This window comes from Arenimonas sp. MALMAid1274 (assembly GCF_049195245.1).
Classification (GTDB): domain Bacteria; phylum Pseudomonadota; class Gammaproteobacteria; order Xanthomonadales; family Xanthomonadaceae; genus Arenimonas.
The window spans coordinates 1-112481 of the sequence record NZ_JBMIRR010000022.1 but is presented as its reverse complement, the minus strand read 5'-3'; the positions used below and the strand labels follow the sequence as shown (position 1 = coordinate 112481).

101 protein-coding genes, 1 rRNA gene and 2 pseudogenes (1 of these 104 running past the window's edge) are annotated in these 112481 nt (G+C 70.0%); 52 read left to right on the top strand and 52 right to left on the bottom strand.

Annotated features, from left to right (window positions below; genetic code table 11):
- The 8 genes from ACOQFR_RS02895 to ptsP form a co-directional block, all read left to right on the top strand.
- A protein-coding gene (locus tag ACOQFR_RS02895; RefSeq protein ID WP_421378316.1) for an RNA polymerase factor sigma-54 crosses the window boundary here: on the top strand, positions 1-268 show its final stretch. Its footprint begins 1187 nt before the window's first position; 268 of the gene's 1455 nt are visible here — the last part of the coding sequence; its start codon lies beyond the left edge, outside the window; its stop codon occupies positions 266-268.
- Between the two features lie 131 nt (positions 269-399).
- On the top strand, positions 400-726 hold the full coding sequence (hpf, locus tag ACOQFR_RS02890) for a ribosome hibernation-promoting factor, HPF/YfiA family (RefSeq protein ID WP_421378314.1): 327 nt from the start codon (positions 400-402) through the stop codon (positions 724-726).
- A 14-nt stretch (positions 727-740) separates the two neighbouring features.
- Positions 741-1214, top strand: coding sequence for a PTS sugar transporter subunit IIA (locus ACOQFR_RS02885; protein ID WP_421378312.1), 474 nt, complete (start codon positions 741-743; stop codon positions 1212-1214).
- Position 1215: 1 nt separating this feature from the next.
- Entirely contained in the window at positions 1216-2166 is a 951-nt protein-coding gene (hprK, locus tag ACOQFR_RS02880) for an HPr(Ser) kinase/phosphatase (RefSeq protein WP_421378310.1), read from the top strand.
- Positions 2163-3038: an RNase adapter RapZ gene (rapZ, locus tag ACOQFR_RS02875; RefSeq protein ID WP_421378307.1), complete on the top strand. Its 876-nt coding sequence runs from the start codon at positions 2163-2165 to the stop codon at positions 3036-3038. Before hprK ends, rapZ begins: the two co-directional genes overlap by 4 nt.
- Before the next feature lie 35 nt (positions 3039-3073).
- The gene (locus ACOQFR_RS02870) at positions 3074-3466 is read left to right on the top strand and encodes a PTS sugar transporter subunit IIA (protein ID WP_421378305.1); all 393 of its coding nucleotides are present in this window, start codon (positions 3074-3076) and stop codon (positions 3464-3466) included.
- Positions 3459-3728: an HPr family phosphocarrier protein gene (locus tag ACOQFR_RS02865; RefSeq protein WP_421378303.1), complete on the top strand. Its 270-nt coding sequence runs from the start codon at positions 3459-3461 to the stop codon at positions 3726-3728. The genes ACOQFR_RS02870 and ACOQFR_RS02865 overlap by 8 nt, the downstream gene beginning before the upstream one ends.
- Positions 3728-5440 (top strand): phosphoenolpyruvate--protein phosphotransferase, encoded by a 1713-nt coding sequence (ptsP, locus tag ACOQFR_RS02860; protein WP_421378301.1) that lies wholly within the window; start codon positions 3728-3730, stop codon positions 5438-5440. Before ACOQFR_RS02865 ends, ptsP begins: the two co-directional genes overlap by 1 nt.
- 9 nt (positions 5441-5449) lie before the next feature.
- Here ptsP and ACOQFR_RS02855 read toward each other — a convergent pair whose 3' ends face one another.
- The 6 genes from ACOQFR_RS02855 to ACOQFR_RS02830 all read right to left on the bottom strand — a co-directional run bounded on the left by ACOQFR_RS02855 (position 5450) and on the right by ACOQFR_RS02830 (position 14011).
- Complete coding sequence (locus tag ACOQFR_RS02855; protein WP_421378299.1) at positions 5450-5653, bottom strand: hypothetical protein; 204 nt, start codon at positions 5651-5653, stop codon at positions 5450-5452.
- 124 nt (positions 5654-5777) lie between these two features.
- The gene (locus ACOQFR_RS02850; protein ID WP_421378297.1) at positions 5778-7778 is read right to left on the bottom strand and encodes a TIR domain-containing protein; all 2001 of its coding nucleotides are present in this window, start codon (positions 7776-7778) and stop codon (positions 5778-5780) included.
- A 52-nt stretch (positions 7779-7830) separates the two neighbouring features.
- A complete protein-coding gene (locus tag ACOQFR_RS02845) occupies positions 7831-8607 on the bottom strand; it encodes a dienelactone hydrolase family protein (RefSeq protein ID WP_421378295.1) in 777 nt (258 codons plus the stop codon).
- A gap of 74 nt (positions 8608-8681) precedes the next feature.
- Positions 8682-10061: a UDP-N-acetylmuramoyl-L-alanine--D-glutamate ligase gene (gene murD / locus ACOQFR_RS02840; RefSeq protein WP_421378293.1), complete on the bottom strand. Its 1380-nt coding sequence runs from the start codon at positions 10059-10061 to the stop codon at positions 8682-8684.
- Positions 10042-11400 carry a UDP-N-acetyl-alpha-D-muramoyl-L-alanyl-L-glutamate epimerase gene (gene murL / locus ACOQFR_RS02835; protein WP_421378291.1) on the bottom strand — a complete coding sequence of 453 codons (1359 nt, stop codon included), beginning with the start codon at positions 11398-11400 and terminating at the stop codon, positions 10042-10044. Before murL ends, murD begins: the two co-directional genes overlap by 20 nt.
- Positions 11393-14011, bottom strand: coding sequence for a bifunctional aspartate kinase/diaminopimelate decarboxylase (locus tag ACOQFR_RS02830; RefSeq protein WP_421378289.1), 2619 nt, complete (start codon positions 14009-14011; stop codon positions 11393-11395). The genes murL and ACOQFR_RS02830 overlap by 8 nt, the downstream gene beginning before the upstream one ends.
- Positions 14012-14190: 179 nt before the next feature.
- On the opposite strand from ACOQFR_RS02830, the gene ACOQFR_RS02825 reads away from it, so the two are divergent.
- Positions 14191-15075 carry a PhzF family phenazine biosynthesis protein gene (locus ACOQFR_RS02825; protein ID WP_421378523.1) on the top strand — a complete coding sequence of 295 codons (885 nt, stop codon included), beginning with the start codon at positions 14191-14193 and terminating at the stop codon, positions 15073-15075.
- On the opposite strand, the gene ACOQFR_RS02820 is transcribed toward ACOQFR_RS02825, so the two are convergent.
- The 3 genes from ACOQFR_RS02820 to ACOQFR_RS02810 all read right to left on the bottom strand — a co-directional run bounded on the left by ACOQFR_RS02820 (position 15072) and on the right by ACOQFR_RS02810 (position 18333).
- Entirely contained in the window at positions 15072-16742 is a 1671-nt protein-coding gene (locus ACOQFR_RS02820; RefSeq protein ID WP_421378287.1) for an amidohydrolase, read from the bottom strand. The two genes, ACOQFR_RS02825 and ACOQFR_RS02820, sit on opposite strands and share 4 nt — an antisense overlap.
- Before the next feature lie 99 nt (positions 16743-16841).
- Entirely contained in the window at positions 16842-17612 is a 771-nt protein-coding gene (locus ACOQFR_RS02815) for a glycine zipper 2TM domain-containing protein (RefSeq protein WP_421378286.1), read from the bottom strand.
- A gap of 67 nt (positions 17613-17679) precedes the next feature.
- A complete protein-coding gene (locus ACOQFR_RS02810; RefSeq protein WP_421378284.1) occupies positions 17680-18333 on the bottom strand; it encodes an alpha/beta fold hydrolase in 654 nt (217 codons plus the stop codon).
- A 142-nt stretch (positions 18334-18475) separates the two neighbouring features.
- On the opposite strand from ACOQFR_RS02810, the gene ACOQFR_RS02805 reads away from it, so the two are divergent.
- The 4 genes from ACOQFR_RS02805 (at position 18476) to ACOQFR_RS02790 (ending at position 23894) form a co-directional block, all read left to right on the top strand.
- Positions 18476-20320, top strand: a complete 1845-nt coding sequence (locus tag ACOQFR_RS02805) for a sulfotransferase (RefSeq protein ID WP_421378282.1) — start codon at positions 18476-18478, stop codon at positions 20318-20320.
- Between the two features lie 168 nt (positions 20321-20488).
- Entirely contained in the window at positions 20489-22525 is a 2037-nt protein-coding gene (gene fusA, locus ACOQFR_RS02800; protein WP_421378280.1) for an elongation factor G, read from the top strand.
- Between the two features lie 35 nt (positions 22526-22560).
- On the top strand, positions 22561-23298 hold the full coding sequence (locus ACOQFR_RS02795) for a hypothetical protein (protein ID WP_421378278.1): 738 nt from the start codon (positions 22561-22563) through the stop codon (positions 23296-23298).
- Entirely contained in the window at positions 23295-23894 is a 600-nt protein-coding gene (locus ACOQFR_RS02790; RefSeq protein ID WP_421378276.1) for a pilin, read from the top strand. Before ACOQFR_RS02795 ends, ACOQFR_RS02790 begins: the two co-directional genes overlap by 4 nt.
- Here ACOQFR_RS02790 and ACOQFR_RS02785 read toward each other — a convergent pair whose 3' ends face one another.
- From ACOQFR_RS02785 to ACOQFR_RS02765, 5 genes are all read right to left on the bottom strand, one after another.
- The gene (locus ACOQFR_RS02785) at positions 23895-24887 is read right to left on the bottom strand and encodes a cytochrome d ubiquinol oxidase subunit II (RefSeq protein WP_421378274.1); all 993 of its coding nucleotides are present in this window, start codon (positions 24885-24887) and stop codon (positions 23895-23897) included.
- 18 nt (positions 24888-24905) lie between these two features.
- Positions 24906-26267, bottom strand: coding sequence for a cytochrome ubiquinol oxidase subunit I (locus ACOQFR_RS02780; RefSeq protein ID WP_421378272.1), 1362 nt, complete (start codon positions 26265-26267; stop codon positions 24906-24908).
- The gene (locus tag ACOQFR_RS02775) at positions 26264-26884 is read right to left on the bottom strand and encodes a GbsR/MarR family transcriptional regulator (RefSeq protein ID WP_421378270.1); all 621 of its coding nucleotides are present in this window, start codon (positions 26882-26884) and stop codon (positions 26264-26266) included. Before ACOQFR_RS02775 ends, ACOQFR_RS02780 begins: the two co-directional genes overlap by 4 nt.
- A gap of 103 nt (positions 26885-26987) precedes the next feature.
- Entirely contained in the window at positions 26988-29216 is a 2229-nt protein-coding gene (locus tag ACOQFR_RS02770; protein ID WP_421378268.1) for a DUF5916 domain-containing protein, read from the bottom strand.
- Positions 29217-29336: 120 nt separating this feature from the next.
- Positions 29337-29825: an SET domain-containing protein gene (locus tag ACOQFR_RS02765; protein ID WP_421378266.1), complete on the bottom strand. Its 489-nt coding sequence runs from the start codon at positions 29823-29825 to the stop codon at positions 29337-29339.
- A gap of 104 nt (positions 29826-29929) precedes the next feature.
- Between ACOQFR_RS02765 and ACOQFR_RS02760 the strand changes: the two genes are divergently transcribed.
- The 8 genes from ACOQFR_RS02760 (at position 29930) to ACOQFR_RS02725 (ending at position 37156) form a co-directional block, all read left to right on the top strand.
- The gene (locus tag ACOQFR_RS02760) at positions 29930-30964 is read left to right on the top strand and encodes a VIT1/CCC1 transporter family protein (protein WP_421378264.1); all 1035 of its coding nucleotides are present in this window, start codon (positions 29930-29932) and stop codon (positions 30962-30964) included.
- Between the two features lie 81 nt (positions 30965-31045).
- Positions 31046-31495 carry an SUF system Fe-S cluster assembly regulator gene (locus tag ACOQFR_RS02755; protein ID WP_421378262.1) on the top strand — a complete coding sequence of 150 codons (450 nt, stop codon included), beginning with the start codon at positions 31046-31048 and terminating at the stop codon, positions 31493-31495.
- A gap of 1 nt (position 31496) precedes the next feature.
- Positions 31497-32936, top strand: coding sequence for a Fe-S cluster assembly protein SufB (gene sufB, locus ACOQFR_RS02750; RefSeq protein ID WP_421378260.1), 1440 nt, complete (start codon positions 31497-31499; stop codon positions 32934-32936).
- 28 nt (positions 32937-32964) lie between these two features.
- Positions 32965-33735 carry a Fe-S cluster assembly ATPase SufC gene (sufC, locus tag ACOQFR_RS02745; protein ID WP_421378258.1) on the top strand — a complete coding sequence of 257 codons (771 nt, stop codon included), beginning with the start codon at positions 32965-32967 and terminating at the stop codon, positions 33733-33735.
- On the top strand, positions 33732-35030 hold the full coding sequence (gene sufD / locus ACOQFR_RS02740) for a Fe-S cluster assembly protein SufD (RefSeq protein WP_421378256.1): 1299 nt from the start codon (positions 33732-33734) through the stop codon (positions 35028-35030). Before sufC ends, sufD begins: the two co-directional genes overlap by 4 nt.
- Positions 35027-36250 carry a cysteine desulfurase gene (locus ACOQFR_RS02735; RefSeq protein WP_421378254.1) on the top strand — a complete coding sequence of 408 codons (1224 nt, stop codon included), beginning with the start codon at positions 35027-35029 and terminating at the stop codon, positions 36248-36250. The genes sufD and ACOQFR_RS02735 overlap by 4 nt, the downstream gene beginning before the upstream one ends.
- Positions 36251-36329: 79 nt before the next feature.
- Positions 36330-36845 (top strand): GNAT family N-acetyltransferase, encoded by a 516-nt coding sequence (locus ACOQFR_RS02730; protein WP_421378252.1) that lies wholly within the window; start codon positions 36330-36332, stop codon positions 36843-36845.
- Positions 36842-37156: a non-heme iron oxygenase ferredoxin subunit gene (locus ACOQFR_RS02725; RefSeq protein WP_421378250.1), complete on the top strand. Its 315-nt coding sequence runs from the start codon at positions 36842-36844 to the stop codon at positions 37154-37156. Before ACOQFR_RS02730 ends, ACOQFR_RS02725 begins: the two co-directional genes overlap by 4 nt.
- On the opposite strand, the gene ACOQFR_RS02720 is transcribed toward ACOQFR_RS02725, so the two are convergent.
- The 3 genes from ACOQFR_RS02720 to ACOQFR_RS02710 all read right to left on the bottom strand — a co-directional run bounded on the left by ACOQFR_RS02720 (position 37157) and on the right by ACOQFR_RS02710 (position 38687).
- Positions 37157-37744 (bottom strand): HutD family protein, encoded by a 588-nt coding sequence (locus ACOQFR_RS02720; RefSeq protein WP_421378248.1) that lies wholly within the window; start codon positions 37742-37744, stop codon positions 37157-37159.
- Positions 37745-37782: 38 nt separating this feature from the next.
- On the bottom strand, positions 37783-38292 hold the full coding sequence (locus tag ACOQFR_RS02715; RefSeq protein WP_421378245.1) for an REP-associated tyrosine transposase: 510 nt from the start codon (positions 38290-38292) through the stop codon (positions 37783-37785).
- 62 nt (positions 38293-38354) lie between these two features.
- Complete coding sequence (locus ACOQFR_RS02710; protein ID WP_421378243.1) at positions 38355-38687, bottom strand: ComEA family DNA-binding protein; 333 nt, start codon at positions 38685-38687, stop codon at positions 38355-38357.
- A gap of 227 nt (positions 38688-38914) precedes the next feature.
- Between ACOQFR_RS02710 and ACOQFR_RS02705 the strand changes: the two genes are divergently transcribed.
- Together ACOQFR_RS02705 and ACOQFR_RS02700 are read left to right on the top strand one after the other, a co-directional pair.
- Positions 38915-40393: a M20 family metallopeptidase gene (locus ACOQFR_RS02705; protein ID WP_421378241.1), complete on the top strand. Its 1479-nt coding sequence runs from the start codon at positions 38915-38917 to the stop codon at positions 40391-40393.
- A gap of 4 nt (positions 40394-40397) precedes the next feature.
- Complete coding sequence (locus ACOQFR_RS02700) at positions 40398-41690, top strand: aspartyl/asparaginyl beta-hydroxylase domain-containing protein (protein ID WP_421378239.1); 1293 nt, start codon at positions 40398-40400, stop codon at positions 41688-41690.
- Here the strand turns inward: ACOQFR_RS02700 and ACOQFR_RS02695 are convergent.
- Complete coding sequence (locus ACOQFR_RS02695; RefSeq protein ID WP_421378237.1) at positions 41687-42379, bottom strand: 2OG-Fe(II) oxygenase; 693 nt, start codon at positions 42377-42379, stop codon at positions 41687-41689. The genes ACOQFR_RS02700 and ACOQFR_RS02695 overlap by 4 nt on opposite strands.
- Positions 42380-42491: 112 nt before the next feature.
- Here ACOQFR_RS02695 and ACOQFR_RS02690 point away from each other — a divergent pair, with 112 nt between their 5' ends.
- The gene (locus ACOQFR_RS02690; RefSeq protein WP_421378235.1) at positions 42492-44177 is read left to right on the top strand and encodes a tetratricopeptide repeat-containing sulfotransferase family protein; all 1686 of its coding nucleotides are present in this window, start codon (positions 42492-42494) and stop codon (positions 44175-44177) included.
- Here ACOQFR_RS02690 and ACOQFR_RS02685 read toward each other — a convergent pair.
- The 8 genes from ACOQFR_RS02685 to ACOQFR_RS02650 form a co-directional block, all read right to left on the bottom strand.
- Positions 44167-45144, bottom strand: a complete 978-nt coding sequence (locus ACOQFR_RS02685; RefSeq protein WP_421378233.1) for a methyltransferase domain-containing protein — start codon at positions 45142-45144, stop codon at positions 44167-44169. The genes ACOQFR_RS02690 and ACOQFR_RS02685 overlap by 11 nt on opposite strands.
- A gap of 83 nt (positions 45145-45227) precedes the next feature.
- Positions 45228-47801, bottom strand: coding sequence for a TonB-dependent receptor plug domain-containing protein (locus ACOQFR_RS02680; protein WP_421378231.1), 2574 nt, complete (start codon positions 47799-47801; stop codon positions 45228-45230).
- A 226-nt stretch (positions 47802-48027) separates the two neighbouring features.
- Entirely contained in the window at positions 48028-48936 is a 909-nt protein-coding gene (locus ACOQFR_RS02675) for a DUF4097 family beta strand repeat-containing protein (protein ID WP_421378229.1), read from the bottom strand.
- Positions 48937-48982: 46 nt separating this feature from the next.
- Entirely contained in the window at positions 48983-49441 is a 459-nt protein-coding gene (locus ACOQFR_RS02670; RefSeq protein WP_421378227.1) for a hypothetical protein, read from the bottom strand.
- Positions 49434-50024 carry an RNA polymerase sigma factor gene (locus ACOQFR_RS02665; RefSeq protein WP_421378224.1) on the bottom strand — a complete coding sequence of 197 codons (591 nt, stop codon included), beginning with the start codon at positions 50022-50024 and terminating at the stop codon, positions 49434-49436. Before ACOQFR_RS02665 ends, ACOQFR_RS02670 begins: the two co-directional genes overlap by 8 nt.
- Before the next feature lie 32 nt (positions 50025-50056).
- Positions 50057-50986, bottom strand: a complete 930-nt coding sequence (locus ACOQFR_RS02660) for a histone deacetylase (protein ID WP_421378222.1) — start codon at positions 50984-50986, stop codon at positions 50057-50059.
- 108 nt (positions 50987-51094) lie between these two features.
- The gene (locus tag ACOQFR_RS02655) at positions 51095-52843 is read right to left on the bottom strand and encodes a phosphoenolpyruvate carboxykinase (GTP) (protein ID WP_421378220.1); all 1749 of its coding nucleotides are present in this window, start codon (positions 52841-52843) and stop codon (positions 51095-51097) included.
- A 125-nt stretch (positions 52844-52968) separates the two neighbouring features.
- Positions 52969-53553, bottom strand: coding sequence for a TetR/AcrR family transcriptional regulator (locus tag ACOQFR_RS02650; protein ID WP_421378218.1), 585 nt, complete (start codon positions 53551-53553; stop codon positions 52969-52971).
- A gap of 138 nt (positions 53554-53691) precedes the next feature.
- Between ACOQFR_RS02650 and ACOQFR_RS02645 the strand changes: the two genes are divergently transcribed.
- The 4 genes from ACOQFR_RS02645 to ACOQFR_RS02630 are packed head-to-tail and all read left to right on the top strand — an operon-like array spanning position 53692 to position 57962.
- A complete protein-coding gene (locus ACOQFR_RS02645) occupies positions 53692-54606 on the top strand; it encodes an alpha/beta fold hydrolase (RefSeq protein WP_421378216.1) in 915 nt (304 codons plus the stop codon).
- Positions 54603-57074 carry an acyl-CoA dehydrogenase gene (locus ACOQFR_RS02640; RefSeq protein ID WP_421378214.1) on the top strand — a complete coding sequence of 824 codons (2472 nt, stop codon included), beginning with the start codon at positions 54603-54605 and terminating at the stop codon, positions 57072-57074. The genes ACOQFR_RS02645 and ACOQFR_RS02640 overlap by 4 nt, the downstream gene beginning before the upstream one ends.
- Positions 57075-57100: 26 nt before the next feature.
- Entirely contained in the window at positions 57101-57478 is a 378-nt protein-coding gene (locus tag ACOQFR_RS02635) for a hypothetical protein (RefSeq protein ID WP_421378212.1), read from the top strand.
- Between the two features lie 13 nt (positions 57479-57491).
- A complete protein-coding gene (locus ACOQFR_RS02630) occupies positions 57492-57962 on the top strand; it encodes a hotdog fold domain-containing protein (protein WP_421378210.1) in 471 nt (156 codons plus the stop codon).
- Positions 57963-57988: 26 nt separating this feature from the next.
- On the opposite strand, the gene ACOQFR_RS02625 is transcribed toward ACOQFR_RS02630, so the two are convergent.
- The 5 genes from ACOQFR_RS02625 to ACOQFR_RS02605 all read right to left on the bottom strand — a co-directional run bounded on the left by ACOQFR_RS02625 (position 57989) and on the right by ACOQFR_RS02605 (position 62909).
- Positions 57989-58339: a DUF1304 domain-containing protein gene (locus ACOQFR_RS02625; protein ID WP_421378208.1), complete on the bottom strand. Its 351-nt coding sequence runs from the start codon at positions 58337-58339 to the stop codon at positions 57989-57991.
- Positions 58340-58352: 13 nt separating this feature from the next.
- Positions 58353-59195, bottom strand: coding sequence for an S-formylglutathione hydrolase (gene fghA, locus ACOQFR_RS02620; protein WP_421378206.1), 843 nt, complete (start codon positions 59193-59195; stop codon positions 58353-58355).
- A complete protein-coding gene (locus ACOQFR_RS02615) occupies positions 59195-60304 on the bottom strand; it encodes an S-(hydroxymethyl)glutathione dehydrogenase/class III alcohol dehydrogenase (protein ID WP_421378204.1) in 1110 nt (369 codons plus the stop codon). Before ACOQFR_RS02615 ends, fghA begins: the two co-directional genes overlap by 1 nt.
- A 79-nt stretch (positions 60305-60383) precedes the next feature.
- Positions 60384-61562, bottom strand: coding sequence for an NAD-dependent epimerase/dehydratase family protein (locus ACOQFR_RS02610; protein ID WP_421378202.1), 1179 nt, complete (start codon positions 61560-61562; stop codon positions 60384-60386).
- A 15-nt stretch (positions 61563-61577) separates the two neighbouring features.
- Positions 61578-62909: an NTP/NDP exchange transporter gene (locus ACOQFR_RS02605; RefSeq protein WP_421378200.1), complete on the bottom strand. Its 1332-nt coding sequence runs from the start codon at positions 62907-62909 to the stop codon at positions 61578-61580.
- A gap of 168 nt (positions 62910-63077) precedes the next feature.
- Here ACOQFR_RS02605 and ACOQFR_RS02600 point away from each other — a divergent pair, with 168 nt between their 5' ends.
- On the top strand, positions 63078-64673 hold the full coding sequence (locus ACOQFR_RS02600) for a GMC family oxidoreductase (protein ID WP_421378198.1): 1596 nt from the start codon (positions 63078-63080) through the stop codon (positions 64671-64673).
- Positions 64674-64721: 48 nt separating this feature from the next.
- Here ACOQFR_RS02600 and ACOQFR_RS02595 read toward each other — a convergent pair whose 3' ends face one another.
- Both ACOQFR_RS02595 and ACOQFR_RS02590 read right to left on the bottom strand, forming a co-directional pair.
- Positions 64722-66635 (bottom strand): M48 family metallopeptidase, encoded by a 1914-nt coding sequence (locus ACOQFR_RS02595; RefSeq protein WP_421378196.1) that lies wholly within the window; start codon positions 66633-66635, stop codon positions 64722-64724.
- A 52-nt stretch (positions 66636-66687) separates the two neighbouring features.
- Positions 66688-67272, bottom strand: coding sequence for a LemA family protein (locus ACOQFR_RS02590; protein ID WP_421378194.1), 585 nt, complete (start codon positions 67270-67272; stop codon positions 66688-66690).
- Positions 67273-67352: 80 nt separating this feature from the next.
- Between ACOQFR_RS02590 and ACOQFR_RS02585 the strand changes: the two genes are divergently transcribed.
- Complete coding sequence (locus ACOQFR_RS02585) at positions 67353-68597, top strand: serine hydrolase domain-containing protein (RefSeq protein WP_421378192.1); 1245 nt, start codon at positions 67353-67355, stop codon at positions 68595-68597.
- 174 nt (positions 68598-68771) lie between these two features.
- On the opposite strand, the pseudogene ACOQFR_RS02580 reads toward ACOQFR_RS02585, so the two are convergent.
- Both ACOQFR_RS02580 and ACOQFR_RS02575 read right to left on the bottom strand, forming a co-directional pair.
- Positions 68772-68852, bottom strand: a pseudogene (locus ACOQFR_RS02580) (histone-like protein 2); the annotation flags it as partial.
- Positions 68853-69314: 462 nt separating this feature from the next.
- Complete coding sequence (locus ACOQFR_RS02575; RefSeq protein ID WP_421378190.1) at positions 69315-71465, bottom strand: adenosylcobalamin-dependent ribonucleoside-diphosphate reductase; 2151 nt, start codon at positions 71463-71465, stop codon at positions 69315-69317.
- 566 nt (positions 71466-72031) lie between these two features.
- Here ACOQFR_RS02575 and ACOQFR_RS02570 point away from each other — a divergent pair.
- The 20 genes and pseudogenes from ACOQFR_RS02570 (at position 72032) to ACOQFR_RS02475 (ending at position 90582) form a co-directional block, all read left to right on the top strand.
- Positions 72032-73486, top strand: a complete 1455-nt coding sequence (locus tag ACOQFR_RS02570; RefSeq protein ID WP_421378188.1) for a Do family serine endopeptidase — start codon at positions 72032-72034, stop codon at positions 73484-73486.
- A gap of 63 nt (positions 73487-73549) precedes the next feature.
- Positions 73550-73852: a hypothetical protein gene (locus ACOQFR_RS02565; protein WP_421378186.1), complete on the top strand. Its 303-nt coding sequence runs from the start codon at positions 73550-73552 to the stop codon at positions 73850-73852.
- Positions 73853-73861: 9 nt separating this feature from the next.
- Complete coding sequence (locus ACOQFR_RS02560) at positions 73862-74344, top strand: hypothetical protein (RefSeq protein WP_421378184.1); 483 nt, start codon at positions 73862-73864, stop codon at positions 74342-74344.
- Complete coding sequence (locus ACOQFR_RS02555; RefSeq protein WP_421378182.1) at positions 74341-74793, top strand: hypothetical protein; 453 nt, start codon at positions 74341-74343, stop codon at positions 74791-74793. The genes ACOQFR_RS02560 and ACOQFR_RS02555 overlap by 4 nt, the downstream gene beginning before the upstream one ends.
- On the top strand, positions 74777-75919 hold the full coding sequence (locus ACOQFR_RS02550; protein ID WP_421378180.1) for an AI-2E family transporter: 1143 nt from the start codon (positions 74777-74779) through the stop codon (positions 75917-75919). Before ACOQFR_RS02555 ends, ACOQFR_RS02550 begins: the two co-directional genes overlap by 17 nt.
- Positions 75920-75962: 43 nt before the next feature.
- Positions 75963-76691: an HAD family hydrolase gene (locus tag ACOQFR_RS02545; protein ID WP_421378178.1), complete on the top strand. Its 729-nt coding sequence runs from the start codon at positions 75963-75965 to the stop codon at positions 76689-76691.
- The gene (locus ACOQFR_RS02540) at positions 76688-78076 is read left to right on the top strand and encodes a leucyl aminopeptidase family protein (RefSeq protein ID WP_421378175.1); all 1389 of its coding nucleotides are present in this window, start codon (positions 76688-76690) and stop codon (positions 78074-78076) included. Before ACOQFR_RS02545 ends, ACOQFR_RS02540 begins: the two co-directional genes overlap by 4 nt.
- A 200-nt stretch (positions 78077-78276) precedes the next feature.
- Positions 78277-79515 (top strand): efflux RND transporter periplasmic adaptor subunit, encoded by a 1239-nt coding sequence (locus tag ACOQFR_RS02535; protein ID WP_421378172.1) that lies wholly within the window; start codon positions 78277-78279, stop codon positions 79513-79515.
- A gap of 29 nt (positions 79516-79544) precedes the next feature.
- Positions 79545-80234, top strand: a complete 690-nt coding sequence (locus tag ACOQFR_RS02530; protein ID WP_421378170.1) for an ABC transporter ATP-binding protein — start codon at positions 79545-79547, stop codon at positions 80232-80234.
- A 10-nt stretch (positions 80235-80244) separates the two neighbouring features.
- Positions 80245-81405, top strand: coding sequence for an ABC transporter permease (locus tag ACOQFR_RS02525; RefSeq protein ID WP_421378168.1), 1161 nt, complete (start codon positions 80245-80247; stop codon positions 81403-81405).
- 12 nt (positions 81406-81417) lie between these two features.
- Positions 81418-82599: an ABC transporter permease gene (locus tag ACOQFR_RS02520; RefSeq protein ID WP_421378166.1), complete on the top strand. Its 1182-nt coding sequence runs from the start codon at positions 81418-81420 to the stop codon at positions 82597-82599.
- Between the two features lie 72 nt (positions 82600-82671).
- A complete protein-coding gene (locus ACOQFR_RS02515; RefSeq protein WP_421378164.1) occupies positions 82672-83574 on the top strand; it encodes a hypothetical protein in 903 nt (300 codons plus the stop codon).
- 131 nt (positions 83575-83705) lie between these two features.
- Positions 83706-84602: pseudogene (gene rarD / locus ACOQFR_RS02510) on the top strand (EamA family transporter RarD); the annotation flags it as partial.
- A gap of 130 nt (positions 84603-84732) precedes the next feature.
- The gene (locus ACOQFR_RS02505) at positions 84733-85176 is read left to right on the top strand and encodes an iron-sulfur cluster assembly scaffold protein (protein ID WP_421378162.1); all 444 of its coding nucleotides are present in this window, start codon (positions 84733-84735) and stop codon (positions 85174-85176) included.
- Positions 85173-86198, top strand: coding sequence for an XdhC family protein (locus tag ACOQFR_RS02500; RefSeq protein WP_421378160.1), 1026 nt, complete (start codon positions 85173-85175; stop codon positions 86196-86198). The genes ACOQFR_RS02505 and ACOQFR_RS02500 overlap by 4 nt, the downstream gene beginning before the upstream one ends.
- Before the next feature lie 40 nt (positions 86199-86238).
- Complete coding sequence (locus ACOQFR_RS02495; RefSeq protein WP_421378158.1) at positions 86239-86817, top strand: nucleotidyltransferase family protein; 579 nt, start codon at positions 86239-86241, stop codon at positions 86815-86817.
- A 72-nt stretch (positions 86818-86889) separates the two neighbouring features.
- Positions 86890-87345, top strand: a complete 456-nt coding sequence (locus tag ACOQFR_RS02490) for a (2Fe-2S)-binding protein (protein ID WP_421378156.1) — start codon at positions 86890-86892, stop codon at positions 87343-87345.
- Between the two features lie 53 nt (positions 87346-87398).
- Positions 87399-89555: a molybdopterin cofactor-binding domain-containing protein gene (locus ACOQFR_RS02485; protein ID WP_421378154.1), complete on the top strand. Its 2157-nt coding sequence runs from the start codon at positions 87399-87401 to the stop codon at positions 89553-89555.
- Between the two features lie 10 nt (positions 89556-89565).
- Positions 89566-90129 carry a hypothetical protein gene (locus tag ACOQFR_RS02480; protein WP_421378152.1) on the top strand — a complete coding sequence of 188 codons (564 nt, stop codon included), beginning with the start codon at positions 89566-89568 and terminating at the stop codon, positions 90127-90129.
- A 141-nt stretch (positions 90130-90270) separates the two neighbouring features.
- Positions 90271-90582, top strand: a complete 312-nt coding sequence (locus ACOQFR_RS02475; protein WP_421378150.1) for a DUF5329 family protein — start codon at positions 90271-90273, stop codon at positions 90580-90582.
- 65 nt (positions 90583-90647) lie between these two features.
- Here the strand turns inward: ACOQFR_RS02475 and yedA are convergent, their stop codons facing one another.
- The 14 genes from yedA to ACOQFR_RS02405 all read right to left on the bottom strand — a co-directional run bounded on the left by yedA (position 90648) and on the right by ACOQFR_RS02405 (position 105633).
- Positions 90648-91535 (bottom strand): drug/metabolite exporter YedA, encoded by an 888-nt coding sequence (gene yedA, locus ACOQFR_RS02470; RefSeq protein ID WP_421378148.1) that lies wholly within the window; start codon positions 91533-91535, stop codon positions 90648-90650.
- Positions 91532-92401: a methylated-DNA--[protein]-cysteine S-methyltransferase gene (locus ACOQFR_RS02465; protein WP_421378146.1), complete on the bottom strand. Its 870-nt coding sequence runs from the start codon at positions 92399-92401 to the stop codon at positions 91532-91534. Before ACOQFR_RS02465 ends, yedA begins: the two co-directional genes overlap by 4 nt.
- A 55-nt stretch (positions 92402-92456) precedes the next feature.
- Positions 92457-94622 carry a carboxy terminal-processing peptidase gene (locus ACOQFR_RS02460; RefSeq protein WP_421378144.1) on the bottom strand — a complete coding sequence of 722 codons (2166 nt, stop codon included), beginning with the start codon at positions 94620-94622 and terminating at the stop codon, positions 92457-92459.
- A gap of 141 nt (positions 94623-94763) precedes the next feature.
- The gene (gene lipA, locus ACOQFR_RS02455) at positions 94764-95759 is read right to left on the bottom strand and encodes a lipoyl synthase (RefSeq protein ID WP_421378142.1); all 996 of its coding nucleotides are present in this window, start codon (positions 95757-95759) and stop codon (positions 94764-94766) included.
- 6 nt (positions 95760-95765) lie between these two features.
- On the bottom strand, positions 95766-96473 hold the full coding sequence (gene lipB, locus ACOQFR_RS02450) for a lipoyl(octanoyl) transferase LipB (RefSeq protein WP_421378140.1): 708 nt from the start codon (positions 96471-96473) through the stop codon (positions 95766-95768).
- Complete coding sequence (locus tag ACOQFR_RS02445; protein ID WP_421378137.1) at positions 96461-96739, bottom strand: DUF493 family protein; 279 nt, start codon at positions 96737-96739, stop codon at positions 96461-96463. Before ACOQFR_RS02445 ends, lipB begins: the two co-directional genes overlap by 13 nt.
- A gap of 51 nt (positions 96740-96790) precedes the next feature.
- A complete protein-coding gene (locus tag ACOQFR_RS02440) occupies positions 96791-98023 on the bottom strand; it encodes a D-alanyl-D-alanine carboxypeptidase family protein (protein ID WP_421378135.1) in 1233 nt (410 codons plus the stop codon).
- Between the two features lie 92 nt (positions 98024-98115).
- Positions 98116-99072: a septal ring lytic transglycosylase RlpA family protein gene (locus ACOQFR_RS02435; protein ID WP_421378133.1), complete on the bottom strand. Its 957-nt coding sequence runs from the start codon at positions 99070-99072 to the stop codon at positions 98116-98118.
- On the bottom strand, positions 99069-100115 hold the full coding sequence (gene mltB, locus ACOQFR_RS02430) for a lytic murein transglycosylase B (RefSeq protein ID WP_421378131.1): 1047 nt from the start codon (positions 100113-100115) through the stop codon (positions 99069-99071). Before mltB ends, ACOQFR_RS02435 begins: the two co-directional genes overlap by 4 nt.
- A gap of 60 nt (positions 100116-100175) precedes the next feature.
- Positions 100176-101279 (bottom strand): rod shape-determining protein RodA, encoded by a 1104-nt coding sequence (rodA, locus tag ACOQFR_RS02425; protein ID WP_421378129.1) that lies wholly within the window; start codon positions 101277-101279, stop codon positions 100176-100178.
- Complete coding sequence (gene mrdA / locus ACOQFR_RS02420; RefSeq protein WP_421378127.1) at positions 101276-103138, bottom strand: penicillin-binding protein 2; 1863 nt, start codon at positions 103136-103138, stop codon at positions 101276-101278. Before mrdA ends, rodA begins: the two co-directional genes overlap by 4 nt.
- Positions 103139-103141: 3 nt before the next feature.
- Entirely contained in the window at positions 103142-103636 is a 495-nt protein-coding gene (gene mreD, locus ACOQFR_RS02415) for a rod shape-determining protein MreD (protein ID WP_421378124.1), read from the bottom strand.
- Positions 103633-104568, bottom strand: coding sequence for a rod shape-determining protein MreC (mreC, locus tag ACOQFR_RS02410; RefSeq protein ID WP_421378122.1), 936 nt, complete (start codon positions 104566-104568; stop codon positions 103633-103635). The genes mreD and mreC overlap by 4 nt, the downstream gene beginning before the upstream one ends.
- Positions 104569-104595: 27 nt before the next feature.
- Positions 104596-105633: a rod shape-determining protein gene (locus ACOQFR_RS02405; RefSeq protein WP_421378120.1), complete on the bottom strand. Its 1038-nt coding sequence runs from the start codon at positions 105631-105633 to the stop codon at positions 104596-104598.
- A 170-nt stretch (positions 105634-105803) separates the two neighbouring features.
- On the opposite strand from ACOQFR_RS02405, the gene ACOQFR_RS02400 reads away from it, so the two are divergent.
- Complete coding sequence (locus ACOQFR_RS02400; protein ID WP_421378118.1) at positions 105804-106742, top strand: carbohydrate kinase family protein; 939 nt, start codon at positions 105804-105806, stop codon at positions 106740-106742.
- An 84-nt stretch (positions 106743-106826) separates the two neighbouring features.
- On the opposite strand, the gene ACOQFR_RS02395 is transcribed toward ACOQFR_RS02400, so the two are convergent.
- Positions 106827-109169 (bottom strand): TonB-dependent receptor, encoded by a 2343-nt coding sequence (locus ACOQFR_RS02395; RefSeq protein ID WP_421378116.1) that lies wholly within the window; start codon positions 109167-109169, stop codon positions 106827-106829.
- A gap of 32 nt (positions 109170-109201) precedes the next feature.
- Entirely contained in the window at positions 109202-111268 is a 2067-nt protein-coding gene (locus ACOQFR_RS02390) for a sulfotransferase (protein WP_421378114.1), read from the bottom strand.
- 255 nt (positions 111269-111523) lie between these two features.
- On the opposite strand from ACOQFR_RS02390, the gene ACOQFR_RS02385 reads away from it, so the two are divergent.
- Entirely contained in the window at positions 111524-112327 is an 804-nt protein-coding gene (locus ACOQFR_RS02385; RefSeq protein WP_421378112.1) for a hypothetical protein, read from the top strand.
- A 61-nt stretch (positions 112328-112388) separates the two neighbouring features.
- Here ACOQFR_RS02385 and rrf read toward each other — a convergent pair.
- Positions 112389-112481: ribosomal RNA gene (gene rrf / locus ACOQFR_RS02380) — 5S ribosomal RNA — on the bottom strand; the annotation flags it as partial.

Here is a 112481-nt window from a genome sequence, read left to right as displayed (position 1 = left end):
CCTGCGCACCCCGCGCGGCACCTTCGAGTTCAAGCACTTCTTCAGCTCGGGCATCGCCACCGACCACGGCGGCTCGGCCTCGGCCACGGCCATCCAGGCCATGCTGCGCAAGCTGATCGACGCCGAGAACCCCCGCGCACCGCTCTCGGACCAGCGCCTGGCCGAGATCCTCAAGGGCGAGGGCATCCCCGTGGCCCGCCGAACCGTGGCAAAATACCGGGAAGCGATGAACATCTCCGCGTCCAACGAACGGCAGCGGCTGGCTTGAGGCCTTCTTCCATGCCCGGTGCCCGGTCGCGCCCCTTCGGCGCATTTCAACCCCTTCTTTACGATGCGGTCACGGCACGTTGCCCTTGACCGTGTTTTGCTGTGCGTGACCCAAACAGGAGGATCGTGATCATGCGGATCGACATCAGCGGCCACCAGATCGACGTCACCCCGGCCCTGCGCGACTATGTGCAGGACAAGTTCGCCCGCGTTGCCCGCCACTACGACCACCACCTCGACGCGCGCGTCATCCTTTCCGTGGACAAGCTCGACCAGAAGGCCGAGGCCACCCTGTCCACGCCGGGCCGCACCCTGTTCGCCGACGCCGTCGCGCCCGACATGTACGCCGCCATCGACCTGCTCTCGGACAAGCTCGACCGCCTGCTGGTGAAGCAGAAGGAAAAGATGACCGACCACCACCGCGGCGAATCGGCCGCCCGCTCCGACAGCTTCGGCTGATAACGGCACGCCCCATGCACCTGCTAGACCTGCTCTCGCCGGCCCGCGTCCGGGCCAACGTCGTCACCAGCGGCAAGAAGCGCCTGCTCGAGCAGCTGGCCGGCGCCCTGGCCGAGGGTGCCGACGGCGAGGGCGAACGTGGCATCTACGACAGCCTCTGCAGCCGCGAGCGCCTGGGCAGTACCGGCCTGGGCCACGGCGTGGCCATCCCGCACGGCCGCAGCCCGCGGCTGGTGTCGGCCACCGGCGCCTTCCTTCGGCTGTCCGAGCCGGTGGACTTCAATGCGCCCGACGCACGGCCGGTGGACCTGGTGTTTGCGCTGGTGGTGCCCGAGACCTACGCCCAGCAGCACCTGATGCTGCTGGCCAACCTGGCCGAGATGTTCGGCGAGGAAGATTTCCGCACAAGGCTGCGACAGGCCCCGGACTCGGCGGCGCTGTATGCGCTGCTGTCGGAGTGGCAGTCGCGGCATCCGGCGGCGGCCTGACATGATCGACCGCCTGCGCGCCCGCGAGCTGTTCCAGGAACTCGGCGAGCGGCTGCAGCTGCGCTGGCTGGCCGGACAGAAGGGCGGCGAGCGCGTGATCGAACGCGGCGAACACCTCTCCCGGCGGCCCTCGCTGGCCGGTTACCTCAACGTCATCCATCCCAACAAGGTGCAGATCGTCGGCTCGGCCGAGCTGGCCTGGCTCGACGGCCTGGACGCGCGCCAGCGCTGGGAAGTGCTGCAGAAGATCATGGACGCGCGCCCACTGGCCATGGTCATCACCCAGGACCAGACCTGCCCCACCGACCTGCGCGACGCCGCCGAAGAATCCGACACGCCCCTGTGGGTGTCGCCGCGCCGCGGCTACGAGCTGCTCAACCTGCTGCAGTACCACGTGGCGCGCTCGCTGGCGCCGCGCATCACGCTGCACGGCGTGTTCATGGAGATCTATTCAATCGGCGTGCTGGTCACCGGCGACTCGGGCCTGGGCAAGAGCGAACTGGCGCTGGAACTCATCAGCCGCGGCCATCGCCTGGTGGCCGACGATGCGCCGGAGTTCACCCAGATCGCGCCCGACGTGCTCGACGGCACCTGCCCCGACCTGCTGCAGGACCTGCTGGAAGTGCGCGGTCTGGGCGTGATGAACATCCGCCAGATGTTCGGCGACACCGCGGTGAAGAAGAACAAGTACCTGCGCCTGGTGGTGCACCTGGTGCGCGCGCAGGAACCGTCCCAGGAAGCCATGGCGCGCATCACCGGCGAGTCCGGCAGCCGCCGCGTGCTGGACCTGGACGTGCCGGTGGTCGAACTGCCGGTGGCCGCCGGCCGCAACCTGGCCGTGCTGACCGAGGCCGCGGTGCGCCTGCACTTGCTGCGCAGCAAGGGCATGGACCCGGCCGCCGCCTTCCTGGCCCGGCACAGCGAATTCCTGCTGCAGGGCGAACTGCCGTGACCGATGACGCCCGCCCGCTGCTGATCGTGGTCAGCGGCATGTCCGGTTCGGGCAAGTCGGTGGCGCTCAATACGCTGGAAGACCTGGACTTCTACTGCACCGACAACCTGCCGGCCGAGCTGCTGCCGCAGTTCGTGCGCAGCGTGGCCAGCGACGAACGCGGCCGGCGGCGGCTGGCGGTGGGCATCGACGTGCGCAACCGCACGCCGGACCTGGCGCGCATCCCGGAATGGCTGTCGGAAGTGGGCGAGCTGGGCTTCGACCACAAGCTGGTGTACTTCGACACCCGTGACGAGGTGCTGCTCAAGCGCTATTCCGACACCCGCCGCAAGCATCCGCTCAGCCACGACGGCCTGCCGCTGGCCGACGCGATCCGGCTCGAGCGGGAACGCATGCGGCCGCTGCAGTCCATCGCCGACCTGGTGATGGACACCTCCGAGCTCAACGTGCACCAGATGCGGCGGCAGGTGATCACCGAGCTCGGCATCGGCGCGCACCGGGGCATGTCGGTGCTGTTCGAGTCCTTCGCCTACAAGCGGGGCGTGCCAGCCGACGCCGATTTCGTGTTCGACGCCCGCGCCCTGCCCAACCCGCACTGGAACGCCCGCCTGCGGCCCCTGTCCGGGCGCGACCCGGCGGTGCGCGAACACCTGGATCAGGACCCGGTGGTGCAGGCCTTCGCCGACCAGGTCACGGCCTTCCTGGGCACCTGGATCCCGCGCTTCGACGCCGAGACCCGCAGCTACCTCACCATCGCCTTCGGCTGCACCGGCGGACGGCATCGCTCGGTCTACCTGGCCGAGCACCTGGCCGCGCACTTCCGCATGCTCCGGCCGGAAGGCATCTTCACCTACCACCGCGAACTGGAGTAGTGCGGGCGCGCGACGCCGTCTGATAAGGTTTCGCCATGTCCGTGGGCATCCTGCTGCTGAGCCACCAAGGCGTCGGAACCCCGCTGCTGGCCGCGGCGCGCCGGCTGCTGGGCGCCCTGCCCCTGGCCACCGAGGCCTTCGAGGTGGACTGGGACGCCGAAGCCGACGGCCAGCTGCCGGCCGCCAGCGCCGCGCTGCGCAAGGTCGAGGGAGAGGCCGGCGTGCTGATCCTGGTGGATCTTTACGGTGCCACGCCCGCCCGCGTGGCCGAAAAACTGTCCCGGCTCGGGACGCCCACCCACCGCGTCAGCGGACTGTCGCTGCCGATGCTGCTGCGGGTGCAGAACTATCCCGAGCAGGATCTGGACGAACTCGCGCGAACGGCCGCCGCCGGCGCGCGTAACGGGGTGGTGATCGACGATGCTTGAACGCGAACTGCAAGTGAGCAACCGCCTGGGCCTGCATGCGCGGGCCGCCGCCAAACTGGTGCAGCTGCTGTCGGGCTTCCGCTCGCAGGTGACGCTGACCGGCCGCGGCCGCGAGGTGAACGCCAAGAGCATCATGGGCGTGCTGCTGCTGGCGGCTGCGCCAGGCGCCACGCTGGTGCTGCGGGCCGAGGGCGATGACGAGGCCGCGGCCGTGGCCGCCGCGGCCGCGCTGTTCGAGCGGCGTTTCGACGAGGACGACTGATGCGGCGCGCCCTCACCGCCGTGGGGGCCGCGCGCGGCATCGCGCTGGGACGGGTGCGCGTGCGGCATCCGCAGGCGCTGGCCGTGGCGGAAACCCGCATCCCCGCCGAGGCGGTGCCCGACGAGATCCTGCGCCTGCACCGCGCCCTGGACACCGCCCGCGCCGAGCTGCATGGGCTGCGCGACCGCCTGCATGGCGCGCTGGCGCAGGAGGTGGGCGAGTTCCTCGACCTGCACGTGCTGATCCTGGACGACCCCGAGCTGCTGCACGGCCTGGACGACCTGGTCAGCACCGGACGCTACAGCGCCGACTACGCGCTGAAGCTGCAGCGCGACCGGCTGGCGGCGGTGTTCGAGGGCATGCACGACGACTATTTCCGCAGCCGCCGCGAAGACCTCGACCATGTCATCGGCCGCGTGCACGCCGCGCTGCAGAACCGCGGCGACGACGCCGCCCACGGCCTGGCCGGCGAGATCCTGGTCTGCGAAGCCGTCGCCCCGTCCGAGCTGGCCGAGCTGCAGGGCCAGGGCGTGGTGGCCATCGTCGCGGCCACCGGCAGCCCGCTTTCGCACAGCGCCATCCTGGCGCGCAGCCTGCACCTGCCGCTGGTGCTCGGCGCCGGCGAACTGCTGGCCCTGGCCAACGACGGCGACGCGCTGATGGTGGACGGCGGCACCGGCGAGCTGGTGCTGGAACCCGATACCGACGACCTGCACCGCTACCACCGCCGCCGCGCCGAGCTGGGTCGCGAACAGGCGCAGCTGGCCCGCCTGCGGCGCCAGCCCACGCGCACCCAGGACGGCGTGGACATCCGCCTGTACGCCAACGCCGAATCCCGCGAGGACGTCGCCGAAGCGCACGCGCTGGGCGCCGATGGCATCGGCCTGTACCGCACCGAATTCCTGTTCCTGCAGCGGCGCGAGCTGCCCGACGAGAACGAGCAGTTCCTGGCCTACCGCGACCTGGTGCTGGGCATGGCCGGGCGCGTGGTCACCATCCGCACGCTCGACCTGGGCGCCGACAAGGCTGACCACACCGGGCTGACCCTGCGCAGCGAACCCAACCCGGCCCTGGGCCTGCGCGGCGTGCGGCTGTCGCTGGTGCACGAGGCGCTGTTCCTGACCCAGCTGCGCGCGATCCTGCGCGCCGCGGCCTACGGTCCCGTGCGCGTGCTGGTGCCGATGGTCTGCAGCCGCGAGGAAATGGTGTCGGTGCTGGCGATGCTGGAGAAGGCGCGCGCCTCACTGCGCGCCGAAGGCCTGCAGGCCGGCGAGCGCGTGGAGCTGGGCGCGATGATCGAGGTGCCCGCGGCCGCGCTGGGCTTGGCCGACTTCATCGACCTGGTGGACTTCGTATCGGTGGGCACCAATGACCTGGTGCAGTACCTGCTGGCGGTGGACCGCGGCCACGAGTCGCTGGTGTCGCTGTACACGCCGCGGCATCCGGCCCTGCTGCGCCTGCTGTCGGAACTGTTCGCCTACGGGCGGCGCAACGGCATCCCGGTGGCGGTCTGCGGCGAAATGGCCGGCGAAGCGGCCAACGTGCCGCTGCTGCTGGCGCTGGGGCTGCGCGATTTCAGCCTGCACCCTTCCACCCTGCTCGAGGTGCGGCGTGCCATCCGCGAAGCCGACCTGGCCAGCCTGCGCCGGCGCGCGCAGTCACTGCTGCGCGCGCACGACCGGGCGGGCATCGAGAAGTGGCTCGCCCGCTGAAACGGTGAATCAGTCGTCCCGCGCCGGGCCGACCTTGTCACCGCCCGACGGCGGCGGCGGAGGCGGCGGCGGGGGCGGCGGCGGAGGCGGCGGAACGTCCTGGTCCTGCGGGTCCGGCTCGGGGTCGGCCTTTTCCGGCGAGGAACTGCAGCCGGCCAGCAACAGGGTTCCGAACAACAGTGACGCCACTACGACCGCTTTGGGTTTGCGCATGACCAAGCTCTCCGGTTGATTGCCGCCCGATGGGTGCCCTGCGTGCCGTCGCGCCACCCCATGTGTGACGCACGTCACATTCTGTGCCTGTGGGCTGGTGGCCACAAGCGACGCCGCAGGGGGCTCAGGCGGGGTCGAAGCCCAGGCTGTCGAGCAGGCCGGCCAGCCGGGCATCGTCCCGCAGCGGGTCCAGGAAGGGGTCGTTGCGGGAATACACCAGGCCCGAGTCGCCCTTGGCGCGGGCGGCGGCCAGCGCCTGCAGCGCGGCCTCCCGCTCGCCGCGCTGGGCCAGCACCTGGCCCTGCTGGTAAAGCACCCGGTCGCCCAGTTCGCTGACCATCTGGTCGAACAGCGCGCGGGCGTCCTTCGCCCGGCCCAGCCGCTGGGCCACGATGGCCAGCCCGGCCAGGCGGAAGTCGGCGATCGGCTCGGCGTCGTATTCGGCCCGCGCGGCGTCCAGCGAGCCCAGGTTGACCAGCGCGTCGCCCAGGGCGCCGTGCGCGCGGGACATCTTGGGATTCATCGCCAGGGCCTTGCGCACCGGCGCCAGCGACGCCTCGAAGCGCCGGGCGGCGTACTCGATCGAACCCGCCGCGCGGTGGATCAGCGGATTGAGGCTGTCGCGCGCCAGCGCGCGCTGCATCGCCTGCGCGGCTTCGGCGTGGCGGCCGGTGCGCGCGCAGTACTGCGCCCAGCGCGCCTGCACCGTCGCCTCGCCTGCGCCCAGGGTGTTGGAGCGTTCGAACGGGACGCGCGCCGCGCGTGCATCCAGCCGGCCCTGGAACAGCGCAAAGGCCAGCGTCGAATGCGCCACGGCGAACTGCGGTGCCAGCGACACGGCGGTTTCCGCCGAAACAATGGCCTGGTCATACATCGCTGCGGTCTGGCCCACCTTGCCGTAGACGTTGGCGATCGAAATCAGCGAGCGCGCACGCGCCGCGTGCGCCGCCGCGTAGCGCGGGTCGAGCGCGATCGCCGCATCGAACTGCGCCAGCGCGGCGAGCTCGGAGGCTTCGTCGGCGCTGAGGTCGTACAGGGCCTGGCCGCGCAGGTAGGCATCGAAAGCCTCCACCGACCGGGTGCCGCCGGAGGCCGCACGCTCGGCCTCGGGATCGGGCGCGGCGCCGCCCTCCGGGCCGACCTGGGCCGCCAGTGCGGTGGCCACGGCATTGGCGATTTCGCTCTGCACCGCGAACACGTCGTCGATGCGGCGCTCGAAGATCTGACTCCAGCGGCTGAAGCCGGTGCGCCCGTCCACCAGGTCGGCCGCCACCCGCACGGTGTCGCCGGCCCAGCGCACGCTGCCGTCGAGCAGGTAGGACACGCCCAGCTTGCCGGCAATGCCCACCGCGTCCTCTTCGCGCGCGCGGAACTGGCCCGAGGACGACTGCGCCATCACCTGCAGTTTGAGGTTGCGCGCCAGCGTCGCCCGCACTTCCTCGGACAGCCCGTCGGAAAAGTACGCACGCGCGGCATCGCCGCTGATGTTCTTGAAGGGCAGCACCGCGACGCTGGTGCCCGAAGGCGCGGCCTGCCCGGCGAACCAGCCACGACGCCAGGCCACCACGCCGCCGCCAGCCGCGAGCGCCAGCGCAGCCGCGCCGCCGATAAGCACCCGGCGACGGCCGGCCTGCGCCGGAGCCGGCAACGGGGCGCCCGCGCGCGGCGCCGGCACGTCGCCGCGGGCGGGCGCCGGCTCGCCGCGCAGGATCGATTGCACCGCGCGCACCACCGCGGCCACCGCCGCAGGATCGGCCGGGCCGCTGCCGGCCGGCAGGGCGATGGACTGGTATTGCCGGAACCCCAGCGGCGGCAGGGTGCCATCGATCGAGACCGGCACCAGCTTGCGCAGGTCGCGACCGTGCCCCGCTTCATCCAGCACCCAGTCCGAGGCCACCGACGTGGCCGACCACAGCACCACCACGGCGTCGCTGGCCAGCAGCGCGGTCTCGATGGACTTGGCGAAGGACGCGCCGCCTTCGATCAGGCTGTCCCACCAGACCGTCAACCCGGCCTGCCCGAGGGCGTCGGCCACCTGGCGCGCGCGCGCCTGGTCGGCGCGGCTGTAGCTCAGGAAGACCGAGCGTGGCGCGGCCGGATCGGGTGCGGCTGGGTCCTTGGACATGCTTCCCCGCGACGTCCGTGGAGGTCAGCCACCAGCTTACGACAAGCGCGGCTCAGTCGCCGAAGCGCTCGTCGAAGAAGCTTTCCATGGCCGCGTAGGCGCGCTTGGCCGCGCGCGGCTCATACAGGCAGCCCGGGCTGTTGGCGTCGGCTTCGGCGAAGCAGTGCACCGCGCCGCTGTAGTTGACGAACTGCCAGTCGGCCTTGGCCTGGGTCATCTCGGTCTGGAAGGTGGCGATCTGCTCGGCCGGCACGTAGCTGTCGTCGGCACCGTTGAGCACCAGCAGGCTGGCCTTGACCTCGCCCGCCCTGGCGGGGATCGAGGTTGCCAGGTTGCCGTGGAAGCTGACCACGCCGTCGATGTCGGCGCCGCTGCGCGCCAGGTCCAGCGCCACCGCGCCGCCGAAGCAGAAGCCGATCGCGCCGATGCGCTGGTCGTCCAGCGGCGTGCGCGGCTGCAGCGACTTGAACGCGTCCAGGGCGGTGTTGATGCGGCCGCGCAGGGCGTCGCGGTCGGCGTACACCGCGCCCGCCATCTTGCCGGCCTCGTCGGTGTTGGCCGGACGCGCGCCGCGGCCGTACATGTCCACCAGCAGCACCACGTAGTCGTCGCCGGCGATTTGCTTGGCCTTCTCGATCGCGGCATCGTTCACACCCATCCAGTTGGGCACCATCAGCAGGCCCGGACGGCGGTCGGGGGACACGTCGTCGTAGACCAGGTAGCCGTCGAACTCGACGCCGCCGTACTGCCAGCTGGTGAGTTCGACGACGGGCTTGGCGGAGGCGGCGGCGCTCAGGCCGAACAGGGCAAGGGCAAGCAGAGTGCGCATGACGGAGGCCTTGGTTGGAGGGACGGCTGATTCTAGTCCTCGCCCGGCGCCGCGGCGTAGTCGCCGCGTGAGCCTCAGGCGATGCCCAGGCCGGGAATGGCGCTGATCTGCTCAGGGTCGTAACCGGCGGCCTTGGCGAAGTGGCGTCCGCGCTCGACGTAGTCGCGGTAGCGCGGGAAGCTGGGGGCGCCCGGCGACAGCAGCAGCACGCCGTCGTTGCCCAGTATCTGCAGGGCGCGCTTCACCGCCTCGTCCATCTCGCCGCCCTCGATCAGCGCGAAACGGTCGCCCAGCGACAGAGGCTTGAGCTTCTCGTACACGCGCGCGCCGTTCTGCCCCATCGTCACCACCGCCGTGACCGGCTCGGCGGCCAGCCGCTCGGCGAACACGCCCCAGTCCAGGCCCCGGTCGTAGCCGCCGACCAGGATGGCGATGCGCCGGCCGCGGAAGCAGTCCAGCGCGGCGATGGCCGACTGCGGCGTGGTGCTGATGGAATCGTTCACCGCCTGTACGCCATTGCGCAGGCCCAGGGATTGCAGTCGGTGCGGCAGCGGCCGGAACGACAGCGCAGCGGGCGCCAGCGCCGCGGCATCCAGGCCGATGGCCTCGGCCGCGGCCAGCGCCGCGCAGAGGTTGAGCCGATTGTGGCGGCCGGGCAGCGGCAGCCCGCGGGCATCCAGCACCCGGCGCTCGCCGCGGTACACGCTGCCTTCGCGCAGGTGCCAGCCATCGGCGTGGTTGAACCACAGCACGCGGGTGGCGGCCGGCACGTCCAGTTCCACCAGGCGCGGGTCGGCGGCGTTGAGCACGGCCACGCGCGGTGCGGCGCGCCTCACCAGGGCCAGCTTGTCGGCGTAGTAGCGGGCCTCGCTGCCGTGCCAGTCCAGGTGTTCGGGAAACAGGTTCAGCACCACGGCCACGTCGATGTCGCTGACCTCGCCGGTCTGGTAGCTCGACAGCTCGATCGCCCAGACCTCCGGCGGCGGCTGCACGTCCATCAGCTCGAGCATCGGCATGCCGATGTTGCCCGCCAGCGCGGTGCGTTTTCCGGCCGCGCGCAGCAGGTGGGCCAGCAGCGCCGTGGTGGTGGATTTGCCCTTGGTGCCGGTGACGCAGATGCGGCGGCCCACGGCCGGCTCGGCGAACCACAGGCCGCTGGCGCTGACGAAGCGCACGCCCTCTAGCGCGGCATCGGCCGCAGGCGAGGCATAGGGGCTGATGCCGGGCGACTTGATCACCACGTCGTGGCGCGCCAGGGCCTCGGCGTCCACCGCGATCTCGATGCGCAGGGCCGGGTCCTGCATTTCCTCCAGCGCCGTCGCCTCGTCGGGTGAACAGAACACCGTCACCGGCTGGCTGGGCAGGTTCCAGCGCAGGGCAGCCAGCGCGGCGCGGCCCTCGCGGCCGTAGCCCCAGATCGCAACCCGCTTGCCCTCAAGCTCCGAAATGCGCACGCAGCCGCTCCCACAGCCCGTCCGGAATGCCGTGATCATCCGAGGGTTCGAGCAACGGCGCCAGTCCCCGTTCGCTGGCGTCGAGCTGGGGCCGGATCTCGCGCGCGTAGCGCTTGACCAGCGCGTCCTCGCGCCAGGCCGGGCTGTCGGCCAGGGCGTCCATGGCCGCGCGCGATTCGCGACCTTCGCCCACGCATTCGAACGGCTTGTGGTCGCGGTATTCCAGCAGCGCGTCGAAACCGGGCGCCTGTTCGGGCTCATCCAGCAGGTTGCGGCCGAAGATGCCCATCAGCCGCGGCTTGGGCATGAACGGTGCCAGCGCCAGGAATACGAAATGGCACTTTGGGCAGATGCCGCACCAGCGCTGCGCCGGGCGCTCGCCCAGCAGGTGGAAGTTGCGGTTGCAGCTGGAGAAGTGTTGGTCGTAGTGGTGCAGGCGCGCGAACTGCCGCGCCACCGCCAGCTCCGAGTACGGCCGCAGCAGGGAGTAGTAGTGCAGGTCCGGGTGGATCGCGCGGCGCACGTGCGCGGCGAACTGCCGCTCGAAGTCCCAGCCCTTGGACCACTGGTGGTTCACTTCGCCAGTGCCCGGAATCAGGCTGCCGTAGCTGGCAGAGCGCTCGTTGGAAAACACCACCTGGCCATGGTCGGTGAGCAGCGCCGCCAGCACCAGGATGGCCGAGTTCACCGCGGTGACCGGGATGTGGCCGTTGAGCGCGCCCTGCTTGTTGTATTCGAACAGCAGCGGCGAAAGACTGCGGGTGGCATTGAGCGTCGGCAGGCCGGTGCGGTCGGCGCAGGCGCGGATCAGGGGCGAGCTGCCGACCCAGGCTACGGTCTGCGCGACGCCGAGGCTGCGCAGCGCTTCGATCGAGACCAGGGAATCCTTGCCGCCGCCAATGGCCACCAGCGCGCGATCCGACAGCACTGCATCGGGCTCTCTCGCGGCATCACCCGGGGTCGTGCCGGGGAAATGGATCTTCCCGCGCAGGGCGAGGCCATTGCGGTAGGCGAACTCGCCCAGGCCGTTCTCGTAGACGGATGTCAGCAGTGCGGCGGTCTCCGCATCGATGTCATAGCCTTCGATGCGGATCTCCGGCGGCACCGCCGCCTTGTAGTAGCTCACGCCGGCCACCAGGTGCAGCAGGCGCAGCGCGCGCTGCACGGCGGCAGCGCGTGCCGGCGACAGCATGAACGGCGCGACCGGGAAGCGCACGGTCTCCACCAGCACCGGGCCGGCATCGAAGGCGTATTCGAGCTGCGCCTCGCCGGTGGCCGGATCGAAGCGGCAGTCCAGGAAACGGAAGGCGCGGATCGCCGCGCGGTCGAAGTCAGTCATCCAGCACGTCCTCCTGCGGCAGCTCGCGCAGGTTGTAGCGGTTGGCCATCACGGCGCCGTAGGCGCCGGCGTGCCCGACCAGCAGCAGGTCGCCCTCGGCGGTGGTTTCCGGCAGCGGCCGCTGGCGGCCGATCACGTCGCTGGTTTCGCAGATCGGGCCGACCACTTCGCAGGGCTCGCCCGGGGCGTCGGACAGGCGCGTGAGGTTCACGATCTCGTGCCAGGCGTTGTACAGCGCCGGACGCAGCAGCGCGTTCATGCCGCCGTCGGCGCCGACGCGGCGGATGCCCTGCTTGTACGTCACCTGGGTGACCGAGAGCAGCAGCGCGCCGGCCTCGGCCACCAGGTAGCGCCCAGGCTCGATCCACAGCGCGAACTGGGGATAGGCCGCCTTCACCTCGGCCAGGGCAGCCGCGTAGGCCGCCACGTCGAAGGGTTCGGAGTCGGGGTCGTAGGCCACGCCCAGGCCGCCGCCGACATCAATGAAGCCCACCGTGCCGATGCCTTCGGCCAGCGCCGCAAGCTGGGCGTAGACGGTGTGCCAGTGCTGCGCGTCGAGGATGCCGCTGCCGATGTGCGCGTGCAGGCCGACGATACGGGCCCCGGCATCGCGCGCCGCGGCCATGAAGTCCGGCAGCGCCTCGGCGGCCAGCCCGAACTTGGCGGCCTTGCCGCCGGTGCGCACCTTTTCATGGTGGCCGCTGCCGAAGCCCGGGTCCACGCGCAGCACGATGTCGCGGCCCTTGAACAGGTCCGGCCACTGCCGCAGCGGCGTCGTGCTGTCCAGGGTGACGTGCACGCCCAGCGCCATGGCGTGGGCGTACTCGGCCTTTGGCGCGAAGCTGGGGGTGAACAGCACCCGGTCGGGCGCAAGCTTCGGCAGGGAACGATGCAGGTGCTCCAGCTCGCCCTGCGACACGCATTCAAAACCAAAGCCCTCGGCCTCCAGCACGCGCAGCACCAGCGGATGCGGGTTGGCCTTGAGCGCGAAGAAGCGCCGGTCCACCGCTGCGATGGCGTCCAGCTCGCGCGCGCGGTCGCGCACCGTGGGCAAGTGGTAGACGTAGCGCGGCGTGCCGGCGCGCGCCGAATGCCGCAGGCGCTCGTGCGCGGCATGCCACCATGGCGTCGGCCGCGCCACGCCGGGCCGGTCGATGCGGCGCCAGCTGGGACCAAACACGGCACCTTCGGTCACCGGCATCGCGCCCGACTGCGCCAGCAGCGCATGCAGGCGCGGCAGCATGCCCTCGGCCAGGCCCTCGTCCACCACGAAGGTGAGGTTGAGGTCGTTGGACGACTGCGAGATCAGGTGCACGCGCTCGCGGCCGAACTCGGCCCAGACGTCGGACAGCTTGTGAAGCAGCGAGCGCATGCCCCGGCCGACCAGGGTGATGGCCGCGCAGGGCGCGATGACCTTGACCCGGCAGACCTGCGCCAGGTCGGCGCACAGCGCGTCGAGCACGTTGGTGTTGACCAGGTTGTCGCTGGGATCGAGCGAGACGGTGACGTTGGCCTCGGACGAGCCGATCAGGTCGATGGACAGGCCATGCGACTTGAAGCGCTCGAACACGTCCGACAGGAAGCCCACCTGCTGCCACATGCCGATGGTTTCCATCGACACCAGCACGATGCCGCGGCGCGAGGAAATCGCCTTGACGCCGGGGATCGTGGTGGCCGAGGAATCGATGACGGTGCCCGGCATGTCCGGCCGCTCGGTGTCGCGGATCCAGATCGGTACGCGCGCCTCGCGGCAGGGATGGATGCAGCGCGGGTGCAGCACCTTGGCACCGGTGGTGGCGATTTCCTGCGCCTCTTCGTAGTCCAGCCGCGACAGCAGGCGCGCATCGGGCACGGCGCGCGGATTGGCGCTGAACATGCCGGGCACGTCGGTCCAGATCTCGACCCGGCGCGCGCCCAGCAGTGCACCGAAATAGGCCGCCGAGGTGTCGGAGCCGCCGCGGCCCAGGATGGCGGTGCCGCCGTCGGGCGCACGCGCGATGAAGCCCTGGGCGATCCTCAGTGCCGGGCCGGCGCCGGCGAAGCGGGCCCGCAGCCCGGCGTCGCCCTGGTAGTCGCAGGAGGCGGACAGCCGCTTGCTCCACTCGCTCTGGTTGGGCAGCGAGCGCGCCTGCAGCCAGTCGCGCGAGTCCACCCAGCCCACGTCCAGTCCCTGCGTACGCAGGTAGGCGACGCCCAGCGTGGACGACAGCAGTTCGCCCTGTGCCAGCACGTCGGCCTGCCAGCCCATGTCGGCGCGATCGCGCCGGCCGTCGTCGCCCAGGGCACCCAGGGCGTCCAGGCGCGGCGCAAGTACGGCGGTATCGAGCGCCAGGTCGGCGCAGAAGGCCAGGTGGCGCCGCACCAGGCTTTCGATGCGCTGGCGCGTGCCTGCGTCATCGGCATGGCCATCGCAAACCGCCTGCAGTTCGTTGGTCACGCCCGAGAGGGCCGACACCACCACCAGCACGCGGGCGCCGGTTTCGTCGGCCCGCTGTTTCATCAATTTGCCGATCGTGTCCCAGCGGTGGCGTCGGGACACGCTGGTGCCTCCGAACTTCAGGACGATCCAATCCGGTGCGTCGGCACCGGCGGCAGGCGCGGCTGGGCTCATGGTCAGGGCAGGAAAGAAGGGAAGGCCGCGCCGGTGCGCGGCTTCGCCCAGTGTAAACGAAGCCGCCCGCGGCCGGCTCGGCGCGCTTGGAACCATCGGCCATGAGCTTGGAAGCGCGCGGCGCTGGGAATGCGTGGCGCCGCCCTGATAACCTGCTGCGCCCACCGGGCAGGACGCCCCTGATGACCCGCGCCTTCGTACAGCTCGATGTGTTCGCCGCCAAACCCGGCGATGGCAACCCCCTGGCCGTCGTGCTGGACGCGGCCGGCCTGGACGACGAGGCCATGCAGGCGATCGCACGCTGGACGCGGCTGCCGGAAACCACTTTCCTGCTGCCGCCGTCCACGCCCGAAGCGAGCTACCGGCTGCGCATCTTCAGCCCGCGGCGCGAAGTCCCCTTCGCCGGCCACCCGAGCATCGGCAGCGCCCATGCGGTGCTCGAGGCCGGACTGGCCGTGCCGCGCGACGGCCGCCTGGTGCAGGAATGCGCCGTGGGCCTGCTGCCGATCGCCGTGCGCGGCGACGGCGCCACCCGCCGCCTCTCGGTGCGTGCGCCGCGCGCCCGGGTGCTGGAGATCGGCCAGCCCGACGATCCGCGGCTTGGCGCTGCGCTGGCCGGCATCACCGCCGGCGCCTTGCCACCCGTGCTGATGGACGGCGGCCGCCGCTGGTGGCTGGCCGAACTCGAGGACGAGTCCGCCGTTCGCGGCCTGGTGCCGCGCTGGGACGCGGTGTCGGCACTGGCCCGCGACCACGAAGCGATGGGCCTGTGCGTGTTCGCGCGCTGCCGCGACCGCGACTACGACCTGGTGGTGCGTGCCCTGGTGGGGCAGCCGGCGCAGGTGGAAGACGCCGCCTCGGGCGCCGCCAACGCCACCCTCGCGGCCTGGCTGCACTTGAGCCAGGCCCTGCCCGGCCGCGAGGGCGCCTACGTCGTCAGCCAGGGCCGCGAAGTCGGCCACGACGCGCGCCTGGAACTGCACGTGGATGACCAGGGCGAAGTCTGGTCCGGCGGCATGGTGCAGACCGTGGTGCGCGGCACCCTCGACTGGCCGGCCTCCTAGTCCGCGCTCGCCGGGCGCGTGTAAACCACTTCGCCGTCCACCCAGGTCGAGACCACGCCCAGGTCCAGCAAGGCGGCGGGCTCCACCGCCAGCGGATCCGCATCCAGGATCACGAAATCGGCGCGCAGGCCCGGCGCCAGGCGCCCGAGCTCGTCGTCGTCGAACGCGGCATGGGCCGCACCCCTCGTGAAGCCTTCCAGCGCCTGCGCCGCGGTCAGCGACTGGCCCGCGAGCCAGCCGCCCTCGGGCTTCCCGGCGCGGTCCTGACGCGTCACCGCCGCGTACAGGCCCAGGCGCGGATCGGCCGATTCGACCGGAAAATCCGAGCCCAGGGCCAGCGGCACGCCCTGCTTGCGGAAGGTCTGCCAGGCGTAGGCGCCGTCCAGCCTCACCGGGCCGACGCGGTCTTCGGCCCAGGGCATGTCGGAGATGGCGTGCGTGGGCTGCATCGAAGCGATCAGCCCAAGCGTGGCAAAGCGCGCGAAATCCGCGGGCGCCACCACCTGCGCATGCTCCACGCGCCAGCGCAAGGCGGCCGGATCACGGCCCGCCTGCTGCGCGGCGTAGGTATCGAGCACGATGCGGTTGCCGCGATCGCCGATGGCATGGCTGGCCGGCTGCAGTCCGCAGCGCGCCGCCTTGGCCACCGCCGCCGCGTAGGCCGCCGGTTCGGTCACCAGCAGGCCGCGGTGCCCCGGCTCATCGCTGTAGTCCTCCAGCAGCGCCGCGCCGCGGCTGCCGAGCGCGCCGTCCACGTACAGCTTCACGCCGCGCATCGCCAGGCGACCCTGCGGGTGTTCGTAGGGACCCATCGCGCAAAGCGCGGCCAGCGCCGGCCGGTCGCCATCGGCATAGGCGCGGATGCGCAGCGGCAGGCGGGCTTCATCGGCGAAGCGGCGCATCAGGGCCAGGTCGTCCAGCGACACGCCCATGTCGTGCACACCGGTCAGGCCCTGCGACACGGCATGCGCCAGCGCGCGCGTCAGCGCCTCGGCGCGCGTGGCCTCGTCGGGCACGGGCACCGCGGCATCCACGAGGGCGGCGGCGGCATCCACGAACACGCCGGTGGCCTGGGCCTGGACGCGCAGGATGCGCCCGCCTTCGGGCTGCCAGTCGCCCGACAGGTCATGCTCGACGCTGCGCATCGCCGCGCTGTTGGCCCAGCCCGCGTGGCCATCCACGCGCTCGAGCCAGACCGGCCGGTCGGGGAAGGCCGCATCGAGATCCGCCGCGGTCGGGAAGGCCCTGTCCGGCCAGTCGTTCTGGTCCCAGCCTCTGCCGAGCAGCCACGCGCCCGGCGGCAGGCTGCGCTCGAACGCCTGCAGGCGACGGATCACGTCCTGCTTGCTGTCGGCACCGACCAGGTCGGCGCGCATCAGCGCGAAACCCAGGTTCATCAGGTGGCCGTGGGCATCGATCAGGCCGGGCACGACGGTGCGACCCCCGGCCCGCGTGACCGGCACCTGCGGGTAACGCCGCTGCAGTTCCGCCGAGCTGCCCACCGCCAGCACGCGCCCCTGCGCATCCCACGCCACCGCTTCGGCCACCGGCCGCGAGGCATCGCCGGTGTGGATGCGCGCGTCCACCAGCAGGCCGGGTGATCCCGCACTCACGGCGGGCGCACACAGCGCGGCGGAAACAAGGACGGCAAGGCGCAGGGTCGGCATGGTGGGCTCCCGGAAGTGCGCCCTACCCTACCGGCAATCGCGTGGTCCCGAAACGGAGAAGGGGCCCGAAGGCCCCTTCCGATCCGAAGTCCCGCGGGATCAGCCCTCGGGCGTCACCATCACCCGCACGCGGATCTCGCTGCCCGGGTGGTAGTCGGTGGTGGTCTGGTAGTGACGGCCGGCGTACTCGTAACCGACGCGATAGCCGAGCACGCGCTCGTCGCGACGATAGTCGGTGACCACGCGGCAGCGCTGCACGTCCTGCGCGGCGTAGTAGCCCGAAGGCTGGCCGCGATAGCCGTAGCGGTCGTCGCCATAACGCGGGTCGCCGCGACCGCCATTGCGCTCGATGTCGTTGCCGATCGCGCCGCCGATCACCGCGCCCAGCACCGTGGCGGCCTGGCGGCCATCGCCGCTGCCCACCGTGTTGCCCAGCGCACCGCCGACGATGGCGCCCAGCACCGCACCGCCGCCGCTGGTGCGACGCGGCGCGTAGCCTTGGCGGGCGTACACCGGCGCGGGCGCCGATTCGCAGACCTGGCGGCTCACCGGGCGGCCCGGGTCGACGATCGGGTCGACGCTGGTCACGCGCGCCAGGTCATACGCCGCGTCGTTGTAGCCATCGCCGCGCGAGGCGTAGGCCGGACCGGCCACGCCGTAATCCTGCGCTGCGTAAGCGCGCGTGTCGTCGTAATAATCGTCCTGGCCGGCGTAGTAGCCCTGGCCTTCGGACTCGTAATAGCCCGCATCCTGCGCGGCGTAGTCATCGCCGTAACCGTAGCTTCCCTGCTCGTAGTAGTCCTGCGCGCTGGCGGCGCCGGCGGTGAGGCCGAGGGCCAGGACGAGGGAACGCACAGCGATACGCTTCATGGGGTGCTCCTGTCGCCGGATTGGCGCAGGCGCATCGTCGGGCCGGAGCGCCCAACTGCGGCTGAACTCAGCGTGGCAGGTCCAGGGCGTTCAGCCACTCGACAGCCTGCGCGGCAGCGCGCGCCGCCTGCCGCCCCAGCAGCGGTCCGACGTGGCTGCCCGGCAGGCGCACCAGGCTGGCCTGCCAGGCATTCGCCAGGGCGGCCGAGGACTCTGCGGGAACGTCGGCATCCTGCCCGGAGGCGAACACCAGCACCGGGCAGGCCGGACGGGCTGCGGCCAGGGGCTGGCTGGCCTCGTGCAGCACGCGCGCCGATTCGTCGCGCCAGCGGCGGAAGGCGTATTGGGCCGCCAGGTCGTCGGCATCCGGCAGCGCGCGGCGCGTGCCGTGCAGGCTGGCCCCGCGGCCCCAGGGCTTGATGCCCTCGGCGCGCGGAACGTCCATGCCGCCCGGCGGCATCGGATTCACCAGCACCAGCGCCTCGGCGGCCGCCGCGTGCAGCATCGCCAGGCGGCCGCCGAGGCTGGCGCCCACCAGCACGCGCGGTCGCGTCGTCGCGCCGAGCCAGGCGCCGACCTGCTGCGAATAATCCTCAAGCGCGGTGGCGGCCAGGCCGTGCGGCGCCGGCTGCAGGTCGGGTGCAAGCGCCTGCCAGCCCGCGGCGCGGAGCACGCGGACCCACACGCCCCATTCCCAGCCGCCGCCTCCCGCCCCATGCACGCAAATCGCCGTGCCTGCCTGCTGATGCACTCCATCGCTCCTTCGCCGCACTATCGTGCAGGACCCAGTGTATGCCGGGCGTGGCCTCGCCTCGGCCCGGCCGGGGCCGGTACCATGACCGCCTGCCCCGGCGTGGACGCCCATGAAACTCCAGGTCCCCTTCCTCCAGCTGCCCATCCATTTCGACAGCCAGGCGCTCGCCGACGAGATCGCCGGCATCGAGGAGCACCACTGGCGGCCGCACGTGGCCGGCCTGGCCGGCAACAGCGCGCTGACCCTGGTCACCGCCGGCGGCGACCCCGCCAACGACGACCTCACCGGCGAAATGCGGCCAACGCCACTGCTGGCCCGGCTGCCGCGCGTGGCCCAGGTGCTCGATGCGCTGGGCGCCACCTGGGGCCGCTCGCGCCTGATGCGCCTGTCGGGCCAGGCCGAAGTGACGCCGCACGTGGACACCAACTACTACTGGCGCGAACGCATGCGCGTGCACGTGCCGATCACCACCACGCCCGACGTGCGCTTCCAGGTCGCGCAGTCGGAGGTGAACATGCGCGCCGGCGAATGCTGGATCTTCGACACCTGGTCGCGCCACCGCGTGCTCAACGGCAACGACAGCGAACGCATCCACCTGGTGGCCGACACCGTGGGCGGCGACCGCCTGTGGAGCCTGATCGCCGGCGGACGGCCGCCCGGCCGCGACCTGCCCGGCTGGCGCGAGACGCCGCACGCCTTCCGCGCCGACCTGCCGGCGCCCGCGCTGGATTTCGAAGCGGTGAACCAGCCGGTGGTGATGAGCCCGTGGGAAATGCGCGACCACTTCGTATTCCTGCTGGCCGAGGCCGTGCCGCACCCGCGGCTGCCGGCGGTACAGCAGGGCCTGCTGGACCTGGCGCGGCGCTGGCAGGCGCTGTGGTCGGCCTACGGCGAGCGTCGCGAGGGCTGGCCACGGTACCGCGCGCTGCTGGATCGTGGCCGTGCCGAGGCCAGCGCGCGCGGCGCCGGCGAGATCGGCCTGCGCAATGAAGTCGGACTGCAGTTCATGCTCGACAACTACGTGTTCGGCGTGGCGCTGGCCGACCGCGCGGACGCCGGGGCCAACCGGGACGTGCACGGCGGCAGCGAAGCCGCCGCGGCGAAGCCGCGCCCCGCGGCGCCCGCGCGCCATTTCGACCGGCCGGTGTTCATCGTTTCACCGCCGCGCTCGGGCTCCACGCTGCTGTTCGAGACCCTGGTCGCCGCGCCCGGCGTGTACACCATCGGTGACGAAAGCCACCAGCTGATCGAAGGCATCGCGGCGCTGGCGCCCTCGGCCAAGGAACACGGCTCCAACCGCCTGCTGGCCAAGGACGCCGACCCGGACGTGGTGCAGGCGCTGCGCGATCGCTTCATGGCGGCCCTGCACGACCGCGACGGCCGTCCGCCGTCCGAGGGCGCGGTGCGCATGCTGGAAAAAACGCCAAAGAACACCCTGCGCATTCCTTTCCTGCGCGAAGTCTTTCCCGGCGCGCGCTTCATCTACCTGCACCGTGATCCGCGCCAGGTGCTGGCCAGCATGATCGAGGGCTGGCGCTCGGGCGATTTCGTCACCTATCCGCGCCTGCCCGGCTGGAACGGCCCTGCCTGGTCCTTCCTGCTGCCCCCGGGCTGGCCGGCATGGGACGGCCTGCCCTTGCCGGACCTGGTCGCCCGCCAGTGGGAAGCCTGCATGCGCATCCTGCTCGACGACCTGGCCGCCGTACCGGCGTCCGATCGCATCGGCCTGGACTACGCGGATCTGGTCGCCGACCCGCAGGCGCAGGTGCAGCGCCTGTGCGGCTGGGCCGACTGGCGCTGGGACCGCAGCCTGGCGAACGGGCTGCCGCTGTCGCGCTACACGCTCACCCCGCCGGACCCGGGAAAGTGGCAGCGTCACGCCGCCGACATCGAGCCCGCGCTGGCCCGCCTCAAGTCGCTCGTCGACCGCGCCAAGTCGGCCGCCGCAGCCTGACCTCCGCCCGGGTTGACCCGGCCGGCGCGCAGTGGAAGGCTAGCCCTCCCGGCCCCGCCGGGGTTCCGCCATGACCGACGCGCGGTCGCGCGATAAACGACCTGGCAGCGCCACTGCGCCGCCGACCATGACGGCCTATCCGCCCATCACCCTGGGAGAGACGGCCTCATGTCGTACCGCACGCAGGACATCCGCAACCTGGCCCTGGCAGGCCACCCCGGCGCCGGCAAGACCACCCTGTTCGAAGCCCTGCTGCATGCCGGCGGCGCAATTCCCACGGCAGGCAGCCTCGAACGCGGCACCACCGTGTCCGACTTCGATCCGATGGAAAAGGCGCGCGGGCATTCGCTCAACACCGCCATCGCGGCGATCGACCATGGCGGCATCCACGTCAACCTGATCGATACGCCGGGTTACCCCGATTTCCGCGGGCCCACGCTGTCGGCCTTCTCGGCCGTGGAAACCGTGGCGATCGTCGTCAACGCCGGCGCCGGCATCGAGTACGGAACGCGCCGCATGATGGACCACGCGCGCGAGCGCAACCTGTGCCGCCTGATCGTGGTGAACCGCATCGACGCCGAGCCCGGCCGGCTGGGCGCACTGGTGGACGAACTGCGCGAGGCCTTCGGTCCCGAGTGCCTGCCGATCAACCTGCCGGCCGACGGCGGACGGCGCGTGGTGGACTGCTTCTTCAACCCGGCCGGCGACTCCGATCTGGGTCCGGTGGCCGACGCCCACCAGCGCATCATCGACCAGGTGGTGGAGATCAACGAGCAGGTGATGGAGCGCTACCTGGAAGACGGCGAGACCGGGCTGTCGGGTGCCGCCCTGCACGATGCCTTCGAACAGTGCCTGCGCGAAGGCCACCTGGTGCCGGTGTGCTTCGTGTCGGCGCGCACCGGCGCGGGCGTGGCCGAATTGCTGGCGCTGGCGGAAAAGCTGCTGCCCAATCCGCGGGAGGGCAACCCGCCGCCGTTCGAGAAGAACGGCGCGCCCCTGGCCACCACCGCCGATCCGGACGCACACGTGGTGGCCGACGTGTTCAAGATCGTCAACGATCCCTTCGTCGGCAAGCTGAGCGTGTTCCGCGTATTCCAGGGCACGGTGCGGCGCGACAGCCAGTTGTTTGTTGACGACGGTCGCAAGTCCTTCAAAGCCGGGCACCTGTTCCGGCTCAAGGGGCGCGAGCACGTCGAGATCGACCGCGCGGTCGCCGGCGACATCGCCGCCGTGGCCAAGATCGACGACATCCACTTCGATGCCGTGCTGCACGACAGCCACGACGAGGACCAGCTGCGCCTGAAGCCGCTGGATTTCCCCCGGCCGATGTTCGGGCTGGCGATCGAGGCGGCCACGCGCGGCCAGGAGCAGAAGCTCGCCACCGCGCTGCACAAGCTGGCGGAAGAGGACCCTGGTTACCAGATTGAACACCACGTCGAATTGAACGAGACCGTGGTCCGCGGCCTGGGCGAACTGCACCTGCGGGTGCTGCTGGAACGCATCCGGGAACGCTACGGGGTGGACGTGCGCTCGCGCCCGCCGCGCATCGCCTACCGCGAAACCATCGCCGCCCCGGCCGAGGGCCACCATCGGCACAAGAAGCAGACCGGCGGCGCGGGTCAGTTTGGCGAAGTCTTCCTGAAGGTCGAGCCGCTGGCGCGCGGCACGGGCTTCGAGTTCGTGGATGCGGTGAAGGGCGGCACCATCCCGGGCCAGTACATCCCGGCGGTCGAGAAAGGGGTGCGCCAGGTGCTGCACGGGGGCGCGCTGGCGGGCTATCCGATTCAGGATGTGCGCGTGACGGTTTACGACGGCAAGTACCACACCGTGGATTCGAAGGAAGTGGCCTTCGTGGCCGCCGGCAAGCGGGCCTTCCTCGATGCCATCGCCAAGGCCCGGCCGCAGGTGCTCGAGCCGATCGTGGACCTGACCGTGGCGGCGCCCGAAGCGCACATGGGCGACATCACCGGGCAACTGGCCGGCAAGCGCGCGCGCATCCACGGCACCGATGCCGGCCGCGGCGGCGAGATCGTGGTCAAGGCCCAGGTGCCGCTGTCGGAGCTGACCGACTACGCCACCGAACTCAAGGGCGCCACCGCCGGACGCGGCCGCTACGACCTGGAGTTCAGCCATTACGAGCCGGTGCCGGGCAACGTGCAGAAGCAGCTGGTGGAGGCCTACAAACCGCGGCACGAGGAAGACTAGACTGCGCCTACCCCGGCCCCACCCCAGGACTTCGCATGACCGTCGACCGCCCCGCCCTCGCGCTGTTGATCGCACTGGCCCTGGCGGCCTGTTCACCCGCCGAACCCGAAGCGCCGGCATCGGCCGCCGGAGCACCGCCGTCCGACGCGACCGACGCGGCTGACGCAGCCCCGGCGGCAACACCGGCGACCGAGGCTCCGGCGGCAGCCGCGAGCGAGGCTGCGCCGGCCGAACCGCCCGCGATGGAACGGTTGGTGCACACGCAGGACACCTTCGCCACGCTGCAAGCCCGGCTCGGCGCCGGCAACGTCGTCGCCGAGGTACTGCCGGGCGCGGAAGGGGAAACCCACGACGGCTGGATCCTGTTTCCCGACGACCCCACTCGGCGGCTGCGCGTGTATCTGGACGACCAGGGCGAACATCCTTCCCAGTTGGTCGCCGATGCGCAGGCCACCGCCTGGCAGCGCGCCGACGGCGTGCGCATCGGCATGGACAGCAATGCGCTGGAAACGCTCAACGGCACCACCTTCGGCTTCCATGGGTTCGGCTGGGACTACGGCGGCGCCGTGGTGGAATGGGGCGGCGGCACCGTCGCGCCCGACGGCGACTCGGCAGGCTCGGTAACGCTTTGCGCGCCGGAGTTCGCCGAGGGCGCCGAGCCCCCCGGCTATCCGATCGGCGACGCGGCGTTCGCCTCGGACCTGCCCGTGGTGCGGGCGCACCCGCCCGTGGTCTGCGAGTTCAGCCTGACGGTGATGCCGGAACCCGCATGAAAAACATCCTGCCCACCTTCCTGGCCGTGCTGCTGGCGGCCGGCCTGGCGCTGTTCGTCTACGACCGCTTCGTGCTGGCGCCCCGCCTGGAGAAAGCCGGCGAAGCCGCGCGCGTCAGCCTCGACCAAGCCCGCGAGGAGGCCCAGGGCATCGCCCGGGAGCTCGACGCCAGCGTCGAGCGCAGCGTCGCCGGCGCGCGCGCCGCGCTCGACCAGCAGGCCAGCGACGAAGAAGCGCGGCGCATCGAGCTCGAACGCCAAGCGAAGGAGATGCGTCTTTCGGCGCTGGCCGCCGAGGCCCTTGCGCGCGCCAACATGGTCAAGGTGGGCGTGGTGGAGCACTACATGAACACGCTGGAGTGGCCGCGCGACCTCGCCGAGATCGGCATGGGCCAGCCCGCCGACTTCCGCAGCGGTCCGGTCGAATCGATCCGGCTCGAGCCCCAGGGCGTGATCCTGATCTCGATGCAGTCCGACGTGGCGCCGGGCGGCAAGCTGCGCCTGGTGCCCAAGGCCAACCCCAGCGGCATGATCGACTGGACCTGCCGCGTTTCCGATTACCCGGCCGCGGAACGCATCAGCAGCTGCAAGCGCTGATCACTCGTAGCTCAGTTCGGTGCTGCGGCCCCAGAACACTTTGTACGAGAAGATCGTGTAGCCGATGATCACCGGCAGCGTGACGCAGGCGCCGACCAGGATGATCTTGAGCGAGCCCGGCGCCGCGGCCGCGTCCCAGAATTCGATGCGGTCGATCACCAGGTAGGGGTACAGGCTGTAGGCCAGGCCCCCGAAGGCCAGCACGAACATGCCGATGGCGGCCGCGAACGGAATCCAGTCCTTGCCGCCGACGCCGCGGCGGATGCGGCGCAGGTGGTTCTCGCACAGCGCGAACAGCACCGCCGTGAGCAGCGGCACGGGCATCAGCAGGAACAGGTTGGGCAGGCTGAACCACTTCCCGAAGATGCGCGGGCTGACGTAGGGCGTGGCGATGGACACAGCCACGATGCCCAGGCCCGTCAGCCACAGCGCGCGCCAGCCCCAGGCCGCCGCCTTCTGCACCAGCGGTCCTTCCATCTTCATCAGCAACCAGGTGGCGCCCAGCAGGGTGTAGCCCGCGGCCAGGCACAGCGCGATGAAGCAGGCGAACACCACGGCGGTCGCGCCCGTCTCGAAGCCCAGGATGTAGCGACCGACCATGTAGCCCTGCGCCAGTGACGCCACCAGCGAGCCCAGCGCGAAGGCCGTGTTCCAGAGCATGCGATGGTCGTCGTGCGCCTTGGCCCGGAAATCGAAGGCCACGCCGCGCAGGATCAGGCCGATCAGCATCACCATCACCGGCAGGTACAGCGCGCCCAGGATCACGCCGTGCGCGACCGGGAAGGCCACCAGCAGCAAGCCCACGCCCAGCACCAGCCAGGTTTCGTTCGCATCCCAGAACGGACCGATCGAGGCGACCATGCGGTTCTTGGCGTCGTCGTCGGCGAAGGGCACCAGCAGGCCGACGCCCAGGTCGTAGCCGTCCAGCACCACGTACACCAGCATCGCCAGCGCCATCAGGCCCATGAAGATCAGCGGCAGGTAGGCATCCATGGAGGTTCTCCGGTCCGGTCAGACTTCGTCGGGTTCGCCGCGCGGCGCGGTGATCGGTGCGGCCACCGTGGCGCCGCCCTTGCGCGCCAGGTGGAACAGCACCGACACATAGGCCAGCAGCAGCACCAGGTAGATCGCCAGGTAGGCGCTGAGGCTGATGCCGATGATCGGGGCCGGCGTTTCGGACGCGGCCTGCGCCGTGCGCAGCACGCCGGTCACCAGCCAGGGCTGGCGCCCGATCTCGGTGACGTACCAGCCGGCCAGCGTGGCCACCCAGCCCGCGAACGTCATCGCCACCAGCACGCGCAGCAGCCAGGTTGCGGGCTCGCCACGGCGGCGCAGCTGCCACGCGGCCAGCCAGGACACGCCCAACATCAGCACGCCCATGCCCACCATCACGCGGAAGCTCCAGAACACCGGGCCGACCGGCGGGTGCTCCCCAGGGAAGCTGTCCAGCCCCTTGATCTCGCCGTCCAGCTCGTGGGTCAGGATCAGGCTGGACAGTTTGGGGATGCCGATGGCGTAGTCGTTGCGGCGCTCGGCCTCGTTGGGCACGGAGAACAGCAGCAGCGGCGCGCCGCGCTCGTCCTGCCAGACGCCTTCCATCGCGGCCACCTTGGCCGGCTGGTGTTCGAACGTGTTCAGGCCGTGCAGGTCGCCGACGAAGATCTGCACCGGGATCAGCATCGCGCCCATCACCACGCCGGTGCGCAGCGCGGCCATGACGTCCGGGCTGCGCTCGCCGCGCAGCCAGCGGAAGGCGGACAGGCCCGCCACGAGGAAGGCGGCGGTGAGTCCGGAAGCCAGCAGCACGTGCACCAGCCGGTAGGGGAAGGACGGATTGAAGATCACCGCCCACCAGTCGGTGGGGTGGGCGACGCCGTTGATCATCTCGAAGCCGGCCGGCGTCTGCATCCAGGAGTTGAGCGCCAGGATCCAGAAGGCCGAGGCCGTGGTGCCGAAGGCCACCAGCACGGTGGCCAGCGTGTGCATGCGCTCGCCGACCTTCTTGCGCCCGAACAGCATGATGCCCAGGAAGCTGGCCTCCAGGAAAAACGCGGTCAGCACTTCATAGGCCAGCAGCGGGCCGGCGATGTTGCCCACGGTGTTCATGTAGCCGGGCCAGTTGGTGCCGAACTGGAAGCTCATGGTGACGCCACTGACCACGCCCATGCCGAAGCTGAGCGCGAACACCTTCACCCAGAAGAAATAGGCCGACAGCCACTTGTCGTCGCCGGTCTTGAGGAAGCGCAGCTTGAAGAACAGCAGGATCCAGCCCAGCGCGATGGTGATGCTGGGAAACAGGATGTGGAAGCTGATGTTGGCGGCAAACTGGATCCGGGCCAGCATCACCGGATCGACGGCGGACTCGAGGCTCACGACTGATCCCTCCCCTCTTCACGCAGTGGCACGACCACGGCGCCCTGGGTGACGGTGTCGCGCGGCGGCGGAGACGAATTTCCCAGCAGGCGGTCTTTCATTTCCAGCAGCTTGGTGGCGGTGGCACCCAGCGACATCAGCCGCTCCAGGGTCGCCGGCTGCAGCTTGCGCACTTCGCCGAACCAGTCGGTGAGCTGCTCGATCAGGGTGTGCATCTGCCGCATGCGCTCCTGGGCGTGTTTTTCCTCGGCCGAGGCCGGGGTCTCGAGCAGCGCGTCGCGCAGCATGGACAGGGTGGGATCCACCTCGCGGCGCTGGCGCTCTTCGGCCAGGGTCTTGAAGATCGCCCAGACGTCCTCGGGCGCGGAATAGAAATCACGGCGATCGCCGGGCTGGTGGCTCAGGCGCACCAGACGCCAGGACGACAGCTCCTTCAGGCCCATGCTGACATTGGACCGGCTCACGCCCAAGCGCTCGGTGATCTCGTCGGCGGTCAGCGGCTGGGGGGAAATGAACAGCACGGCATAGATCTGGCCGACCGTGCGGTTGATGCCCCAGCGGCTGCCCATCTCGCCGAAGTGCAGGACGAAGGATTGGCTCAGCGGCGGCAGGTCCATCTGGATACCCGTGGTTTCAGAAATTTCTGAAACATTAGGCTCCTGCCTGAAACGATTTGCAACCACCTTTAAGAATCAACGAGTTGTAGATCATCTGGCCGGGTCAGTTGGCGAAGCGGTAGCTCAGCTTGACCAGGATCTGCTCGGCGTCGCGCAGCGAGGTGGCATCGCCCAGCAGTTCCGACAGCGACCGGCTGGTGTCCTCGAACCCCAGCCCGCCCCGCCCGTAGACCACGTACAGGTCCGACAGCGGCGCCAGTTCATAGCGGTAACGCACCTGGAAACCGAGGTTGTTGAGGCTGAAGTCGGAGATCGACGAGTCCACGATCGGCAGCGGCCGGCCGCCCGGGCCAACCCGCCAGGCCTGCTCCACCCGCGCGTCGAGCGCGATGGTCTCGAACTTTACGCGCAGCTCCTGCCGCGTACCGATCTGCCATTGCAGGCTGCTCGACAGCCGCGCCTGCGCCATGTCGAAGCTGCCCAGCCGGTCGCCGCCGCGCCACAGCAGCCAGTCCGGGTTGCGCAGCAGTGACGCCTCCAGCTCGATGCTGAGGCTGTCGCTCAGGTGCAGGGTCGGCTCGATGCCCAGCTCCAGGCCCATGCCGTCGGTGCCATCGAGTCCTTCGGCGGCCGCGCGCGCATAGCCGAACCACGACCAGCGGCCACGCTGGGGCCGAAAGCGCTCGCCGTAAAGGAAGATTTTTTCCGGCACCTGCACCACACCATTGCCGCGGGTGATCAGGTCATCGTGGCCTGCGGTCCAGCCCGCGAACTCCAGGAACTGGCTGCCGCCGTCGCGGCGCTCGCTGTAACGGTTCACCGCCACCGCATCGGCGATGCGCAGGCCGTGGTCGTTGCGCCGCTGCGAGGCCGCCCAGCGCCACTCGTGCGAGGCATAGGGCGAGGACTCGGGCAGGTTGGTCTGCCGCTGCGCCAGCTCGTAGCGCAGGTAGTTGAAGTCGTTGCGGTCCAGGTAGCCGATGTCGTTGAGCTGCAGGTCGTCGCCCAGGTGCAGGAAATACAGCTGTTGGCGCCAGCCGTTGCCCAGCTCCTGGTCGGCCCGCAGCTGGAAGCCGCTGTCGTTGCGCTGCTCGCCGGCCTGTTCGATGCGCGAGGCCACAGCTTGTGAGCGGATGCTCCAGGCCGGCGTCGGCGTCCACAGGTGGTCCACCGAGTACACCGCAGCCGTGCGGTCCAGGAAGGGACTGTCCACGTAGGTCAGCATGCCGCCCAGGTCCTGCGGCCCGAAATCGCGGGTCGCGCGCAGGGCGAAAAAATCGCGGCCGACGTCATCGCCCTCGGTTGCCGCCAGCAGGCCGTAGCGCACCTGGCCCAGGCTGCCGTTGAGCTTCACCGCGGCCTCGACATCCCCGGCGCCACTGCCGTCGTCGGCCTCGCCGCCGATGCGGCGCGTGTAAAGAAGGCGGCTGTTGCCGGCGCCGAAGGGCACGTCGAACAGGCCCTGGTTCTCGGTGAAGAACGGGCGCTTGTCGCCGAAGAAGGTTTCGACCGCGCCGAAGTTCACCACCAGGTCGTCGCTCTCGACCTGGCCGAAGTCGGGATTGATCGTGGCCGAAAGCTGGAACTGCCCGTTGGGCTTCCAGAACAGGTCGGCGCCGGCATCGAAGTCGGTGTCGCCGCTGATCCGGTCGTTCACGGCCACGACGTAGGGCGTCACGGCCAGCAGCGACTGTTCGTACAGCGGCACTTCGATGCGCGCGAATTCGGACAGGAAGCGCGGGCGCTGGAAGCTGATGGCCGGCCAGCCGAAACGCTCGCCGGTGCTGCCCACCACGCGGTCCAGGTAGATGCCCAGGGTGCGCTTGCCGTCGGCCGGGCGCGCCATCGGCGCCACGTGCCAGGGGATCAGCATCTCCACGCTCCAGCTGTCGGCGTCCTGAGACACCGCGTGGCTCCAGAGGCCGTCCCAGTCGGTGTTGAAGTTGCGCTCGCTGGTGATCACCTCGTCGCTGATGCCGTCGGTGACGGTGACCATGAAGTCGTAGCCGGTGCGGCCGTCGCCGTCGAAGTCCACCATCAGGTTGACGCGGTCGAGCTGGCCGCCCTGGTCGCGGCGCGTGCGCTGGGTGCTGCGCGGCACGTCGGCGGGCTGCGTGTTGCGGAAGGCGACCGCCAGGCCTTCGGGCGTGGCCAGGATCCAGGCCTGGGTGCGGTGGGTGGCGGGCTGGCCGTTGTCCGGCTGCACCATCACGAACTCGTTGACTTCTCGCGCACCGGCCCATTCGTCGGCGCTGATCCGCCCGTCGATGTCCACGGCGCCCGCGGCCGGGGCCGCCAGCAGCAGGATCAGGGCAAGGGGATTCGGGGTCATGCCAGGTCCTTGGCGGTGGGAGCCGGCGCAGTCTGGACGCCCGACACCCCGACGCCGAGGGTCGTAAGTCATGGCAACGCTCAGGCGCCCTGCGGCATCAGCCGCCTTCGACGGGCGAGTTCAGCCCTTGGACTTCTTCTTCGGCGGCTTGGGCTGCAACATGGTGCCGGTGCAGTGCGGCGAGCCGCAGCGGCAGGCCCAGAGCTTCTTGAGCCGCGCGGTGTGCGCCTCGGCGAGCACGATGCCGTAGTTGTAGGTCAGCTCCTCGCCTTCGGCAATGTCGCGCATGGCCTCGATGTAGATGCGGTCCTTGCGCTTCTTGCCGGTGTCGGACTCGAGCCAGGTGGCCTCGCAGTTGGGATCGCAGCTGTGGTTGATCCAGCGCGCGTCGTTGCCGTCCACGTTGGCATCGATCACGTACTTGTCGTTGAGCGTGAACAGGAAGGTGTGGCCGGTGTCGAGCTCGTCGGCATACACCCGGTCCACCTCGGCGTGGGTGCGCAGCAGGCCCTTGTAGCGGACCACGCGCTCCCCCTTGGCGATCGGAGCGGTGGCGAAGACGCCGTTGCCGTGGATGGCGGAGCGGCGGGCTTCGATTTTCTTGGGCATGCGCGGGACGTCCGGAGGCGGGGGCGGCCATTGTCGCGCATTGGCGGCGCCGGCGCAGCCGGAGCGCGCACCAGGCGTATGCTGGCGGGAACCGGAGCAAAGCCATGGACCCGATCAACAGCTGGCGCGAGGAAAAGCAGTCGGCCTGGCTGTATCGGGCCCTGGCCCAGGCCGAACCCGACGCGCGCATCGCTGCGCTGTTCGGCCAGCTAGCCGAGGCTGCCGAAGCGCAGTCGCAGATCTGGGCCAGCACCGCCGCCCACGCGGGCATGGCGGCGCCACGGGCGTTCGAGCCTTCGGTGCGGGCGCGGCTGGTGGCCAGGCTGGCGCGCCGCATCGGTCCCCGGCGCATGCGGCCGGCGCTGTCGGCAATGAAGGTGCGCGGCCTTTCGGCCTACACCGCCGTGCTGTCGGGACATTTGATGCCCACCGACCTGGCCCAGGTCGGCGTGGGCCATCGCAGCGTTGGCGGCGGCAACCTGCGCGCAGCCATCTTCGGCGTCAACGATGGCCTGGTGTCCAACGCCAGCCTGATCCTGGGCGTGGTGGGCGCGAATGCGTCCACGTCCACCGTGCTGGCCACCGGCATCGCCGGCCTGCTTGCCGGGGCGCTGTCGATGGCGGCGGGTGAATACGTGTCGGTGCGCTCGCAGCGCGAGCTGTTCGAGTACCAGATCGGCCTGGAGTCGGACGAGCTGAAAAAATACCCCGAGGCCGAGGCCGAAGAGCTGGCCCTGATCTACATCGCCCGGGGCATGGCGCCCGACCAGGCACGCGAGTTCGCCCGGCAGCTGGTCTCCAACCCGGCGCAGGCCCTGGACGTGCTGGCCCGCGAGGAGCTGGGCCTGAATCCCGATGACCTGGGTTCGCCGGTGGGCGCGGCCTTCTTTTCGTTCTGCGCCTTCACCGTGGGCGCCCTGGTGCCGCTGCTGCCCTTTTTCTTCGGCGGCACCCTGCCCCACGCGGCCTATCTGGGCACCGGCCTCGCCGCCGCGGGCCTTTACGGCACCGGCGCGGCCATGAGCCTGTTCACCGGACGCAACCCCTGGCTGGGCGGCCTGCGCATGCTGGCCATCGGCGCAGCCGCCGGCGCCACGGTGTTCGGCATCGGCGCGCTGATCGGCGTGGAGGTTGCCTGAACAGGGGTAGGCGCGGCATTGAGATGGGCCGGGCTTAAACAGTACAATTTCGGTCCTGATTCACCTCCGCAGGCCTGCGCCATGCTCCGGGTCACCAAACTCACCGACTACGCCACCGTCGTGCTGACGGTCCTGGCCGGCCAGGCCGACCGCGTCTGGTCGGCGGCCGAGCTGGCCGAACGGGCGCGGCTGGAGCTGCCGACCGTGGCCAAGCTGCTCAAGCCGCTGGCCCATGCCGGCCTGGTCGAGAGTTTCCGCGGCGCCAACGGCGGCTATCGGCTGTCGCGCCCGGCGGCGGAAATCTCGCTGATCGCGATAGTCGAAGCGATCGAGGGGCCGCTGGGCATGACCGAGTGCTCGGGCGAGCACTCCAGCTGCGAGCACGAATCCCACTGCGGCGTGCAGACCCACTGGCGCCGGGTCAACGACGTCATCGCCGAGGCGCTGGGCAACATCAGCCTGGCCGAACTCATGCCGCCGCCCGCGGCCCGCAAGACCATCCCGCTGCGCCTGGCCGCGGCACGGAGCTGACATGTCCACCCAGAACGCGGAAATCGTCGAACAGCTGGGCCGCCGATACGCGGCCGGCTTCGTCACCGACATCGAATCCGACACCCTGGCGCCCGGCCTGAGCGAGGACGTGGTGCGCTTCATCTCGGCCAAGAAGGGCGAGCCGGACTGGCTGACGCAGTGGCGCCTGAAAGCCTACCGCCACTGGCTGACCATGACGCCGCCGGAATGGGCCAAGCTGGAAATCGCGCCGATCGACTTCCAGGCGGTGAGTTACTACGCCGCGCCCAAGGCCAAGTACGCCTCGCTCGACGAAGTGCCGCAGGAGCTGCTGGACACCTACGAGAAGCTGGGCGTGCCCCTGCACGAGCGCGCGCGCCTGGCCGGCGTGGCCGTCGATGCCGTGTTCGACTCGGTGTCGGTGGGCACCACCTTCAAGAAGGAGCTGGCCGAGAAGGGCGTCATCTTCTGCTCGCTCTCCGAAGCCGTGCACGAGCATCCCGACCTGGTGCGCCAGTACCTGGGCAGCGTGGTGCCGGCGGGCGACAACTACTTCGCGGCGCTCAACTCCGCGGTGTTCTCCGACGGCAGCTTCGTCTTCATCCCCAAGGGCGTGCGCTGCCCGATGGAGCTGAGCACCTACTTCCGCATCAATGCCCGCGACACCGGCCAGTTCGAGCGCACGCTGATCATCGCCGAAGAGCGCAGCCACGTGTCCTACCTGGAAGGCTGCACCGCGCCGATGCGCGACGAGAACCAGCTGCACGCGGCGGTCGTCGAGCTGGTGGCGCTGGACGACGCGGAGATCAAGTACTCCACCGTGCAGAACTGGTACCCGGGCGACGAGAACGGCGTGGGCGGCATCTACAACTTCGTCACCAAGCGCGGCGAGTGCCGCGGCGCGCGCGCGAAGATCTCCTGGACCCAGGTCGAGACCGGGTCGGCGATCACCTGGAAGTACCCCAGCTGCGTGCTGATCGGCGACGACTCGGTCGGCGAGTTCTATTCGGTGGCGCTCACCCACCACCGCCAGCAGGCCGACACCGGCACCAAGATGGTCCACATCGGCGCGCGCACCAAGTCCAAGATCATCAGCAAGGGCATCAGCGCCGGCCACGGCCAGAACACCTACCGCGGCCTGGTGAAGATGGAGAAGACCGCCGCCGGCGCCCGCAACTACACCCAGTGCGACAGCCTGCTGATCGGCAAGAAATGCGGCGCGCACACCTTCCCCTACATCGAGGTCAAGCACCCCAGCGCCACCGTCGAGCACGAGGCCACCACGTCCAAGATCAGCGACGACCAGCTGTTCTATTGCCGCAGCCGCGGCATCGGCGAGGAGGACGCGGTGTCGATGATCGTGGACGGCTTCTGCAAGCAGGTGTTCAAGGAACTGCCGATGGAGTTCGCGGTGGAAGCCAAGAAGCTGCTGGAAGTCTCGCTGGAAGGCGCCGTCGGCTGACCGCTGCGCCAACAACACTGGAAACGACATGCTGAAGATCGAAAACCTCCACGTCCGCGTCGCCGGCAAGGACATCCTCAAGGGCCTGTCGCTGGAAATCGCCGCCGGCCAGGTGCACGCCATCATGGGTCCCAACGGCGCGGGCAAGTCCACGCTGGGCAACATCATCGCCGGCCGCGAGGGCTACGAGGTGATGGAAGGCAGCGTGCAGCTGCAGGGCGTGGACCTGCTGGCGCTGGAGCCCGAGCAGCGCGCGGCAGCCGGCGTGTTCCTGGCCTTCCAGTACCCGGTGGAAATCCCCGGCGTGAACAACACCTATTTCCTGCGCACCGCCCTCAATGCCCAGCGCCGGGCGCGCGGCGAGGAGGAGCTGGACTCGATGCAGTTCCTCAAACGCGTGCGCGAGAAGCTGGCGGTACTGCACCTCAAGGACGAACTGCTGCACCGCGCCGTGAACGAGGGCTTCAGCGGCGGCGAGAAGAAGCGCAATGAAATCTTCCAGCTGGCGCTGCTGGAGCCGAAGCTGGCGATCCTGGACGAAACCGATTCGGGCCTGGACATCGATGCCCTCAAGGCCGTGGCCGACGGCGTCAACCTGATGCGCTCGCCCGAGCGTGCGTTCCTGGTGATCACCCATTACCAGCGCCTGCTGGACTACATCAAGCCCGACGTGGTGCACGTGCTGGCCGACGGCCGCATCGTCGAGACCGGCGGTCCCGAACTTGCGCTGGAGCTTGAGGCGCATGGCTACGCCTGGGTGAAGGACCGCATCGCGCCGGGGGCGACGGCCGGCGCATGAGTACCCTGCTCGACTCCCTCAAGTCCGGCTTCGATGCCCGGCCTGCGGCCGGCGTGGACGCGCACGGACTGGGCCCGGCGCGCCGCGCGGCGATGGCCGCGGCGGTCGCCGACGGCCTGCCCGGCGCGCGCGTGGAAGCCTGGAAATACACCTCCTTGCGCGCGCTGTCGGCACGCGCCTTCGCGGTCGAGGCGGCCACGCCGGTGTTCGACCTGCAGGTGCTGGCCGACATCCCCTCGCCGCGGCTGGTGTTCGTCAATGGCCGCTACGTGTCCCAACATTCGGCGCTGGCTGACCTGCCCGAGGGCGTGGCGATCACGCCGCTTTCGCAGGCCCTGGCCGGGGGCGATGCGGGGGCCGTGGCGGCGATGCAGGCGCCGTTCGGCCGCGGCGACGAGGTCTTCGCGCGGCTCAATGCCGCCCTGGCCGTCGAGGGCACGCGGGTGGCGGTGGAAGCCGGCGTGGATGCCGGCGACGCCCTGCACCTGGTGTTCATCGGCGCGCCCGCCGATACCGAGCTGGCGGTGCACCTGCGCCACGTGGTGTCCGTCGGTGAAGGCGCGCGGCTGGCCCTGGTCGAGCACCACCTCGGGGCCGGCACACACCGACACCTGTGCAATCACCTGCTGCGGTTCGACCTGGGCCCCGGTGCGCAGGCCACGCATGTGCGGCTGCAGTCCGAGGACGCCGGCGCCAGTGTGTTCGCCCGCACCGACGTGACGCAGCACGAGCACAGCACCTATCGCCGCGTGGATCTTGAACTCGGCGCCGCGCTTTCTCGCCACGAGCTCAACGTGAAGCTGCAGGGCGAAGGCGCGTCGGTCATCGCCGGCGGCCTGCTGCTGGCCGACGGCCGGCGCCACCTCGACACGCGGCTGGGCATCGAACACCTGGCGCGCGACACCCGCTGCGAGCTGCCCTGGCGCGGCCTGGCCGACCAGCGCGGGCGCGCGGTCTTCCACGGCGGTATCACCATCCATGCCGGCGCCGACGGCAGCGACGCCGCGCTGTCGAACAAGAACCTGCTGCTGTCCGACAGCGCCGAGATCGATACCCAGCCGGTGCTGGTGATTCATGCCGACGAGGTGAAGGCGGCGCACGGCGCCACCGTCGGCCGGCTGGACGAGACCGCGCTGTTCTACCTGCGCAGCCGGGGCATCGGCGCGGCGCAGGCCCGCGCCATGCTGGTGCAGGCCTTCCTGCGCGAGCCGCTGTCCATCCTGGCCGACGCGAGGCTGCGCGAAGCCCTGGGCGAGCGCATCGCCGACCGACTTGACCGCAAGGAAACCCCATGAGCGCGCGACCCGACTGGCTGCGCGTGCGCGCCGATTTCCCGGTGCTGACGCGCCAGGTGCACGGCAAGCCGCTGGTGTACCTGGACTCGGCCAACACCTCGCAGAAGCCGCAGGCGGTGATTCGCGCGGTGGATGATTTCTACCGCGAGCACAACGCCAACGTCTCGCGCGCGGTGCATGCGCTGGGCAGCGAGGCCACCGAAGCCTACGAGGGTGCGCGGGCCCGGCTGGCGCGCTTCATCAACGTGCCGGCCGACGAACTGGTGCTGACCTCCGGCACCACCTTCGGCATCAACCTGGTGGCCTACAGCTGGGCGCTGCCGCGGCTTTCCGCAGGCGACACGATCCTGCTGACGCGCATGGAGCACCACGCCAACATCGTGCCCTGGCAGATCGTCGCCGAGCGCACCGGCGCCAGCATCAAGGTGGTGGACATCACGCCGGCCGGCGAGCTGGACCTGGACGACCTGCGCGCGAAGCTGACCGGCGACGTGAAGCTGCTGGCGTTCACGCATGTGTCGAACGTGCTGGGCACGGTGAATCCGGTGGCGGTGATCTGCCGCGAGGCGCGCAAGCGCGGCGTGGTGACGGTGGTGGACGGGTCGCAGGCGCTGCCGCACCTGGCGGTCGACATTCCGTCGCTGGGCTGCGATTTCTACGCCTTCACCGGCCACAAGATGCTGGGACCCACCGGCACCGGCGGGCTGTGGGCCCGGCGCCAGCACCTGCGCGAGATGCCGCCCTTCCTGGGCGGCGGCGAGATGATCCGCGAAGTGCGCTTCGAGAAGACCGTCTACAACGACCCGCCGCACAAGTTCGAGGCCGGCACGCCCAACATCGCCGGCGTCATCGGCCTGGGCGCGGCGGTGGACTACCTGGAAACCCTGGGCATGGACCACATCCACGCCCGCGAGCAGGCCCTGCTCCGCATCGCCGAGGAAAGACTCGCGGAAATTCCCGGGCTGCGCATCTTCGGCCAGGCCCCGGGCAAGGCCGCGGTGATCAGCTTCCTCGTCGACGGCGCCCACGCCCACGACCTGGCCACGCTGCTCGACCTGGAGGGCATCGCGGTGCGCTCGGGCCATCACTGCGCCCATCCGCTGATGGCCCACTTCGGCGTCGCGGCCACCTGCCGCGCCTCGCTGGCCTTCTACAACACCCACGTCGAGATCGAGCGCCTGGCCGAAGCCATCACCAAGGCCCGCACCCTCCTCGCCTGACCCCGGAAAACATACCAGGTATGTTTTCTTTTCCTGAGGATGGTTCGGGTATGGTTTGGGTTCATGGCGGGGGTCGGTGATGGAATTTCGGGTGGCGGACGGGCGGGACGTGGCGGCGGTGGTGGCGCTGGTGGAGTCGGCGTATCGCGGGCCGGCCAGCCGCGTGGGCTGGACCACCGAGGCCGACCTGCTCGATGGCCGCCGGACCGGCGAGGACGACGTGCAGGCGCAGATTGATCGCCCACAGAGCCGCATCCTGCTCGCCGAGCGCGAGGGCCGGCTGCTGGCCTGCGCGCACGTGGCGGTGGAGGACGGCGCCGGTTACTTCGGCATGTTCTCGGTGGACCCGGGGCAGCAGGGCGGCGGCATCGGCAGCGCGCTGCTGGCCGAGGCCGAACGCGTGGCGCGCGATGATTTCGGCCAGGCTCGGATGCGCATGACGGTGATCGATGTGCGCGACGAACTGATCGCCTACTACGAACGCCGCGGCTACCGCCGCACCGGCATCAAGAAGCCCTTCCCCTACGGCGATGAACGCTTCGGCCTGCCCCGCCGCGACGACCTGCGCTTCGAAGTGCTGGAGAAGCCGCTGTGACCGCCTGGGTGCGCGTCTGCGCCACCGCCGAGCTGCTGCCCGGCGAATCGCGCGTGGTGTGGGATGGCGACACGCCCATCCTGGTCGTGAACCTGGACGGCGAGCACTACGCGCTGGAGGACAAGTGCTCGCACGAGGACTTCGAACTCAGCGCCGGGCCCATCGACGGCGACCAGATCGAATGCACCCTGCACGGCGCCCGCTTCGACCTGCGCACCGGCCAGGCGCTGTGCGCCCCCGCCTACGCGCCGGTGCCGCGCTTTCCGGTGAAGGTGGAAGACGGCGCGGTCTGGACCCGCGACGACCGCTGATCAGCCGCGCGGCGCGATCTTCACCAGCAGCAGCTCGCCGCCGCCGTCCAGGATGCGCCGCGAAGGGCCGTCCGGATCGTGGACCAGCAGCACGCTGTCGCCCTGCGCCAGGTGCAGCGGACGCGCCAGGTCCTTGATGTGGGCCTGGCCCTGCATCAGGTGCACCAGCCAGGTGACGCCGGGCTCGGCGAAGAACACCATCGCCCCTACCAGGGGCCGGTGCAGCAGCGTGGCCTCCACCGCATCGCGCCGCCACATCAGGTTGAAGTCGTGCGTAGGGCCCTGGATCAGCTCGGCCGACAGCGCGCGCTCACCGGCGAAGCGGATCCGGTCGTGCGGCGGCAGCAGCGTCACCTGTTCGCCATCCTCGAACTTCAGGTGCATGCCCTCGCCCGACAGCAGCACCAGCTCGCGGTCGCAGCCCGGGAAGGCCGAGAACGGCGCGTCCTGGTCGATCTCGGCGATCGACACCCGCCATTGCCACTCGGCCGCGCCCTCGGGATGGCGCAGGATCTCGCGTGTCCAGCCGCGGCCGTTGCGCCAGCGGTCGCGCTGATATTCGTTGGCGGGCAGGTGCTGGATGCGCATGTGCGGGCAAGTCTAGCGCAGGCCCGCGCGGTCCCGGATCAGTCCGCGGCCTCCGGCTCCCGCGGCATCCAGGCCGAATCCCAGTAGGCGTAGTCGCCCAGGCGCGGCACCAACCCGGCGCGCAGCGGATTGCCGACCAGATAGCGCGCCGCCGCCACGGGATCCTCCGAAGGCCCCAGAACCCGGTCAGTGAAGCCCCTTCCCCACAACCAGCCGTTGACCCGGTGCCGGTCCTCCACCGCGCGCGAGGTGACCGCCTTGAACCGGCCCACCAGGGTCGACAGCGTGTCGCGTTCGCCCAGGCACACCAGGCCATGCCAGTGGTCGGGCATCAGCACCCAGGCCAGCAACGTGGCGTCGCGCCAGGGCCAGCGCGCGGTATGCACCCGGCACACCGCACGGGCGGCCTCGTCGTCGCGGAACACCGGGCGCCGGTACAACGTGGCGACGGTGAGGAAATAGGTCTGCCCGGGCACCGAGCGGTGCGCCAGGCGCTCCGCGCGCAGGCGGCGCAGGGCGCGGTCGACGGCAGGGGCGGTGACGGCCATGGCGAATTACCCGGAGCGGAAAGGACCCGGCCGAAGCCGGGCCAGGAGCACAGGACGGGAACTCAACGTGCCGCGGGCGCCGGCGCCTTCGGCTTGGGCTTGGCGGCCGCCGGACGCGCCGCGCCGCCACCCACCGTGATGCGGTCGCGGTTCTGCTCGATGATCGACAGGCCGATGCCCTTGACCTCGGACAGCTCGTCGGCGCTGCGGAAGGCGCCGTGCTGCTTGCGGTGAGCGACGATGGCCTCGGCCTTGCTGGGCCCGACGCCATTGAGCACGCGGTCGAGCGTGGCGGCGTCGGCGCTGTTGATGTCCACCTTGTCGGCGGCGAACGCGGTGCCGGCCAGCAGGGCCGTGAGGAACAGGGCGGGCAGGAAGCGGAAGGTCTTGTTCATGGAAGGTCCTTGGAAGGTGACGGGCGTGGAGAGGTGGTTGGGCCGCGGCGCAGGGGTCACCGCCGCGGCAGGCAAAGTCTCCGCGCCGCCCGGGCCGCGGCCCATCGCCATTCCGCGCGACCCGGCCTGGGAAGCCGCGACGCCCGCCTGTCGGCGCTTTCCTACCCGGACCGCGGCCCGGTGCCGGATCGGAGTAAAATCACGGTCCAGCAACAGGAAGGAAACCCATGGACACCGCCAAGACCGACCGCTTCATCGCCGACGCCTGGGATGGCGACATCGTCCCGCAGCTGGTCGAGTACATCCGCATCCCGAACAAGTCGCCCATGTTCGACGCGAAGTGGAAGGAAAACGGCTACATGGACGACGCCGTGAAGCAGCTCGCCGGCTGGGCGAAGGCGCAGCCCATCACCGGCATGACCGTGGAAGTGGTCGAGCTGCAGGGCCGCACCCCGCTGATCTACATCGAAGTGCCCGGCGAGGGCGACGACTGCGTGCTGCTCTACGGCCACCTGGACAAGCAGCCCGAGATGACCGGCTGGGCCGACGACCTGGGCCCCTGGAAGCCGGTGATCAAGGGCGACAAGCTTTACGGCCGTGGCGGCGCCGACGACGGCTATGCGCTGTTCGGCTCGCTCACCGCCATCCGCGCGCTCAAGGAACAGGGCAAGCCGCACAGCCGCTGCGTGATCCTGATCGAAGCCTGCGAAGAGTCGGGCAGCTACGACCTGCCCTTCTACGTCGACCACCTGGCCGACCGCATCGGCAAGCCCTCGCTCGTGGTCTGCCTGGACTCGGGCTGCGCCAACTACGACCAGCTCTGGTGCACCACCTCGCTGCGCGGCCTGGCCGGCGGCAACCTCAAGGTCAGCGTGCTGAGCGAAGGCGTGCACAGCGGCGATGCGTCCGGCGTCGTGCCCTCCAGCTTCCGCATCCTGCGCCAGCTGCTGTCGCGGCTCGAGGATGAAGTCACCGGCAAGATCCTGGTCGAGGATCTTTACGTCGACATCCCCGAACAGCGCATCAGCCAGGCCCGCCGCGCCACCGAAGTGCTGGGCGACGAGGTGTACGACAAGTTCCCGTTCCTGCCCGGCATGACGCCGATGAACGCCGACCTGACCGAGCTGGTGCTCAACCGCACCTGGCGCCCGGCGCTGTCGATCACGGGCGTGGACGGCATGCCCTCGCTGCAGAACGCCGGCAACGTGCTGCGCCCGCACACCGCGGTGAAGCTCAGCCTCCGCCTGCCGCCGACGCTGGAGCCGAAGAAGGCCGGCGAGATCATCAAGCGCGTGCTGGAGGCCAATCCGCCCAATGGCTGCAAGGTCGAAGTGGAACTGGAGAAAGCGTCCACCGGCTGGAACGCGCCCGCGCTGGCGCCGTGGCTGGAACACGCCATCGACACCGCCAGCCAGGAATTCTTCGGGGCCCCGGCCATGTACATGGGCGAAGGCGGCACGATTCCCTTCATGGGCATGCTGGGCGAGAAGTTCCCGGGTGCGCAGTTCATGATCACCGGCGTGCTGGGCCCGCATTCCAATGCGCATGGCCCCAACGAGTTCCTGCACATCCCCACCGGCAAGCGCGTCACCGCCGCCGTGGCGCGCGTGATCGCCGACCACTATGCCGCCAGCGAAAAGGGTGAAACGCGCGGCGTCGGCGTGCACGAGGGCAAGGCACACTTCGGCGACCACGGCTGCTGCTGACCGGATGAACGCCCCGGACCCCGCGATCCAGGCCCTCGCCGCCGAAGCCGAAAGGCTCGGCCGCCAGGGCCAGTCCGCCACCAGCGGCCGGCTGTGGGAACAGGTGCTGGCGAAATCGCCAGGCCATCCGGGCGCCCTCAACTTCCTGGGCACGCGGGCCCTGGCCAGCGGCGACCTCGTGCAGGCTCGGCAATGGCTGGAGGCGGCCACGCGCGCCCAGCCGCCGATGGCCATCGCGCACGCCAACCTGGCGCGGGTGCTGGCCCAGGCCGGCGAACCGGAGGCCGCGCTGGCCGCGCTCGACCGCGCGCTGAAAATCGAACCCGGCGCCTACGCCGCGCACCTGGAAAAGGCGCGGCTGTACGGCCAGCTCGGCCGCGTGCGCGACCAGGCCCTGGCCTACCAGAGCGCGCTGCAGCTGGCGCCGCTGCAGGTGCTGCAGATGCCCGAGCTGCGCGACACCTTCGATCAGGCCCAGCGCCTGGTGGCCGCCAACCAGGCCGAACTCGGCGCCTTCCTCGATGCGCGCCTGGCCGACCTGCGCAGCGGCGTGTCCAGCCGCAAGCTGGCGCGCTTCGACGAATGCCTGGACGTGACGCTGGGCCGCAAGCCGCTGCAGCTGCAGCGCCCGGCGATGTTCCATGTCACCGGCATGCCCGCGATCGCCTTCTTCGAGCGCGAGGACCTGCCCTGGTCGGCCGCGGCCGAAGCGTATACGCCCGCGATCCGCGCCGAGCTGGCCGCGGTGCTGGCGCAAGACGAAGCCGGCTTCATTCCCTACGTGCAGACCCGCGCCGACGAACCCGTGGGCCAGTTCGCCGACCTGGACCGCAATCCGGACTGGAGCGCCTACTTCCTCTGGAAGCACGGCCGCCGCATCGAGTCACACATCGCGCGCTGCCCGCAGGCGATGGCGATGCTGGAGGAAGTGCCGCAGGTCGAGGTGACCCACCGGGCGCCCGCGGCCTTCTTTTCCGCGCTCAAGCCGCGCACGCGCATCCCGCCGCACAATGGCGCCACCAACTGCCGGCTCACCGTGCACCTGCCGCTGGTGATTCCGCCCAATTGCGCCATCCGCGTGGGCAACCACACCCGCCGCTGGGTGCCCGGCGAACTGCTGGCCTTCGACGACACCATGGAACACGCCGCCTGGAACGACAGCGACCAGCTGCGCGTGGTGATGATCTTCGATGTCTGGCACCCGATGCTGAGCGACACCGAACGCCAGCTGGTGCGCGAATCGCTGGAAGGCATCATGGCCTACTACGGCCGCGACGCGCCCCTGGGCGAGCTCTAGCCAGCCTGCGGCGGCGCGTGCCACCAGCCGGTGATCGCCAGCCGCGGCTCCTGCGCCCAGGGCGCCACCACGCCAACGTGATGGCCTGCCGGCACCTTGAACAGACTCAGTGAATTCCAGCGCGGCAGGAAGCTGTCGCGCGGCGTGCCATCCTCGTCCACGAAGTGCAGCAGCCCGCCCCAGTCGGCCTGCCAGCGGCGCGAGAGATTGAGCACATAGGCATAGCGGCGCTGCTCCTGTTCGTGGCGGTCGTCGTGCAGGCAAAGGAACTGGCCCGGCAGATAGCGGGTGGCCTGCGCGCCGACCATGGCCAGGCTGGTGTCGCCGGTCAGGTCGCGGATGAAGTCGAGGTACTCGGGGCTGTTGAAGAAGCGCAGCGCGGCGTGCAGCACCAGGTGCGGATCGCGGCCGGCCTGCGCGGCCTCCAGCAGCAGGTAGCGGTCGTAGACGAAGTGGAAGCCGGCCGCGGCGCGGCGATAGGCTGCGGGCATGCGCTGGCGCGCCACCTCCGGCGTCCAGGGCGGGCTGTCGGGCAAGGTGCGTTCGGCGGTGACCCACGGCACTTCGCGGCGCAGGCAGTCGGCCAGGCGTTCAGCCGCGTCTTCCTGCAGGAATCCGGGGATCTGCACCCGGCCCGTCTCGGCCAGGCGCTGGCGGTAGGGCGCGATGTCGAGTTCGTTGCTGATCATGGGCGGCGCGCGGCGGGCAGTGGGCCACATTCTAGCCTCGCCGGCGGCGCGCGATGTCGGCCTCGGCAGAGCGCCCGGTACAATGCCGGCATTCCCGCCGCAGGTTTTGCAGATGGCGTCCGCCCAACACTCCAAGCAGCTTGCGCTGCAGGCCGTGCAGCAGGGCCAGGCTGCGCAGGCCCTGCAGCACATGCGCGCCGCCTGCGAAGCCGAACCGCAGTCGGCCGCGCTGCGCTGCGAGCTGGGCTGCCTGTACGCGCATTTCGGACAGCTGGGCGAGGCCGTGGCGGAACTGCAGGCCAGCCTGCAGCTTGATCCCACGTATGCCCCGGCCTGGCACTTCCTGGGCATCAGCCTGGCGCGACTGGGCCGCAACGAGGAAGCGTTGCCCGCCCTCCGCCGCGCCTACGCCCTGCGACCCGACCATCCCGGCACGCTGGACGCGCTGGCTCGGCTGGAGTTCCTCGTCGGCTACCCGGCCGATGCGCTGCCGTTGTGGCAGGCACTGGCGCAGGCACGGCCCGGGCAGCAGGAAATCGTACTCAAGCTGGGCGAAACCCTGAGCCGACTGGGGCGGCACGCGGAGGCGCGCCAATGCTTCCTCGACGCCCTCGCACGAGACCCCACCTCCGCCGAGCTGGCGATGGCCTTGGGGCAGGCGGAAGAAGACCTGGGCCAGCGCGATGCCGCCGAGGCGGCCTACGAACGCGCCTTGGCGCACCGGCCCGGCTGGGCCTTCCCGCTGGCCGGCGTTCTGGGCCTTCGTCGCGCGCAGGCGGCGCCGGCGCGCGTGGGTGAAGCGCAGGCCGCGCTGTTCTCGGGCTCGCTGCCGCCGGCCGACCAGGCGCTGCTTGGCTACGAGCTGGGCAAGGTGTTTGACGGCCGCGGTGAGCATCGCCAGGCCATGGTCTGCTGGGATGCCGCCAATGCCGCTCGTCGCCGCGAGGCCGGCGACTACGATCTTGCCGACCTGGAGAGCCGGGTCGACAACAGCCTGGCGGCTTTCAACGCTCAGGCCTTCGTGAATCCGCCTCCAGGCGCATCGCATGCCGATGATCGCCTGGTGTTCGTGGTCGGCATGCCCCGCAGCGGCACCACCCTCACCGAACAGATCATCGCCGCCCATCCCCGGGCACACGGGGCCGGCGAGCTGCCGGACATGGCCCTGGTGTCACGGCACCTTCCGGGCCGTAGCGCACGCGCGGCCGCATGGCCGCACATCCCGGAAAGCTTTCCGCAGGACCTGAGCGGTGCGGCCGAGCGTTACCTGCAGGCGGCCTCGCGCGACGCCGGCGGCCAGGTGCTTCGCCTGGTGGACAAGTCGCCGCTCAATTACCACCAGCTCGGCCTGGTCGCCCTGCTCTTCCCGCGCGCGCGCGTGGTCTGGTGCCGCCGCGATCCGCGCGACATCGCCATTTCGATCTACGGCGAGAACTTCGCGATGGGCGAACGCTTCGCCACCCGCCTGGACGGCATCGGCCACTGGATCCGCCTGCAGGAAAAGACCATGCGCCACTGGCAGCAGGTGCTGCCGCTGCCGATCCTGCAGCTGTCCTACGAATCGCTGGTGACCGACCTGGAGCCGCAGGCACGCCGCCTGCTCGACTTCTGCGGCCTTGACTGGGACCCGGCGTGCCTGGACTTCCACCGCAGCCAGCGCGGTGTGCAGACCCCCAGTCGCTGGCAGGTACGCCAGCCGGTGCACACCCGATCGGTGGGCCGGTGGCGCAACTATCAGTTCGCGCTGGACCCGCTGCTGTCCGCGCTAGGACCCGCGGGCGCCGCGCTTACGCCCTAGGCCGCAACTCCAGCGCCCAACCCAGCACGCCCTCGGCCTGCTGCAAGGGCTGGCAGTGGATGTCGGACCCGGGCCGCTGGGTCTTCAGCGCCAGGACCAGGGCTTCGGCCTCGTGGGCGTCAAGCGCATGTCCGATCAGCTCGGCCGTGCGCAAGCCCGCGGCGGCCAGGGTGGCCCGATACGCGTCAATTGCCGCCCCTGCGGGCGCCGGGTCGGTGCCGATGCGGGCCAGCACGCCCTGCGCCCACGCCAGCGCTTCCAGCAGCAGGTCAGGCGCGGACTGCGTGGCGGCCCGCTGCTGCACGCGGCGGGCGGCGGCGTTGTAGGCCGCACGCGCTGCCGAGGCGTCCGCGTTGCCAGACAGGTCCTCGCCCGCGCGTGCGCGCGAGAACCACGGCGCCACCGCGCCCAGCGCCGACAGCAGGCCATCCGGGGCCAGCAGCGCCTGCTGGTGCGAAAGCTCGCTGCGACCCACACGCACCAGCACAGACTCGGCATGGTGCATCACCAGCGCCAGCCGGCCCGTGGGTTTGAGCACGCGCAGGGCTTCGGCGCCGGCGGGCCCGCGTTGTGCGTATTCGAAGCCGTATTGGCTGGTCACCAGGTCGAAGCTGGCGTCGGCGAAGGGCAGCCGCTCCATGGACACGCCGGAGTGGAAGCGCAGCAGCTTCCTCGCGGCTTCGGGCACCCAGGTGGGGGCCACCGTCGCCAGGTCCACGGCATCCACCGACAGCCCAGGCTCGCCACCCAGCCGTTGCCAGGCCAATCGCGGCAGGGCGCCGTTGCCCGTGGCCAGGTCCAGTATCTGCCGCGCGCCGGCGGGCAGTTCGCCGAAAACGCGCTGCCAGAACTGGCCGATGGCGCCGGAGTAGTCGCTGTCGAAGCTGCCGACGCAGGAATGCAGGCCACCGGTGGCCCAGTACTCGGACCAGGCGGTCCGGCGGGCGGAGTCGTCAGGGGGGCTCATGCCGGGCATTGTCCCGGCCATGCCGCAAAAAAAGAAGGGCCCCCTTGCGGGGGCCCTCCGAAACCAACCGTTGACGCCAGATCTTAGAAGGTCTGGGTGTAACGGAGGTAGGTGGTGCGGCCGTAGGCGTCGTACAGGTAGAAGTTCCACGGACGGCCGTCAAACGCGACGAGCTCCGGGTAACGATCACCCACGTTGGTGGCGCCGATGGCGATGGTGCCGTTCCACGGCGCCTTCCAGGACAGCTGCAGGTCGTTGGTGGCGTAGCCGCCGACCGACGTGCCGCCGTTCGGCTGCTGCTGGCCGTCGATGTAGTTGACGTTCCAGCCCACGGTGAAGTCACCGTAGGTCCAGCTGTTGAGGAAGGTCGCACGCAGGTCCGGCTGGCCAACGCGGCCAGCGAAGTCGATCACCGAACCACGCTCGTCATCCACTTCATACTCGAGCACGTAGGAAACGCTGAGCTGGCTGTTGAGCTCGCCCATGTTGCCGAAGTCGAAGTTGGTGTTGATGCGGGTGTCGATACCGCGCGTGGTGACCGTGCCCTGGTTGGCGAAGCCGCCGACGATTTCGTCGATGGCGCCGTTGGCGCGACGGGTGATGCTCAGGCCCGGAGGAATCGGACCGAAGGTGGCCGGATCCAGGTCGGAGTTGATGACGTCCTGGGCACCGATCTGCGAGATCGAGTTCTCGACTTCGATGTTGTAGTAGTCGACCGAGATGTCGAGCCACTCAAGCGGATCCCAGACCACGCCAACGCTGTACTGGGTCGAGTTTTCCGAGTCCAGGTCCGGGTTGGCGGCGAAGAACGTATCCACCTGCAGCTGGCAGGTCGACGGCTGGCCGAGGGCCACGCAGGACTGCGGGTCGTTGACAGGCTCGGCCGAGAAGGTGGTCTTCTGGGTGAGGATGTCCAGGCCCGGGGCACGGAAGCCCTGGCCGTACGAACCACGGAAGGTCAGCGTGTCGATCGGCTGCCAGCGCAGGGCGACCTTCGGCGAGATGTCGCTGCCGTAGTCGCTGTAGCTGTCCCAACGGCCGGCCAGGGTGATGTCGAAGGTGCTGGTGAACGGCAGCAGCCACTCGAAGTACACGGCCTTCGCATCGCGCGAACCGCCCGAGGAGTTGCCAGCCGAGCCGATGACGGCCGGGTTGCCGAACTCGTCGGTGGCTTCCGACAGGGAGTCGTACTGGTCGATCAGGGTGTCTTCGCGGTACTCGGCGCCGACGACGGCGTTGGAGGTACCACCGCCCATCTCGAACACGTCGAAGTTGAACAGGCCGTAGACCTCATCGGTCACCCAGCTCGACTCGCGGTTGATGGTGGCCTGGATGCCGGCCAGCACCGACGGATCGGCACCGAACGGATCGAGCAGGCTGTAGGAACCGTTGTTGGCAGCGGCAGCGGCCAGCGCGGTCACGACGTAGCCGCGGCCCAGTTCGATGTACTTGTAGTCGGTGCGGCGGGCGCCGAAATCAACGCCGATGGTGTCCGTCAGCTGGCCCTGGAAACCGACCAGGAAGTCGCTGTTGGTGGCATCGGTGAAGTTGTCGCGGTTGCCGGCGGCGGCGAAGCGGTGGAAGAAGTACGTCGGCAGACCGTCGCCGACGCAAGCCGCGCCGCAGACGACGCCGTTGTTGATGTCGCTCGGGGTGCCGTCAGCGACGACCAGGACGCCCGGGCCCGGCGCGTAACGACCGAAGGTCTCGACCTTGGTGGTGTTGGCGGCGGCGTAGACGCTCCAGTTGTCGTTGATCTGGTGATCACCGCGCAGGAACACGGAACGGTTGGTGACCTTGGCTTCGTTGGCGGCAACGGAGTTGAAGTCGAACGAGCACAGGCCGTTGGCGAGGCGGTAGAACGCACCCTCGTCGCAGGAGAAGCCCGGGACGCCCTGGATGGTACGGGTGTTCCAGTTGTAGTAGTTGTTGCCGAAGGTCGAAACGCCGCGGGTGCCGCCACCGATCTGGTCGCGGGTGAAGACCATGCCGCGCTTGTTGGTGGACGCGCCGCCGATCAGGCGGGTGCGGTCGCTGGACGAGCCGAACACGACGGACATTTCTTCGGTGTCGCCGCCGGTGATGGCGGTCGAGCCGATGCCGTAACGCAGCTCGGCGCCGTTGAAGTCCTTGCGGGTGATGATGTTGACCACGCCGCCGATCGCGTCGGAGCCGTACACGGCCGAGGCGCCGTCGGACAGGATCTCGATGCGCTCAACCGCGGCGAGCGGGATGGCATTGAGGTCCGAACCGGACGAGGCGGACATCGGGTTGGTCGGGGCGCGGCGGCCGTCGATCAGCACCAGGGTACGACCCGAACCGACACCACGCAGGTCGATGCTGGCCAGGGACTGGGCCGAGCTGCCGGACTGCGGCTTGAAGTTGCCGAAGGACGCGAAGGTCGAGTCACGCAGGACGTCAGCGACAGACACGTCGCCGCTGGCATCGATCTGGGCGCGGTCGATCACGACGACCGGAACGGCGCCCTCGATCTCGGCACGCTTCAGGCGGGAACCGGTGACCTCGACGACGTCGAGGGTGGCGGCGTCATCTTCCGTGGTTTCCTGCGCGAACGCGGGAAGCGTCACGAAGGCGGAAGCGGCGCCGGCGAGGAGCGCGAAACGGATCGCGCCGGACAGCTGGTTGAAATTAGACATTTACTCTCTCTCCAACGTCAGAGTGATGGTGACTCTAGAGTTCGGGACAAAGCCTAAGGGCGGAAGTCAGGATGACAGCCACCTTGGCCTGCCGGAGCATAACGCAATCTTTACGCTCCGCAAATGGGGTTAAAACCCCGTAAACATGGTTTTGTGACGGCCCGCAAAGGAGACGCCCGGCCGGGGATGCCGGGCCGGGCGCAGCAAATCCTTTAAAATCAATAATTTAATTCAATCGGATGCGCACATCCCCGGAGAAGGACTCCAGCCGGATGTCCCCACCCCCCTCGCCCAGGCGGGCATCGAGATGTTTGCCCGGCCCGTATTCCTCGGTGCGGACCTTGCCCACCGGGCTGCTGATGCCGCCGCTGAAGGTCTCTACCCGAAGCCGGGCCGAGGTGTCGGCGGGCAGGTCCAGGGTCAGGTCGCCGCTGACCGAGTCGGCCAAGATGCTGGCCGAGGCGGTCATGCCCGCCGTCAGCTGGCCGTCGCCGGACACGGTGCTCAGCGCCAGCCGGTCGACCATGCCGGCCACCACCAGCGCATCGCCGGACACGGTTTCCAGGCTGATCTGTCCGGTCAGGCGACCCTTGAGCACGATGTCGCCGCTGATCGAATCCACCCGCACGTTGCGGCTGTCCACCTCCAGGTCCAGGTCGCCGCTGACGCTGTCGAAACTGGCTTCCCCGGGCTTGACCGCCCTGGCACGCACATCGCCGCTGACCGAATCGACCGACAGCTTGCGCCCGGCGACCTCACTGACCTCGACGTCGGCGCTGACCGAATCCACGCTGAGCGAAGCGCCCCGCGGCACCCGCAGCTCCAGCTGGGTCGGCTCGGCGCCGCCATCATTGCCGCCCCATCCAAACCAGCCCCCGCCGCGCTTGGGGTAGCGAACCACGATGCGCAGGTCATTGGCGTCCCCGGTGATCTCCAGCTTCTCGACGCCCTCGCCCAGGCTGCCGGTCAGCTTGACCTCGGGGCGGTCCCAGCCGCGCACGACGATACGGCCCTTGAGGTTGTCGACGCTGACCTGGCCGGTCGGTGCGAGCGGGCGGGTCTGGTCGATCGGCGTGGCCGCGAGGGCGGGCGCAGTGGCCAGCAGGGCGGCAATGAACAGGGGGCGGATGGTCATCGGATTCTCCAGGACACCATATATATGTAGGAAGGCGGGCGGCGTATCAGCCGGTCAGCGCGCGCTGGGTGAGGTCCAGCCGGCGCGCATAGGTGCGCCGCAGCTGGTCGAGCAGGAAGGTGGCCTGCGGATCGGTCGCCAGCGCGGCGCGGATTTCGACCGCACTGCGGTCCAGGGTGGCCAGCGCCGGCTCGATCGGGGCCGGCAGCGGCAGGCCGTCGAATTGTCCCAGCGCGGCCTCGTACTCGCGGGTCATCGCCTCGGCCTCGCGTTGCACCACGCTGGCCTGCGGATCGGCGCGCGGCGCGTCCGGGCCACGCAGCTGCCAGGCCAGGCCGGCGGCCAGGCAGAGGGAGGCTGCGACCGCCCACCCCCGCCAGGGACGAGACGGGCGGGCCGGCACCCCCCGCGTCAGCCGGCTTTCGATGCCGGGCCACAGGTCGCGCGGTGGATCGATTTCGCGCGGCAGCTGGCGCAGCTGCCAGCGCAGTTCGTTGTCACTCATGGTCTTCTCCCAGCCGCGTGCGCAGCAGGTTGCGGGCGCGGTGCAGCTGCGCCTTGGAACTTCCGACCGCCATGCCCAGTTCGGTGGCGATCTCCTCGTGTTTCCAGCCTTCGATGTCGTGCAGCACCAGCACCGCGCGGGCCCGCGGCGGCAGGGTGGCGATGGCGCGCTCCAGGTCCAGGCGCAGGGCGGTACGCTGGCCGGCGCTGTCGGGCGTGGCGTGGTATTCCAGCGCGGCATCGTCGGTTTCCAGGGCCTCGCCGCCACTGCGCGAGCGCAGCTCCATCAGCGCAGTGTTGACCGCCAGGCGGTGCAGCCAGGTCGAGAACGCGCTTTCGAACCGGAACGCGGGCAACGCCTGCCAGGCGCGCACGAAGGACTCCTGGGCCAGGTCCTCGGCCCGGCCCTCGTGGCCACACAGGCGCCACAGCACCGCGTAGACCCGCCGCGAATGCTTGCGATAAAGGCTTTCGAAGGCGCGCATGTCGCCGCCCGCGGCGGCGCGGACCAGGGCATGGTCCTCCTCGCGCGGGGTGGCGGGGCTGGGGTGGGCGGCATCCAGGGTCACGGCAAGCGTCAGCATACCCACTGGGATGCCGCGAGCCGCGGGAAGGTTTAGTCGGACGCGGCAGGCCGCGCCAGGCTTCGCGCGTGGGCGGCCGCGAGCCTTACCGTCGCTTCATGGATGTCCACGATGTCGTCCACCTGCGGCGCGTAGCCGCCGGCCATGCAAACGGCTACCGGCAGACGGTGCCGGCCACACGCGGCCAGTACCTGCCGGTCGCGTTCGGCCAGTCCGGCCTTGCTCAGGGCCAGATGGCCGAGGCGATCGCCCGCGTAGGGATCCGCACCGGCCAGGTAAACCACCGCATCGGCGCGCGCACGTGCGATCGCTTCGGGCAGGTGGCGCGCCAGCGCATCAAGGTAGTCGGCATCACCGGTGCCGTCGGGCAAGGCCACGTCGAGATCGGAGGCCGGCTTCACCGCCGGGTAGTTGCGCGCCGAGTGCATGGAGAACGCGAACAGGCTGTCGTCGCCCGTACACAGCTCGGCGGTGCCGTTGCCCTGGTGCACGTCGAGGTCGACGATCAGCACGCGCCGGGCCAGGCCCTTCGATTGCACGTAGCGCGCAGCCACCACGGCATCGTTGAACACGCAATAGCCGCCGCCGCGGGCGTAGCCGGCATGGTGGGTGCCGCCGGCCAGGTTGACCGCGATGCCCTCGCCTTCCAGGGCGCCGCGCAGGGCGTGCATGGTGCCGCCGGACGAGCGTCGCGAGCGGTGCACCATCGCGGCGGACCAGGGGAAGCCGATGCGTCGCATCATCGCCGGCTCGGCGCTGCCTTCCGACATCGCCTGCACGTACTCGGGCGCATGTACGCGCAGCAGGTCCTCGTCGGAAGCGGGGGGCGGCTCGACCAGTTTGATGTCCAGCGCGGGGGCCGCGGCGGCGATGCGGGCGTGCAGGCGGGCGTACTTCGCCATCGGGAAGGCGTGGCCTTCCGGGAGCGGGAGGACGAAGTGGTGGCAGTAGAACGCCTTCATGCCCGGTACTGCGAAGGATTACGTACCAGGTACATTTTCATGTGGCGTCTGGCGAACACCGGAAGCCACATGAAAATGTACCTGGTACGTTCGCTTCGCAGGGGGGAATCAGGCGAGTTGGGCGGCGATCTTGGCGCGTTCGGCCTTCAGGGCGTGCGGGGTGCGCTCGCCATAGCTGTCCAGGTACTCGCCGATGCTTTCCATTTCCGCCTTCCAGCCGGCGCGGTCCACCGCCAGCAGCTGCTCGAGCGTGGCGGCGTCGAGGTCCAGGCCTTCGGTATTGAGGTCGGAGGGCTTGGGCAGGTTGCCCACCGGCGTTTCCAGCGCCTGCGCCTGGCCGGTGACGCGCTTGAGCATCCACTCCAGCACGCGCAGGTTGTCGCCGAAGCCGGGCCACATGAACTTGCCCTGCTCGTTCTTGCGGAACCAGTTGACGTGGAAGATCTTCGGCAGCTGCGCGCCCGGCTTGTCGAACGACAGCCAGTGCGCGAAGTAGTCGGCGAAATTGTAGCCGGCGAAGGGCTTCATCGCCATCGAGTCACGGCGCACCACGCCCACCGCACCGGTGGCGGCGGCGGTGGTCTCGGACGCCATCGAGGCGCCGACCAGCACGCCATGGGTCCAGTCGCGCGCTTCGAACACCAGCGGCACCAGCGATTCGCGGCGACCACCGAACACGATCGCGCTCAGCGGCACGCCTTGGGGATCCTCGGCCTTGTCGGTGTAGCTGGGGCAGTTCTTCGCGCTGACGGTGAAGCGCGAATTCGGATGCGCCGCGGGGCTGACCGCCTTGTCGTACGGACGGCCCTGCCAGTCCTTCGCGGGCGTGCCCTCGGGCAGGCCTTCCCACCAGGGCTGGTTGTCGGCGGTGACGCCGACGTTGGTGAAAATGGCGTCCTTGCCCAGCATCGCCAGCGCATTGGGGTTGGTCTTGGCGCTGGTGCCGGGCGCGACGCCGAAATAACCGGCCTCCGGATTGATGGCGTACATGCGGCCGTCGGCGCCGGGGCGCATCCAGCAGATGTCGTCGCCCACGGTCCACACCTTCCAGCCGGCGCGCTGGTAGCCCTCGGGCGGGATCAGCATGGCCAGGTTGGTCTTGCCGCAGGCCGAGGGGAAGGCCGCGGCGACGTAATGGGTTTCACCCCGCGGATTCTCGATGCCCACGATCAGCATGTGCTCGGCCAGCCAGCCCTCGGTGCGCGCCTGGTAGCTGGCGATGCGCAGGGCGTGGCACTTCTTGCCCAGCAGCGCGTTGCCGCCGTAGCCCGAGCCATAGGACTTGATGGTCAGCTCTTCCGGGAAATGCATGATGAAGCGGCGCTCGGGGTCGAGCTCGCCGATCGAGTGCAGGCCCTTGACGAAGCTGCCCTCGCGCTCGATGCGCGCCTGCGCCTGGGCGCCCATGCGGGTCATGATGCGCATGTTGGCCACCACGTAGGGCGAGTCGGTGATCTCGACGCCGCAACGCGCCAGCGGCGAGTCGATCGGACCCATGCAATACGGCACCACGTACATCGTGCGGCCGCGCATGCAGCCCTCGTACAGCGCATCGATCTTGGCATGCGCGTCCGCCGGCGACATCCAGTGGTTGTTCGGGCCGGCGTCTTCCTGGCGGCTGGTGCACACGAACGTGAGGTGCTCGACGCGCGCCACGTCGGACGGGCTGGAGCGGTGCAGGTAGCAGTTGGGATGGGTCTGCTCGTTGAGCTTGACCAGGTCGCCGGTGGACAGCATCAGCGCGACCAGGCTGTCGTTCTCGGCGTCGGAGCCGTCGCACCAGTGGATGCGGGCGGGCTGGGTGAGTTTGGCGACCGAGGCGACCCAGTCGTTGAGGGCGGCAAGCTTGCTGGACATGGCGGAAAGGCTCCGGGCGGGGCCACTAAGGGGAAACTGGGAGGCGGCGCGCGGACCCGGCGCCAGCCTATGCATACGTATTCTATCGGCTGCGGGCCCCGCTGTCCCGGGACAAGACGCCGGGCTCAGACCGGGATCAGCGTGCCCATGACGTGGCCAACGTAGGCCTCGAATTCATCATGATGAAGCCGCGGCTGCCCCAGCTGCAGCGACAGCTGCAGGAAGCCCACGTACGCCGCGTAGGTGAGGCGCGCGCGGTTCTGCGCGTCCAGTCGTGGCAGCCCGGCCTGGCGGAAGCTCGCGGTCAGGTAATCCATGCGCCGCTGGGACACGCGGTGCAGCACCGGCTGCACCACCGGATGGTCCAGCGCCTTGAGCAGCTCGGAATAGATGATGTGCGGCTTGAGTTCGTGCGCCACCAGCTGGAACAACGCCTTGAGTCGGGCCCGCGGATCGGAAATCGCCTCGAGCTGGCCGAAAACGGTCTCCTGTTCCATTACCTCCCAGCGCTCCAGGGCCGCCACCAGCAGCGCCTCGCGCGACGGGAAGTGCCAGTAGAAGCTGCCCTTGGTCACGCCCAGCCGGCGCGCCAGCGGCTCCACCGCGACCGCGGCCAGGCCCTGTTCGGCGATCACGTCTAGCGCGGCAAGCGCCCAGTCTTCGGCACTCAGGCGCGAGGGGCGTTCAATCTTGGGGGCGGGGGCTACCATACGGTGGACAAGTCTACTGGGTGCGTCGATCGGGGTGGTATCACGGGACAGCCCTCCGGCCGCAGTAGCCGGCCCTGGCATCATGCACCATACGGACTGGTATTGACAGGCCCAGCCGAGCATCCCATACTCGCCCGTATGGTCATTTCCGCCCCTGACGTCGCCGTGCCCGTGGCGCAGCCGCACTGGCTGCTCGCCGGCGACGGCCTGCGTCTGTCGGCGCAGCATTATCCGGGCGAAAAGACCGGCGTGCTGTTGGCCCATGGCTTTGGCCAGACCCGCCAGGCGTGGTCGGCCACGCAGCAGCGGCTGGCGCGCGAGGGCCATGCCAGCCTGGCCTGGGACGTGCGGGGCCACGGCGGTTCGCAGCGCAATCCCGCGGGCCATCGTTATGCCGGCGCGCAGTTCGTGGATGACATCGCCACTGCCGCCCAGGCGCTCGGCCCGCGCCCCGTGCTGGTCGGCGCATCCATGGGCGGCCTGACCGGCCTGATGGCCCAGGCGCGCGACCGGCTGTTCTCCGCACTGGTGCTCGTGGACATCACCCCGCGCTGGGAAGCCGCCGGCGTCGAGCGCATCCTCGGCTTCATGACCGCGCATCCCGACGGCTTCGAGTCCTACGAGCACGCGGCCGACCAGATTTCCGCTTACCTGCCCCATCGCCGCGAGAAGAAGACGCCGGCCCAGCTGGCCCATCTGCTGACCCGCCGCGACGACGGCCGCCTGGCCTGGCACTGGGATCCGCGCCTGCTGGCGGAGTTCATCCCCGACACCGAAGGCCTGCAGGACACGCTGGAACAGGCCTGCCGGGCCCTGGACGTGCCGGTGCTGCTGGTCAGCGGCGGCCGCAGCGACCTGGTCACCGCCGGCACGGTGCAGCATTTTCTAGAGCTGGCGCCCCACGCGCAGCACGTACAACTGCCACAGGCCACCCACATGGTGGCGGGCGACGACAACGACGCCTTTACCGACACCCTGCTCCACTTCCTGCAAGCCCACTTCCTGTCCGACCTGGCCGCACCCCCCGCGGCCGCCCACGGAGATCCACGATGAGCATCCTCGCGCCCTTCCTCGCCCTGCTGCTGGCGACCCTGCTGGTGGCCTACCACCGCCTGAGCCTGGTGGTCTTCACCGCGCTCTCGGCCACGCTGCTGGTGGCCGTGGGCCTGGCCGGCGCCAACCTCACCGCCACCGTGGTCGCCGCGGTGCTGCTGGGCCTGGTGACGCTGCCGCTGCTGATCACCCCGCTGCGGCAGGCGCTGATCACCGCCCCGCTGCTCAAGTTCTATACCAAGATCCTGCCGCCGCTGTCGGACACCGAGAAGACCGCGCTGGAAGCCGGCACCGTCGGCTTCGAGGGCGAGCTGTTCTCGGGCATGCCCAAGTGGGACGCGCTGCTGTCGCAGCCCAAGCCGCTGCTGACCGCGGAAGAACAGGCCTTTCTCGACGGCCCGGTGGAGCAGGCCTGTCGCATGACCAACGACTGGGACATCACCCACGTCCGCAACGACCTGCCGCCCGAGCTGTGGGACTACCTGAAGAAGAACAAGTTCTTCGGCATGATCATTCCCAAGGAATACGGCGGCCTGGGCTTCTCGGCGCTGGCCCACCACAAGGTGATCCAGAAGCTGGCCTCGATCTCGGCCACGCTCAGCTCCACCGTCGGCGTGCCCAATTCGCTGGGCCCGGCCGAGCTGCTGCTGCACTACGGCACCGACGAGCAGAAGCAGCACTATCTGCCGCGCCTGGCCGATGGCCGTGACGTGCCCTGTTTCGCGCTCACCGGCCCCACGGCCGGTTCCGACGCCACCTCGATCCCCGACTACGGCATCGTCACCGAAGGCGACTGGAACGGCGCCCGCGTGCTCGGCGTCAAGCTCACCTTCGACAAGCGCTACATCACGCTGGCCCCCGTGGCCACGGTGATCGGCCTGGCCTTCCGCCTGTACGACCCGAACAAGCTGCTGGGTGAAGTGGCCGACCGCGGCATCACGCTGGCGCTGATCCCGCGCGACACCGCCGGCCTGGAAATCGGCCGCCGCCACTTCCCGCTCAACTGCGCCTTCCAGAACGGCCCGGTGCGCGGCAAGGAAATCTTCCTGCCGCTGAGCCAGCTGATCGGCGGCGAAGACTACGTGGGCCAGGGCTGGCGCATGCTGGTCGAGTGCCTGTCGGTGGGCCGCGCCATCACCCTGCCGTCCACCTCCAGCGGCGCGTCGAAGCTGGCGGCCGTGGTCACCGGTGCGTACGCGCGCATCCGCAAGCAGTTCGGCCTGTCCATCGGCCGCTTCGAAGGGGTGGAAGAAGCGCTGGCACGCATCGCCGGCAATGCTTATGCCGCCGCCGCGCTGTCGCAGTCCACCGCCGCCGCGGTGGATCGCGGTGAGAAGCCCGCCGTGCCCTCGGCCATCGCCAAGTACCACGCCACCGAGATGGCGCGCGAAGTGGCCAAGGACGCCATGGACATCCACGGCGGCAAGGGCGTGATCCTGGGCCCGATGAACTACCTGGGCCGCGGCTGGCAGGCGGCGCCGATCTCGATCACGGTCGAGGGCGCCAACATCATGACCCGCAGCCTGATGATCTTCGGCCAGGGCGCGATCCGCTGCCATCCCTGGGTCCTGAAGGAAATGCAGGCCGCCCAGCATCCGGATCCGGCCGTGCGCCTGCGCGAATTCGACACCAACCTGTTCGGCCACATCGGCTTCGCGATCTCCAACGCGGTGCGCAGCTGGGTGTTCGGCCTGTTCGCCGCGCGCATCGGCAAGGCGCCGGGTGATGCGTACACGCGGCGCTATTACCGCAAGCTCAACCGCTACTCCGCCAACCTGGCGCTGGTGGCCGACACCTCGATGCTGATGCTGGGCGGCAAGCTCAAGTTCAAGGAAAAGCTGTCGGGCCGCCTGGGCGACGTGCTCAGCCAGCTCTACATCTCCAGCGCCATGCTAAAGCGCTACGAGGACGAGGGCCGTCCGGCCGCCGAACAGCCGCTGCTGGCCTACGCCATCCTCGATTCCTCGCACAAGATCGAGCTGGCCCTGTCGGGCGCGCTGCGCAACTTCCCGATCCGCCCGGTGGGCTGGCTGCTGTGGATGCTGGTGTTCCCGTGGGGCCGTCGCGCGCAGGCGCCGTCGGACCGCCTGGGCCGCCGCGCCGCCGCGCTGCTGATGTCGCCGTCGGATGCCCGCGACCGCCTGGCCGAGGGCGTGTTCCTGACGCCCTGCGAGAACAACCCGGCCGGCCGCATCAACAGCTTCCTGCCCAAGGTGATCCTGGCCGAGCCGGTGGAGCGCAAGTTCCTCAAGGCCCTGAAGAACAGCGACATCGAGGCGCTGGACTTCCCGGCGCAGCTGGCCGAGGGCGTCGCCGAGGGCTGGATCACCGCCGAGGAGAAGCTGCAGCTGGAAGAGCTGCGCACGCTGACCTGGGAGGCGATCACGGTGGACGATTTCGATCCGGCCGACCTGGTGGCGGCATCGCTTCACCGCAACGCGGCGCCCGTGCAGCACCGGGCCGCCTGAGCCATCCGCACCAGGAGGATGACGTCGTGCAGGACACGCACTTCATCCTCCTGGCCGGCGTGCACAGCCTGGCGTTCGCGGCCTTCCACGCCGGCTTCTGGAAGCTGTTCGACTGGCCGCGCGACCTGCGCGCCAACTCGGTCGCCACCCGCGCGGTGGTGCAGATCCTGAACCTGCGGCTGATCTACGTGTTCCTGGGCATCGCCGCCCTGTGCCTTGCATTTCCCGACGAACTGGCCGGCTCCGCGCTGGGCCGTGCGCTGCTGGCCGGCATGGCGCTGTTCTGGGTGGGCCGCACGATCGAACAGTGGGTCTTCCTGCCCTACAACACGCCGCTGGTGCATAGGCTCACGGCCGCCTTCGTGGCCGGCGCGGGCCTGTTCGCGGCGCCCCTCCTCACCTGACCAGGCAAACTCCATGTCCGACGCGCCGCTGCTCAAGACCTACCGCAAGCTGATCCGCTATCCCGCCGGGCACTGGCTGTTCAGCCGCGCGGTGTGCATGAAGGCGCCCTACTTCGGCAGCATCCGGCCGACCTTCCGCGTGCTCGAGAACGGACGCTGCGAAGCCACCATTCCCGACCGCCGCGCCGTGCACAACCACATCGGCACCGTGCACGCGATCGCGCTGTGCAACCTGGCCGAGCTCTGCGCCGGCGTGATGACCGATGCCTCGCTGCCCGGCGACATGCGCTGGATCCCCAAGGGCATGACGGTGAGCTACCTGAAGAAGGCCAAGGGCACGATGCGTGGCGTCGCCACGCCGATGATCCCGATTGTCAGCGCCGCGACTGGCTACGACCTGCCGGTCAACGTGGACGTGTTCGATCCCGCGGGCGAGCGGGTGTTCAATGCCGAGATCAGGATGTGGTTGAGTGCGAGGAAGTAGCGGGGAGGCAGGAACCAGTAACGCCCTCAGAAGTAATGCACCGCCACCGCCGCCAAGATCGCCGGCAACGCCTGCACGTACAGGATCGAGCGCTTCACCGTCGCGGCGCCGAACAGCCCGGCGATCACCACGCAGCCCAGGAAGAACAGGCAGATCGCGCGGTCGCCGATCAGCAGGCCCCAGACCAGGCCCGCGGCCAGGAAACCGTTGTACAGGCCCTGGTTCATCGCCAGCTTGGCCGAGTCCTGCGCAAGCTTCGGATCGAGCCGGAAGACCTTGCGCCCCAGCGGCCTGGTCCAGAAAAACATCTCCAGCACCATGAATCCCACGTGCAGCAGCGCGACGAAGGCGGTGAGGATGATCGCGATCAGGGACATGGCGGCACTCCGGTCAGTCGGCCAGCTGCGCGGCGTGGTGCCGCAGGTGGTCCTCGATGAAGCTGGCGATGAAATAGTAGCCGTGATCGTAGCCGGCGTGGCGGCGCAGGCTTAGCGCCTGCCCGGCCTCGGCGCAGGCGGCCTCGAAGCGCTCGGGCTGCAGCTGCGGGGCAAGAAATTTGTCGTCCAGGCCCTGGTCCACCAGGATCGTGCCGCCGAAGGCGCGGCGCCGCACCAGCTCACAGGCGTCGTGTTCGGCCCACGCGCGGCGGTGGTCGCCCAGGTAGCGGCCGAAGGCCTTCTCGCCCCACGGCACCTGGCTGGGCGCGACGATCGGCGCGAACGCCGACACGCTGCCGTAGCGGTCGGGATGGCGCAGTGCCAGCACCAGGGCGCCGTGCCCGCCCATCGAATGCCCGAAGATGCCCGCGCGCCCCGGATGCGCCGGGAAGTGGCTGGCCACCACGGCGGCCAGCTCGTGCACCACGTGCGTCTCCATCCGGAAGCGCGAGGACCACGGCGCCTGGGTGGCATCGAGGTAGAAGCCCGCGCCCTCGCCGAACTCCCAGTCGCCGGTGGCGCCTTCCAGGCCGGTATCGCGCGGGCTGGTGTCGGGCATCACCAGCATCAGCCCCAGCTCGGCCGCCACGCGCTGGGCGCCGGCCTTGATGGTGGCCGTCTCTTCGCTGCAGGTCAGGCCGGCCAGGAAATACAGGACCGGCACGCGGCCTTCGCGCGCCTGCGGCGGCTGGAACACGGCGAAGCGCATCGGCCCGCCGCAGGCGTCCGACGCCATCCGGTAGAAGCCCTGCACGCCGCCGAAGCAGCCGTGCTCGCTCACCAGCTCCACCGCCATCAGTAGACCACCACGCTGCGGATGGACTCGCCCCGGTGCATCAGGTCGAAGGCCTCGTTGATCCGCTCCAGCGGCATCGTGTGCGTGATCAGCGAATCGATGTCGATCTTGCCATCCATGTACCAGTCCACGATCTTGGGCACGTCGGTGCGCCCGCGCGCGCCGCCGAAGGCGCTGCCGCGCCAGTTGCGCCCGGTCACCAGCTGGAACGGCCGCGTGCTGATTTCCGCGCCCGCCGGCGCCACGCCGATGATGACGCTGGTGCCCCAGCCCTTGTGCGCCGATTCCAGCGCCTGGCGCATCACCCTGGTGTTGCCGATGCATTCGAAGGTGTAGTCGGCGCCGCCCTTGGTCAGGGACACCAGGTAGGGCACCAGGTCGCCCTCCACCTCCGCCGGGTTCACGAAATGCGTCATGCCGAACTTGCGCGCCATGGCCTCGCGGCCCGGGTTCAGGTCCACGCCGACGATCATGTCGGCCCCGGCCAGGCGCGCGCCCTGCACCACGTTCAGGCCGATGCCGCCCAGGCCGAACACGATCACCTTCGAGCCCACCTCCACCTTGGCGGTGAAGATCACCGCGCCGATGCCGGTGGTGACACCGCAGCCGATGTAGCAGACCTTGTCGAACGGCGCGTCCTCGCGGATCTTCGCCAGTGCGATCTCCGGCACCACGGTGTACTGCGCGAAGGTGGACGTGCCCATGTAGTGCAGCACCGGCTTGCCGTCGAGGCTGAAGCGGCTGCTGCCGTCGGGCATCAGGCCCTGCCCCTGCGTGCTGCGGATGGACTGGCACAGGTTGGTCTTGGGATTGAGGCAGTACTCGCACTGCCGGCACTCGGGCGTGTACAGCGGGATGACGTGGTCGCCCTTCTTCAGCGTGGTCACGCCCGGCCCCACGTCCACCACGATGCCGGCGCCCTCGTGGCCCAGGATCGCCGGGAACAGACCCTCGGGGTCATCGCCCGACAGCGTGAACTGGTCGGTGTGGCAGACGCCGGTAGCCTTGAGTTCGACCAGCACCTCGCCGAAGCGCGGACCTTCCAGGTCCACGGTTTCGATGCTCAACGGGGCGCCTGCTTTCAGCGCGACGGCGGCTTTGACCTTCATTCGGCGAACTCCCTGGGGCAAGACCCACAGGGTAACGCCAGCGCCGGCGACATGTGTTGCGCCGGCGCGAAGACGCGTCTCAGGCCGGCGCTTTTTCCCGCGCGTGCCAGGCCGCCAGTGCGGCGGCTTCGCGCTCCGGGCTCAGGCCGGCGCGCGGCTTGGCGCGGCGGTCTTCCGGCAGGCCGCGCCACCAGGCCAGGGTGTCGGCCACCGTGGTATCAAGCGACCGGTACGTGAGGCCCGCGGCGGCCGCGCGCGCCGCGCTGGCGCGACCGAAGCCGGCGTAGTCGCCCTCGGCGGGGATCCAGCACGGCAGGTCCATCCAGGCGCCCACGTTCTGCGCGGCCAGGAAATCGGCCGGCACCCAGGTGATGCGGCTGTCGTGGCCGGGCGGCTGCGGACAGGGTGCGCGCACGCAGCGCACGGTGTTGGCGGCCTTGGCCGCCGACTGGCAGGCGGCCATGAAGCCCCCGAAGCTGATGGCGCCGGCCTGGGCATCGGCGTTGAAGGTGCCCAGCGTCTTGCGCTCCAGGCACAGCAGCAGGAAGTCGGCCAGGTCGCGCACGTCGATGAACTGCGTCGGGGCTTCCGGCGGCGCCGGCGCCAGCACCTCGCCGCCGCGATCGAAGCGCGCCGGCCAGTAGGTGAAGCGGTCGGTGGGATCGCCCGGCCCGACGATCAGGCCGGGACGAACGACGGTGACACGGCCCGGCATCGCCTTTTCGGCGGCCTGCTCGCACAGCGCCTTGAGCCCGCCGTAGGTTTCGCCGGTGACCTGCTGCACGGCGGGATCGGCCAGCTGCGCCAGTGGCGCGTCCTCGTCCATGCCCGGCTGGTCCATCTTGGCGTACACCGAGATGGTGGAGATGATCAGGTAGTGCGCCACGTGCTCGCGCAGCGCCTCGGCCGAGGCCGTGACGTCGCCGGGCAGGTAGGCCGAGGTGTCGAGCACGGCGTCCCACTCGCGCCCGGCCAGCACCGCCAGGTCGGTCTTGCGGTCGCCCTTGAGCTGCTCGATGTCGGCGTAGGCGGCGGCGCTGAACTTGTCGGGCGCGGTCTTGCCGCGGTTGAACAGCGTCAGCTGGTGGCCGCGGGCGCGGGCCGCCTCGACGAAATGCGGACCCAGGAAGCCGGTGCCGCCCAGCACCAGGATCTTCAGCGGCCGGGTCGCCTTGCCGGCGGCGAGGCCGCGTACCGGCAGGCCCATCAGCACGGCGCCGGCGACGCCGGCGGCGAGGAAGTCACGACGGTTCGGCATGTGCCCTCCGGGGCGTCAGCGCGGGTCCGACGGCAGCTTCGCCTGCTCCTTGATCAGGCGCCATGCGCCAAAGGTCATGCCGGCCGCGATGCCGATGCCCACCATGAAAACCACCGACGAACCGAAGCCCGCGATCAGCTTGTGCACCCACACGAAGGTGAGGTCGGCGGCGCGGTACACCGCGGTGTCGATCACCGCCTTGGCCTTGTAGCGCACCTCGCGGTCCACGCGTGTGTACACCGTCTCGCGGCCGGGCTTGGCCAGCGAGAATTCGCTGGCGCGCGTGATCACCTGCACCACCGCGATCAGCATCGGCAGCGGCGACGCCGCCAGCACCGAGAACCCGATCAGGATGGCCACCGCCGGGATCATCAGCACCGGCGCCACGCCCCAGCGCACCAGCAGCGGCCGGGTCAGGAACACCTGCACCAGGATGGTCAGCGCATTGATCGCCAGGTCCAGGTTGGCGAAGAAGGCGGTGCGCTCCTCGGCGCTGGCCATCGCGCGCGCGATCGCGGCCTGCTCGTTGTACAGCAGCGTGCCCACCCCGATGCCGAAGAACATCACCACCGCCATCGCCCGCAGCAGCGGCTGCTGCGCCACCAGGCGCAGGCCGGCCCACACGCTGCCGCCCATGGCCTGCTCGGCCGAGGCCAGGCCCCGCGACTGCTCGCGCATCCGCGCCCAGCGGCCCAGGCGCAGGATGCAGAACACGCAGGCCGCCAGCAGGCAGGCCGACACCAGCAGCAGGTTGGGCACGCCGATCTGGTGCACCAGGGCGCGGGTGATCACCGGCCCAAGGAAGCCGCCGGCGGTGCCGCCCGCGGCGATGAAGCCATAGAGCCGGCGCGCCTCGATGTCGCTGTAGATGTCGGCCATGAAGCTCCAGAACACCGACACCGCGAACAGGTTGAACACCGCCACCCAGATGAAGAAGATCGCGCCGCGCCCCGGCACCTCGCGCCCGAACACGAAGTAGAAGCCGACCAGGCAGGCGATGAAGAGCCCGTACAGCACCGGCAGGAACACCCGGCGCGGATAGCGGCTGACCAGGGCGCCGTAGGCCGGCTGCAGCAGCAGCATCGCCAGGAAGGTGCCGGTGAACAGCAGCTGCAGCGTGAGGTCGCCCAACGCCCAGCCGCGCGCCGTGGCCCATTCCACCAGCGCCAGCGGGAATACGGCCTCGACGTCCGCCGAGGCGCCCATGGCGTCGCGCACGGGCCGCAGCACGTAATAACCGGTCAGCAGGAAGAAAAAATAAAGGAACGACCACAGCAGCGGCGGGAATTCCTGCAGCGCACCGCGCAGGTGGTCGAAGCGGCCAGCCGTTTCCGTGCCTGGGGTCATGGGCAATGCCTGCGGAGTCGGCGCACCATAGCCAACCCGGTCGCCAGCCGCCAGCCCGGGCCCGGATTGTGAGCGGCATCACGCCCGGTGAGCGGCGCTGCCCGGCCCCGAGTGTTTGCTCTAGACCGGGGGCCTAGCCTCGGGCCGTCATCGAACCAAGAAGTCCCTGTGTACGACTACATCATCGTAGGTGCCGGCTCCGCCGGCTGCGTCCTGGCCAACCGGCTGAGCGAAGACCCCGGCACCCAGGTGCTGCTGCTCGAAGCCGGTCCCAGCGACTGGCATCCCTTCATCCACATGCCGGCCGGCCTGGCCAAGCTGGTGGGCCAGAAGGGCGTGAACTGGGACTACAGCACCGCCGCCGAACCGCAGCTGGCCGGCCGCCACCTGTGGTGGCCGCGCGGCAAGGTGCTGGGCGGCTCGAGCTCGATCAATGCCATGTGCTACATCCGCGGCCACCAGCGCGACTACGACGAGTGGGCGGCGCTGGGCGCCGACGGCTGGCACTGGGACAACGTGCTGCCCTACTTCAAGCGCAGCGAGGGCAACGAGCGCGGCGACAGCGAGTACCACAATGCCGACGGCCCGCTGGGGGTGTCCGACCCGCGCCACAAGAATCCGCTGTCGGAAGTGTTCGTGGCGGCGGCCCGCCAAGCCGGCCACGCCGCCACCGACGACTTCAATGGCGCCACGCAGGAAGGCTTTGGCTGGTACCAGACCACCACGCGGGGCGGCATGCGCAGCTCCAGCGCGCGCGCCTACCTCACGCCGGTGCGGCAGCGTCCCAACCTGAAGGTCATCACCAGCGCCACCGCCAGCCGCATCACCATCGAGGACGGCCGCGCCACCGGCGTGGTCTACGCCATCGGTGGAAAGGGTGCGCACATGGCCATCGCGCGGCGCGAGGTGATCCTCAGCGGCGGCGCGATCAATTCGCCCCAGCTGCTGATGCTGTCGGGCATCGGCCCGGCCGAGCACCTGCGCCAGCACGGCATCGTGGTCCGCAGCGACCTGCCGGGCGTCGGCGGCAACCTGCAGGACCACCTGGACGTGTGCACCATGCAGCGCTGCACCACCGACGGCGTCAGCTACGACCAGTCCAGCGACACCCTGGTGGCGCTGCAGTACTACCTGTTCAAGACCGGCCCGGGCACCAGCAACATCGCCGAGGCGGGCGGCTTCCTGCGCAGCGCGCTGGCCGACGACGAGCGGCCGGACATCCAGTTCCACTTCGTGCCGGCGCAGCTGGACGACCACGGCCGCAACCGCCTGCCGGGCAACGGCTACACCCTGCACGCCTGCGGCCTGCATCCGCGCAGCCGCGGCCGGGTGTCGCTGGCCAGCACGAACGCCGCCGACAAGCCGCGCATCGAAGCCGGCTACCTCAGCGACCCCGAGGGCTACGACCTGAAGGTGATGCTGGAAGCATTGCGCCTCTCGCGCGAGATCCTGGCCCAGCCGGCGTTCGCGCCCTATCGCGGCGAGGAACTGTTTCCGGGCGATGCGCTGCAGGACGAGGCCTCGCTGGTGGACTTCATCCGCCGCAAGGCCGAATCCATCTACCACCCGGTCGGCACCTGCCGCATGGGCGCGGCCGACGACCCGCAGGCCGTGGTGGATCCGCAGCTGCGCGTGCGCGGCATCCAGGCCCTGCGCGTGGTGGACGCGTCGGTGATGCCCAAGCTGATCGGCGGCAACACCAATGCCCCGACCATGATGATCGCCGAGCGCGCCGCCGACCTGATCCTGGGCCGCGCGGCCTGAGCCTGGGTCACGACGCGACCAAGTCCGCGCTGGCGACGACGCGAGCCTCTAGGCCGCCCGCTCCAGCATCGGCGGCAGCGGGCAGTGCAGCGAGGCGCAGACCACGCGCAGCAGCTCGGCTTCGGCCACGCAGATGCGGCCGTCGTGGCTCACGGCGGCCACCAGGCCTTCGACCAGCAGCTCCTTGCCGCGCGGCTCGACGCGGTCCAGCACCGGCCACAGCTCGTCCAGGGTCTTGAGCGCATCCTTGGGCGGCTGGTAGGGCGCGTCGGCGCGCGGGAACAGCAGGTTCATGCCGGCCAGGTAGGCGCGCATCGCGCCGGCGCCATCGTCGTGGCCGGCCTGGGCCAGGATTGCCATCAGGCTGATAGCCTGCGGCGCGCAGTCAGCCAGGCGCTTGTTGCCGGCCACCCAGTTGCCGGCCGGATCCAGCGCATCGTGCACCTGCACCCGCAGCAGCCGGCCCAGGCAGTACTCGAACAGGCTGACCTTGCCGTCGGCATGGGTCAGCGCGTAGCAGCCGTCCATGAACTTCTCGAGCTCGGCGCGCGGCCGCTTGCGCAGCGCCGGCATCGCCATCGCGGCCAGCGGCAGGCACAGGATGCGCGGCAGGTCGGCGATGCGGTCGGCATAGTCCAGCGCCTGGCGGAATTGGCGCTCGTCCTGGCGCGCGGCCAGGTCGTGCTGCTGGCGGTCGCGCACCTTGCCGGGCGGCGCCAGCAGCAGGCCGTACAGCAGCGGCACGGCTTCATCGCGCTCGCGGGCCGAGCGCTGCAGCGTTTCCGGGATGGCGCTGACCAGGGCGCCGGCGCGGGCGTAGTCGTCGGCCTGCGGCGCACCCACCTGCGCGACCACCGACGGCGGCGTCACCGACAGCTCGGCGCGATCGCCCGGCAGCGGTGGCGGCTGGCGGCTGTCCAGGCCCAGCGCGGCGTCCTCGTCCAGGCCCGAGGGTGGCTTCATCTGCCAGCGCGCGGTCAGGTCCACCATCGCCTGCGGCTTGAACGCGGGCTCCAGCGCCTGGATGCGCTCCAGCAGCGGCGGATGGGTGGCGAACAGGCGCGAATAGCCCACGCCGTCGCCGAACAGCATGTGCGCCACTTCCTCGGTCTTGCCGCTCGCCAGCTTTGAACCTTCCTGCAGCCCGCCGATCTTCTTCAGCGCGCCGGCCAGGCCCTTGGTCTGGCGCGTGAACTGCACCGCCGAGGAATCGGCCAGGAACTCGCGCTGGCGGCTCACGCCGGCCTTGATCAGGCGCCCGAAGAACAGGCCCACGTAGCCCACCACCAGCAGGCCCAGCGCGACCAGCAGCACCGGCGCCTCGCCCTTGGAACTGCGGCCGCCGCGGCCGTGCACCAGCACCTGCCGGCCAATGATGCCCAGCACCAGGATGCCGAACAGCACGCCCATCAGCCGGATGTTGAGCCGCATGTCGCCATTGAGCACGTGGCTGAACTCGTGGGCGATCACGCCCTGCAATTCGTCGCGGTTGAGCTTGTCCAGGGCGCCGCGGGTGACCGCCACGGCGGCGTCGGCCGGCGCGTAGCCGGCCGCGAACGCGTTGATGGCGGTTTCCTCTTCCATCACGAAGATCTGCGGCACCGGTACGCCCGAGGCGATGGCGATCTCCTCGACCACGTTGCGCAGGCGCCGGTAGTGGAAGTCGTGGGTGTCCTCGGGCACCGGGGTGCCGCCCATCTGCAGCGCCACCGCGGCGCCGCCGGCGCGCAGGCTGGACGTGCGGTACACCGAGGCGACACCGATGATGCCCAGCGTGACCAGGGTGGAGGCGATGACGCCGGCCGTGAGCTTCGCCGGCGAGGCATCCTCGCTGAGCAGGCCGAAGGCCAGCAGGGCAACGAAGTCGACGGCGATGACGATCGCCACCACCGCCAGCACAAAGAGCAGGATCAACCGCTTGGACTGGCGCCGGGCCTGGTCCTGGCGCTCGAAGAAGTTCATGCGCGATCAGCCTCCCGGGAGCCCCCTCCCGCGACGGGAGAGGGCCTGGCCATCAGAACGACACCTTGGGCGCTTCGCGCTGCGCCGGGTCGGTGATCTCGAGCAGGGCGGCCGCGACGAAGCCGAACATGCCGGCGATGAGGTTGGACGGAAACACTTCGCGCTTGTTGTTGTAGGCCATGACGCTGTCGTTGTAGGCCTGGCGTGCGAAGGCGATGCGGTTCTCGGTGGAGGTGAGCTCCTCGGTGAGCTGCATCATGTTCTGGTTGGCCTTGAGGTCGGGGTAGGCCTCGGCCACGACCATCAGCCGCGACAGCGCGCCGGCCAGGCCGGACTCGGCATTGCCCAGCGCCGCCATGGCGCCGGGATCGCCCGGGTTGGCCTTGGCGGACGCCAGGCCGCTGACCGCGGCGGCGCGTGCCTGGATGACGGCCTCCAGGGTTTCGCGCTCGTGCTTGAGGTAGCCCTTGGCCACCTCGACCAGGTTGGGGATGAGGTCGTAACGCCGGGTCAGCTGCACGTCGATCTGCGCGAAGGCGTTCTTGAAGGCGTTGCGGGCGGTGATCAGGCCGTTGTAGATGCCCACGCCCCAGAACGCGGCGATGGCCACGACCACGGCCAGAACGAGCAAAGTCATCATCAGGTGTCCCCCTTGGTTCAGGCCGGTCTGCAAATGGCGAGTTAGAATCGGGCCTGTTCCGCAAGCATACGTCGGTCATGCCACGCACGAAAGCCAGCCCGTCCGGGCGCCTGAAATCCCTTTTCTTCCTCACGCTGGTCGCACTGGTGCCGATGGGCGCCGCGGCCCAAGCGCTGCCTGCGGCTTCGGCCACGCCGGTGCGCACCGATTTCAGCCCGCAGGCGCGCGAGATCGAGCGCCTGGCCGAGAACGTGCTCGCCCAGTCGCGGATCCCCGGCATGGCCATGGCCATCGTCCAGGACGGCAAGGTGGTGTCCATGCGCGGCTACGGCGTGGTGGACAGCCGCAATCCGCTGCCGGTGGGCAACGACACGGTGTTCCGGGTCGCCTCGCTGTCCAAGTCCTTCGCCGGCACGCTCAGCGCGATGCTGGTCAGCGAAGGCGCGATGTCCTGGGATACGCCAATCAACAACCAGCTGGTCACCTTCACCCTGCGCGACCTTCAGGGCGCGCAGAAGGTGACCGTGCGCGACGTGCTCAGCCATCGCGTGGGCCTGGGCTACAACACCTACGACCGCGACCTGGAAGCCGATCAGCCCTACCCGGTGCTGGCCGAACGCCTGGCGCAGGCGCCGATGGCCTGCACCCCGGGCGACTGCTACGCCTACCAGAACATCGCCTTCAGCCTGGTCGGCGACCTGGTGTTCGCCGCCACCGGCGACTTCTATGCCCACCAAGTCGAGAAGCGCCTGTTCCACCCGTTGGGCATGTATGGCGCCACCTTCGGCCGCGACGGCCTGGAAGCCAGCGCCAGCTGGGCACGTCCGCACGTACGCAGCGGCGGCAAGTGGCTGCCGGTGCGTCCGAAGGAAACCTACTACCGCATCCCGCCCGCGGCCGGCGTCAACGCCAGCGTGCACGACATGGCGCAGTGGCTGATCGCGCAGATGGGACACCGTCCCGATGTGCTGCCGCCCGAGATCCTCAACGAGATCCAGACCCCGCAGGTGGCCACGCCCGGCGAGATCCGCGGCAACAGCTGGCGGCGCGAGCGCCTGCAGAGTGCGTACTACGGGCTGGGCTGGCGCATCTACGACTATGCCGGCCACACGCTGGTCTACCACGCGGGCGCGGTGCAGGGTTATCGCGCCCTGATCGCCTTCCTGCCCGACCGCGACATCGGCCTGGTCATCCTCTGGAACAGCGAGAGCAACATGCCGGCCGGGCTGATGCCGACCGCGCTGGACCGTGCGCTGGGCCTGCCGGCCCGCGAATGGCTGGCGCCGGAACCCGTGCAGGCACCGCGCCGCCGCCGCCGCTGAGGCCGCCCCCGGCGGACCCCGCAAATACGAACGCCGGCGCAAGCCGGCGTTTTGTCTTGTTGCCTTTGTAAAGTCTCCCTCCCCGCCTGGGCAACACGGGGAGAGAGCCCAGATTACAGCGTGGTGCCCGTCTTACAGCGACGGAGCAACCGGGGCGGCCGGCATGGAAGCAGGCTTCTTGGCAGCGGGCTTCTTGGCCGCCTTCTTCTTGGCAGCAGGCTTCTTGGCAGCCTTCTTGGCGGCCGGCTTCTTGGCAGCCTTCTTGGCAGTCTTCTTCGCAGCCTTCTTGGTCGCCTTCTTGGCGGCCGGACGCTTGGCGGCCTTCTTGGTCGCCTTCTTGGCGCCGCCGACGGTGTCCTGCACGGCCTTCACCGCCGCCGCCGCCTTCTTCTTGGCGCCGGCCACGGCCTTCTTGACCGCCTTGCCGGTGTCGGAGCGCTCGGCCTTCTTGATCTGGGCCTTGGCCGACTTGATCGCCGGGGCCGCCTTCTTCTTGGCGGCCTTCACCACCTTGTTGGCCTGGTCGGCGATGGCGCTGCCGATTTCCGAAGCCTTGTCGCTGACGCTTCCAGCGGCATTGGAAATGGCCGCCGTGACACCGTTGCCGTTGCTCATTACCGCTCTCCTCGTCGTTTCAATTCCGCGGCGACTGCCGCGGGCCTAACTTAACGCGAACCCGGGTCGAATGCGCGTCAATCCTGACCGCGCATTCAGCCTTCAGAACTTGCCGTAGTAGCCTTCCTTGAGCGCATCGAACAGGTTGGCGGCGCTGTGCAGCTCGCCGTCGTATTCGATTTCCTCGTTGCCCTTGGCCTCCACCATCGTCCCGTCCTCGAGCTCGAAGCGGTAGGTGGTGTTCTCCAGGTCGGCTTCCTTGACCAGCACGCCCTGGAAGGCGGCGGGGTTGAAGCGGAAGGTGGTGCAGCCCTTCAGGCCCATCTTGTGGGCATAGGTGTAGATGTCCTTGAAGTCCTCGTACGGATAGTCGGTCGGGACGTTCGCGGTCTTGGAGATCGAGCTGTCCACCCACTTCTGGCTGGCGGCCTGGATGTCCACGTGCGCCTTGGGCGTGATGTCGTCGGCCGAGACGAAGTACTCGGGCAGGCGGGTGGCCGGGTCGGTGCTGAAGGGCATGGCCTCGGCATTGACCAGGGTGCGGTAGGCCAGCAGCTCGTAGCTGAAGACCTCGACCTTTTCCTTGGACTTCTTGCCTTCGCGGATCACGTTGCGGCTGTAGTGGTGCGCGAACGAGGGCTCGATGCCGTTGGAGGCATTGTTGGCCAGGCTCAGCGAGATGGTGCCGGTGGGCGCGATCGAGCTGTGGTGGGTGAAGCGACCCCCGTGCTCGGCCAGGTCGGCCACCAGCTCGGGCGCCACCTCGGCCACGCGCTGCATGTAGCGCGAGTAGCGGGCGTGCAGCACGCGGCCCTTGATCACCTGGCCGACCTTCCAGCCGTCCTTCTTCATTTCCGGGCGCTTGCGCAGCATCTCGGCGGTGACGGTGAAGTCCTCGTCCATGATCGGGGCCGGGCCCTTTTCCTTGCCCAGGGCCAGCGCCACTTCCCAGCCGGCCACGGCCATCTCGCGGCTAACCTGCTCGGTGAACGCGACCGAATCGGCCTCGCCGTACTTCATGCGCAGCATGGTGACCGTGCTGCCCAGGCCCAGGAAGCCCATGCCGTGGCGGCGCTTGCGCATGATCTCGTTGCGCTGCTGCTCCAGCGGCAGGCCGTTCACCTCGACCACGTTGTCGAGCATGCGCGTGAACACCCGCACCACTTCCTTGTATTCCTCCCAGTCGAAACGCGCCTGGTCGGTGAAGGGGTCGCGCACGAAGGTGGTGAGGTTGATCGAGCCCAGCAGGCAGGCGCCGTAGGGCGGCAGCGGCTGCTCGCCGCAGGGGTTGGTGGCGCGGATGTTCTCGCACCACCAGTTGTTGTTCATCTCGTTGACGCGGTCGATCAGGATGAAGCCCGGCTCGGCGAAGTCGTAGGTGGACGCCATGATGCGGTTCCACAGCTGCTGGGCGCGGATGTGGCCGTAGATCTTGCAGGCCACCATGCCGTCGTCGCGGGTCACGTAGTTGTTGCTGTGCGGCCAGTCGCGCCAGACGACCTGCTTCGGGTCGTCGACGTCGATCTCGTTCTTTTCCTTGATGTTCACCGGGAACACCAGCGGCCAGTCGGTGTCCTTCTCGACCGCCTGCATGAACTCGTCGGTGACCAGCAGCGAGAGGTTGAACTGGCGCAGGCGCCCGTCCTCGCGCTTGGCGCCGATGAATTCCTTCACGTCCGGGTGGCTCACGTCGAAGGTGCCCATCTGGGCGCCGCGGCGGCCGCCGGCCGAGCTGACCGTGAAGCACATCTTGTCGTAGATATCCATGAACGACAGCGGGCCGCTGGTGTAGGCGCCGGCGCCCGAGACGTAGGCGCCGCGCGGGCGCAGCGTCGAGAACTCATAGCCGATGCCGCAGCCGGCCTTCAGGGTCAGGCCCGCCTCGTGCACCTTGCCCAGGATGTCGTCCATCGAGTCGGTGATGATTCCCGACACGGTGCAGTTGATGGTGCTGGTGGCGGGCTTGTGCTCCAGCGCGCCGGCGTTGGACGTGATGCGGCCGGCGGGGATGGCCCCGCGGCGCAGCGCCCAGACGAAACGCTCGTACCAGTACTTCTGCTTCTCGGCGGTGGGCTCGGCTTCGGCCAGGGCCTTGGCCACACGCTGGTAGGTGTGGTCGATGGTGGCGTCCACCGGCTCGCCCTTCTTGGTCTTCAGGCGGTACTTCTTGTCCCAGATGTCCTGGGACGCCGGCTGCATGTCGATGACCTGCGCCGCATTGTTCTTGACCGCCTCCAGGCGAACCGTGCTCATAAGTCCTTGTTTCCTCCCGGGGCGACCCTTCGGTGGGGCCGCCTTGTGAATTCTTCTGAGGTCGTGCCGACCGGAAAGGCGGGGGTAGCGACGCCCGCCCGCGGGCTGGAAACCCGGGCCGTACGTGCTGTCCTGTCCGCTTCCCGCATGCCGTCTCGCCATCGCGTCGTGCAAGCTACCGACCCCAAGCCTTGGGGCCGCCCCCTGCCACCCAACACAAGATGTTGTGGCAGCGGAAGGCAAAACTACCCCTCGGAAGGGGGGCTGTCAACCCGCTGAAACCTGGCGAAAAACTAGCCACTTCAAGATGTTCCACGGCTCTCCCAGACTTCGCCTCAACGCCCCGGCCGCCGCTGCAAAGGACTTCACGGCCACCGGCGGGGGCGTGGAACCAGCCCCGACCCGACCCGCCGGGCGCCGCCGGCGGCCCGACCCGCGGAAAGATCGGTCCAGCTCCGGCCACCGCCTTCGTCGATCCGGGGCCTCACCTTGTCCAGCCCCGGTTCGGCTCCCATCTGCTATCAGATCGATTCCGCCTCCCGCCACCTTGCCCCGGAGACCGCTGCATGCGCCTGCTCACCGCCGCCACCTGCCTCCTGCTCGCCGCCGCCGCGGGCGCCGGCGCCAGCCATTGGCTGGCCCAGCCGGCCCGGGCCCCGGACGGCCCGGCGCCGACCCGCGCCGCGGTGGCCCTGGAAGGCGCGGCCGAGCTGGCCCTGCCCCGCGCCGCCCGGGCCGCGCTGCCGGCGCGCATGGAAGGCTCGCCGGTGCCGTCGCTGGCGCCGATGCTCGAAAGCGTGACCCCGGCGGTGGTGAACGTGTTCGCGCGCCAGACCGTGCGCCAGCGCAATCCGCTGCAGGAACTGTTCGGCATGCCGGGCATGCCCCAGCAGCAGGTGCAGCAGTCGCTGGGCTCGGGCGTGATCGTGGACGCCGAGCGCGGCCTGGTGCTGACCAACAACCACGTCATCGAGAACGCCGACGGCGTCTCGGTGACCCTGGCCGACGGCCGCACGCTGGAGGCCGAGCTGGTGGGCGCCGATCCCGACACCGACGTGGCCGTGATCCGCATCCCGGCCGAAAACCTGACCGCGCTGAACCTGGCCGATTCGGCCGACCTGCGCGTGGGCGACTTCGTGGTGGCGGTGGGCAATCCCTTCGGCCTGGGCCAGACCGTCACCAGCGGCATCGTCTCGGCCGTGGGCCGCAGCGGCCTGCAGGGCCTGGGCTACCAGAACTTCATCCAGACCGACGCCTCGATCAACCCGGGCAATTCCGGCGGCGCGCTGGTCAACCTGCGCGGCGAGCTGGTGGGCATCAACACCGCCAGCTTCAATCCGCGCGGCAGCGCCGCCGGCAACATCGGCCTGGGCTTCGCCATCCCCGCCAACCTGGCGCGCGAGGTGATGCGCCAGCTGATGGCCTACGGCGAGGTGCGGCGCGGCTCGCTGGGCCTGGACGGCGAGGACATCACGCCTTTCCTGGCGCGCCAGGTGGGGCTGGCCGAGAACCAGCGCGGCGCCCTCGTGGCCCGCGTGTACCGCGGCTCGCCGGCCGAGGCCGCGGGCGTGCGGCCCGGCGATGTGATCGTGGCCGCCAACGGCCAGCGAATCGACAGCGCCCAGGCCCTGCGCAACCTCGAAGGCCTGCTGCCGGTGGACCAGCAGGTCAGCCTGGACCTGCTGCGCGGCGACCAGCGCCTGACGCTGCGCGCGGTGCTCAAGGCCCAGGCCAAGGAAATCGACGGCGGCCAGATCGACCCGCGCCTGCAGGGCGCCACCCTGACCGAGCTGCCCGAACGGTTCCGCCAGCAGGGCCTGTTCGGCGTGGTGGCCAGCAAGGTCGCGCCCGGCAGCCGCGCCGCGGCCAGCGGCCTGCGTGCCGGCGACCGCATCGGGCAAATCAACCGACGCAACGTGGCCGACCTGCCCTCCTTCCGCAGCGCGCTGGCCAGCCCGCCGCGCGAACTGGTGCTGAGCGTGGCGCGCGGTGGCCGCTTCGGTTACCTGGTGATGGAATGAAGACGGCGCCGCGACCGCGGTGACGGTGTAAGGTTGTGACCTGAGGATTCGCGGAGTACGCCCATGAACCGTTCCAAGATCGACGACACCGACATGGCCCCGGCCAGCCACCTCGACAGCGCCAAGGAAAACCTGGGCGAGGCGCGCGACGCGCTCAAGTCCGGCGTGTCCGAGGCGCTGGACGCCAGCGCGGCCGCCGCGCGCGAAGCCAAGGCCGAGATCGACGAGAAGCTGCACGGCCTGCTCGACCAGGGCAAGGCCATGCTGGGCCAGGCCGAAGACCTGATCCGCAGCAAGCCGCTGGCCTCGTTCGGCGTGGCCTTTGCCGCCGGCTACCTGGTCGCGGCGCTGACGCGTCGCAAGTAAGCCCGGCCGATGAGCGAGCCCACCCCCGATCCCGAAGCCGGCACGCCGGGCGAGGGACCGACGGCGCCGGGCGCGCAGTCCGCACCGGGCGAGGCCGGCAAGCTCGGCGACGACGCGAAGGCGGTGCTGGAGGCAGCGAAACAGACGGTACGCGCCTACACCACCGGCTTCACCACGCTGCGGCGCCTGTTCGCCGCCGAAGTGGGACTGGCGCGCGACGCCCTGGTGCTGGCCCTGGTCTACCTGCTGGTGGCCACGGTGATGCTGGGCACGGCCTACCTGCTGCTCACCGCCCTGCTGGTCAGCGGCCTGCGCGCGGCCGGTGCACCCTGGCCGCTGGCCATCTTCATTCCGCTGGCAATCAGCGTCGCGGTGGCCTGGGTGGCGATCGTGAAGGCGCGTGCGGTGCTCAAGTTCACCGACTTCGAAGCCACGCGCCGCCAGCTCAAGCGCGACCTGGGCAGCGCCGCCGAACCCGAGGTGCCGCTGTGAGCCTGGAGGACAAGATCGCCGCGGTGCAGCGCGCCGAACTGGACTGCGTGCGCGAACGCCAGGCGGCCGCTGCAGCCTATGCCCATCTGAAGGCCGAGATCCGGCGCTCGGCCACGCCCTTCCGCATCGTCGCCGGCGGCTTCAGCCTCGGCGTGGCCAGCGGCATCGGCCTGCCCGGCACCAAGTCGCTGGGTGCGGCCGGCGGCCGCTTCGTCACCGGGCCGCTGTTTTCGATGCTGCTCGAATCGGTGCTGCCCGGCATGCTGGCCGGGATCACCGCGGCCTCGGCCGCCGAGGAGGCGGTGCAGGAAACCGTGCCCGGGGCGGTGCAGGACGCCGTGGACGAGGCCGTCGAAACCGCGGTGGATCCGGCCGGCGACGCCCTGCCCGCCAAGCCCCGCCCCGCCCGCAAGCGCAAGCCGAGGAAACGCCGTGTCGACACCGCCTGAGGCTGGCAGCCCGCCGCTGGCACCGCGGGTCGAGGTGCCATTGGCAGGGCCCGAACGCGCCGCCGCGCCTGCCGCCAGCGGCCATGCCGCGCGCCTGGCCGCGCTGCGCAGCAATTCGCAGCTGCTGGGCGTGCTGGTGCTGGCGGTGCTGCTGTACACCTGCTACTTCGCCAGCAGCCTGATCCTGCCGGTGGTGATGGCGGCCTTCTTCGCCATGCTGCTCAGCCCGCTGATGCGGCGCGCGCCGCTGCGCTGGCTGCCGCGCGGCGTCGCGGCGCTGATGCTGGTGGCCGGGCTGCTGGGCAGCCTGGGCGCGGTCGGCATGTTCATCGCCAAGCCCGCGTCGGAGTGGGCGATGAACGTGCCCTTCGTGATGCGCGAGGCGGCGCCCAAGCTCAAGGAAATGATCCGGCCGCTGCGCGAGGCCACCCGCGCCAGCGCGTCGTTCAACGACTTCACCGAGGACGAGGACGAGGCCGAGCGCGTGGTGGTGCGGCCGCCGCGCGCCGACCTGGTGTCGAGCACGCCGCGGGTGCTGGGCTCGCTGTTCGCGGTGCTGCTGCTCACCTTCAGCTTCCTGGTCTACGGCGACGACGTGCTGAGCAAGCTGATGAGCCTCCGCCGCACGCGTGCGCAGAAGCGGCTCACCGCCGACATCGTGCAGCAGATCCAGAGCGACCTGTCGCGCTACATGCTCACCATCTCGGCCACCAGCGTGGTGCTGGGCGCGGCCACCGCCGCCTTCCTGTGGTACCTGGGCGTGGAAGACCCGCTGCTGTGGGGCGTGCTGGCCGCGGTGCTCAACCTCACGCCCTTCATCGGCCCGCTGGTGATGTCGCTGCTGCTGGCCCTCGTGGGCCTGTCGGAGTTCGACACGGTGGGCGCGGCGCTGCTGCCCTCGGCCGGCTTCCTGCTGCTGCACGGGATCGAAAGCCAGGTACTGACGCCGCTGGTGCTGGGCCGCACGATGAAGATCAACCCGCTGGCCATCATCCTGTGGCTGATGCTGTGGGGCTGGCTGTGGGGCGTGGTGGGCCTGCTGGTGGCGGTGCCGATGCTGGTGTGCCTGAAGATCGTGGCCAGCCGGGTCGAGGCCTGGCAGCGCTGGGCGCGCATCCTTGAATAGCCCGCCCAAGCGCCGGCGCGCGGCGCCGCGTTATGCTCCGCCGGTGAACTTCGCCCCGCGTGCCCTCAGCCTCGACCTCGACGACACCCTGTGGCCGATCTGGCCCTCGATCGAGCGCGCCGAGCAGGCGCTGGATGCCTTCCTGCGCGAGCACTGCCCGCGCACCGCGCAGCGCTATCCGGTGCACCGCATGCGGCGGCTGCGCGAGCAGATCGCGCTGCAGCATCCGCAGTACGCGCACGACTTCACCCACCAGCGCAAGCTGTCGCTGCTGCATGCGCTCAACGAGTGCGGCGACGGCGAGACGCATGCCGAGGCCGCGTTCGAGGCCTTCTACGCCACCCGCAACCAGGTCGAGTTCTATCCCGACGTGATGGCGGCGCTGGCGCGGCTGTCGTCGGCACGGCCGCTGGCGGCGCTGACCAATGGCAATGCCGACCTGGCGCGCATCGGCATCCAGTCGCATTTCCAGGTGTTCGTCAGCGCCCGCGAGCATGGCCACGCCAAGCCGGACACGCCGATCTTCCACGCCACCTGCGAACGCCTGGGCCTGGCCCCGGCCGAGGTGCTGCACATCGGCGACGACCCGCTGCTGGACGTGGTGGGCGCGCGCCGCGCCGGCATGCCCAGCTGCTGGATCAACCGCAAGCGCGAGCGCTGGCCGGTGGACCTGCCGCGCCCGGACCTGGAATTCGATACGCTGGCGGGCCTGGCCGACTGGCTCGACCAGCACCATCCCCTGCCACCCCTTGCCGCTCCGGAGCCGCGATGAGCCTGCCGTCCTGTTTCGCCAGTCCTGACCAGGCCGAGGGCGCGCTGCCGCTGCGGCTGGTGGATCGTGCGGGCTTCGAGGCATGGCGAAGCGGCCAGACCCCGGCGGTGCAGGCCTGGCTGCAGGCCCATGGCTTCTTGCCGCAGTCGGGCGCGCCGCTGCTGGTGCCGGGGCCCGACGGTCATCCGGCGTTTGCGCTAGCGGGCGTCAGCGACGCGCGCGATCCGCTGGCGCTGGCGCACCTGCCCAGCCTGCTGCCGCCGGGCACCTATCGCCTCGTGCAGGACGGCGTGGCGCTGGAGCCGGGCCAGGCCCTGCTGGGCTGGGGCCTGGGCGCCTACCGCTTCGACCGTTATGCCAAGCCGCCGCGTGCGCCCGCGCGCCTGGTGCTGGAAGCGGCCGGCGTCGAGGACAGCGAAGCCTTCGCCCTGCTCAAGGCCAGCACCCTGGTGCGCGACCTGGTGAACACGCCCACCGAGCACATGGGCCCGGCCGAACTCGAGGCCGTGGCGGCGCGCCTGGCGCAGGCCTACGGCGGCACGCTGACGGTCGTGGCCGGAGACGAGCTGCTGGCGCAGAACTTCCCCGCCATCCACGCGGTCGGCCGCGCCAGCCATCGCGCGCCGCGCCTGATCCAGGTGGACTGGGGCGACCCGGCGCATCCGCGCCTGGCCATCGTCGGCAAGGGCGTGTGCTTCGATACCGGCGGCCTGGACATCAAGCCGGCCGACGGCATGCGCAACATGAAGAAGGACATGGGCGGTGCGGCGCACGCGCTGGGTCTGGCGCAGCTGGTGATGGCGATGAAGCTGCCGGTGCGGCTGCAGCTGCTGGTGCCGGCGGTCGAGAACGCGATCGGCCCCAACGCCTTCCGGCCGGGCGAGGTGCTGTCCACGCGGCAGGGCCTCAGCGTCGAGGTGGACAACACTGATGCCGAAGGCCGCCTGGTGCTGTGCGATGCACTGGCCTTCGCGGCCGAGGCGCGGCCGGCGCTGATCATGGACTTCGCCACTCTCACCGGCGCCGCGCGCATCGCGCTGGGGCCGGACCTGCCGGCGCTGTTCTGCAACGACGAAGCCCTGGCGGCCGACTACCTGGCCGCCGGCGAGCGCATGCGCGATCCGCTGTGGCGGATGCCGCTGTGGCGGCCTTACCTGGGCTACCTCAAGTCGGGCATCGCCGACCTGGCCAACTCGGGCCCCTCGCGCATGGCCGGCTGCATCACCGCCGCGCTGTACCTGGAGCGCTTCATCCCCGAAGGCCAGGCCTGGTCGCACGTGGACGTCTACTCCTGGAACGACAGCGACCGCCCCGGCAAGCCCGCCGGCGGCGAGGCCCAGGGCCTGCGCGCCGCCTGGTCCCTCCTCAAATCCCGCCACCCCTGAAGCAAACCCAAGGAAAACATACCAGGTATGTTTTCCCGCCAGGCCCCGGTCGGCGTCTCAAGGTCCGTGAAAACATACCTGGTATGTTTTCCTTTGGTTTCTGCTGACAGGTGTCACTGACGGGAGAAAGTGTCTTCCGGCACCTTGGTTGCCATGGGCCGGTGCGTACACTGGCCTCCCCGACTGGATCGCCTCGCCCCATGTCCACGACGCCTGACCTGCTCAACCAGCTGCGCATTGATCGCAACGCTTCGCCCCCGCCCGCTGCGGGCGGCCGCGGTCGCTGGGCGGTGATCGCGATCGTGCTGGTTGCGCTGGTGGCGCTGGCGGTGTGGTGGTTCACGCGCGAAGCCCCGGTGCCGGTCCGCACCGCGCCCGCGCAGGCCGAGGCCGCGGGCCAGGCGCCGGCCGCCAGCTCGGTGCTGGACGCCACCGGCTACGTCACCGCGCGCCGCATCGCCACCGTGTCCTCCAAGATTTCCGGCAAGGTGCTGGAAGTGCTGATCGAGGAAGGCCAGCGGGTCGAGCAGGGCGAAGTGCTGGCGCGCCTGGAACCCACCGACGCCGACGCCCAGCGCAAGCTCAGCGCCGCCCAGCTCGCCGCCGCCCGCAGCGACGTGGTGCGCGCCCAGGCCCAGCTCAAGCTGGCCGAACAGACCCTGGTGCGCAACCGCGACCTCGCCGGCCGCCGACTGATCGCCGCCGCCGCGCTCGACCAGGCCCAGGCCGAGCGCGACGCGCTGGCCGCGCAGCTGCAGAGCGCCCGCGACAACGCCCAGGTGGCGCAGGAAGCCCTGTCGCTGTCCGACCTGGGCGTGGACAACACCATCGTGCGCGCGCCGTTCTCCGGCGTGGTCACGGTCAAGGCCGCCCAGCCCGGCGAGATCATCTCGCCGATCTCCGGCAGCGGCGGCTTCACCCGCACCGGCATCGGCACCATCGTCGACATGGACTCGCTGGAGATCCAGGTGGACGTCAACGAAGCCTTCATCGGCCGCGTCAAGGCCGGCCAAAAGGTGGAAGCGGTGCTCAACGCCTATCCCGACTGGCGCATCCCGGCCGAAGTGATCGCCATCGTGCCCACCGCCGACCGCAGCAAGGCCACGGTCAAGGTGCGCATCGCCTTCAAGGAAAAGGACGAACGCGTGGTGCCCGACATGGGCGTGCGCGTGTCCTTCCTGCAGGACGCCGCGCCCGCCCGCCCCGATGCCCCGCTGGTGGTGGGCGTGACCGTGCCCGCCGAGGCCATCGTGCAGCGCGACGGCAAGACCGTGCTGTTCGTCGTGCGCGACGACCGCGCCAGCCTGCGCGACGTGGACGCCGCCGATGCCCGCGACGGCCGCCGCCGCATCACCCGCGGCGTGGCCGTGGGCGAACAGGTCGTGCTTTCGCCCCCGACGACCCTGGCCGACCAGGCCAAGGTCACCGTACAACCCTGACCCCTCCCCACCTTTCCCCGAGGCGCGCCATGTCCGAGTCCCTGGTCCAAGTCCGCCAGCTCACCAAGCACTACACGCGCGGCAAGCAGCAGGTCGAGGTGCTGCACGGCATCGACCTGGACATCCCTAAGGGCGACTTCGTCGCACTGATGGGCCCCTCGGGCTCGGGCAAGACCACCCTGCTCAACCTGATCGGCGGGCTGGACACGCCGACCTCGGGCAGCGTGTCGGTCGAAGGCCGCCGCATCGACCAGTTCAAGGGCGGCGAGCTGGCCCAGTGGCGCGCCCAGCACGTGGGCTTCGTGTTCCAGTTCTACAACCTGCTGCCGGTGCTCAATGCGCAGAAGAACGTCGAGCTGCCGCTGCTGCTGACCAAGATGGGTGCGGCCGAACGCGCCAAGCGCGCGCAGGTGGCGCTGACCCTGGTCGGCCTGGCCGACCGCGGCAGCCACAAGCCCAGCGAACTCTCCGGCGGCCAGGAGCAGCGTGTCGCCATCGCCCGCGCCCTGGTCACCGACCCCACCCTGCTGGTCTGCGACGAACCCACCGGCGACCTCGACCGCAAGACCGCCGACGAGATCCTGGGCCTGCTGCAGCAGCTCAACCGCGAGCAGGGCAAGACCATCATCATGGTCACCCACGATCCCAAGGCCGCCGAGTTCGCCAGCCGTACCGTGCACCTGGACAAGGGCCAGCTGGCCGCCGGCTCGGGCCACTGAGGGCACGACCATGACCAAGACCGGGTTCGTACTGGCCAACCTGTTCCACAAAAAGACACGCACGTGGCTGACGCTGCTGTCGGTGGTGATGGCCTTCGTGCTGTTCGGCCTGCTGCAGTCGCTCAACCAGGTGTTCAGCGCCGGCGCCGATTTCGTCGGCGCCACGCGCCTGGTGACCCAGTCGCGCGTCTCGTTCACCCAGTCGCTGCCGATGCGCATGGTGCCCGAGTTCGACGCCATCCCCGGCGTGCAGCGCGTGATGTACCAGCAGTGGTTCGGCGCGGTGTTCCGCGAGGATCCGCAGATCTTCGCCTTCGCGGTCGAGCCCCAGCGCCTGCACGAGGTCTACCCGGAATGGGTGATGCCCGAGGAACACTGGCAGGCCTTCGCCAACACCCGCACCGGCATGATCGCCGGCCGCCTGCTGGCCGAGAAGTACGGCTGGAAGGTGGGCGACAAGATCCCGATGCAGTCCAACATCTTCCCGCAGAAGAACGGCAGCAAGGACTGGACCTTCGACCTGGTCGGCATCTACGACGGCAAGGACGAGGAATGGTCGCGCAACACCGCCGGCGGCATGTACATCAACCACGCCTATTTCGCCGAGGCGGCGCAGTTCGGCGGCGGCAACGCCGGCATCATGGTGCTGCGGCTGGAGAACCCGGATATGGCCGAATCGGTGGCCACCCTGGTGGACAAGCGCTACGAGAATTCCGCCGATGAGACCAAGACCCAGACCGAGAAGGACTTCCAGGTCGGCTTCATCAAGCAGCTGGGCGACATCGGCCTGATCGTGCGCTGGATCCTGTTCGCGGTGTTCTTCACCCTGCTGCTCGTGGTGGGCAACACCATGGCCCAGAGCGTGCGCGAACGCGTGCCGCAGTTCGCCGTGCTCAAGACCCTGGGCTTCTCGGACAACACCGTGCTGGGCTTCGTGCTGGCCGAGACGGTGGCGATGTGCGCGATCGGCGGGCTGGTCGGGCTGGGCCTGGCCACCCTGCTGGGTGCCGTGGTCGCCAAGGCCGCGGGTCCGATGCTGCCGATCGGCATCGACGCACAGGTGTGGATCGCCGGCCTGGTGGCCATCGTGGTGCTGAGTCTTGTCGTGGGCCTGCTGCCGGCGCTGCGTGCGCGCCGGCTGAAGATCGTCGATGCGCTGGCCGGACGCTGAGGAGCCCAACCCATGATCAACCAGATCCTCGCCATCACCGGCCTCAACCTGCGCTCGATCCCGCAGCGCTGGGGCCCGTCGCTGGTCATCATCATCGGCCTGGCCGGCGTGGTGGCGGTGTTCACCGCCCTGCTGGCCATGGCCCAGGGCTTCCAGGCCACGCTCAAGGACGCCGGCCGCACCGACAACGCCCTGGTGCTGCGCGGCGGCTCCGGCGCCGAGCTCAACTCCGGCTTCGGCGGCGACACCGCGCGCCTGATCAAGCTGGGCCCCGGCATCCGGAAGGGCAGCGACGGCCAGCCGCTGGCCTCGGGCGAACTGATCGTCATCACCGAACTGATGAAGAAAGGCGAGACCGTCAACGGCGCCAACGTCACCATGCGCGGCGTCGAGCCGGCCTCGTTCGAGCTGCGGCCGCAGCTGAAGATCATCGAGGGCCGCCGCTTCGAGCCGGGCCTGCGCGAGATCATCGTCGGGGCCGGCGTGGCCCGGCTGTTCGCCGGCGCCGAAGTCGGCCAGACCCTGCGCATGCGCGGCTCGGACTGGAAGGTGGTCGGCATCTTCGAGGCCGGCGACGCCAACGACAGCGAGCTGTGGACCGATGCCGGCACCGCGCAGTCGGCCTTCAACCGCGGCGACGGCTTCAGCGCCGTGCGCGTGGGCCTGGAATCGCCGGCGGCGCTGGACACGCTCAAGACCGCCTTGCTGGCCGACCCGCGCATGCAGGTCGAAGTGCTGCAGGAGCAGGCCTACTACAGCGCACAGACCGGCCAGTTCCGCACCATGGTCAGCGTGCTGGCGGGCGTGGTGACCCTGATCATGGCGCTGGGCGCGATCTTCGCGGCGCTCAACACCATGTACGCGGCGGTGGCCACCCGCACCCGCGAGATCGCCACGCTGCGCGCGATCGGCTTCGGCGCGCTGCCGGTGCTGGTGTCGGTGATGATCGAGGCGATGGTGCTGGCCTTCGTCGGCGGCGTCATCGGGGCCTTCATCGCCTGGGCCATGTTCGACAACCTGTCCGTGTCGACCCTGGGCCAGAGCTTCACGCAGGTGGTGTTCGCCTTCAAGGTCAGCTTCGGCCTGGTCCTTACCGGCCTGGTGATCGCGGTGGTGATCGGCTTCATCGGCGGCCTGCTGCCGGCGATCCGCGCGGCCCGCATGCAGGTGACCACGGCGCTGCGGACGCAGTAGCCTCCTTGCCCGGCTTGTCTGCCGACGAAGAGGCGCGGACAATCGCGCCCCTTCGCCCGTCGGGAACACGCCGTGTACCTTGCCAAACGATTCGCCCTGCTGGTTCTGGCCGGCGTGTTCCTGCTGGTGGCGGCCTTTGGCGTGTTCCGCTTCCTGGTGGAGGCCGGACACTCGCCGCTGCGCTACGTGGTGCAGGACGCGGCCGTGTTCGCCGCTGGCGTGATGGGCATGTTCCTGTGCTGGCGCACCGGGCGCGGGCTTGTGACGCGCCACGAGGCAGCACTGGAGCAAGGCAGGCGATTCACCGGGGACGTGCTCGAGGCGTCGATGAGTCCGTGGAAGCAGGTGCTCGGCATCTTCGTCTTCGTCCTGATGGCGGCGGTTTCCGGACTTATGTACCTGGACGACCGCGACTGGCGGCTGGCGCTGTGCGCTATCTTCTTCGCGCTGCTGTCGGCGTTGCTTATCCCCTACTGCATCCTGCTCTACCGCCCGGGCCGGCCGACGCTGCGGATGGATGCGGCTGGCTTCGATCACGCGCTGTATGGCTGGGTGCCGTGGCAGGAGGTTCACGGCATTTATCTGGACATCCAGACCATCCGGAACCATGAGTTGAAGCGTCTGGTGCTGGGTGTATCCAACCCCGGGCGATACCGGTCCCGCATGCCCTGGGTGGCAAGGCTGCTGTCCGAACAGCCGTTCAAGTCCGACGGAAGGTTCGGAACCCTGTCGATCGGACTGCAGGGGCTGGGCATGGATCCGCTGCGCGTGTTCAACGCCGCCCAGGTGCTGCGCGACCGGGCGTCACCACCCCGGCTCAAGCACTGGCATCCCTCGTTTGACCACCACACCATCGCGGTGGCACTGGAGCTCGACTACCTTGCGGAGAACCCCGACCGCCTTCCCCCGGAGGAGATCGGCCGCCGCCTGGACGCGATCGCTCCGCACATGCCCGGACTTGCGGACCGCCGATAGCCGCGCCGCGGACCGCATGGCACCGGCCCGGCGCGCGACCGGTCACCACACCGTTGCAGGCATGCCGCCGGCCTTGGGCGGATAATCGCGGGCCGGCGCGGAACCCTCCGCGCCCCTGTCCGGATCGCCGCGTGCACGCAACCCCACCCGCCATCGATCGCAACGGCCTGCTCGCCGCCATCGCCTCCTACGTGCTCTGGGGCGTGTTCCCGCTGTACTGGTACCTGCTCAGGCACGTGCCCTCGATGCAGATCATTTCCCACCGCATCGCCTGGTGCGCGCTGTTCGTGGTCGGGTTCCTGGTGCTGCGCGAAGGCTGGGGCTGGCTGCGCACCGCGCTGGCGCGGCCGCGGGTGGGCTGGATGCTGCTGGCCAGCAGCGTGCTGATCAGCTTCAACTGGGGCATCTACATCTGGGCCGTGACCCACGGCCGCGTGGTCGAGGCCAGCCTGGGCTATTTCATCAACCCGCTGGTGAACGTGCTGATCGGCGTGCTGGTGCTCAGCGAGCGCCTGAACCGCGTGCAGTGGACGGCGGTGGCGCTGGCCGCGGCCGGCGTGCTGTGGCTGGCGATCCTGCACGGCGATCCGCCGTGGATCTCGCTGGCGCTGGCCTTCAGCTTCGCGTTCTACGGCCTGATCCGGAAGCTGGCCAACGTGGACGCGGTGCCGGGCCTGGCGATCGAGAGCCTGATCCTGCTGCTGCCGGCGCTGGCCTGGCTGGGCTGGGCGCAGGCCCGCGGGGTGGGCGCGTTCGCGCAGGGCGACCTGCGCAGCGACCTGCTGCTGGCCTTCGGCGGCGCGCTTACCGCCCTGCCGCTCATCGGATTCGCCTACGGCGCACGCCGCATTCCGTATTCGCTGGTCGGCATCCTGCAGTACATCGCGCCGACCCTGCAGCTGCTCAGCGGCGTGTGGCTGCTGGGCGAGGACTTCACCGGCACCCAGGCGGTGGGCTTCGCCTGCATCTGGATCGCGCTGGGCCTGTACGCCGCCGATGGCTGGCAGCGGTCGCGGCGGCAGCCGGTGCAGGCGGCCAGCGAACACTGCGCCGAAACCGTGCCCGGCTGCGACGGCACCGTGCCGCCGCCGGACGAGGAGCGGCGGCCGGCCTGAGCCCGGCTTGTCGGTCCCGCGTGGTCATGCGCTAATCGTGGCCATGGAAAACCCGCCCAGCTTCGCCGGCATCTACCGCCAGACCGTGCTGGCCCACGGCCATGCGCCGCGCGGCCTCGGCGAGCTGCCTGCGCCGTCGCGCCGCGCCGAGCTGCACAACGCGCTGTGCGGCGACCGCGTCGCCATCAGCCTGCAGCTGGGCCCGCAGGGCCAGGTGATCGACCTGCGCCACCAGACCAGCGGCTGCCTGCTCTGCACCGCGTCGGCCTCGCTGATGTCGGCCGACGTGCTGGGCCTGGACGCCCGGGCGATCGCGCAACGGCGCCAGGCCTTGCAGGCCGGCATCGTGTCAGGCCACGGCGAAAGCCTGGGCGAGCTGGCCGCACTGACCGGCGTGTCGTCCACGCCTGCGCGCCACCGCTGCGTGCTGCTGCCCTGGGAAACCCTGCAGCTGGCACTGGACGCCGCCGAGGCCTCGGCCGCATGACGCCGCTGGGCGGCAACCGCGCGGTGATCGAGCGCGCGATCGCGCTGCGCGCCGACGGCCGCCGCTTCGCGCTGGCCCTGGTCACCGACACCGAGGGTTCGACCTACCGCAAGCCCGGCGCGCTGGCCCTGGTCACCGACGCGGGCGAACGGCTGGGCACGCTGTCGGGCGGCTGCCTGGAACCGGCGCTGGACCAGCTGGCCCGGGACACGCTGGCCAGCGGCCGCATCGGCATGGCGATGTTCGACACCCGTAGCGAGGACGACCTGGTGTTCGGCTCGGGCTCGGGCTGCCGCGGCCGCATGCGCGTGCTGGCCTGGCCGATCGGGCCGGAGCCGCGCCCGCTGTTCGATGCGCTGGTGTCGGCCTATCGCGACGGCGTGCCGCTGGAGCTGGCGCTGATCGTCGAGGGCGAGGACGCCGGCCGCGGCCTGGCCTGGCGCAATGGCGATGCCGCGCCGGCCAAGGGCGACGCGCTGGCGCTGTCGCTGCGCGGCGCGCCCGATGGCCTGCATACGTGGGAAGGCACGGTCTTCGCGCGGTTGTGCGTGGATGCGCCGCCGCGCCTGCTGCTGCTCGGTGCCGGACCCGAGGCGCCACCGCTGCTGCAGCTGGCGCGCACCCTGGGCTGGTTCACGTCGGTGGCCGACCACCGCCCCGCCCTGCTGGACGCCACGCGCCTGGCCGATGCCGACCGTCGCCGCGAGGCGCGTCCGTCGGAAACGCTCGCCGCCGAAGTGGACGACGCCGACGCCGTGCTGGTGATGACGCACCTGGCCAGCACCGACCTGGAAGCACTGCGCGTGCTGGCCCGGCACGAGGTGCCCTACATCGGCCTGCTGGGCCCGCCCGGCCGCCGCGACGAGCTGCTGGCCGAACTCAGCTTCAAGGACCGCGAGGTGTTGCGCCCGCGCCTGCATGCGCCGGTCGGCCTGCCGCTGGGCGGCGAGGGCCCGGAGTCGATCGCGCTGGCGATCACCGCCGACCTGCAGCGCCATTTCAACGCAACCGAGGACGCGTGACGGCGGGGCCACGCGCGCGCAGCACTCCCGGGCCGGCACGATGAGCGCCCGCCACGGATTGCTGGTGCTGGCCGCGGGCGGCTCGCGCCGGCTCGGCCAGGCCAAGCAGCTGCTGCGTATCGACGGTGAAACCCTGGTGCACCGCGCGGCCCGGCTGGGCCTGGCCACCGCGCCGGCGGATGCCGTGCTGGTGCTGGGCGCGCGCGCCGACGAGGTGGCGGCGGCCGTGACCGGTCTGCCGCTGCGCACGGTGGTTTGCCCGGACTGGACGATCGGCCTGGGCGCTTCCCTGCGTGACGGGCTGGCCGCGCTGTCGCCCCGATGCGATGCCGCCCTGGTGCTGCTGTGCGACCAGCCCGGCCTGGACGCGGCCCATCTTCACGCGCTGCTGGCCGCGGCCGCCGCCGCGCCCGGTACCGCCGTCTCCAGTGCCTACGCCGGCGTGCTGGGGGTGCCGGCCCTGCTGCCGCGCACGTGGTTCGCCGCGCTGTCCGGCCTGTCGGGCGACCGCGGCGCCCGCGACCTGCTGCGCGAACGCGCGTCCGAGGTGAAGGCCGTGCCTGCCCCGGCCCTGGCGCAGGACGTGGACGTTCCGGCCGACCTCCCTCCGATGGGTTAGCCGCCGCGCTTGGAGTCGTCACGCGGCGGGAGTAACCTCGACGCAGACGCCTAGCCGCCGCGAGGGATGGTCATGAAGCTTTCCGTGAATGGCACCGACCACGAGGTCGATGCGCCCGCCGACATGCCGCTGCTTTGGGTGTTGCGCGACCTGATGGGACTCACCGGCACCAAGTTCGGCTGCGGCATCGCGCAGTGCGGCGCGTGTACGGTACACGTGGACGGCACGCCGCTGCGCAGCTGCGTCACGCCGGTCTCGGCGATCGGCGCGCGCAAGGTCACCACCATCGAAGGCCTGTCGGCCGACGGCAGCCATCCGGTGCAGAAGGCCTGGGCCGAGCTGGATGTGGTGCAGTGCGGCTACTGCCAGTCGGGCCAGATCATGGCCGCCGTGGCCTTGCTGCAGGTGGTCAACAATCCCGACGATGCCCAGATCGATGCCGCGCTCAGCGGCAACCTCTGCCGCTGCGGCACGTATCCGCGCATCCGCGCCGCCGTGCACCGCGCCGCCGAGATCGGCAAGGCCTGATTCCCCTTCGCGCCGCCGGTCCCGGCGGCGCTGCAGTTCAACGGAGAACCCCCGTGAACGTCGAAACCTCGCTTTCCCGCAGAACCTTCCTCAAGGCCAGCGCCGTTCTCGGCGGTGGCCTGGTGGTGGCCTTCACCGTGCCGGGCGCACGCCGTTTCGCGATGGCGCAGGAGCCCGCGGGCGGGTTCACGCCCAACGCCTTCCTGCGCATCGGTACCGATGACAGCGTCACCGTGCTGCTGGCGCATTCGGAAATGGGCCAGGGCATCTGGACCACGCTGCCGATGCTGATCGCCGAAGAACTCGACGCCGACTGGTCGAAGATCAAGGTCGAGCACGCGCCCGCCGCGCCGGTGTACGCCAGCCCGGTGTTCGGCATGCAGGGCACCGGCGGCTCCACCACTACGTTTTCGGAATTCGACCGCTACCGCAACGCGGGCGCCACGGCGCGCGCCCTGCTGGTGCAGGCGGCGGCCGCGAAGTTCGGCGTAGCCGCCTCGGAATGCCGCACCGAAAATGGCGAAGTGATCGCCGGCGACCAGCGTGCGCGTTACGGTGAACTCGCCGACGCCGCGTCGCAGCTGACGGCGCCGGCGAACGTCGCGCTCAAGGAAAAGAAGGACTGGAAGGTCATCGGCCAGTCGCCGAAGCGGCTGGATTCGCTGGAGAAGATCACCGGCCGCGCCATCTTCGGCATGGACGTGCAGTTCGATGGCCTGATGACGGCGCTGGTGGCGCGCGCGCCGGTGTTCGGCGCCACCGTCACTTCGTTCAACGACAGCGTCGCCAAGGCGATTCCCGGCGTGCGCCAGGTCGTGCAGGTGCCCAGCGGCGTGGCCGTGGTCGCCGATCATTTCTGGGCGGCCAAGCTCGGCCGCGATGCGCTCGAGATCCAGTGGGACCTGGGTCCGAACGCGGGCCTGGACAGCGACGCGCTGCGCGAGGAGTTCCGCCGCCTGGCCGGCACCGAGGGCATGCCGGCCGCCACGGCCGGCGACGCCGCCACGGCGCTGTCGGGCGCGACCGGCAAGAAAGTTGAGGCCGAGTACCTGCTGCCCTACCTGGCGCATACGCCGATGGAGCCGCTCAACTGCACGGTGAAGATCAGCGACGACCAATGCGAGATCTGGACCGGCACCCAGTTCCAGACGCTGGAACAGATGTCGGCCGCCGCCATCACCGGCCTCAAGCCCGAGCAGGTCACCATCCACACGACTTTCCTCGGCGGCGGCTTCGGCCGCCGCGCCACCGCGGAATCGGACTTCGTCAGCGAGGCGGTGCACGTGGCCAAGGCTGCGGGCGTGCCGGTGAAGACGGTCTGGACCCGCGAGGACGACATCCGCGGCGGCTATTACCGCTCGGCCTTCCTGCACAAGGCTGCGGTCGCGCTGGGCGACGATGGCCTGCCCACCGCCTGGCACCAGGTGCTGGTGGGCCAGTCGCTGGCCACCGGCACGCCGATGGAAGCGATGATGGTGCACAACGGCATCGACCACACCTCGGTCGAGGGCGTGTCGGATTCGCCCTACCTCAAGGCGGTGAAGGACCATCGCGTGGACCTGCATTCGCCGCAGACCGGCATCAAGGTGCTGTGGTGGCGCTCGGTGGGCCACAGCCACACCGGCTTCGTGATGGAGTCGCTGGTGGATGAACTGGCCAGCGCCGCCGGGCAGGACCCGGTGGAATACCGCCGCAAGCTGCTCAAGGACGATCCGCGCCACCTGGGCGTGCTCAACCTGGCCGCCGAAAAGGCGAACTGGGGACAGCCGCTGCCCGAAGGCCGCGCCCGCGGCATCGCGGTGCACGCTTCGTTCGGCAGCTTCTGCGCGCAGGTGGCCGAAGTCTCGATCGAGAACGGTGCGCCGCGCGTGCATCGCGTGGTGGTGGCCGTCGACTGCGGCATGGCCGTGAATCCCGGCAACGTCGCCGCGCAGATGGAGTCCTGCGTCGCCTTTGGCCTCAGCGCGGCGCTGCACAGCCGCCTGAGCTTCAAGGACGGCCGCGTGGTCGAATCGAACTACCACGACTTCCGCGTGCTGCGTCTCAACGAAATGCCCGTGGTAGAGGTGCACATCCTCGACAGCGGCGAAAAGATGGGCGGCATCGGCGAAACCGGCGTGCCGCCGGTGGCGCCGGCGGTCGCCAATGCAGTGTTCGCACTCACCGGACAGCGCCTGCGCGAGCTGCCCCTGCAGCTGGCGGCGGGCTGAGGAGATGATCATGCGCAGCCTCATCCTGCTTGCCCTTGCCCTGCCGCTGGCCGCCTGCGGTCCTTCCACGGAAAAAAAGCAGGCGGCCGTCGCCGCCTTCGCCACCGTGCAGCAGGTGTTCCAGCATCCGCGCTGCCAGAACTGCCACATCCCGGGCGACGCGCCGCTGCAGTTCGACGCCGGCCTGCCGCATGCGCAGAACGTGGTGCGCGGCCCGGAAGGCAAGGGCGCGCCGGGCCTGCCCTGCAGCGCCTGCCACGCCGAGTCCAATCCGCCGGCCAGCTATGGGCCGCACGCACCGCCGGGCGCACCGCACTGGGCGCTGCCGCCGCCGGACATGAAGATGGCCTGGATCGGCCTGTCGGCACCCGAGCTGTGCCGGATGATCCAGGACGAGTCGCTCAACGGCGGCCGCGATTTCGAGGCCATGCTCAAGCACGTCAGCGAAGACAAGCTGGTGCTGTGGGGCTGGGAGCCGGGCGGCGAGCGAGCGCCGGTGCCGGTGCCGCATGCGGAGTTCGTGGCGGCATTCAGGACCTGGGTGGAGGGCGGTGGGGCGTGTCCGGGGGCGTAGGTTTTGGCCGCGGATTTGCGCGGATGAAAGCGGATAGAGCCTTGTGCAGATGAGCGGCGTCCTGTGCGGATGACGAGGCTGCTGGTCCTGCTTGCACTTTGTTCGCTTGCGGGATGGTGTGGCGCCGCTGAGCCGGCGGAGGTGGATCGGGAGGTCACGGCGCTGATCGCCGGGCTGGCGTCCTCGGGCTGCGAGTTCAACCGCAATGGCCGCTGGTACGACGGCCCGCGGGCGGCCGGCCACCTGCGCCGCAAGTACGAGCACGTCCGCAAGCGCACGCCGCTGCCGGACACCGAAACCTTCATCGACCTGGCCGCCACCCGCAGCAGCCTCAGCGGCCAGCCCTACCGCGTCCGCTGCGGCAAAAGCGCCCCCATGGAAAGCCGCCCCTGGTTCCTCGCCCGCCTGGCAATCCTGAGAGGCACCAAAGCCCACCCGGCCCCCGACCCATAAACCAGCTTCTATCCGCGTCCATCCGCGTCAATCCGCGTCAAAAAAATCCGCGTCAAAAAACCGCGTCACCCCACCCGCGCCTTCGCCCGCGTAATGATGACCACCCCCAACAGGATCACCCCCATCGCCCCCACCGCGCTGGCCTCGAAGCGCTCGCCCAGCAGCAACGCCCCCAGCAGCAGCGCGATCGGCGGGTTGACGTAGGCATAGCTGGTGGCCAGCGCCGGGCGCACGTTCTGCAGCAGCCACACGTAGGCGCTGAAGGCCAGGATGGAACCGAACACCGCCAGGTAGCCCACGGCCAGCGTGGCCCGCAGCGGCGGGACCTCGACGATGCGTTCGCCCAGCGCCAGGCCCAGCGCCGTCATTGCCACGCCGCCGCAGATCATCTGCGCCGCCGTGCTCATGAAGGGCGCGGGCAGGTCGCGGCCACGGCTCCACACCGAGCCCCAGGCCCAGGCGATGGGCGCCATCAGCAGCGCCAGCATGCCGCCGAGGCTGGCGCGCATCTCGCTGCCCAGGTTCAGCCACACCACGCCGACGAAACCGATCGCCAGCCCCAGCCACTCGCCGCGGCTGGGATGCTGGCGTTTCATCACGCCGAACAGCGCCGCCCACAGCGGCATCGAGGCCACGGCAATCGCCGCCAGGCCCGAGGACACCGACTGCTCGGCGAAGTTCACCAGGCCATTGCCCATCAGCATCATGAAAAACCCCATCACCGCGGCGTTCTTCCACTGCGCGCGGGTGGGCGGGGCGTGGCCGCGCCAGCGCAGGAAGGCGTAGAACACCGCGCTGGCCGCGAGGAAGCGCAGGCCACCCATCAGGAAGGGCGGATAGCCTTCCAGTCCGACGCGGATCGCCAGATAGGTCGATCCCCAGACCAGGTAGACCGAGGCGAGCGCCAGGCCGACCGCGAGGGCGGACGGCGCGGCCGGTTTGTCGGGGGTCATTCGCGCGTCTGCTTGGCCCGTGGGGTGGACCGGGATTCTGCGCCCAGCAGCGCCTGCTTGCGCGGCAGTCCCCAGCGATAGCCCCCCGGCGTGCCGTCGCCGCGGATCACGCGGTGGCAGGGCACCAGCACCGCCACGCGATTGCTGGCGCAGGCGCGGGCCACGGCACGCGCGGCGCGTGGGGCCTCGAGTTCGACGGCGAGCTCGGCGTAGCTGCGGGTCTGGCCCGCGGGAATCTTCATCAGGGCCTGCCACACGCGCTGCTGGAACGCGGTGCCGATCAGTTCCACCGGCACCTGGCCGGACTTCTGCGCCAGCGCGTCGGCGACCGCACGCAGTCTCGGCGCCAGGAAGGCATCGCGGCCGCTGTCCACCCGCTGCAGCTGCGCGCGTGGGAACTCCTCGCGAAGTTCGCGCTCCAGCGCGTTGGCGTCCTCGCCCAGGGACACCGCGCAGATGCCGCGCTCGGTGGCCGCGACCAGGGCCTGGCCGAGCACGGTAGCCACCAGCGACCAGCGGATCTGCAGGCCTTCGCCGCCGCGGCCGTAGGCCAGCGGCGGCATGCCCAGTTTGGCGGCGCCGTCTTCATAAACGCGGCTGGGCGAGCCATAGCCTGCTTCGTACAGCGCGCGGGTGACGCCCTGCCCTGCGCGCAGGCCGCGCTTGAGCGTGGCCAGGCGGCGCTGAGCCCGGTACTCGGCCGGACTCAGGCCAAAGACCTCGCGGAAGCGGCGCTGCAGATGCGTGGGGCTGAGGCCGACGGCGGCGCCGAGCGCGTCCAGGCCCAGGTCCTGCTGGTCCAGCAGGCGACGGGCATGGTCGAGGCGGCGGTCGGGCGTGGGGCGGGCGATGGCGTGGGTTTCCATGCGCTCAAACTAGCCGGCGCACGCGGCGCCGGCTATCCGGATCTTGCGGAAACGCTTACTCCGCCCAGACCTTGGCCTGGCGCGTCACCGGCAGCACCTGCGCGGTCAGCGAGGTGTCGCCCGACAGCAGGTCCAGGGCGTCGGCCAGGATCGCGGCCGATTCACGCAGCAGCGGATCGGGGCGCTTCTTGGCGGCTTCCTCGTCGGCGGCCTGCTCGGCCACGCTGCGCTCGCTGCTGCTCAGGCCGTCGTCGGCGCGGGCGAGCGCATCGGTGTCGAGGCCGGCGGCCTTGCGCTCGGCGTCACGCTGCTTGCGCTCGGCCTCCAGCCGGTCGCGCTCGGCGCGACGCACGCCTTCGTTGAGCGAGATCACCTTCTTCTCGCGCTCGGCGCGGAAGGTGGCGACGTCCTGCGACCACCAGCTGAACTCCGGGTCCTTGGCCACGCGCGCCTCGTGCTGGGCGCGCAGCTGCGGGCTGAGCTTGCTGAAGTTGCCCAGGTTGCCGTGCGGGGCCTGCGCGATGCGGGTGGCGGGCAGCGCGTTGTCGAAGCTGCTCTCGCCGTACTCGCTGGCGTCCAGGCTGACCGGGAACTGCAGGTCGGGCACCACGCCGGCGTGCTGGGTGGTGCCGCCGTCGACGCGGAAGAACTGCGCCACGGTCAGCTTCACCTGGCCGAACTTGGTGTCGTCCTTGCGCGGGAAGCGGTCCAGGTCGATCAGGCTCTGCACCGTGCCCTTGCCGAAGGTCGGCTCGCCGATGATCAGGCCGCGGCCGTAATCCTGGATGGCGGCGGCGAAGATTTCCGAGGCCGAGGCCGAGCTGCGGTTCACCAGCACCGCCAGCGGGCCGTCCCAGGCCACGCCGGTTTCGTCGTCGGCTTCCACGCTGACGCGGCCGCCGGTCTCGCGCACCTGCACCACCGGGCCCTGGTCGATGAACAGGCCGGTGAGCTCGACCGCTTCCAGCAGCGAGCCGCCGCCGTTGTCGCGCAGGTCGATCACCACGCCGTCGACGTTTTCGGTGCGCAGTTCGCGCAGCAGCTTGGCCACGTCCACCGTGGCCGAGCGCGCGTCCTTGTCGCCGCGGCGGCGGGCGTCGAAGTCCAGGTAGAAGGTGGGCAGCTCGACCACGCCGATGCGGCGGTCGCCGACCGTGATCACGCGCTTCTGCGCGGCCTGCTCCTCGAGCTTGACCTTGTCGCGCACGATGCTGACCAGCTGCGGCTTGGCGTCCACGCCGGCCTCGGCCGGCAGCACGTCCAGGCGCACCTGGGTGCCCTTCTTGCCGCGGATCAGCGCCACCACGTCGTCGATGCGCCAGCCCACCACGTCGGTCATCGGGCCGCTGGCGCCCTGGCCCACGGCCACCACGCGGTCGCCGACCTTGAGCTTGCCGCCGGTGCCGGCGGGGCCGCCCGGCACGATGGTGCGGATGACCACGAACTCTTCCTGGCGCTGCAGCACCGCGCCGATGCCCTCCAGCGACAGCCGCATCTGCATGTTGAAGTTTTCGGCGCTGCGCGGCGACATGTAGCTGGTGTGCGGGTCGATCGAGGTCGCGTATGCATTCATGAAGGTTTCGAACACGTCGTCGGCGCGCAGCTCGTGCACGCGCGAGGCCAGGCCGGCGTAGCGCTTGTCCAGCGTCTTGCGGATCTCGTCCTGGCTGCGGCCGGCCAGGCGCAGGCGCAGCGCGTCGTTCTTGACGTACTTGGCCCACTGCTGGTCCAGGGCCTTGCTGTCGGCGGCCCAGGGCGCGTCCTCGCGGTCGTAGGCCCAGGTCTCGTCGGTGCTGAAGTCGAAGGGCTTGGCCAGCAGCGCGCGCGCGAAGGCCACGCGCTCGTCCACGCGCTGCACGTAGGTGCGGAAGATGTCGTAGGCGGCGCCGAGCTGCTGGTTCTTGATGGCGTCGTCGTGGCGCTGCGCGAAGGGCTGGAAGCGCGTGATGTCGGCCTGGGTGAAGAACAGCTTCTGGCCGTCGAGCGATTCCAGGTAACGGCGGTGGATTTCGGTCGACAGCGCATCGTCCAGCGGCTTGGCGCGGTAGACGTAGCGGCTGTCGGACAGGATGCCGTAGACCATGCGCGCGGCCGCGGCCTGCTCGGCGCTGGGCTGGTAGCTGGCGGCCGGCGTCGGGCCCGGCGCGGGCGACGTGGTGGCGGCCACGGCCAGGGCCAGCGGCAGCACGGCGGAGAGGGCGATCAGCTTGTGCTTGAGCATGTCGGTTCCAGAGGCGTCAGGAGGTCAGCATGCGCCCGGCGCGGGGACCGGGCGTGTGCCAATAGTGATAAGGCACGATACCGGGGAAACGTGCCGTGAACAGCACCCTGCCTGCAACACACGGGGGCGTGAACGGGAGCTTTAAGCCACGTAGCCGGCGTCGGCGGCCATGCGGTCGGCATGGTAGGACGAGCGCACCATCGGGCCCGAAGCCACGTGCGTGAAGCCCATCGCCAGGCCTTCGGTTTCCAGGGTCTTGAATTCGTCCGGGGTCCAGTAGCGGATCACCGGGTGGTGGTGCGGAGTGGGCTGCAGGTACTGGCCGATGGTGACCATGTCCACGTCGTGGGCGCGCAGGTCGCGCAGCGCGCCCAGGACCTGGTCGTGGTCCTCGCCCAGGCCCAGCATGATGCCCGACTTGGTGGGCACGCCCGGGTGCTGGGCCTTGAAGCGCTGCAGCAGCTGCAGGGACCAGTCGTAGTCGGCGCCGGGGCGCACGTTGGCATACAGCTCCCGCACGGTTTCCAGGTTGTGGTTGAACACGTCGGGCGGGTTCGTGGCCAGGATTTCCAGGGCGCGGTCCATGCGGCCCTTGCCGCGGAAATCCGGGGTCAGGATCTCGATCTTGAGCTCGGGCGACAGCGCGCGGGCCTCGCGGATGCAGTCGGCGAAATGCTGGGCACCGCCGTCGCGCAGGTCGTCGCGGTCCACCGAGGTGATCACCACGTAGCGCAGGCCCATGTCGGCCACCGTGCGGGCCAGGCTGGCCGGCTCGCTGGCATCCGGCGGCTTGGGCCGGCCGTGGGCCACGTCGCAGAAGCTGCAGCGGCGCGTGCACACCTCGCCCAGGATCATGAAGGTGGCGGTGCCGTGGCTGAAGCACTCGTGGATGTTGGGGCAGCTGGCCTCTTCACAGACCGTGACCAGGCGGTTCTCGCGAAGCTTGGACTTGAGCTTGGCCACCGCGTTGCCGGCCGGAATGCGCACCCGGATCCAGCTGGGCTTCCGCAGGATCGGCGCGTTTTCGTCGAACTTGACCGGGCTCTTGCCGATCTTGTCGCCGCCCAGCTGCTTCACGCCCTCGACCAGGGGCGAACCCAGCACCTGCAGCGGGATGGTCTTGGCGGAGTCGGACATGGCAGCTCAGGCGGAAAGGGAGAGGTCGGGCAGCGCGGGCGACACCCGGGCCTGCAGGCCGAGGCCGCGGGACAGCGCCTGCACCAGGGCGGGCTTGATCGCCGGCAGGGCCCCGGGACCGGCCAAGTCTAGCACCGAGGTCACGGCCAGCCCCTCGTAGCCGCAGGGGTTGATGCGCCGGAACGGCGCCAGGTCCATCGCCAGGTTGAAGGCCAGGCCGTGGAAGCTGCAGCCGCGGCGCACCCGCAGGCCCAGGGCCATGATCTTGGCGCCGTCCACGTAGATGCCGGGCGCACCGGGCTTGCGCTGGGCGTCGATGCCCTGCCCGGCCAGCACGTCGATCACGGCCTGTTCGATGCGGCACACCAGCTCGCGCACGCCCAGGCCCAGGCGGCGCAGGTCCACCAGCGGGTAGGCCACCAGCTGGCCGGGGCCGTGGTAGGTGACCTGGCCGCCGCGGTCCACCTGCACCACCGGGATGTCGCCCGGCGCGAGCACGTGCTCGGGCTTGCCGGCCTGGCCCAGGGTGAACACCGGGTCGTGTTCGACCAGCCAAAGCTCGTCGTCGGTATCCGCATCGCGGGCATCGGTGAGCCGCTGCATGGCGCGCCACACCGGTTCGTAAGGCTGGCGGCCCAGGTCGCGCACGATCCAGTCGCGCGCCGCCGGCGCGGGCGCGGCGGCCGCAACCGCGCAGGCCGCTACAGCGTCCACTTCACCGCCGGGTGCTCGCGCAGCGCGCCGTGCGCGGCGTCGTAGTCCTCGCGCGAGTGCGCCTCGAACACCAGCGTGACCGACACGTAGTTGCCCTTGGACGAGGGCTTGATCCGGATGCGGTCGGGATAGACGGTCAGGCCCAGGGCCTCGAGCACCATCGGCATCACCAGGTGCAGGTCGGCCTCGGCCGACCCCATCGCACTGATTTCGAAGATGCCGGGGAACTGGAAGCCGTGCTCGGGGTTGTCGGACTGGATACTCATGCGGCCATTATGGGGCCGGGAAGCGCCGCTCCCAAGCCTGCGGGCGGGGCGTTATTCGCTTTCCCACCACAGCCAGAAATCGTCGCTCATGCGGCTGAAGAAGCCACCCTCGGCGACGTCGGCCAGGGCCACCAGCGGACGCTCGGCCACCACCTTGCCGTCCAGCGTGAAGCTGACCGTGCCGATCTGCTGGCCCTTCTTGATCGGCGCCACCAGCTGGCGGGGCACGTTCATGGTGGGCTTGAGGTCGGCGTAGCGGCCACGCGGCAGGGTCACCAGCAGCGGGTCGGTCACGCCCAAGGCGACGTTTTCGACGTCACCACGCCACAGGCGCTGGTCGGCGACCTTCTGGCCGGCGGTATAGACCGCGTGGGTCTCGAAGAAGCGGAAGCCCCAGTTGAGCAGGGCCAGGTTGCCCTGCTCGCGGGCCTTGAAGCCTTCGCTGCGGCTGGTGGTGTCGATGCCCAGCACCACCGAGATCAGGCGCTGGTCGCCGCGCTTGGCCGACGCGGCCAGGCAGTAGCCCGCGGCCGAGGTATGGCCGGTCTTGAGGCCGTCGACGCTGGCGTCCTTCCACAGCAGGCCGTTGCGGTTCCACTGCTGGATGCCGCCGTAGGTGAATTCCTTGATCTTGTAGAGCGCGTAATGGTCGGGAAACTGGTTGATCAGCGCGCGCGACAGCAGCGCGATGTCGCGCGCGGTCATCACGTGGCCTTCGGCCGAGAGGCCGTGCGCGTTCTCGAAGTGCGAGTTCTTCATGCCGATGCGCTGGGCATAGGCGTTCATCAGGTCGACGAAGGCCGACTCGCTGCCGGCCACGTGCTCGGCCAGCGCGATCGCGGCGTCGTTGCCCGACTGGATCACCAGGCCGTGCAGCACGTCATCGAGCTTGACCTCGGAATTGATGGCCAGCGCGCTGTAGCTGCCGTCGGTGCCCGCGCCACCCGAGCGCCAGGCGTTTTCGCTGATGCGCACCATGTCGCTGGCCTTGATCTTGCCCGAGGCCATTTCGGCGGCGACCACGTAGGACGTCATCACCTTGGTGATGCTGGCCGGTTCGAGCGGCTGGTCGATGTTCTCGCCCGCCAGCACCTGGCCGCTGGCGTGGTCCATCAGGATCCAGGCCTTGCCCTGCGGCACCGGCGCGGCCGGCGTGGGCGCGGCCTGGGCCGGGGCGGCCGCCGGGGCGGGCGCGGGCTTGGGCTGCGGCGTCGGGGTCTGGGCCAGGGCGACCGTGGTGGCCAGGGCGGCCGTCAGGGCGAGGAAGAAGCGGGAAACGGACATCCGGGGGTGGCTCCAGAACGGGGCGGGGCATGGGCCCGGCCGGGGGTGATGAGGGGGACTCGCGACGGCGCGCGGACGGGACATGCTAGCGCTCATTCGCTGAATACTCGCGGGCTGGGCAGGCCCAGTTCCTTCAGGGTCGCCAGCACGCCCTCGACCTTCCGCGCGGCCAGCGGGCCGACGCGCACGCGCCAGATCGGGCCGTCCTGGCCCTGCCCTTCCTCGACCTGCACCGACGGAATGCCGGCATCGCCGAGCTGGCGCGCGATGCGGTGCGCGTTGCCACGATCGCGGTAGGCGCCGACCTGCACGATCTGCGGCGCCGAATCCTGCACCGTCGGCGCGGGCGGCGACGGCGGCAGCGTGGCGGGCGCCGCCGCGGCGATTTCCGCACCGCCGGTGAGTGCTCGCACTTCCACGCGTGCGGTGCCGGTGCGGTCCACGCCCAGCTTCACCGCGGCGGCGTAGCTGAGGTCGATGATGCGGCCGGCGTGGAAGGGGCCGCGGTCGTTGACGCGCACGATGGCGCTGCGGCCGTTGTCGAGGTTGGTGACGCGCACGTAGCTGGGCAGCGGCAGCGTCTTGTGCGCGGCGCTGAAGCTGCACATGTCGTACACCTCGCGGCTGGAGGTGTGCCGGCCGTGGAATTTCTGGCCGTACCACGAAGCCACGCCGCGCTCGACGTAGCCTTCGGCGCTGGGCAGCACGCGGTAGCTCTTGCCCAGCACGGTGTAGGGCGTGCGGTTGCCGAAGCGCGAGGCCGGCTCGGGGCGCGGCACCGGCTCGGGGATGCCGCTGATGTCGAGCGCGTGCTGCGGGGCGCTGTCGGGCACGCCGGGCGCATACAGGCCGCCGGGCGTGTAGTCCTCGTCGCGGTGTTCGCGCACCTGCACGCAGGCCGGCGCTACGCCGGCGGCAGCGGGCGGCGGCGGCGGCAGGGCGCGCGGCGTGCCGGCACGGGACACCGGCTCGGGCAGCACCGGCTTCACCGGCTTGTCGGCGCAGCCCGCCAGCAGGGCCAGCAGGACCAGGCCCGGCAGCCGCCTCATGGAGCGGCGGCGACGGCCGGCGCGGCCGCGATCTCGCGCGAGAGCTGGTGCACCGCCATCGCGTACATCGGCGAGCGGTTGTAGCGGGTGATGGCGTAGAAATTGCGGAAGCCCAGCCAGTATTCGACGCCGTCGTTGCCTTCGAAGGTGACGAGCGTCGCGGCCAGGTCGTGGCCCTGCGCCTCGGTCGGGCGATAGCCCTTCGCGCCGAGCTCGGCCAGGCTGTACTTGGCCTCCAGCGTGTCGGGCACGAACGGCGCGGCGCCGGCCTCGGCCTGCGCGCGCGCGACCACCGGCTCGTCCTTGCGCCAGCCGTGGGCGACGAAGTAGTTGGCCACCGACGCGAACACGTCGGGCAGCGAGCCGAACAGGTCGCGGCGGCCATCGCCGTCACCGTCGCGTGCATAAGCGCGATAGCTGGACGGCATGAACTGGCCATAGCCCATCGCGCCGGCATAGCTGCCCTTGAGCGCGGCGAGGTCGAGCTTCTCTTCCTTGGCCAGCAGCATCACCTGCGCCAGTTCGTCGCGGAAGAACTGGCCGCGCCTGGTTTCGCGCTCGACCTGCTCGGGCTTGCCGCTGACCGGATAGAAGAAGCCCAGCGTGTACAGCGCATCGAGCACGCGGTAGCTGCCGGTGTTGCCGCCGTAGCTGGTTTCCACGCCGATGATGGCGACGATCACTTCCGCCGGCACGCCGGTCTCGGCCGAGACCTTGTCGAGCCCGGCGCGATGTTTGGCCAGGAAGGCGCGGCCGTCGCCGATGCGGCGGTCGGTGATGAAGATGGGGCGGTAGTGCTTCCAGGGCTTCACCGCCTCGGCCGGGCGCGACATCGCGTCCACGATGCTCTGGCGGTACTCGGCCTGGGCCAGCCAGCCTTCGATTTCAGCCGGCGCGAGGCCGTATTTTTCCGAGGCTTCGGCCACGAAGCTGGCGCGCAGCGCGGCGTCGGGCGTGGGTGCCTGCGCCAGGGCGGTGCCGCCCACGGCCAGCAGCAGGATGACGAGGAGGCGGGACAGTTTGCGCAGGGGATTGCAGGGCATGGGCGGGTTCACGGCGGGGTTGCGGCAATTTACCACGCAAAGCCGCGCCCACGGCCGCTTTCAGCCCATGAACTTGCGGTGCGCATGCACCGACATCACCATGCCGAAACCCACCAGCAGCGACACCGCCGAGGTGCCGCCGTAGCTGAGCAGGGGCATCGGCACGCCCACCACCGGCAGCAGCCCGGCCACCATGCCGCCGTTCACGATCACGTATACCGAGAAGGTCATCGCCAGGGCGCCGGCCAGGATGCGCGCGTACCCGTCGCGCGCGTCCACCGCCAGCCAGATGCAGCGGCCGACGATGAACAGGTACAGCGCCAGCAGCGTGACCACGCCGAGCCAGCCCCACTCTTCGGACAGCACGGAGAAGATGAAGTCGGTGGTGTGCTCGGGCAGGAAGTCCAGGTGTGCCTGACTGCCCTGCCCCCAGCCCTTGCCGCCCATGCCGCCGGAGCCGATCGCGATCTTGGACTGGATGATGTTCCAGCCGGTGCCCAGCGGGTCGGACTCGGGATCGAGGAAGGTGAGCACGCGTTCGCGCTGGTGCGGCAGCAGGAAGGGCCAGATCGCCGGCAGCGAGGCCAGGCCGCCGCCCACGAACAGGCCGATGCGCCACCAGGCGATGCCGGCCAGGTAGATCGCGAACGCCCCCGAGGCCGCCACCAGCATGCCCGTGCCCAGGTCGGGCTGCTTGACGATCATCGCCACCGGCAAGCCGATGATGGCGGCGCACACCGCCAGCGCCTTCCATCCCGGCGGCAGCACCACGCCGTGCAGGTACCAGGCCAGCATCATCGGCACCGACAGCTTCAGCAGTTCGCCGGGCTGCAGGTAGAACACGCCCAGGTCCAGCCACAGGTTGGCGCTGCGACCCGAGCCGAACACGAACACCAGAGCCAGCAGCACCAGGCTGCCCGCGTAGGCCACCGGGGTCCACAGGCGCAGGCGCGCGGGCGTGAGCCGCGAGACCAGCACCATCGCGCCCAGGCCCACGCCGAAGCGCACCGCCTGCGACAGCACCAGCCGCGAGTTCTCGCCCGAAGCGCTGGCCAGCACCACCAGGCTGATCAGCATCACGCACAGCAGCGCCAGCAGCAGCGGCAGGTCCACCTTGTCGAGCAGGCGCATGCCCGCATCGCGCAGCCAGCGCAGCAGCATCATCGCGCGGTGTCCTCGGGCGGCGGCACCAGCCAGGCGTCCAGGATCTTGCGCGCCACCGGCGCGGCCGCGCCCGAGCCCGAGCCGCCGTGCTCGACCAGCACCGCGATGGCGATGGTGGGCTTCTCGGCCGGCGCGTAGGCGATGAACCAGGCCTGGTGGCGCAGGTGGTAAGGCAGGCTGGCCGGATTGGTGCTGGCCAGGCCGCGCCGGCTGGTGCGCTGCGCGGTCCCGGACTTGCCCGCCATGCGGTAGGGCGCACCGGCGGCGGCCACGCGGCCGGAACCGCCGGGCCCGTGCATCACGTCTTCCAGGCCCAGCTTCACCGCCGCAAGGTTGTCGTCGTCGGGCACCACGCGGACGCCGGCCGGCTGCGGCTCCAGCACGCGCGGCTGGTCGAAGCCGGCCTGGCTGGCGCGCACCAGGTGCGGGCGGTGGCGCACGCCGCCGTTGGCGATCATGGCCGTGCCCTGCACCAGCTGCAGCGGCGACGTCACCCAGAAGCCCTGGCCGATGCCGGCGTTGACGGTATCGCCGGGGTACCAGTCGGCATTGAGCTGGCGCCGCTTCCAGGCGCGCGAAGGCCGCACGCCGGAGATTTCGCCACTGAGGTCGATGCCGGTGGGTTCGCCGAAGCCCAGCCGCTGGAAGAAGGTGTCGAGCCGGTCCACGCCGATCTCCACCGCCAGCTTGAAGTAGTAGGTGTTCACCGACTGCGCCAGCGATGCGCGCAGGTCCACCCAGCCATGGCCACCGGCGCGCCAGTCGCGGTAGCCGCGCGCCTGACCGGGCAGGAAGAATTCACCGGTGGACAGGGTGCGGTCCTCGGGACGGCGCAGGCCGAGTTCCAGGCCGGCCAGCGCCATGAAGGGCTTGATGGTGGACCCGGGCGGGAAACCACCGAGCACCACGCGGTTGTACAGCGGCCGCGACGGCCCCTGCAGCGCCTGCCAGTCGGTGTGGCTGATGCCGTTGATGAACAGGTTGGGGTCATAACCCGGCAGGCTGACCATGCCGAGGATTTCGCCGGTGGCCGGATCCACCGCCACCGCGGCGCCGTCCTTGCCTTCGAACGCGTCCACCATCGCCTGCTGCAGGCGCGCGTCCACGCTCAGGTAGAGGTCGGCGCCGGGCTTGGCGTCATGCCGGCGCAGCACGCCCAGCGCGCGGCCTTCGACATTGGTCTCGACTTCCTCGTAACCGATCTCGCCGCGCAGTCGCGGCTCGTAGTAGCGCTCCAGGCCGGCCTTGCCGATGTGGGTAAGCGCCGCGTTGCGGCTGTCACCCATCGCCTCGATGTCGGCCACGTCCACCCGGCCGACGTAGCCGATGATGTGCGAGAACAGCGGGCCATACGGATAGCGCCGCGTCAGGTAGGGCACCACTTCCACGCCCGGGAAGCGGTGCCGGTTCACGGCCAGGCGCGCCAGCTCGCCTTCGTCCAGGCGCAGCTTGATGGGGATCGGGCGGAAGCCGCGCGTGACCTTGCGGGTGTCGCGGAAGCGCTTCACGTCTTCCGGGTCCAGGGCCACCAGCTCGCCCAGGGCCTGCAGCGTGGCATCGAGGTCGCCGGCCTGCTCGGCCACGATCTCCAGGCGATAGGCGGGCACGTTGTCGGCCAGCAGGCGGCCGTTGCGGTCGAAGATCAGGCCGCGCGCGGGCACGATCGGCCGCGGCTTGATGCGGTTGGCCTCCGAGCGCGTCTGGTACTCCTCGTGCTGCAGCACCTGCAGCCGGAAGTAGCCGCCGGCGAGGCCGAGCATGGCCAGCGCGATGCCCAGGAAGCCCAGCAGGGCGCGGCGCCGGAACTGTTCGGCCTCGGCCAGGACGTTCTTGAGTTTCTGCCGGCGCGGCGCTCGCATGGCTCAGCCCGCGCGCTCGCGTTCGCGCAGGCGCAGCCGCAGTTCGTCCAGCAGCAGGAACAGCCAGGGCCACAGCGCGAAGCCGATCACCGGCGACAGCCAGGTGCCCCAGGGCGGCAGGCCGTCGCCACTGGCGGCGTGCACGGCCAGCGCCACCAGCCGGTCGTTGAGCAGCAGCGCGAACACCGCCAGCGCCTGCTGCCACAGCGGGAAGAAGCGCAGCCGCGCGCGGAAGCGCTGCACCAGGAAGCTGAGCACCACCAGACGCATGGCCTGTTCGCCCAGCAGCGTGCCCGAGACCAGGTCGGCGGCCAGGCCCGCGATGAACGCGGTGCCCAGGCCCACGTGGTCGGGCGCTTCCAGGATCCAGTAGCACAGCAGCATGGCCAACAGGTAAGGCCGCGCCAGGCCGATGCCGGTGGGCAGCGGCACCACCAGCACCAGCAGGCTGGCGAGCAGGCTGCCGTAGATCAGCCAGCCGGACGGGACGCGGGTCATGCGCGCGGCTCCGGGGTGGTGGCGGGTTCCGTGGCGGGCGCAGGTTCCGTGGGCGGCGGCGGGGGCGGTGCTTCCGGACCCACGTCCACCTGATCCAGGGTGTTGCTGACCAGCAGCACCTCCAGCCCGCGGTCGAGGCGCGCGGCCGGTCGCGCCTCGGCCACCACGAAGCGGCGGGTGACGTCGGGCTCGAGCTGTTCGATCACGCCGACCGGAAAGCCGGCGGGAAAGCGGCCGCCGATGCCCGACGTAACCAGGCGGTCGCCAACGCGAATGTCGGCGCTGGGCGGGATGTTGCGCAGGCTCAGCGCCTGGGTGTCGCCGGTGCCGTAGGCGATGGTGCGCAGACCCGAGCGGGCCACCTGCACCGGGATCGCGTGTTCGGGATCGGTGAGCAGCAACGCGGTGGCGCGGCGCGGCGTCACTTCGATCACCTGGCCCAGCACGCCGCCGGCATCCATCATGGCCTGGCCGACCACCACGCCGTCGTCGCTGCCCGAATCGAGCACGATGCGCTGGCGCGACGGATCCAGGTCGATGTCGATGATGCCGGCCAGCTGCGCCGACAGCTTGTAGCCGCGGGTGCCGCCCAGCAGTTCGCGCAGACGCTGGTTTTCCTCGGCCACGGCGGCCAGGCGGTGCAATCGGCTGGCGTGCACCTGCAGTTCGCGGCGCAGGCGCTGGTTGTCGTCCTGCAGTTCGGTGCGCGAGCTGAAGAGCTCGCCGACGCCGTCGGCCAGCCGGCCGGGCGAGGCGGCGAGCCACCAGACCGGTTCGGCCAGCACGCTGGCCTTCTGCCGCAGCTGCGCGGCGAAACCGCCGCGCTGGTCGGCCACCATCAGCACGATGGCGATGGCCAGGTAGGCGAGCAGCGGCAGCGTACCGCCGGCGCTCTCGCTCAGTCTCGCGGCGGCGGAACCCGGGTAGGCCACGGCATCAGGGGCTGGCGTTGGGCCGCATCACTCCGGCGAGAAGAATTCGTTGCCGTGCATGTCGATCAGCTCGAGCGCACGGCCACCGCCGCGCGCCACGCAGGTGAGCGGATCGTCGGCGACGTGCACGTGCAGGCCGGTTTCCTCGGAGATCAGCTTGTCCAGGTCGCGCAGCAGCGCGCCGCCACCGGTGAGCACGATGCCGCGCTCGGCGACGTCGGCGCAGAGTTCCGGCGGGGTCTGCTCCAGCGCCTGCTTGACCGCGCTGACGATGCCGCTGAGCGGCTCGTGCAGGGCCTCGAGCACTTCGTTGGAGTTGATGACGATCATGCGCGGCACGCCCTCGGCGAGGTTGCGGCCGGAGACTTCCATCTCCTTGACCACGGCCTGCGGGAAGGCGCAGCCGATCTCGAGCTTGATGCGCTCGGCGGTGGTTTCACCGATCAGGGTGCCGTGGTTGCGGCGCACGTAGTTGATGATGGCGTCGTCGAAGCGGTCGCCGCCGATGCGCACCGACTGCGAGTAGACAATGCCGTTGAGCGAGATGACCGCGACTTCGGACGTGCCGCCGCCGATGTCGATCACCATCGAGCCGCGCGCTTCGTCCACCGGGATGCCGGCGCCGATGGCCGCGGCCATGGGCTCCTCGATCAGGTAGACCTCGCGGGCGCCGGCCTCTTCGGCCGACTCCTTGATGGCGCGGCGCTCGACCTGGGTGGAACCGCAGGGCACGCAGATCAGCACCCGCGGGCTGGGCCGCAGGAAGCGCGAGGTGTGCACCTTCTTGATGAACTGCTTGAGCATTTCCTCGGTGTGCGTGAAGTCGGCGATGACGCCGTCCTTCATGGGCCGGTGCGTGGTGATGTTGCCGGGCGTGCGGCCGAGCATCTTCTTGGCTTCGGCGCCGACGGCGGCCACTTCACGGCCGCCCTGGCTGTGGCGGACGGCGACCACGGAAGGCTCGTTGAGCACGATGCCCTGTCCGCGGACGAAAATGAGGGTGTTGGCGGTGCCCAGGTCGATCGACAGGTCGTTCGAAAACAGGCCGCGGAGCTTCTTGAACATCTGGGGGAAGCCTTGGGAAATGGGGGTTTTGGGGATTGAGTAGGTTACCAACCACCCCCGGCCCCGGCAAGGAAAACCGGCGTTTTTCCCGTGCCTTCGCCCTCGCGCCACGCTAACATGTGGCCCTTTCCCGGGGCCGGACCGACCGCCCCCACCTTCGAGGTCCGACGATGCCTTCTGCCCTGATCTGCGGTTCCCTGGCCTACGACACCATCATGGTGTTCCAGGACCAGTTCAAGAACCACATCCTGCCGGACAAGGTCCATATCCTGAACGTGTCCTTCCTGGTGCCGCGCATGCGCCGGGAATTCGGCGGCTGCGCGGGCAACATCGCCTACAACCTCAAGCTGCTGGGCGGAAACCCGGTGCCGATGGCGACCGTCGGCCAGGACTTCGGTCCCTACCGCGAGCATTTCGAGGCCTGCGACATCCGGCTGGACCACGTCAAGGAGCTGTCGGACCTGTTCACGGCCCAGGCCTTCATCACCACGGACCTGGACGACAACCAGATCACCGCCTTCCATCCGGGCGCGATGATGCGGTCGTACGAGAACCACGTGCGCGACGTGGCCGACATCGGCTTCGGCATCGTCGGCCCGGACGGCTACGAGGCCATGCTTCAGAACTCCAAGGAATTCGCCGAGCTCGGCATCCCGTTCATCTTCGACCCGGGCCAGGCCATGCCGCTGTTCAACGGCAAGGAGCTGACCACGATGATCGAGCAGGCCACCTACGTGACCGTGAACGACTACGAGTCCAGCCTGCTGCAGGACAAGACCGGCCTGAGCGAGAAACAGATCGCCGAGCGCGTGGAGGCCTACATCGTCACCCGCGGCCCGACCGGCTCGGAAGTGCACGCCAAGGGCGGCCTGCTGCACATCCCCGCCGCCAACGCGATGCGCGTGGTGGACCCCACCGGCTGCGGCGACGCCTACCGCGCGGGCCTGATCTTCGGCCTGATGAACGGCATGGACATGGCCACCACCGGCCGCATCGCCTCGCTGATGGGCGCCCTGAAGATCGAGCACCTGGGTCCGCAGAACCAGCGCTTCGACTACGAAGAGTTCGCCGAACAGTTCCGCCAGCAGTTCGGCTACGCCCTGCGCTAAAAACAAATCCGGGGTCAGAGTGCGTTTATCTTGGCCGCGCGTCAGCGCGAAGATAAACGCACTCTGACCCCGGATTGGCCGGGACTAGAAGTCCTGGGAGAAGCGGACGCCGAAGGTGCGGGGGCGCGCTACCACGGTGTACGCCTGGTCGCCGCAGACGGCCTCGGCGCACTGGGTGAAGCGCGACAGTTCGGCGCGTTCGTCCAGCACGTTCTTGACGTAGAAGTCCACGTTCCAGTTGTTGCGACCGAAACCGGCGGTGAGGTCGAGCATGGAGTATTCGTCCAGCTGGCCCAGGATCAGCCGCTCCGCCGTGCGCAGGTCGGTGCGCCGCTCGCCCTCGTGCGAGAGCTGGCCCTGCACGTGCGCCTCGAAGCTGCCCACGTCGAAGGTGTAGCGCGCCGTCACGTTGGCCTTGAACTTGGGCGTGATCGGCAGGCGGGCACCGTCGGGCGCTTCGGGCGACGCGCAGTTGGTTTCCGGATTGCCGTTGGCGTCGGTGAAGCCGCAGTAGTTCTCGGTCAGCTTGGCGTCGTACAGCGCGATGCCGCCCGACAGCCGCAGGTTGTAGGTGGCGGCCCAGCTCAGGTCGGCCTCCAGGCCGCGGATGCGGGCGTTGTTGGCATTCTTGATCTCGGTCAGGCCGTTCTGGCCCAGGATGGCGAACTGGAAATCCTCCCAGTCCTGCGAGAACACCGCGCCGTTGAAGTTCAGCCGCCCGTCGGCCCAGGTAGACTTCCAGCCGAACTCCACATTGGTGAGGTAGTCGGTGAGATACGGCGCCAGCGTGCCGCGGCGGTTGATGCCGCCCGGACGGAAGCCTTCCGACCACGTGGCGTACACCATCGCGTTGTCGTTGATCTGGTAGCTGAGGTTGAAGCGTCCCAGCGAGTCGTCTTCCTTGACCGTCTTGTTGAACACCTCGCACGGGGCATTCGGGTACGGCGGCAGGTTCTGCGTGTTGCAGGCGCCCTCGCCATACGTCGGGTTGGACGAATAGCCGTCGTTGAAGCCGAAGAAACCGCGCAGGCTGTTGTCCACCTTGAAGAATCGCATGCCGGCGGTGGCGGTGAGCCGGTCGGTGATGTCGTAGGACAGCTCGCCGAAGAAGGCCTGGTCCTGGTCCTCGCGCTGCTGGCGGGTGAGCCAGATCGTGTCGGGCCAGCCGGTGACCGACAGCGAGTCGGCCAGGTCGTCGATGCGGTAGCGCTCCTGGATGTCGTTGTCCTGCTTCTGCCAGAACACGCCGGCCACGAAGCGGAAGCGGTTCTCGGAGGGCGAGGCGATGCGCAGCTCGTGGCTCTGCTTCTTGTAGCCGTTGGTGGCCTGGATGTACTGCGACGGGTTCACCAGGTCGCCGTTGTCGTCGTAGAAGTAGGTGCCGTAGCCGAACAGCGTGTCGTACCAGTACGCGTAGTCGTTGTAGTCCGACTCGGTGTCCAGGTCGCGGTCGAGGTGGGCGAAGGCGTAGGTGACGTCGAAGTTGCCGATGCGGCCCTGCACGGTCAGCGCCGACTGGGTCCAGCGGTCTTCCGAGGTCTGCGGGTAGTACTGGTTGGTGTCGAGCTCGCCTACGTCGGGATCGACGCCGAAGCTGCCGTTGATATCCTGGCGCTGGGTGATCACGCTGGGCGTGATCGACCAGTTGTCGTTGAGGTCGATCTTCAGCGCGGCGCGGGCACCGGTGGTGTCACCGAAGTTGTAGTCGTCGCGGGCCACGCCGGCGTTGTTGATGGTGATGCCGGAGCTGGGGAAGGTGCGCTCGCCGTACTCGTTGTCGATGAAGCCGGCGTCGTCGCGGTCCCAGGCCACCAGGCGGATCGCGGCGCGCTCGCCGATGGGCAGGTTGATGAAACCTTCCGCCACGTGGCCGGTGCCGCCCTCGCTGATCGAATTGAACTCCAGCCCGTAGCCGGCCGCGAACCCGCTGGGATCGGGCTTGTTGGTGATGATGCGGATCGTGCCCGACTGCGAGCTGGCGCCGTACAGCGTGCCCTGCGGTCCGGCCAGCGCTTCCACCCGCTCGATGTCGTAGGGATGGATGTCGACGGCGCCGCGGATGGTGGTGACGGGCTGTTCGTCCAGGTACACGCCGACGCTGGGCAGCGGCCCGGAGTGGTTGCCGTCGCCGCCGCTGGCGACGCCGCGCATGTAGACCTGGAAGTTGCTGGGCACTTCGCCCAGCCGCTGGAAGGACACGCTGGGGAACTGGGTCGCGATGTCCTCGAAGTCGGTCACGTGCAGCTCGTCGAGCTGCTCGGTGCCCAGCACCTGGATGCTGATCGGCACCTTCTGCAGGTTCTCTTCGCGTTTCTGCGCGGTGACCGTGATCGCGTCGAGCACCGGCGCTTCTTCGGTGCTCTCCTGCGCCCAGGCGGCGCTGCTCATCGCCAGGCAGATCGCGGTGGCGAGCGGCAGCCTCGCCATCGCTCCCGGCCTGCGAGGTTGGTGTCTCCCCTTCATGACGCACTCCCCGTGGTGGTGGTGGTGGATTGGATCGGATCCGAGGCGCTGTGCGGCGGCGCGTCGGGATAGGTGTCCAGGGCGGGGCCCAGGGCCTGTTTCAGCGGGCCGAGCCAGGGCTCGTAGTGCCGCCAGTGGTCGAGGCCTTCGCGGTAGATCGGCTGGCGCACCTGCTCGGAGCTGGCGGTGCGCACCGGGCGCGCGTTCTCGAAGAAGCGCAGGCAGCCGGGTTCGAACGGCAGGCCGCAGTAGTCGAGCAGGGCCCGCACCTGGGCTTCGGTGTCCTGCACCAGGTCTTCGTACACCACCCGGTGGATGCGGCCGGGCAACACCTGGTCGAAATGCGCCATCAGCGCCAGGTAGTCGCGGTAATAGCGGCCGATGTCGTCCAGGCCGTAGCTGAAGTTCTGGCCGCGGGCGAAGTACTGCTTGTAGCCGGAGAAACAGCAGGCCAGCGGATGCCGGCGCACGTCCACGATGCGCGCATTCGGCAGCATCAGGTGGATCAGCCCGGCGTGGAAGAAGTTGTTCGGCATCTTGTCGATGAAGTGCGGCGCATCGGTCTTGCGCTGCACCCGCGTGCGGGCCAGGTAGCGCTCGCCCAGCTCACGCAGGCGGTCGGCGTCCAGCGTGGCCAGCACGTCGTGGTAGGACGCGCCGCTGCCCTCGCGACGCAGGTCGTGGGTCAGCGCAATCACCTCGGGCAGCTCCATCGTGCCCTCGACGGCGGAATGGCTCGACAGGATCTGCTCGACCAGGGTGGAGCCCGAGCGCGGCAGGCCGACCACGAAGATCGGGTCGGGCGCGGGATGGCCCTGGCCGGTTCGGCGGGCCAGGAAGTCCGGGGTGAAAAGTTCGCGCGACCGGCGTACGCGGGTGGTGGCGTCCTCCGGGCGATAGGGCAGGCTGGCGCGGCGCTGCCGGTTGCCCTGGTCGTAGTGCGCGAAGGACGCCGCGTAATCGCCGGCATCTTCGTGCGCCTTGCCCAGCGCGAATTCGAACTGGCAGCGCTGCTCGGCATCCAGGTCGCTGCGCTCGAGCTGCTCGGCCATGGCGTGCAGGTCGGCGGGTTCGAAACGGAAGGTCTTGAGGTTGGCCAGGCTCCAGTAGGCCTCGCCGAAGCCGGGATCGAGCGCGATGCTGCGGCGGTAGGCGGCGATGGCGCGGTCGCGCAGGCCGGCGGTCTTGAGCGCGTGGCCGAAGCTGAGCCAGATGCGGCCGTGGTCGGGGTATTCCGCCAGGATGCCGTCGTAGAGTTCGATCGCCGGCAGGTAGTCGCCGATGCGGCAGAGCACCACGGCCTTGAGGTTGCGGGCGCTGGCGTTGCCCGGGTCGTCGGCCAGCAGGTGGTCGATCTGCGCCAGCGCCTCGGCCGGCTTGTTGGCCCGGTGCAGCACCATCGCGTAGTTCTGCCGGGCCGCCTGGAAGCGCGGGGCCAGCTGCACGCAGCGGTCGAGCAGCACTTCAGAATCCTCGAGCCGGCCGAGCCGCGCCGCGACTTCGGCCAGCATGCGGATCGCGGCCACGTCGGTGGGGCTGCGCTGCAGGTGCGCCTTGAGCAGGGCTTCGGCCTCGGGGATGCGGTTGGCGATCAGCGCGTCGGCCGCCGCCATCAGGCGGGGATCGCCGGAGGCGTGGCGGACATGGTGTGCATAGGCCGCGTCTGCGGCCTCGGAGTCGCCGGTGGCGCCGAGGTGATCGCCGAGGGCCAGCCAGGCCGTGGGATGGGTGGGCGACAGCGCCAGTCCTGCGCGGAGCTCGGCGATGGCTTCGTCGCCGCGGCCCGACCGGCCCAGGCGCAGGCCCAGTTCGATGCGCGGGGCCGCCCAGGCGGGGTGTTGCCTGGCCAGCGTGCGCAGTTCGCCCAGTGCCAGGTCGGATCGGCCGCAGGCATCGTTGGCCAGGGCGCGCAGCAGCAGGGCCGGCGGGTGCGGGCCGACGCTGCGAAGGATTTCGTCGGCCTGGGCCAGGGCCAGCGCCGGTTCGCGATCGAGCAGGCGGGCGGCGTGGGCCAGGGCCTGGTCCAGCGTCGCCGTCGGGTGGGAGTCCGGGCTTACGGCCATGATCTGCAGCGGGGGTTCGGTTGCACGTGCCTTCCCAACGGCGCGGGGCCGTGCGATCCGGCGGGAACCGGTACCGCCACGGCCCGGTCTTCACACGCTGGATTGTTACGGTTAGATAACACGCCGTTCGAGGCTTGTCGACGCGGCGTGAAGGGGTGCCGGCGGTCGCGACGTTCGATTCAACGCCATCGCGGCGGAGTCGATGCTCTAGCCGGCTCGGTGATGGTGGAGGCACCCCCGACCGGAGATCTCGCCATGTCTCGCCACGCCCTACCGTGTGCCGCGCTCGTCCTGTCCCTGGCCAGCCTCGGCGGCTGCGGGCAATCCGACCGGGTGGAAATAGCCAACAACGATGGCGCCGGTCTGGTGGCGGCGCTGCGCCTGGCCAACGAGCGGCCCGGCCCCGACACGATCGTGCTGGCCCGCAATGGTTTCTACATCCTCAGCCAGGAGGCGCAGGAAGGTTTGCTGCTGCCTTCGCTCAAGGGCGAACTGACGATCGTCGGCAACCATGCCGAGATCCGCGGCTACATGGCCACCCCCGCGGCACTGCTGCAGGTGGAGGAAGGTGCCGAGGTGCGCATCGAGAACCTGGTGCTGGCCGAGGGCACCGACGGGGCCCTGCGCAACTTTGGCGACCTGCACCTGGCCAACGTGGACTTGGTCGACAGCTCGGTACGGCGGCTGCCGGCAATCGTGCTCAACCACGGCAGCCTGACGGCGACCGGCGGAGAAATCGCCTACAACCACGTGCTCGGCGTGCGGCGTGACGCCGGCACGGTGCTCAACTACGGGCAGATGCGCCTGGAGCAGACGCACATCCATGACAACCGGACGCTGGGCCGGCACCCGACCCTTGCGGCGGCCGGAGGCATCCTCAATTTCGGCAGCGTGGAGGCCGATGGACTGACGCTGCAGGACAACGAATTGCCAGACGAACCCGTGCCGGCGCTGAGTTTCGGCGGAATACTGAACCTGGGTAACGGGCGATTCTCCGGCACCAACTCCAGTGGGCCGGTGCGGGACGCCAGGCATGCGACCGCATTCGCGGGACTTTGACGACGAACGCGGAGCAAAGAAAAACGCCGCCCTGTGTGGGGCGGCGTTTTAGGGATAAAAACCCTGGCGATGACCTACTCTTGCATGGCTTAGGCCACACTACCATTGGCGCAGCTGCGTTTCACTTCCGAGTTCGGGATGGGATCGGGTGGTT

Coding starts and splice junctions, on each gene's coding strand:
- hpf (WP_421378314.1), top strand. CDS start 400: ATGCGGATCGACATCAGCGGCCACCAGATCGACGTCACCCCGGCCCTG.
- ACOQFR_RS02885 (WP_421378312.1), top strand. CDS start 741: ATGCACCTGCTAGACCTGCTCTCGCCGGCCCGCGTCCGGGCCAACGTC.
- hprK (WP_421378310.1), top strand. CDS start 1,216: ATGATCGACCGCCTGCGCGCCCGCGAGCTGTTCCAGGAACTCGGCGAG.
- ACOQFR_RS02870 (WP_421378305.1), top strand. CDS start 3,074: ATGTCCGTGGGCATCCTGCTGCTGAGCCACCAAGGCGTCGGAACCCCG.
- ACOQFR_RS02865 (WP_421378303.1), top strand. CDS start 3,459: ATGCTTGAACGCGAACTGCAAGTGAGCAACCGCCTGGGCCTGCATGCG.
- ptsP (WP_421378301.1), top strand. CDS start 3,728: ATGCGGCGCGCCCTCACCGCCGTGGGGGCCGCGCGCGGCATCGCGCTG.
- ACOQFR_RS02855 (WP_421378299.1), bottom strand. CDS start 5,653: ATGCGCAAACCCAAAGCGGTCGTAGTGGCGTCACTGTTGTTCGGAACC.
- ACOQFR_RS02850 (WP_421378297.1), bottom strand. CDS start 7,778: ATGTCCAAGGACCCAGCCGCACCCGATCCGGCCGCGCCACGCTCGGTC.
- ACOQFR_RS02845 (WP_421378295.1), bottom strand. CDS start 8,607: ATGCGCACTCTGCTTGCCCTTGCCCTGTTCGGCCTGAGCGCCGCCGCC.
- murL (WP_421378291.1), bottom strand. CDS start 11,400: ATGACTGACTTCGACCGCGCGGCGATCCGCGCCTTCCGTTTCCTGGAC.
- ACOQFR_RS02830 (WP_421378289.1), bottom strand. CDS start 14,011: ATGAGCCCAGCCGCGCCTGCCGCCGGTGCCGACGCACCGGATTGGATC.
- ACOQFR_RS02820 (WP_421378287.1), bottom strand. CDS start 16,742: ATGCCGACCCTGCGCCTTGCCGTCCTTGTTTCCGCCGCGCTGTGTGCG.
- ACOQFR_RS02815 (WP_421378286.1), bottom strand. CDS start 17,612: ATGAAGCGTATCGCTGTGCGTTCCCTCGTCCTGGCCCTCGGCCTCACC.
- ACOQFR_RS02805 (WP_421378282.1), top strand. CDS start 18,476: ATGAAACTCCAGGTCCCCTTCCTCCAGCTGCCCATCCATTTCGACAGC.
- fusA (WP_421378280.1), top strand. CDS start 20,489: ATGTCGTACCGCACGCAGGACATCCGCAACCTGGCCCTGGCAGGCCAC.
- ACOQFR_RS02795 (WP_421378278.1), top strand. CDS start 22,561: ATGACCGTCGACCGCCCCGCCCTCGCGCTGTTGATCGCACTGGCCCTG.
- ACOQFR_RS02790 (WP_421378276.1), top strand. CDS start 23,295: ATGAAAAACATCCTGCCCACCTTCCTGGCCGTGCTGCTGGCGGCCGGC.
- ACOQFR_RS02785 (WP_421378274.1), bottom strand. CDS start 24,887: ATGGATGCCTACCTGCCGCTGATCTTCATGGGCCTGATGGCGCTGGCG.
- ACOQFR_RS02775 (WP_421378270.1), bottom strand. CDS start 26,884: ATGGACCTGCCGCCGCTGAGCCAATCCTTCGTCCTGCACTTCGGCGAG.
- ACOQFR_RS02770 (WP_421378268.1), bottom strand. CDS start 29,216: ATGACCCCGAATCCCCTTGCCCTGATCCTGCTGCTGGCGGCCCCGGCC.
- ACOQFR_RS02765 (WP_421378266.1), bottom strand. CDS start 29,825: ATGCCCAAGAAAATCGAAGCCCGCCGCTCCGCCATCCACGGCAACGGC.
- ACOQFR_RS02760 (WP_421378264.1), top strand. CDS start 29,930: ATGGACCCGATCAACAGCTGGCGCGAGGAAAAGCAGTCGGCCTGGCTG.
- ACOQFR_RS02755 (WP_421378262.1), top strand. CDS start 31,046: ATGCTCCGGGTCACCAAACTCACCGACTACGCCACCGTCGTGCTGACG.
- sufB (WP_421378260.1), top strand. CDS start 31,497: ATGTCCACCCAGAACGCGGAAATCGTCGAACAGCTGGGCCGCCGATAC.
- sufC (WP_421378258.1), top strand. CDS start 32,965: ATGCTGAAGATCGAAAACCTCCACGTCCGCGTCGCCGGCAAGGACATC.
- sufD (WP_421378256.1), top strand. CDS start 33,732: ATGAGTACCCTGCTCGACTCCCTCAAGTCCGGCTTCGATGCCCGGCCT.
- ACOQFR_RS02735 (WP_421378254.1), top strand. CDS start 35,027: ATGAGCGCGCGACCCGACTGGCTGCGCGTGCGCGCCGATTTCCCGGTG.
- ACOQFR_RS02730 (WP_421378252.1), top strand. CDS start 36,330: ATGGAATTTCGGGTGGCGGACGGGCGGGACGTGGCGGCGGTGGTGGCG.
- ACOQFR_RS02720 (WP_421378248.1), bottom strand. CDS start 37,744: ATGCGCATCCAGCACCTGCCCGCCAACGAATATCAGCGCGACCGCTGG.
- ACOQFR_RS02715 (WP_421378245.1), bottom strand. CDS start 38,292: ATGGCCGTCACCGCCCCTGCCGTCGACCGCGCCCTGCGCCGCCTGCGC.
- ACOQFR_RS02710 (WP_421378243.1), bottom strand. CDS start 38,687: ATGAACAAGACCTTCCGCTTCCTGCCCGCCCTGTTCCTCACGGCCCTG.
- ACOQFR_RS02705 (WP_421378241.1), top strand. CDS start 38,915: ATGGACACCGCCAAGACCGACCGCTTCATCGCCGACGCCTGGGATGGC.
- ACOQFR_RS02700 (WP_421378239.1), top strand. CDS start 40,398: ATGAACGCCCCGGACCCCGCGATCCAGGCCCTCGCCGCCGAAGCCGAA.
- ACOQFR_RS02695 (WP_421378237.1), bottom strand. CDS start 42,379: ATGATCAGCAACGAACTCGACATCGCGCCCTACCGCCAGCGCCTGGCC.
- ACOQFR_RS02690 (WP_421378235.1), top strand. CDS start 42,492: ATGGCGTCCGCCCAACACTCCAAGCAGCTTGCGCTGCAGGCCGTGCAG.
- ACOQFR_RS02685 (WP_421378233.1), bottom strand. CDS start 45,144: ATGAGCCCCCCTGACGACTCCGCCCGCCGGACCGCCTGGTCCGAGTAC.
- ACOQFR_RS02680 (WP_421378231.1), bottom strand. CDS start 47,801: ATGTCTAATTTCAACCAGCTGTCCGGCGCGATCCGTTTCGCGCTCCTC.
- ACOQFR_RS02675 (WP_421378229.1), bottom strand. CDS start 48,936: ATGACCATCCGCCCCCTGTTCATTGCCGCCCTGCTGGCCACTGCGCCC.
- ACOQFR_RS02670 (WP_421378227.1), bottom strand. CDS start 49,441: ATGAGTGACAACGAACTGCGCTGGCAGCTGCGCCAGCTGCCGCGCGAA.
- ACOQFR_RS02665 (WP_421378224.1), bottom strand. CDS start 50,024: ATGCTGACGCTTGCCGTGACCCTGGATGCCGCCCACCCCAGCCCCGCC.
- ACOQFR_RS02660 (WP_421378222.1), bottom strand. CDS start 50,986: ATGAAGGCGTTCTACTGCCACCACTTCGTCCTCCCGCTCCCGGAAGGC.
- ACOQFR_RS02655 (WP_421378220.1), bottom strand. CDS start 52,843: ATGTCCAGCAAGCTTGCCGCCCTCAACGACTGGGTCGCCTCGGTCGCC.
- ACOQFR_RS02650 (WP_421378218.1), bottom strand. CDS start 53,553: ATGGTAGCCCCCGCCCCCAAGATTGAACGCCCCTCGCGCCTGAGTGCC.
- ACOQFR_RS02645 (WP_421378216.1), top strand. CDS start 53,692: ATGGTCATTTCCGCCCCTGACGTCGCCGTGCCCGTGGCGCAGCCGCAC.
- ACOQFR_RS02640 (WP_421378214.1), top strand. CDS start 54,603: ATGAGCATCCTCGCGCCCTTCCTCGCCCTGCTGCTGGCGACCCTGCTG.
- ACOQFR_RS02630 (WP_421378210.1), top strand. CDS start 57,492: ATGTCCGACGCGCCGCTGCTCAAGACCTACCGCAAGCTGATCCGCTAT.
- ACOQFR_RS02625 (WP_421378208.1), bottom strand. CDS start 58,339: ATGTCCCTGATCGCGATCATCCTCACCGCCTTCGTCGCGCTGCTGCAC.
- fghA (WP_421378206.1), bottom strand. CDS start 59,195: ATGGCGGTGGAGCTGGTGAGCGAGCACGGCTGCTTCGGCGGCGTGCAG.
- ACOQFR_RS02615 (WP_421378204.1), bottom strand. CDS start 60,304: ATGAAGGTCAAAGCCGCCGTCGCGCTGAAAGCAGGCGCCCCGTTGAGC.
- ACOQFR_RS02610 (WP_421378202.1), bottom strand. CDS start 61,562: ATGCCGAACCGTCGTGACTTCCTCGCCGCCGGCGTCGCCGGCGCCGTG.
- ACOQFR_RS02605 (WP_421378200.1), bottom strand. CDS start 62,909: ATGACCCCAGGCACGGAAACGGCTGGCCGCTTCGACCACCTGCGCGGT.
- ACOQFR_RS02595 (WP_421378196.1), bottom strand. CDS start 66,635: ATGAACTTCTTCGAGCGCCAGGACCAGGCCCGGCGCCAGTCCAAGCGG.
- ACOQFR_RS02590 (WP_421378194.1), bottom strand. CDS start 67,272: ATGACTTTGCTCGTTCTGGCCGTGGTCGTGGCCATCGCCGCGTTCTGG.
- ACOQFR_RS02585 (WP_421378192.1), top strand. CDS start 67,353: ATGCCACGCACGAAAGCCAGCCCGTCCGGGCGCCTGAAATCCCTTTTC.
- ACOQFR_RS02575 (WP_421378190.1), bottom strand. CDS start 71,465: ATGAGCACGGTTCGCCTGGAGGCGGTCAAGAACAATGCGGCGCAGGTC.
- ACOQFR_RS02570 (WP_421378188.1), top strand. CDS start 72,032: ATGCGCCTGCTCACCGCCGCCACCTGCCTCCTGCTCGCCGCCGCCGCG.
- ACOQFR_RS02565 (WP_421378186.1), top strand. CDS start 73,550: ATGAACCGTTCCAAGATCGACGACACCGACATGGCCCCGGCCAGCCAC.
- ACOQFR_RS02560 (WP_421378184.1), top strand. CDS start 73,862: ATGAGCGAGCCCACCCCCGATCCCGAAGCCGGCACGCCGGGCGAGGGA.
- ACOQFR_RS02540 (WP_421378175.1), top strand. CDS start 76,688: ATGAGCCTGCCGTCCTGTTTCGCCAGTCCTGACCAGGCCGAGGGCGCG.
- ACOQFR_RS02535 (WP_421378172.1), top strand. CDS start 78,277: ATGTCCACGACGCCTGACCTGCTCAACCAGCTGCGCATTGATCGCAAC.
- ACOQFR_RS02530 (WP_421378170.1), top strand. CDS start 79,545: ATGTCCGAGTCCCTGGTCCAAGTCCGCCAGCTCACCAAGCACTACACG.
- ACOQFR_RS02525 (WP_421378168.1), top strand. CDS start 80,245: ATGACCAAGACCGGGTTCGTACTGGCCAACCTGTTCCACAAAAAGACA.
- ACOQFR_RS02520 (WP_421378166.1), top strand. CDS start 81,418: ATGATCAACCAGATCCTCGCCATCACCGGCCTCAACCTGCGCTCGATC.
- ACOQFR_RS02505 (WP_421378162.1), top strand. CDS start 84,733: ATGGAAAACCCGCCCAGCTTCGCCGGCATCTACCGCCAGACCGTGCTG.
- ACOQFR_RS02500 (WP_421378160.1), top strand. CDS start 85,173: ATGACGCCGCTGGGCGGCAACCGCGCGGTGATCGAGCGCGCGATCGCG.
- ACOQFR_RS02495 (WP_421378158.1), top strand. CDS start 86,239: ATGAGCGCCCGCCACGGATTGCTGGTGCTGGCCGCGGGCGGCTCGCGC.
- ACOQFR_RS02490 (WP_421378156.1), top strand. CDS start 86,890: ATGAAGCTTTCCGTGAATGGCACCGACCACGAGGTCGATGCGCCCGCC.
- ACOQFR_RS02480 (WP_421378152.1), top strand. CDS start 89,566: ATGCGCAGCCTCATCCTGCTTGCCCTTGCCCTGCCGCTGGCCGCCTGC.
- yedA (WP_421378148.1), bottom strand. CDS start 91,535: ATGACCCCCGACAAACCGGCCGCGCCGTCCGCCCTCGCGGTCGGCCTG.
- ACOQFR_RS02465 (WP_421378146.1), bottom strand. CDS start 92,401: ATGGAAACCCACGCCATCGCCCGCCCCACGCCCGACCGCCGCCTCGAC.
- ACOQFR_RS02460 (WP_421378144.1), bottom strand. CDS start 94,622: ATGCTCAAGCACAAGCTGATCGCCCTCTCCGCCGTGCTGCCGCTGGCC.
- lipA (WP_421378142.1), bottom strand. CDS start 95,759: ATGTCCGACTCCGCCAAGACCATCCCGCTGCAGGTGCTGGGTTCGCCC.
- ACOQFR_RS02445 (WP_421378137.1), bottom strand. CDS start 96,739: ATGAGTATCCAGTCCGACAACCCCGAGCACGGCTTCCAGTTCCCCGGC.
- ACOQFR_RS02440 (WP_421378135.1), bottom strand. CDS start 98,023: ATGTCCGTTTCCCGCTTCTTCCTCGCCCTGACGGCCGCCCTGGCCACC.
- ACOQFR_RS02435 (WP_421378133.1), bottom strand. CDS start 99,072: ATGAGGCGGCTGCCGGGCCTGGTCCTGCTGGCCCTGCTGGCGGGCTGC.
- mltB (WP_421378131.1), bottom strand. CDS start 100,115: ATGCCCTGCAATCCCCTGCGCAAACTGTCCCGCCTCCTCGTCATCCTG.
- rodA (WP_421378129.1), bottom strand. CDS start 101,279: ATGATGCTGCTGCGCTGGCTGCGCGATGCGGGCATGCGCCTGCTCGAC.
- mrdA (WP_421378127.1), bottom strand. CDS start 103,138: ATGCGAGCGCCGCGCCGGCAGAAACTCAAGAACGTCCTGGCCGAGGCC.
- mreD (WP_421378124.1), bottom strand. CDS start 103,636: ATGACCCGCGTCCCGTCCGGCTGGCTGATCTACGGCAGCCTGCTCGCC.
- ACOQFR_RS02405 (WP_421378120.1), bottom strand. CDS start 105,633: ATGTTCAAGAAGCTCCGCGGCCTGTTTTCGAACGACCTGTCGATCGAC.
- ACOQFR_RS02400 (WP_421378118.1), top strand. CDS start 105,804: ATGCCTTCTGCCCTGATCTGCGGTTCCCTGGCCTACGACACCATCATG.
- ACOQFR_RS02395 (WP_421378116.1), bottom strand. CDS start 109,169: ATGGCGAGGCTGCCGCTCGCCACCGCGATCTGCCTGGCGATGAGCAGC.
- ACOQFR_RS02390 (WP_421378114.1), bottom strand. CDS start 111,268: ATGGCCGTAAGCCCGGACTCCCACCCGACGGCGACGCTGGACCAGGCC.
- ACOQFR_RS02385 (WP_421378112.1), top strand. CDS start 111,524: ATGTCTCGCCACGCCCTACCGTGTGCCGCGCTCGTCCTGTCCCTGGCC.